Consider the following 111,776-nt stretch of genomic DNA (forward strand, 5'->3'; position numbering starts at 1 on the left):
CGGGTGAAGCGGAAGCCGGCACCGCAGCCAAACGCATAGCTCGCCGCCTTCCCTTTTGGCGCCCCCTCGCCCAGACTTGTGTCCAGCGCTGTCGCGCCGGGGAGCAACATCAAGGTGCCGCAGAGCACATCGCCGACGGGGCGGGCCACAGTCTCGCAATTGCCGTCCATGCCCGCCACAGGCGCGCGCAACTGGCGCGACTATGCGCTGCTGTTCGCGCTGGCCTGCTGCTGGAGTTCAACCTATCCGCTGGCGAAGCTCGCGCTGGATACGATCCCGCCCGTGACCTTCATCTCGGCGCGCTCGCTGATCGCGGCCGCCTTCCTGTTCGCGATCCTGTGGATGCGCGGCGTCAGGATCCCGACCGACGCCAAGGCGTGGAAGTTGTTCGCGACCCAGCAATTGATCAACTCGACCTTTCCGTTCCTGATCATCACCTGGTCTCAGCAATATGTGCCGGCGTCGAACACGGTGGTGCTGGCCTCGACCACGCCGATCTTCGCCTTCCTGATCACCTCCCTGATCACGCGTCACGAGCCGGCAACGCTGTTGAAGCTCTTGGGCGCGCTCCTCGGCCTCGCCGGCACCATCGTCATCGTGGGCCTGGATGCGCTGCGCGGCTTCGGCAGCGAGATCGTGGCGGAGATCGCTATCCTGCTCGCCACCATCTCGTTCGCCTGCGCCACGATCTTCGGCCTGCGGCTGTCCGAATACGATCCGATGGTGGTGGCAGCCGGCTCGCTGCTGTTCGGCGGCCTCGTGCTGCTGCCGCCTTCGCTGATCGTCGACCAGCCCTGGACGCTGCACCCGACGCCGACCGCGATCACAGCCACCATTGTCATGGGCATAGTCTCCAGCGCGTTGGGGCTGATGCTGTTCTACATCTGCCTGGGACGGCTCGGCACCCTGACGACGAACGCGCAAGGCTATTTGCGCATCCCGATCGGCGTCGGCCTCTCCGTGCTGCTGCTCGGTGAGAGCGTGCCCTCGAACCTGGCGCTGGGACTGGTGCTGGTCATGGCGGGCGTCGCCGCGATGACGGTGCCGACGGAGCGGTTGAAGCTGCGGTGACCCGCTGCTTCCGCCGTTCGGCACGAGGCGCTCAATGCGGCTTGCGCAACAATCCGCTCGCCAACGCTTGGAAGGCGTCAACGGCCTTGGTCAGGACGCCTGGCGGATCGTCGGCTGCGGCGACCCACAGCGCTGCGCTCAGCGCAGCCCCGTTCAGCAAGCGTCCCGCCGCTTCGACATCGACGGGCTTCACAATCCCCTGTTCGATCAGCGACCGAATGGTTCGCATGGTAATCTCAAGACAGGCATTCTCGCCGGGCCACTTGGATGGATCACCGAGCACGGCCGGTCCATCCAGAAGCATGACGCGCTGAATTTCAGGATCGAGCGCCATCTCGATATAGGCGGTCCCCTCTGCAAGCAGTCCTTGCCACAAGCTCGGCGCTTGCTCGCGGGCCGTGCGGAGCCGTTCCGCCATTTCGCTGTCGATCTGCTCAACGACGGCCCAGAGCAGCCCCTTCTTGTCTTCGAAGTTGTGATACAGCGCGCCCCGCGTCAGTCCGACTGAAGCAGTCAGCTCGTCCATCGACGCAGCTGCATAGCCCTGGGTGGCAAACGCCCTGCGCGCCGCGCGGATGAGCTTGGCCCGACTTTCCGCCATCGCCTCGGCGCGCTTCCCCTTCGCCATGCTTCCCAACTCCATTTGCCGACCCTATTGACATACGGTCCGTATGTGAGCCATATTCCACATACGCTACGTATATGAACAGCTCACGGAAATCCAGTGGCAGGCCCTGCCCACCACAGCTGCGACCGCCATTCCATCAATCAAGGATCCAGACATGCCCAAGCGCGACGCAATCTTCCCGGCCGGCCGCCACGCTCTGTATGAAGCGCACCGCTATTCTGCCGCGATCCGGTCCGGCGACCTGCTCTTCGTCTCCGGGCAGGTTGGAAGTCGCGAGGACGGCTCGCCCGAACCGGTGTTTGAGGACCAGGTCCGACGCGCGTTTGCCAATCTGCGTGCCGTTCTCGCAGCGGCCGGATGCACGCTGGACGATGTGGTGGACGTCACCACGTTCCATACCGATCCGGCCACGCAAATCGAAAAGGTGATGGCAATTCGCGCTGCGGAGATCGGGGAGGCACCCTATCCGAACTGGACGGCAGTCGGAGTGAATTGGCTTGCCGGATTTGACTTCGAGATCAAGGTGGTCGCCCGCATTCCTGCTGCGGGGTAAAGCGTTCTCGGTGGCGATGATGCCAACGCTCAGGAGTCTCGCGTTATTGCTTGGCGTCGTCCGCCAGCATCTTGCGATACTTCTCGACGTCGCGCGTCACGAGCTTCTGCAGCACCTCGGGCGTGTGCTCGTCGGCATCGGGGGCCACGGTCGAGAGGTCGGCGAACCGTTTCTTCACCGCGTCGGTTTCCACGGCCGTACGCGCGGCGGCATTCAACTTGGCAATGACCGCCGGCGGAGTGCCCTTGGGCGCGAACAGGCCGTTCCAGCCCTGCGCCTCGAATTCGGGCAGGCCGGCTTCGGCCGACGTCGGCAGATCCGGCAGGGTCGCGAGCCGCACGGTCGAGCCGACCACGAGCCCGCGCGCCAGCTTCTCGTTGATCGACTGCGAGACCGAGGCTGCCGCATCGCAGACGCCGTCGATCTGGCCGCCGATCGCATCCGTGAGCGCGGGGGCGGCGCCGCGATAGCCGACCAGCGTCGCGTCGATCCCGGCGGCTGTGACGAAGCTCTTGCAGATCAGGTAGTTCGAGGACCCGACGCCGGCATGGCCGAGATTGACCTTGCCCGGATTGGCCTTGGCGTAGGCGATGAACTCTTTCAGGTCCTTTGCCGGAAAATCCTTGCGCACGGCGATGATGCCGAACGTCTTCGCCACCATGGCGATCGGCACGAAGGAGTCCGGCGTGAACGGCAGCTTTGGATAGATCGTGTAAGTCGCGGCGTTGGTGCCGGCATTGCCGATCGCAATGGTGTAGCCGTCAGGCTCGGCACGGGAGGCGCGCGCCAGTGCGGTCGATCCGCCGGCGCCGGCGACGTTCTCGATCACGATGGTCTGGCCGAGCGCGATGCCCATCTGCTCGGCAACCGTGCGCGCGATCACGTCGGACGTGCCGCCGGCCGCGAACGGCACGATCATGGTGACGGGTCGCTTGGGGAAATCCTGTGCGAACGCGGCCGTCGCGAACGCAACGACGGCGACAGCGGCCGGCAGCCGCTTCAGCACGAACGCAATCACGCGGCTTTTTCGAGATGCGCGGTGAGGCCGGCGAACAGGCCGCGACCGTCGGTGCAGCCCATGATGTCTTCGACGTGGTTTTCCGGATGCGGCATCATGCCGAGCACGTTGCCCTTGTCGTTGACGATGCCGGCGATGGATTGCGCGGCGCCGTTGATGTTGCTGATATCGTCGATCGCGCCGTCAGCCGAGCAATAGCGGTAAAGGACGCGACCCTCGCCTTCGAGCCGCTTGATGGTCTCCGCGTCCGCCGCATAATTGCCCTCGCCATGCGCGATGGGCACGCGGATCACCTGCCCGGCATTGTAGCCGCGCGTGAATGGCGTGTCGGAGCGCTCCACGCGCAGATGCACGTCGTGGCAGATGAATTTCAGCCGCGCATTGCGCATCAGGACGCCAGGCAAGAGGCCGGACTCGCAGAGGATCTGAAAACCGTTGCAGACGCCGAGCACGAGGCCGCCCTTGGCCGCATAGTCGCGCACCGCGTCCATCACCGGCGCCCGCGCCGCAATCGCGCCGCAGCGCAGATAATCGCCATAGGAGAACCCGCCGGGCACCACCACGAGGTCGGTGCCATCAGGCAGCGACGTCTCGGCATGCCACACCATCGCGGGCTCGCTGCCCGAGATCAGCCTCAAGGCACGCGCCATGTCGCGCTCGCGGTTGATTCCGGGAAAGACGAGGATGGCGGCTTTCATGGCAGAGGTTCCGAACGAAGATTGAATGGGGCTGGCACGGCTGCCAAATCGTGAGCAGACATATCCATTTGACGGGGATTTTACCAGTGCTAGCCTCGGCCGCGAGCGTTGTGCACAGGCCATAGCCCGCCATCGGCCGATCGATTCGCCCGGGATTAAAGCCATGAATGTCCCCTCGCTGCCCGCATCCCTCTCCGAGCCGGTGTCCACCGAGGGCGTGATCGCCGCCGGTGCCTATGTCGACGGCCGGCGCGTCGCCAATATTGCCATCAGCGAGGCCTCGAGCTGGCGGGCGAAGCCCGGCCACGTGGTCTGGATCGGGCTGCACGAGCCCGACATGGCGCTGCTCAGCGCGGTGCAGAAGCAGTTCGACCTGCACGAGCTTGCCATCGAGGACGCCAACCACGCCCATCAGAGACCGAAGATCGAGCAATATGGCGAGGCCCTGTTCATCGTGGCGCGAACCGCGCAACTGATCGAGGGCCGGATCGCCTTCGGCGAGACGCACATCTTCGTTGGCGAAGGCTATCTGGTCTCGGTGCGCCACGGCGCGTCGACATCCTACACGCCGGTGCGCGAACGTTGCGAAAGCTGCCCGCGAGCGCTCGCGCGCGGCGAGGACTACATCCTCTACGCCATCCTCGATTTCATCGTCGACAACTACTCGCCCGTGCTCGAGAGCATTCACGAAGAGGTCGAGAGCATCGAGGATGACGTGCTCTCCAAGGCGATCAGCAAGGCGCAGATCGAGCGGCTCTATATGCTGCGCCGCGACCTCTTGCGGCTCAGGACCGCGATCGGGCCGCTGGTGGAGGTCTGCCGCCGTCTGGAGCACGACGAGCTTGCGATGGTGCGCGCGACGATGCAGCCGCTGTTCCGCGACGTCACCGACCACGTCCGCAACATCCAGGAGCGGATCGATTCCATGCGCGAGGTGCTGGCCTTCGCCTTCGAAGCGAGCCTGCTGGTCGGCCAGGCCCAGGAGACGGCGGTCTCCAAGAAACTTGCCTCCTGGCTCGCGATCATCGCGATCCCGACCGCGCTTGCCGGCATCTACGGCATGAATTTCAAGCACATGCCGGAGCTGGACTGGGAGTACGGCTATTACACGCTGCTCGGCGTGATGCTGACGGCGTGCGGCGCGCTGTATTGGCGTTTTCGTCGGGTCGGATGGCTGTGAGCCGTCCCGTTCACCCGATCAGCTCGACCCGGTAGTTCTCGATCACGGTATTCGCCAGCAGCTTGTCGGCGGCATCCTTCAACGCCGCCTCCGCCTTCGCCTTGTCCGTGCCGGCGAGCTCGATGTCGAACACCTTGCCCTGCCGGACGCTGGCGACGCCGTCGACGCCGAGCGACTTCAACGCACCCTCGATCGCCTTGCCCTGCGGATCGAGGATGCCCGTTTTCAACGTCACGGTAACACGTGCCTTCACGTCAGATTCCTCTTAGCTCTTCACCAGCACCGGGCCGGAGCCGGCCGGACGCTCGTTCTCCATGAGAATGCCGAGACGCTTGGCGACTTCGGTATAGGCCTCGAGCAGCCCACCGAGATCCCTGCGGAAACGGTCCTTGTCGAGCTTCTCGTTCGACTTGATGTCCCACAGGCGGCAGCTATCCGGCGAGATCTCGTCGGCGACGATGATCCGCATCATCTCGTTCTCGAACAGCCGGCCGCACTCCATCTTGAAGTCGACGAGGCGGATGCCGATGCCGAGGAAGAGACCGGTGAGGAAGTCGTTGACACGGATGGCAAGTGCCATGATGTCGTCGATCTCCTGCGGTGTCGCCCACCCGAAAGCGGTGATGTGCTCTTCCGACACCATGGGATCGTTGAGCTGGTCGTTCTTGTAGTAGAACTCGATGATCGAGCGGGGCAGCTGCGTGCCCTCCTCGATGCCGAGGCGCTGCGACAGCGAGCCGGCGGCAACGTTCCGCACCACCACTTCCAGCGGCACGATCTCGACTTCGCGGATCAATTGCTCGCGCATATTGAGGCGGCGGATGAAATGGGTCGGCACCCCGATGTCGTTGAGGTGCTGAAACAGGTACTCCGAGATCCGGTTGTTGAGGACACCCTTGCCCTCGATCACCTGATGCTTTTTCGCATTGAACGCGGTGGCGTCATCCTTGAAGTGCTGGATCAGGGTACCGGGCTCCGGGCCTTCGTAAAGAACCTTTGCCTTGCCTTCATAAATGCGACGCCGACGGCTCATGGGGATGTACCGTGTTTTGTTGAAATCCATGTATTTGGTGTGCTCCGGTTGACGAGACTACGACCCACAGCGGAGCTGCCGTGAACGGCCCGGAACCCCTAGAAAACAGAACGGGAACCCAGCCTGAGGCAACCTATCCGATTGGCTGTCCCAGCACAATCGATCCGGCCGTCCGGCATCAAACTTATACCGCCTTGCCTGCGGCTTAACGGCTCGTTGTTTTGCCGATTCCTGCCCCCTATCTAGGCATGCACCGGGGCTCTCGCAACGAGGGCCAGCCGGGTCCAGTCAGCAGGGAATTGGAAAAGGCATGAGCACGTTGGACAAGCGCGAGGAAGGCTTCGAGAAGAAGTTTGCCCTCGACGAGGAGCAGAAATTCAAGGCGGAAGCCCGCCGCAACCGGCTGCTCGGGCTGTGGGCGGCCGAAAAGCTCGGCATCACGGGTGATGCCGCCACGGCCTATGCCAAGGAGGTGGTCGCGGCCGATTTCGAGGAAGCCGGTGACGCCGACGTCCTGCGCAAGGTCATGGCCGATTTCGCCGCCAAGAACGTGGCCGTCACCGAACAGGCAATTCGCGCCAAAATGAACGAGCTGATCGCGGTGGTGGCGGCCGAGGTGAAGGCCGGGAAATAAGGCGAAGCATCATTCCGGGGCCACGTCTGCGACGCGCCCCCGGAATGCCAACCAGCTATCCCTCCTTGAACCCATATTCCGGCACGTTGCCGCTGGCGCCGTAATATTTGTACGGCAGGAATTTGCCGCTCATCGTGAACTTGACGCGGTCGCCCTTCGGATTCGCCACGCGCTCGATCGCCATGTCGAAGTCGATCGCCGACATGATGCCGTCGCCGAACTCCTCCTCGATCAGCGCCTTCCAGGCCGGGCCGTTGACCATCACCATCTCGTAGAAGCGGTAGATCAGCGGGTCGGTCGGCGGCATCGGCGTGCCGGTGCCGCGCATCGGCACCTCGTTCAGCATGGCGGTCTCCGCCTTCGACAGGCCGAACAGTTCGCCGGCGTTGGCCGCCTGCGGCTTCGTCAGTTTCATCTGGCCGAGGATCGCGCCTGTTATCAGCACCTCGGAATAGCCGCCGATCTTCTCGCAGATATATTTCCAGCTCCAGCCCTTCTCGCGCTTGATGTCGAGCAGCTTCTCGGTGAGGTCTTCGCGTTTCATGTCAGGGTCTCCTTGGCTAAGACTATGTCGCGCCGGCTCATTTCCTCGAGGCAGCGGATAGACGCGACGCTTTTTTGTGCCACTTTGGCAGGCACGAAACGTGCCAATGACCGGGGCTACGGATTTACGTGCCTCGCCTCATCGCCTCGGCAATGCTTCCGTAAATCCCCTGATCGCATCGAGCACCGGCTGCTGATCGCCCGCGAAGAACCAGTGATCGTTGCCGTCGAGCTCGACGAATTGCGCACCTTTGATCCGGCTCGCCACATCGCGGCCGGCCGCGATCCGTACGGCCTTGTCGTCCCGACGATGCAACACCAATGTCGGCATGGCAATTTGCGGCAAAAGCTGCCGCACGTCGGCGTCGCGAAACGCCTCGAGCACGGCCGAGATGCCGCCGGGACTGGAGGCCGCGCGCAATAGCCCCGCCCACCATGCGCGGGCCTGGGGATCGCCGGCAAGGCTGGGTGCGAAGGTCTCAATCCCCACCGGACCTCCCCATTGCGCGATGAGGTGCTTGCTCCAGGCGTCGTACTGGCTGGCGCGCAACGCGTGCGGATAGTCCTGCGACCAGCAGCCCTTGGCCAATGCACCGAACAGGATGAGTCCGGCCACGAGACGCGGCTCGTCGACGGCGAATTTGATGCAGGCCGGCCCGCACTCGGATGCGCCGAACAGCACGACGCGGCGCGCATCCGCGGCGCGCAGCACGGTGCCGATATCCTCCGCGGTGACGTCGATATCAGGCGCCGACCCAACCCGGTCGGACAACCCGATCCCGCGACGATCGAACACGATCAGACGCCCCAGCTTCGTCAGTGAGGCCAGAAAGGTTCGGCTCGCCGGATGCTCCCAGGCGCGTTCCACATGCGATACGAAGCCGGGCATGACCAGGATGTCGAGCGGACCGCTGCCATAGGTCTGATACGCCAGATGCACACCGGCGCCCTTGACGTAGCGCGTCGCTGGTACGGAGTGTGCCGCCGCAGGACTCATCAACGCCGCGGTCTCGGCTTCCGGCGTAACACCAAGCTCGTCACGCAGCCGCCGCGTCAGTGCCGCATGGTGCCGCTCTGCCGCGCTGCGGTCGCCCGCCAGCAGCAGGCTGCGGATCAGATGCCGGCCATAGACCTCGCTCAAAGGATCGAGCTCGGCCAGACGGGTCGCATGCGCGGTCGCGGCGAAGTAGTCTCCGGCAGCGGTCTTGTCCTGCACCAGACGCTCCAGCGCGTGCATCAGCCGTCCCCGCAGCGCCTCGCGGCGGAAGAACGCCCAGTCGTCGAATTCCGGACAGCCCTCCGGCGAGAAGCCTGCGAGGAAATCTCCCCGATAAGTCTGGCAGGCTTCGTCAAAGTCACCGCGATCGCAGGCGCTCTCGAAAAAATGTGCATCGACCTGCAGCGCGACTGCCGGAGACCATCGCAGACTGGTGCGGTCGGTCTCGAACACCTGCTGACCGAGCGTCAGCTCGATTCGGTGAAGCAGCCGCCGCAACCGCGCAAGGCCGGTCTCGCGGTCAGTTTCAGGCCACAGCAGCGTCGCCACGATTTCGCGGGCCACAGCGCCCTTGGCCTCCGCGAGATAGATCAGCAGCGCGAGGCCCTTGCGCAAGGCCAACTTGATCGGGCGGCCGCCGGCGTGGACCTCAGGGAACCCGAATGTCCCCAGCGAGAAAGCCGTCATGAAAGTCCTCCCTCCCCTTGCGGCGCCCCCGGGGGACGCACAGGGGACGGTCCGGCAATAGCAGTCGGGGCAGATCGAGCCTGCTCGCGGGCGAGCAATTCAGGCTCCTGAATGCGGCACGGCTGCATTAGGCACAATAGGAAAAAACATGATCTCGCGCCTCCTGATCCTGCTCTACGCCATCGTGAGCTACGTCATCTTCACGGTCTCATTTCTCTATGCGCTCGGTTTCGTCGGCAATTGTGTCGTGCCCAAATCGATAGATATGTCGATCGATAAGTCGATCGATGTCGGCAGCCCGACGGACCTGAGCGTGGCCGTCGTCGTCAACCTGCTGCTGATGAGCCTGTTTGCGATCCAGCACAGCGTGATGGCGCGGCCGGCCTTCAAACGATGGTCGGCCAAATTCCTCCCCGCGGCCTGCCAGCGCAGCACCTATGTGCTGCTTTCCAGCTTGATCCTGCTGTTGCTGTTCTGGCAGTGGCGTCCGATCCCGACGCCGGTCTGGCAAACGAGCGGAATAGCGGCCTGGTTGCTGATCGGCGTGCATTGGCTCGGCTGGCTGATCGCGTTCGCCTCCACCCACATGATCGATCATTTCGATCTGTTCGGCCTCCGCCAGGCCTTCGTCGCGTTCCGCGGGAGCGAGATACCAGGTCAATCGTTCAGAACACCGCTGCTCTACAAGATCGTGCGGCACCCAATCATGCTGGGTTTCCTGCTCGCGTTCTGGGCTACGCCCGAGATGACCGCCGGCCATCTGCTGTTCGCGCTCGCGAACACGGCCTACATCCTGATCGCCCTGCAGTTCGAGGAGCGCGATCTGATCGCCGAGTTCGGCATGACCTATCAGCAATATCGCCACCGCGTTCCGATGCTGGTGCCGCGTCTCTTCACGCGCCGCCCGGCGGACGAGCGCCAGCCCCCTCGCTCCGCTGGTGCACCCCGATGAGCGCAGTGCCATGCCGCGCATTTGCGGTCGAGCGGGGGCCCGTTCAGGTGGCAGCAAACGCCGCCGTGTTCGCTGATACCCTCGATGGGCTCGACGCCAGCCTATTTCTCGTCGACACAGACGGACGTCTGATTCACGCCAATACCGCCGGGCAGGCCATGCTCGATGCGAGCGACGTCCTCCTCGAGCTCCGTGGGGTTCTGATGGCCTGCGATAGCACGGTCAGCCAGACGTTGCGGCAAGTCTTCGCGGCAGCGGGACGCGGCGACCAGGCGCATGGCATCAACGGACTCGCGATCTCGATGATCGGGCTGGACGGAGAACGCCACGTCGCCCATGTCCTGTCGCTCACATCGGGCATGCGCCGCAATGCGTCTGCCGCCTGCAGCGCGGTTGCCGCACTGTTCGTCCGCAAGGCGGCGCTGACAATATTGCCTCGTTCGGAAGCTCTCCGTAACGCGTTCAAACTGACGCCAGCCGAACTGCGTGTGATGCTCGCGATCGTCGAACTCGGCGGCGTTCCCGAAGTGGCGGCGGCACTCGGCGTCGCCAATACGACGATCAAGACGCATGTCCGGCGCCTGTTTGAAAAGACCGGTGCAGCGCGACAGGCAGATTTCGTCAAGCTTGTCGCGGGATATGCGACGCCGTTACGCAAACCTGCCGAATGCAGACAATCCGTTGGAGCGACACGATGAGAGCAATTCTATGCAGCTCATTCACCGGACCCGGCGACTTGCGCCTTAGTGAAATCGACGAGCCGAAGCCGTCCGGCGACGAGATTCTGATCGCCGTCCATGCGGCCTCGGTCAGTTTCATGGACCAATTGGTGGTCTCGGGTCTCTATCAGATGCGGCCGCCGACGCCCTTCGTGCCCGGCACGGAAGCATCCGGTGTCGTCGTCGCGGTCGGCGACAAGGTCACGGGATTCGCGCCTGGCGACCGCGTGGCGTGCAGCGCCTGGACCGGCGGCTACGCCGAACGGATGATAGCGAAGGAATCGAAAACCGTGCGACTGCCGGATGGCGTCGCATTCGAAGCCGCGGCGACGGTGCTGCACAATTACGGCACGGCCTATTATGCGCTGGTCGAGCGGGCCCGGGCGCAGCGCGACGAAACGCTGTTCGTCACCGGTGCGGCCGGCGGAGTTGGCCTTGCCGCGGTCGACCTTGGCCGCCACCTGGGCCTGCGCGTCGTCGCCGGTATCGGCTCCGATGACAAGGCGAACCTGGTGCGCGCCTACGGTGCCAGCGAGGTCATCAACTATCGCACAGAGAATCTGCGCGACCGGATCAAGGCGATCACCGGTGGCGAAGGGATCGACATCGGCTTCGACAATGTCGGCGGCGCGATATTCGAGCAGTTGGCCCGGTCGATGAAATGGGGCGGACGGCTGATGCCGATCGGCTTCACCAGCGGCGAAATTCCACAGCTCCCGATGAACCTTCCGCTGCTGAAGAACTATTCCATCCTCGGCGTCTTCGTCGGCGCCTGGGCGGAGAAATTCTCAGCTGATGCCGCGCGTATGAACGCCACGCTGATGCAATTGCTGGCCGAGGGAAAAATCCGTCCGCACATCGATCGCGTCCTTCGTTTGGAGGAGGCCGGAGAAGCCATGCGCGCCGTGGCCAACCGAACGGTTCAGGGGCGAATTGTCCTCAAGATCAGGTAAGGTGAGCCGGAAAGAGAGAACAAAACCGATGACACAGATCATCATCGACAAACGCTTTTGCGGTCCTCCGAACTCCGGCAACGGCGGCTATGTCTGCGGCCGGCTCGCCCGCCACATTCCCGGCGCCGCGGAGATAACGCTGCGCGCGCCGCCGCCGCTGGACACTCCGCTCGATGCGGTCGCAACCGACGACGGCACATGGGAGCTTCGCGACGGCAACAAGATCGTCGCGACCGGGCAGCCGGCAAGCGTGGAGCTTTCGCGACTGGAGACAGCCAGCTTCGAGGACGCCTGCGCCGCCGAATTGCTGACGCCGGTCAAGCCGCACGAGCATCCATTGCCGACATGTTTCGTGTGCGGTCCGGCAAGGGCGAAAGGCGACGGCTTGCGCATTTTTGCCGGCTCGCTCCGTGGTCACAACGCCGTTCTCGCGGCGAGCTGGACGCCGGATCAGAATCTCGCCGCCGACGACGGCCTCGTCGCGCCGGAATTCCTCTGGTCGGCGCTCGACTGCCCCACCGGTTTTGCCTGCAATTGCGATCCACAGAGCGGCGGCTTCGACAAGGCACCGCTGCTGCTGGGGCGAATGTCAGCACGGATCGAAGCCCGCCCGCGCCCGGGAGAACGCTGCATCATCACGGCCTGGCCCATCGGCCGCGACGGCCGCAAACGCGCGGCCGAAGCTGCGCTTCACGATGAAGCCGGGAGATTGCTGGCGGTGGCGCGAGCGACATGGATTGCGGTCCAGCGCGAAGTGCAGCTCGGACGTCCTTCGTAAGGTGGCCGAAGGCGCGCAGCGCCATGCCCAGCACTTCCGTCTCGGTACGTGAGATGGTGGCACGCTTCGCTTTGCCCGCCTTAGGAAGCCTGATCGAGGTCAGCGGCTCGCTCGCAGCGAAAGGAGCTCAACGTCGGCCGCCTGCTTCTCGATGAAGGTCTTCGGGCAATCGGCCGCCGCCTGATCCAACAGCCTAAGCGCCTCTTCCTTGGAGCCGCCCTTCAGTGCGCGCTCGGCAATATAGAAATTTGCCTCGCAGAACTGCCACTTTCTCTTCATCGGGTCGGCGTCGTCCGCCGCGCTGAGCACTTGCTCCGGCGTCATCTTGCCGAGAAAGAGATTGACGATCGGCGCGGGCCATTTCGTCGCGTCCAGCTGCTTCGCAGCCTCGCTCAGCCGGCTCTGTTGGTCGCTGCGCTTTGCAACGATTTCGCGCCATAAAACCGGATAGGCATCCTTTGGATTGAGCTGGATTGACTGATCGAGGTCAGCCAACGATTTTGCAAAAGAAGCGCTCTGCCAATAGACCCTTGCACGATGAAAGTAGGCGCGCGCATCCCTGGCATCGAGTCGTACAAGTTGATCGTAGTCCGCAAGCGAGCGGTCGAAGTCTCCTTTGGCCCTGTACGCGTTGCCGCGAGACGATATTGCATCCTTGTCCTTGGGATTTAGGCGAATCGCCTCATCGTAATCTGCGATAGCGCGGTCAAGATCGCCTTTCGCGTAGTAGGCTACCCCGCGAGCGCGGAGCACAGGGCCGTCCCCTGAAGCGAGTGCAATTGATTCACCCGCGACGGACGTGGAAATGGGGTCACCGGCCTGACCTTGAATCCGCGTCTGCCGACCACCCGAGATCCCTTGATCCTGATGTAGCAGCCGGATCACCTGGTCGTAATCGGCGATGGCGCGATCATAGTCGCCCTTTTGAGCATAGACGACACCGCGGCAGCCGTAGGCAGTCCGGCTTTGTGGATTCAGCTCGATGACCCGGTCGTAGTCGGCGATAGCGCGGTCGAGTTCGCCCAGCTGAGAGAAGGACTCGGCTCGGAAGTAGTAGAAATTCTCCTTCGTCGGCCTGATCGGCGCGGTTTGATCGAGTTCGGCCAATGCACGTTCTCTATTGCCCTTGGCGAAGTAAACCCGACCCCGGCACAGTTGGCCGCCGCCGGTTTGGGGGCTGATCTCGACCGCTCGATCACAGTCGGCCATGGCCCGATCCGGATCCCCCTTGCGAATGTAAGCAAGGCCTCGCTCGACATACGCTATGACATTGTCCGGATGGATCACGAGAGCCTGATCATAGTCGGCGATGGCGCGGACGAAGTCGCGTCTCGCCGAATAGACGTGAGCACGTCCGATATATGCGTAGGTACTCTTCGGATCGAGCTCGATTGCCTTGGCGTAATCTGACAGCGCGGCCTCGGGCTGTCGCTTTTGAATAAACGCAGACGCCCTCGCGATACGGGCGTTCAGATTGCCCGGATCGCGCTCGATGATCTGATTGTAGTCCGCGATCGCAAAGTCGATCTCGCCCTTCTGGCGGTAGAACATGGCGCGGCGGAAATGCGCCATGATCACAGCTGGCTGCATACCGGTCGCTGCCTCGATCATGGCAGTGCAGCCCGCAATGCGGTCATCGACACTGAAATTGCCGGCCGCGTTGCACTTGGCGCTCAAGGCCATTTCCGCACGAGCGCCCGATATTTCGAGCAAGGTCGCCAACGCCAACGCGCTTACGCCTGCTGCCGCACAAACGAGCGCGCGGCCTGTCATTCCGAACATGCAGTCCCCAACTCAATTCTCGGGGACGACTTTAGCAACCGGTCATGCTCTTGCACAGCCCTCGGTTGCAGCGCTCGCAAACCGGCGGCGTGCCCAAAGTTATGTTGTTTCCGCCATCATCCCCTGCAACCGTACCAGCTCCGCCTCGAGATCCCGCTCCACGTCCGCAGCCCGCATCTCGATCACGCGATAATCGCGCGCCTCGAGCCACGCCCGCCGCGACGCGCGATCCGCGACGATCGTCTCATTCTCGCCCGTGTTCACCAGTTCGATCGCGATCCGGTGCGGGAACGAGACGAAGTCCGGGATATGCCGCCCCACAGGAGTCTGGCGCTTGAACTGGCCTGCGAAGCGGCGGTCGCGTGTGAGGGCCTGCCAAAGCAGCCGCTCGGCATCGGTTGGGTTGCGGCGGAGCAGACGGGCGAGGCCGCGCACGGTGGAGCCGCTGTCTGGGACGCCGCCGCCCTGACCGTGCTCGGCCAAAAGCGCACGCAGCCGCGTTGCCTGCTCGCCGTCGAGCACGCCGCCTTTGGCCGGGCCCTTGCGCCCTTCCGCGATCGCCATCACCACCCCATGGAGGGTGTGCATGTCCTGTTTGGTCGGCTCCATCCGGGTGAAGATGTTGCGCAGGTTCACCAGCATGGTGTCGCGCTTCTCGGCCGGGCGCAGAAATTCGACCCGGTCGAGTTCGCGGATCAAATTGTCGAAGAAGGCCTGCATCTGGTGCTGCGAGGCGCGCTCAGAGCGCTCCGGCATGGCGTGCGGCAGCTCGCCGGAGGTCGCCCGCTTGAACCATTCGTAGCCGACCAGCAGCACCGCTTGGGCGAGGTTGAGCGAGGCAAAGCCCGGATTGACCGGGAAGGTAATGATGCGGTTGGCGAGCCCGACCTCCTCATTGGTCAGGCCCCAGCGCTCCCGGCCGAACAGGATACCGGCCTTGCCGCCGGCCGCGACGTGCCCGGAAATCTCGCTAGCTGCGGCTTCCGGCCCCACCACCGGCTTGGCCTGGTCATGGGGGCGCGCGGTGGTGGCGAACAGCAGGTCCAGGTCGGCGACGGCCTCACCGACCGTGTCGAACAATTCGACCCTATCCAGAATATGGTCGGCGCCGGCGGCGGCGCGCTGGGCGGAGACGTTCGGCCAGCCGTCGCGAGGGTTGACGATGCGCAAGGCGCCAAGCGCAAAATTGCCCATGGCGCGCGCGGCCATGCCGATGTTTTCGCCCAGCTGCGGCTCGACCAGGATCACGATGGGACCGTCGAGGGAAAGGCCCGCTTTGCTCTTGTCAGTCCCGGACATCTCGCTTCGCTTTCACACTGGTTCTCAAGGTCTTGGGCAGGCGCTCTTCATGAACTGATTCAAGGCCGGTCCCGACCTGGTCTTGACTTCGGTCTTGGGCCGGCTGCCCGTTCGCCTGTCGTTTGCCTGTCCTGACAAAATTCTCAAGGGAAATAACGGGTTGGATTCGACTTTTGAATCTCGCCTGAAACCTCAGCCCGGTCCCCGCGGCAGGGCTGCTCCCGCCCCCCATCTGCGGAGGCTGGATGAGCTAAAAGTGCATAATCCCTTGGCTTTCGCCGGCCGCGTCCCGGTGCTAAGAGGCGGCGGATATTCCCGTGGCGCGCCACAAGCGCCGTTCCCAAGAGGCTTCCCCGATCATGGCAAAAATCAAGGTGTCCAACCCCGTCGTCGAACTCGATGGCGACGAGATGACCCGGATCATCTGGCAGTACATCAAGGACAAGCTGATCAACCCGTTCCTGGATGTCGAGCTGCAATATTTCGACCTGGGAATGGAGTACCGCGACCACACCAACGATCAGGTCACGATCGACGCCGCCGAGGCGATCAAGAAGGTTGGCGTGGGCGTCAAGTGCGCCACCATCACCCCGGACGAAGCGCGGGTGAAGGAGTTCAACCTCAAGCAGATGTGGAAGTCGCCGAACGGCACCATCCGCAACATCCTCGGCGGCGTGATCTTCCGCGAGCCGATCATCTGCAAGAACGTGCCGCGCCTGGTTCCTGGCTGGACCAAGCCGATCATCATCGGCCGCCACGCCTATGGCGACCAGTATCGCGCCACCGACATCAAGTTCCCGGGCAAGGGTACGCTGACGATGAAGTTCGTCGGCGAGGACGGCACCGTCATCGAGAAAGAAGTGTTCAAGACCCCGGGCGCCGGCGTCGCGATGCAGATGTACAATCTCGACGATTCCATCATCGACTTCGCCCGCGCATCGTTGAATTACGGCCTGCTGCGTAACTACCCGGTCTATCTCTCGACCAAGAACACGATCATGAAGGTCTATGACGGTCGGTTCAAGGACATCTTCCAGGACATCTACGAGCGCGAGTTCAAGAAGGAATTCGACGCCAAGGGCCTGACCTACGAGCACCGCCTGATCGACGACATGGTCGCCTCCGCGCTGAAATGGTCCGGCGGTTATGTCTGGGCCTGCAAGAACTACGACGGCGACGTGCAGTCCGACACGGTGGCGCAGGGCTACGGCTCGCTCGGCCTGATGACCTCGGTTCTCCTCACCCCCGACGGCAAGACGGTAGAAGCCGAAGCTGCCCACGGCACGGTCACCCGCCACTACCGCGAGCATCAGAAGGGCAAGGAGACCTCGACCAACTCGATCGCATCGATCTTCGCCTGGACCCGTGGCCTGTCGCACCGCGCCAAGCTCGACAACAATGCCGAGCTCGCCAAGTTCGCCAACACCCTGGAGAAGGTCTGCGTCGACACCGTCGAGGAAGGCTACATGACCAAGGACCTCGCGCTCCTGGTTGGCGCCGACCAGCGCTGGCTCTCGACCACCGGCTTCCTCGACAAGGTCGCCGAGAACCTCGGCAAGGCGCTGGCGGCGTAAGCCGTCCGCAATTTCGCCCGACTGGGCCGGACATCATCACGGGCCGCGTCGCAAACGCGGCCCGTTCGCTTATTTGGACCTTTGCGCGGAGATGCGACCATGTCGATCAAGCTTGCCGTCCCCTGCCTGTTGCTGCTCGCTGGACCGGCTGTGGCCGCCGACCCGCTTCCCGACGCCATCGCCGCGCCCGGCGAGAGCATCGTGCTCAGCGTCCACGCCGAGGGCGCGCAGGTCTATGAGTGCAAAGCCGGCAGCGACGGGAAGCTCGCCTGGGCTTTTCGCGAACCCATCGCGACGCTGCTGTCCGAGGGCAAGACGATCGGCCGTCACTATGCCGGACCGAACTGGGAGCATGCCGACGGCAGCGCCGTAGCCGCCAAGGCCGCCGGCAATGCGCCGGGTACCACCGCCGCCGACATTCCCTGGCTGAAGCTGGAAGTGACCGCCCACCGCGGCAGCGGCGTCCTCACGCCCGTTACCACGGTTCAGCGTATCAACACCCATGGCGGCAAGCTCGACGGCGCGTGCGACAAGGCCGGCGACTTCAAGAGCGCGCCCTATTCAGCCGACTACGTCTTCCTGAAGAAGGGCTGAGCGCTTAGCGGTCGGTGCCGTCGCGCTCCGCCTGCGCCAGCTCCGCCACCGCAAGGTCACCGCTGCCCTCCAGTCGCGCCTTTGCGGTCTTGTGGACGTGCGCGGCCAGCGTCGGCATGCGTTCGATCAGGGCGTGAAAGTCCTGGGCGTCGAGCACCAGCAGCCGGGTCTTGCGTGTCGCCGTCACCGTGCCGCTGCGTTTTGTCTTATGCAGCAGCGCGATCTCGCCGAAGAACGTGCCATCCGCGAGCCGCACCTGCTGGTTCGGCAGCGCGATCTCGACCTCGCCGGCGGTGATGAAATACATCGACGAAGCCGCATCGCCCCGCCGCACCAGGATCTCGCCCTGCTCGATCGTGCGCGCCCGCAGCAGCCGCATGATGTCGGCGATCTCGGATGCGCTGAGATGCGAGAACAGCGGCACCCGCGCCAGCATGCCCCAGGTGACGACAAAGTCCCGCCGCTTCACCTCTTCCGCAAAGGCCGTCGAGATGATCGCGACCGGCAGCGCGATCATGGCAAATCCACTGATGATGGTGAAGACGGAGATGAACTTTCCGAGCGCCGTCACCGGCACGACGTCGCCGTAACCGACGGTGCCGAGCGTCACGATCGCCCACCACATCGCCTGCGGAATGGTGCCGAGCTTGTCCGGCTGCACGTCGCGCTCGATGGCATAGAGCAGCGAGGCAAAGGTCAGCACCGCGCCGATCAGGATGACGATGCAGCCGATCAGCGCCCGCCGCTCCGCGTGCACGGCCGCGAGCAGCGAGCGCATCGCCGGCGAGTAGCGCACCAGCTTGAAGAACGGCAGCACGCCGAGCGCTGCCAGCGTCGCATGCCGGCCCGTAGCGAGCACGACCGCAGCCGGCAGGAACGCGAGCAGATCGATGATGCCGAGTGCGGAGAAGACATAGCTGAGCCGGTCGGACAGCGCGGACGCCGGGCGCTGGGTATGGCCCGCCACCGTCCACAGCCGCGCCGCATATTCCAGCGCGAACACGATCACGGACAGGATGGTGATCGCCGAAAACAGCGCGCCGAATTGCGCGTCCAGCTCCGGCACCGAGGCAAGGATCATCGCGGCGACATCGAGCACGATGACGCCGATGATCAGCTGGATGAAGCGCGACCCGACCGAGTAGGCCAGCGGATCATGCTCCAGCAATTCGTAGAGGCGATCCCTCAGATTGGGATCGCGAAGCCCAATTCCTCGCGGAACGGGGCGCACCTGCCTACGCGCCGGCCGATTTTTGTTCAGCCATGGCTTTTTCGATCGCCGTGAGCGCCGCGGCCGCATTCGCGCCATCAGGGCCGCCGGCCTGCGCCATGTCGGGCCGCCCGCCGCCGCCCTTGCCGCCGAGCGCTTCGGAGGCGACCTTCACCAGATTGACCGCATTGAAACGCGAAGTGAGGTCCGCGGTGACGCCGACCACGACGCCGGCCTTGCCATCCTCGGTGACGCCGACGATAGCGACGACGCCGGAGCCGATCTGCTTCTTGCCGTCGTCGGCAAGGCTCTTGAGATCCTTCATCTCGATGCCCTCGACCGCGCGCGCCATCAGCTTGACGTCGCCGACTTCGCGCACACCTGAGGCCGCGCCGTTGCTCGAAGCTGCACCGCCGCCCATCGCCAGCTTCTTGCGGGCGTCGGAGAGTTCGCGCTCGAGCTTCTTGCGCTCCTCCATCAGAGCGGCAATGCGCGCCGGGACGTCGTCGATCGAGGTGCGGAGCTCGTGGGCCGCGGTCTTCGCCAGCGCCATGGTGTCGTTGGCGTGTTTTCGCGCGTAGTTGCCGGTCAGCGCCTCGATGCGGCGCACGCCGGAGGCGACCGCGCTCTCGCCCGTCAGCGTGATCAGCCCGATGTCGCCGGTCCGCCTGACATGCGTGCCGCCGCAAAGTTCGACCGACCAGCCGAGTGCGTTGGCGCCGCGCTCGCGCGCGGTCCGGCCCATCGAGACGACGCGAACCTCGTCGCCATATTTCTCGCCGAACAGGGCGCGTGCGCCGGCCTCACGGGCCTCGTCCACGCCCATGACGCGGGTCGAGACTTCGTCATTCTCCAGCACCACCTCGTTGGCGATGTCCTCGACGCGCGCGAGCTCTTCCGCCGTGATCGGCTTCGGATGCACGAAGTCAAAACGTAAACGATCCGGCGCGACCATCGAGCCGCGCTGGGCGATGTGGTCGCCGAGCACCTGGCGCAGCGCCTCGTGGATGAGATGGGTCGCCGAATGATGCGCGCGGATCGAAAAGCGCCTGCCGTGATTCACTTCGAGCTGCAGCGCGGTGCCGAGCTTCAGCTCGCCGCTCTCCAATGTGCCGACGTGAACGAAGAAATCACCGAGCTTCTTCTGGGTGTCGGTGACGCGGAATTTGATGCCGCCCTCGCCGGTCAATACGCCGGTGTCGCCGACCTGGCCGCCGGACTCCGCGTAGAACGGCGTCTGGTTCAGCACGATCGCGCCCGTCTCGCCGGCCTTGAGGCTCGTGGCTTCCTTGCCGTCCTTGACCAGCGCAGTCACCACGCCTTCAGCGCTCTCGGTCTCGTAACCCAGGAATTCGGTTGCGCCCAGCTTCTCACGCAGCGGGAACCAGATCGCCTCGGAAGCCGCTTCGCCCGACCCCTTCCAGGACTCGCGCGCCTTGGCCTTCTGACGCTCCATCGCGTCGGTGAAGGAAGCCTGGTCGACGCTGATGCCGCGCGACTTCAGCGCGTCCTGCGTCAAATCGAGCGGGAAGCCGTAAGTGTCGTACAGCGTGAAGGCGACGTCGCCGTCGAACATGTCGCCCTTCTTCAAGGACGCGCTCTTCTCGTCGAGAATGGCGAGGCCGCGCGTCAGCGTCTTGCGGAAGCGGGTTTCTTCCAGCCGCAGCGTTTCCTCGATCAAATTTTCCGCGCGCATCAGATCCGGATAGGCTTGGCCCATCTCGCGCACCAGCGCCCAGACCAGGCGATGCATCAGCGGTTCTTGCGCACCGAGCAGCTGCGCATGGCGCATCGCGCGGCGCATGATCCGGCGCAGCACATAGCCGCGGCCCTCGTTCGAGGGCAGCACGCCGTCGGCGACGAGGAAGGCCGACGAACGCAGATGGTCGGCGATGACGCGGAACGAGGCCACGGTCTTCTCGTCCGGTCCGCTTCCGAGCGCAGACGCCGTCGCGTCGATCAAATGACGGAACAGGTCGGTCTCGAACACGCTGTCGACGCCCTGCATGATGCAGGCCATGCGCTCCAGCCCCATGCCGGTGTCGATCGAGGGACGCGGCAGCGCCACGCGTTCCTCCTTCGTCACCTGCTCGTACTGCATGAAGACGAGATTCCAGAATTCGAGGAAGCGATCGCCATCCTCCTCCGGGGAGCCCGGAGGCCCGCCCCAGATGTGCTCGCCGCGATCGATGAAGATCTCCGAGCACGGCCCGCACGGGCCGGTGTCGCCCATCGCCCAGAAATTGTCCGAGGTCGGGATGCGGATGATGCGGTCCTCGGAGAAGCCCGCGATCTTCTTCCACAGCCCGGCCGCCTCGTCGTCGGTGTGGTAGACCGTGACGAGCAGCTTGTCTTTCTTGAGCCCGAACTCCTTCGTGATCAGCGTCCAGGCCAGCTCGATCGCGCGCTCCTTGAAATAGTCGCCGAAGGAGAAGTTGCCGAGCATCTCGAAGAAGGTGAGATGGCGCGCGGTGTAGCCGACATTGTCGAGGTCATTGTGCTTGCCGCCGGCGCGCACGCATTTCTGCGAGGTGGTGGCGCGCTGATAGGGCCGCTTCTCGACGCCGGTGAAGACGTTCTTGAACTGCACCATGCCGGCATTGGTGAACATCAACGTCGGATCGTTGCGCGGCACCAATGGCGAGGACGACACGATCTCGTGGCCGTTCTCGGCAAAGAAATTCAGAAAGGTCGACCTGATCTCGTTGACGCCGCTCATGTTCATCCAATCGGGTGTGCTTGCACCCGCCTTCCAGCCACCCAAACCGCAAGTTTGGGCTGATATCTGCGGGCCAATGCGCTTTTAGACAAGGCCAGCTTGGCTGTCCAGAAACTGTGCAGCCAGATCAAGGCGTTGCCGCAGTCGCGTAATCCGTTGGAAAGCCGCCGATGCCGCGTTGACAGGCTTGGCCGGCCTGTGGTCTTTACCTATCTGTATCGTACGGCCACGTCGGGAGAGACCGGCACTGGTAGCCGGCGCCGAAGGAGCAACCGCCCCGGAAACTCTCAGGCAAAAGGACCGCGTGGCTTTGACAGCATCTGGAAAGAGGCGCTGACGGGTTTAGGTCCGGACAGCGTCCGCCGACGGGATAATACTCTCAGGCACAGCGACAGATGGGGCTTCGACTGGTGTCCACGGGAAATCGTTCCCGGGGAACCGCCGAGGGCCCCCCGATGCTTGCGCGCGACGACAAAGACTCCCTGAAACGCACCCCCCTTTACGACCTGCATGTCTCGCTCGGCGGCAAGATGGTGCCGTTCGCGGGCTATGACATGCCCGTGCAATATCCGGCCGGAGTCCTGAAGGAACACCTTCATACCCGCAACGCAGCCGGCCTGTTCGATGTCTCCCACATGGGCCAGATCGCACTCAGGCCGAAATCCGGCAAGGTCGAGGACGCCGCCCGCGCGCTGGAACGACTGGTGCCGCAGGATATCTTGGCGATCGCGCCGGGCCGGCAGCGCTACGCCCAGTTCACCAATGCCGAGGGCGGGATTCTGGACGATCTGATGGTCGCCAATTTCGGCGATCACCTCTTCCTGGTCGTCAACGCCGCCTGCAAGGCCGAGGACGAGGCGCATCTGCGCGCGAATCTCTCGGACGACTGCATGATCGATTCGCTTGCCGACCGCGCGCTGATCGCGCTGCAGGGGCCGAAGGCGGAATCGGCGCTGACGAAATTGTGTGCAGAAGCACCCGCCATGAAATTCATGGATTCCGGCCCGCACAAGGTTGCCGGCCTCGACTGCTTCGTCTCGCGCTCCGGCTATACCGGCGAGGACGGCTTCGAGATTTCGGTTCCTGCCGGCGATGCCGAACGGCTCGCCAAGGCCCTGCTGGACAATCCTGACGTCATGCCGATCGGGCTCGGCGCCCGTGACAGCCTGCGGCTCGAGGCCGGGCTTTGTCTTTACGGCCACGACATCGACACCGCGACCACGCCGGTCGAGGCGGCACTGGAATGGTCGGTGCAGAAGAGCCGCCGCACCGGCGGCGCGCGTGGCGGGGGCTTCCCCGGCGCGGCAAAGATTCTCGCCCATTTCGACCATGGCGCATCCCGCCGCCGCGTCGGCCTGCGCACCGAGGGCCGCGCGCCGGTGCGCGAAGGCGCGCTGCTGTTTGCGGATGCGACCTCCGCCGAGCCGATCGGAAAGGTCACCTCGGGCGGTTTCGGCCCGAGCCTGAATGCGCCGGTCGCGATGGGCTATGTGCCCACCGCATCGAGCGCGATCGACACAAAACTCTTCGCCGAGGTGCGCGGCCAACGCCTGGCCGTGCAAATCGCCGCCATGCCCTTCGTGAAAAACACCTACAAACGCTGAGGACCGAGAAAATGACCACGACGCTGTACACCTCCGACCACGAATGGCTCGCGATCGACGGCGATGTCGCCACCGTCGGCATCACCGACTACGCGCAATCGCAGCTCGGCGACGTCGTGTTCGTCGAATTGCCCAATCTCGGCCGCACGCTGAAGAAGGCCGAACCCGCCGCGGTCGTGGAATCGGTGAAGGCCGCATCGGACGTCTACGCGCCGGTGACGGGCGAAGTGCTCGAGACCAACGCCGCGCTCGCCGCCGAGCCCGCACTGGTGAACTCGGATGCGCAAGGCGCGGCCTGGTTCTTCAAGATCAAGATTGCCGACAAGAGCGAGCTCGGCGGTCTGATGGACGAAGCCGCCTACAAGGCCCACACCGCGTGAGATGATGCGAACTCTGACCTCATATTCGGTGTCATCGTCCGCGAAGGCGGACGATCCAGTACGCCGCGGCCCATCGGCCCTAGCCGAAGCGGCTGCGTTTACTGGATGCCCCGCCTTCGCGGGGCATGACGGCGACAAGAACATCTGAAGCGAGGACCCATGATGACCGCGCACCGCAAATCCAACGGCGACACCACCAGCTTCGTTCGCCGCCACATCGGCCCCTCCGCGCGCGACGTCACCGCGATGCTCGAGGCCGTCGGCGCGAACAGCGTCGATACGCTGATGGCGCAGACGCTGCCGGCCTCGATCCGGCAGACCGCCCCACTCGATCTCGGCAAGCCCTTGAGCGAGACCGAAGCGATCGCGCATATGGCCGAACTCGCCGCCCAGAACCAGGTCTTCACCTCGCTGATCGGCCAAGGCTATTCCGGCACGATCCTGCCCGCGGTGATCCAGCGCAACATTTTGGAGAACCCGGCCTGGTACACGGCGTACACGCCCTACCAGCCTGAAATCAGCCAGGGCCGGCTCGAGGCGCTGCTCAACTTCCAGACCATGATCTGCGATCTCACCGGGCTCGACGTCGCCAACGCCTCGCTGCTCGACGAAGCCACCGCTGCCGCCGAAGCGATGGCGCTCGCGGAGCGGCACTCGAAAGTTGAAGCAAAAGCCTTCTTCGTCGACAAGGACGTGCATCCGCAGACGCTCGCCGTGATGCGCACCCGCGCGGAGCCGCTGGGCTGGACCCTGCTCGTCGGCGATCCCCTCACCGACCTCGACAAGACCGACGTGCTTGGCGCGCTGCTGCAATATCCGGGCAGTTCAGGCGCTGTGCGCGACCTCAGGCCCGCGATCGCCAGCCTGAAGGCCAAGGGCGCACTCGCGATCATTGCCGCCGATCTGCTGGCGCTGACACTGCTCGCCTCGCCCGGCGAGCTCGGCGCGGACATCGCCATCGGCTCGGCGCAACGTTTTGGCGTGCCGATGGGGTATGGCGGGCCGCACGCAGCCTATATGGCGGTGCGCGATGCGCTGAAGCGTTCGCTGCCCGGCCGCATCGTCGGCCTCTCCGTGGATTCGCGCGGAATGCCGGCCTATCGCCTCGCGCTGCAGACCCGCGAGCAGCACATCCGCCGCGAGAAGGCGACCTCCAACATCTGCACCGCGCAGGTGCTGCTCGCCGTGATCGCCTCGATGTATGCAGTCTATCACGGCCCCGAAGGCCTTTCGCAGATCGCGCGCAATGTGCATCGCCGCGCCGCGGTGCTGGCGGCCGGCCTGCGCAAGCTCGGCTTTGCGCTGCAGTCCGACAGTTTCTTCGACACGCTCAGCGTGGATGCAGGGGCGAAGCGTACCGAAATCGTGGCGCGCGCGGCGGCCGAGAAGATCAATCTCGGCGCTGGCGAAACTGCATTGCGGATCGCGCTCGACGAGACCACCACGCCCGCAACGGTGGAAGCAGTCTGGCGCGCCTTCGGCGGGCAGCTTGCATACGCCGAGATCGACGCCACCACGCGCGAGGCGCTGCCGGAGACGCTCAAGCGTGCGACCTCTTTCCTCACCCACCCCGTCTTCCACGCGCATCGCTCGGAAACCGAGATGCTGCGCTACATGCGCAAGCTCAGCGACCGCGACCTCGCGCTCGACCGCGCGATGATCCCGCTCGGCTCGTGCACCATGAAGCTGAACGCGACCACCGAGATGATGCCGCTGACCTGGCCGGAATTCGGCAGCCTGCATCCGTTCGCCCCGCCTGAGCAGGCGAAGGGCTACTACGCGCTGTTCGCGCGGCTGGAAAAATGGCTGTGCGACATCACCGGCTATGACGCGATCTCGCTGCAGCCGAACTCGGGCGCGCAAGGCGAATATGCCGGGCTGCTCGCGATCCGCGGCTATCACGCGGCGCGTGGCGAGACGCATCGCAAGATCTGCCTGATCCCCTCCTCCGCGCACGGCACCAACCCGGCCTCGGCCGCGATGGTCGGCATGGACGTGGTGGTGGTCGCCTGCGAGAAGAACGGCGACGTCGACGTCAATGATCTCCGCGCCAAGGCCGAGAAGCATTCGAACGACCTCGCCGCGGTCATGATCACCTATCCCTCGACCCATGGCGTGTTCGAGGAGCACATCCGCGAGATCTGCGAGATCGTGCATGGCCATGGCGGGCAGGTCTATCTCGACGGCGCCAACCTCAACGCGCAGGTCGGCCTTAGCAGGCCCGGCGATTACGGCGCCGATGTCAGCCATCTCAACCTGCACAAGACCTTCTGCATCCCGCATGGCGGCGGCGGCCCGGGCATGGGCCCGATCGGCGTCAAGGCGCACCTCAAGCCGTTCCTGCCCGGTCATCCGGCGACGGATGGGAAAGCGCCTGTGGGGCCGGTCTCGGCCGCGCCGTTCGGCTCGGCTTCGATCCTCACCATCTCCTACATCTACATCCTGATGATGGGCGGCGAAGGCCTCAAGCGCGCCACCGAGATCGCGATCCTCAACGCCAACTACGTGGCTGCAAGGCTCGATGCGCATTTCCCGGTGCTCTACAAGAACGAGAAAGGCCGCGTCGCGCATGAGTGCATCGTCGACCCCCGCGCGCTGAAGACGACCTCAGGCGTCACCGTCGACGACATCGCCAAGCGCCTGATCGATTACGGCTTCCACGCGCCGACCATGAGCTTCCCGGTGCCGGGCACGCTGATGATCGAGCCGACCGAATCGGAATCCAGGGCGGAGCTCGATCGTTTCTGCGATGCCATGATCGCGATCCGGAAGGAAATCGCCGAGGTCGAGGCCGGCCGCTTCAAGATCGAGGCGTCGCCGCTCCGCCACGCCCCGCACACCGTGCACGACATCGCGGATGACGACTGGAAGCGCGCCTACACCCGCGCCGAGGGCTGCTTCCCCGCGGGCACCTCGCGCACCGACAAATACTGGAGCCCGGTCGGGCGCGTCGACAACGTCTATGGCGACCGCAACCTGGTGTGCTCCTGCCCGCCGGTGAGCGATTACGCGGAGGCGGCGGAGTAACCGTTTTGTAGGGTGGGTTAGCCACCGGCTGCGCGAAGCGCAGTCGCTGGCGTAACCCACCACTTCTGTCTCTGGCGAAATGGAAGAGGTGGGCTACACTTCGCTAACCCACCCTCCGGCACGGAACACGCATTTAGGGCGCAACCAACGAACGGGTCTCGGGGTCCCACCGCCAGAGTCGCTCGTTGGTCAGGTGAGTGCCGCCCCACCAGCGATCAATCCGGTTGTGCCGGCGAAAATCCTGGTCGCCTCCCAACACCGCCTTTCCGAACTCGGTCAGCGTCAATTGCGACCGCTCGTACCGATCGAACTGACTTGAATCGTCGTGCATCTCTAGCGAAAAAGGACCTTGATCCAGTCCCGACACGGCCGGCCTCTCGCACCGCGCAAGGCCGTCAAGCAGCGCTCCAACTTCCCAATAACCATACACATCCAGCCCGTTGCACTTCTGATGGCCCGGAAAGACATCGAAAGGCTGCATGCCGCCTCGCGCGATGAGCTGGAGTATCCGCGCTTCCGTGGCTCCAAGGCCTGAGGCGGGACGCGGAAGTTCGTTGAGCAGAGCCCTCACGTGAGGGGCGAGTTGTGGCAAACAGCTCAAATTGGTCTTGAAGAGATCCCTCCAACTTTGCGGGGTCGGCGCGCGATAGGCCCGCCATGCACGCTTGGCCGATTTGAGTTGACGAGGTGTGATCGCAACAGCCGGCGGGTAGAGTTCGCTTCGCGGTGGGTCGACATCCCTGACACCCAAGGACAGGGAGCGCACGACAAAGTCGGGATTTGCATCGTGTTGGCGGCCCCAATGATCGAGCAGCCAGAGCAGGATCAATTGCGCATTTGGCTCCGGCCCTCGCCAAAACTCGACCGTGTCATATTCCGCGAGCAGTTCAATCAGTCCTCGATCCTTCACGCCTGATTCCTCGAGACGCCAGGACGGCGTATCGTCGAGCCAGTGAAGCCCGCGGGGCTGTGTCGTACGCGGCGCAAAGAATGCGTCCAGCTCTGCATCGGCTGGCAACGGTCCCCAGACCAGCCGGCGCTCGATGGCAATCACGAGGTCGGCAAGGCCCGCCTGTTGAATAGCGCCGGCGATGGACGAGTCGGTCGTGACAATGAGCCGCGTCATGCCGTGGCCTCAAGGCTTCGTCAAAACATTACCGTAACGCCACAGCCGATCATTGGTCAGGTGCGTGCCGCCCCACCAGCGGTCGATCGGATTGTGGCGACTGAAATCTTCCTGATGGGCCAGGACGGCCCTGCCGAACTCGGTCAACGACAACCGGCTGCGGAGATAGACCTCGTGCCGAGCTCTTAAATTTTCGCGATCGATCGTGCGCAGTTCGTCGCCCAACCCGGCCACTACGGGCTTGGGGCCGAGCGCGAGCCCCTCGAGCAACGAACCCAACTCAAATTCTCCGAACCCATATGTGCGCCGTTGCGAGCGCAGGTGAAACAACGCATTCGTGTTTGCAAACCCTCTGGCAAGGAGCTCCAGAAATCGCATCTCGGTCGCACCGAGACCCGTGAAAGGCGACGGCAGTTCTGCCAAGAGATCGAGCAAGGCCGGGCGCAGCATCAGCAATGCACTGAGATCCTGGTGAAGGAGATCGACGCACGCCTCAGGGGTCATCGCACGGTAGGCCGACCACGCCAACCGGGCAGTCTCGAACTCCTGGGCCCTAACAGGCACGACATGGATGTGCGGCTCGGACGCAGCGAGATCCTCGCCGTGTGCTGTCGTCAGCTCGGATGACACAAGTCGAAGTCGAAGCTTTGGCACCAGCGAGGAGCAGGAGCTGAGGTGGTCCAGCAGGCAGACGAGCTGCAATTGATCCCGGGGAGCTGGGTCGAACCAAAGTTCAACCACGTCATATCGCTCGCAGAAGTCTGCCAGGGACAAGTCTTTGCGGTCCTTGATACCCTTGGGCCAGCGGATGCCCCAATCGGACCAATGATCACCCGGCCCGAGATTCGCCGAACGCGCCGCGAAATAGGCTGCGAGCTTCTCGGGTGAGGGCAGCGGTCCCCACTCAAAGTGAAACGAGGATGAGATGACAAGCTCCGCCAACCCGGATCGTGCGAGCTGGCCTCCGGACGAACTGGTCAAGATCAGACGCTTCATCGCACCACCCGGTGCCCCCCACGCCAAACGAAACAGGCGCCGAAGACGTCGGCAACTCAACGTCCTCAGCGCCCGCTCCTCGCGAAAAACTTTACTGCTGAAGCTTACTCGTCCGCCGGCTCCTCGCCGTCGGCGTCACGCTCGGGGCTGCCGGCGAGAATCTGCTCGGCGATCAGGCCGGAGTTCTGGCGGATCGAGGTCTCGATCTTGGCGGTGATGTCGGGGTTGGCCTTCAGGAACGCTTTCGAATTCTCGCGGCCCTGGCCAAGACGCTGGCTGTCGTAGGAGAACCATGCGCCGGATTTTTCGACGATGCCGGCCTTGACGCCGAGATCGAGGATCTCGCCCATCTTGGAGACGCCCTCGCCGTACATGATGTCGAACTCGACCTGCTTGAACGGCGGCGCCAGCTTGTTCTTGACGACCTTGACGCGCGTGGTGTTGCCGACCACTTCGTCACGCTCCTTGATCGCGCCGATGCGGCGGATGTCGAGGCGGACGGAAGCATAGAATTTCAGCGCGTTGCCGCCGGTGGTGGTCTCCGGCGAGCCGTACATCACGCCGATCTTCATGCGGATCTGGTTGATGAAGATCACCATGGTATTGGACTTGTTGATGGACGCCGTCAGCTTGCGCAGCGCCTGGCTCATCAGACGCGCCTGCAGACCCGGCAGCGCATCGCCCATCTCGCCCTCGAGCTCGGCCTTCGGCACCAGCGCCGCGACCGAATCGATCACCAGCACGTCGACCGCGCCGGAGCGCACCAGCGTGTCGCAGATTTCCAGCGCCTGCTCGCCGGTGTCCGGCTGGGAGATCAGGAGCTCGTCGATATTGACGCCCAGCTTGCGCGCATAGACCGGGTCGAGCGCGTGCTCGGCGTCGATGAAGGCGCAGATGCCGCCCTTCTTCTGCCCTTCCGCCACCGTGTGCAGCGCCAGCGTGGTCTTGCCCGAGGATTCCGGCCCGTAGATCTCCACGACGCGCCCCTTCGGCAGGCCGCCGATCCCGAGCGCGATATCGAGCCCCAACGAGCCCGAAGAGACCGCCTCGACATCCATCGAACGGTCGTTCTTGCCGAGCTTCATCACCGAGCCCTTGCCGAACTGACGCTCGATCTGGGAGAGCGCGGCGGCGAGAGCTTTACTCTTGTCCATGGAGGATCCTTCGACGATACGCAGGGCAGTGGTGGACATCGGGTCGTGCTCCTTATGACGAGGATTCGCGTGAGGGACAAACGATTGGCGAGGCGGCGCGGCGATAAAAACAATGTACCCTATTTGTTCTAGGTTCGCAATATGTTCTTTTGGGAATTTGCACGCTCTGGCTGACGCGCATCAAAGACGGATGACCCGCACACCGTCAGAATTCCGTCATCCTGCGGCACCGAACCTTTCGTGGTCTGCGGCCTTCTCCTGGATAGCCTCTTGGACGAGACCGCAACTCTGGGGACTTCAGTCATGACGAACAACACGCATCACGATACGGCCCGGCGCACTCCGCTGCTGGAGGCGGCGCGGGAGGAGCTGAGCAAGTTCGAGCGTAAGGAAAACGAGTTCCGCAAGAAAGACCGCGAAGAGCGTGCCGCCGAACTCCGTTTGCCGCTGGACGCGATCAAGGTTCATTAGGCCGCTGGGACCGCGCTGGCGACGGTGCCGGAGCGGCCGCCCGTTGATCTCAGGGAATCGGCACGGGAATCGGGATTCGGATGGCCGTGAAAGGCGAATCCGAGCCGATATGGTACTAAATACTACCAGTAAGCCATTGACTGGGCGGGGAAATTTGTAGGCACGCTACTGTGCATGGGGTTGTTTTCGCGTTTTTGAAAGGCGCGCACGGGCCTTTCCACTTTCGGAGCCATCTCCCGCACCCAACAGCGCCTACAGCAGAACCAGCAACCCGATGCCGATTACCAGCACGACGAAGCCAGCCGCCGTCGCGGCGGCGAATGACCGCTCTACGTTGTCCATGATGCCACCCCGTTGCCGGCACGCCACGTTTTCCCCCATGGCAGCACCGTCGCCGCGAAATCTCGCCTGCGGTTGTGTCCTGAGTTGTGCGAACGGATGTCGAAATTGGGACCGGTGCGGGGCCAGTCTGCGGCCCCCGCGCTCCGGCTTTTGCTGCCATCATTGGGCCTTGTCAGGCTGTCGTAAGCTGAACCGGCTAGGGTCGCCCGGCTATGGTGTTGCAGCCCAGCACCTCAGCCTCCAATAACCTTCTCCCCGCTTGGTTCTCCCAAGCGGGGTTTTTTCATTCCGATTTTCATGCCGGCCGACCGGTTTGCGAACCGCCCTCCTCCTGCGTCAGCCGCAGCGAGAAGGCGCGGATCGCCGGCGCTGCGAGCAGCACTATCGGCAGCATCGCCGCCCATGCGATCAGCCACGACACCATCCAGTGCGCCAGGAAGTCCAGCGCGTTCCCTGCGGGAAAGCTGGCGATGCCCGCGGCGATCAGCGAGGTCAGTCCGGACTGGATGATTCCGAACACGAAATGAGAATAGCGGCGGGGAATGCCCGGCATGACGCGTCCATGTTGCTTAGCCGCATCGGGCCAAGCAAGGCACATGCCGCCGCGTTCCGGAAGGTGCCCTTACCCATCCCAGGAACTCTGTTCTTGGCCGGAGAACCACGGGCATGAGGTCGCGCCGCCGCTGGGCGGCGCGCGTGCGTTTGCGCGATAGCCGTGAGCGATCCGGGGCTTACCGACAGGTTTGGCTTTCTTGGAATATTATGCCGCCCAGCATGTTCTCAGTGATGGAAGTGAATCATGGGAGATGGCCATGAATCACAGGGGCATCGAGTTCACCGTCGCCAAGACGGCAATTCCCGGCATTTGGCAGTGGCAGTTCCGGATCGGCGAGCTGATCAAGACCGGCAAGACTGAGACCAAGATCGATCTCTTGGCGATCCGACGGGTGCAGCGGCGCATCGATCGGGAGCTGAAGGCGATCGGACGCGACACGGCCTGAGCCGTCGGACCGAGATCGGTGGGCTGGCGTCCATGGGGCTATTCCGTAGCCGACCGGAATTGATCTGCCGACGGTTTGGGATTGGACTGCCGGGATTATGGCCGTGGGGACGGAGCCATCAGGCGCGATCGGTGCGAACCATGCCGCTCTACTTCTTTCGAATCCGGAACGGCCGCTATTCCGGCTGTGCCGACCAGGCGTCGGAATTTGCCGATCGCGATTTGGCCTGGAAGGAGATGACAAGCGTCTGCGCCGACATGGCCGCCGGCATCGCCCGCAAGCTCCAGGAAAATTCCGAATGGAATATGGAGCTGCTGGACGAGGCCAAGGAGCCCGTATTCCGGATCCGCATCACATCCGAAACCTTCGAATAGGGCCGGCCCTAATCCGCGCTGGGCAGCCGCCGCATCGTGAATTCGATGTCGCCGCCGGGCAGCTCGCGCCAGGTCTCGACCGCGCTCATATAGCCGGCCTTGGGGTAGCGGGCGAAGAAAGCCTGTGCCCTCTCCCGTGCCGCCGCGCGCGGCAGCGTGAAAGTCTCGCGCAGATAGCCGTCGCCGGCCGTCGGGCCGGGCTTGCCGCCCATCTTGCGCCGGCGCGCCATCCGCTCGGCGAGATCCCGCGGACGATCGGCCATGTTCTGCTCTCCTCGACGCGATACACTCCCGCGCAATGTAGGAAGCAGGCCGATCAAAGAGGAGTCCCGGCCGGAGGCATCAACTGCCGCCGCTCGGGCGGAAGGTCAATTGGCAGTCGTGCCGGACTTCTTCTTCGGCGCACCGGTTGCGGCCGACGCCTTTGGCGCCGCCGACGGCTTCGGCGGGTCGGAGCGCATGCCACCCCAGGGATCGTTGGACGCCTTGGAGTCCGGAATCTTCTTCAGCGTTTCCTTGTAAGCCCTGTCACGCTCGGCCTCAGCGGCCTTCTCCTCGGGGGTCTTGCCAGGCCCCTCCTGCAGCAAATTGAGATTGGGCATTTGCGCATAAGCCGGTCCCGCCAGCACGGTCGGTCCCGCCAGAACAGCCAGCACCGCGGCCATACGGAAAAGCTTCATCATTGACTCCTTGATCATCCATGGCGGCGCGGGTCGGCCGCGCCTTGTCACCCCTGCCACAACCGCAGGGGCCGCTCGGCCCGCTAGAGCCGGTCCGATCTGCACGATTTCGGCGCGCGGAGCCAGTCGTCCCAGATCGGGCCGCACTTGGTGCACCCGTTCAGCAACAGGCCGAGCCCGGCCAGACAAAACACGAGGACATACCTACGCAACATCACCCACCCATACCCACTCCATGGCATCATACCTGGCGAAGTCAGGCATTTTCAAGCCGACGGGACCCGCGGCAGACCGGCGACTTTGCCGCGCCGGTCCGCTCGAAATGCCGAACATCCGGCAATACAGGAGGGAACGACAGCAATGCCATCGCAGCCAGAAGCCGAGTTCGGCATCAGTGAGGCCCGACGCATCCTCGGCGAAGTCTTTGCGCCCTGGGTCCAGGATCTCAACCTGTCGGTCGAGCGCATCGATCACCTGCCGCCGCCGGACGTGCCGGACTGGCAGCCGGCAGCGCTCCTGCGCATGCCGTTCTCGGAGCGGCTGTGCCGCAACGGTGGTGTGGTCTGCGGCCAGGCGCTGATGGCGCTCGCCGACACCGCGATGGTGATCGCGAACCTCGCCGCCAACCGCGGCTATCGTCCGATGACGACGGTCGACCAGACCACGCATTTCATGCGCGCCGTCTCCTCGTCGGACGTGCTGGCCGACGCCCGCGTGGTGCGACTCGGACGCACCATGAGCTTTGGCCGGGTCACGCTGCTCTCGGCCACCGACAACAAGCCGGTGGCAATGGTGTCGAGTGCGTTCGCGATGCTGCCGGGATGAGCATCATCCGAAAGAAGAAAGCCGCGTGAGCGCAAAGCGCACCGCGGCTCTCAATGGCGTCATGTCGAGACGGGAAGCGCGGTTGTGATCGCGCGTCGTGCCGACACGCGGCAGAAATTACTTGCCGAGCACTTCGTCAGCCGCGGTGACAATGCTGACGTTGGGATTTTTTCCGCAATAGCTGCCGAACTGCTTGGCGTTCTCGACGAATACGTCGGTGTCGATGATCGCATTCTCTTCGTCGCCCTTGTACCAGCCGTCCATCCAGGTCAGCACCATCTTGATGGTGTCGTCGCCGCTCTCCAGGAACTGCTTGCAGCTCATAGTCGCGAGATCGAGCTTGGTGGCGTGGGCGGGCATGGACGAGAGCGAGAGCGCTGCGGCGAACAGAAGCGAAAACGTGGTCTTCATCAATATCTCCATCGGCGCGTAGCGCCACAAAGGAACGGCTTGGGGAAAAATCCGCGGAGTGACTTCCGCTTCGACGTCGTAAACGAAATCTGAAGCGCTGTGCAAGTAGCGCCAGTATTGAGTTTAGTTCAACGTAATTTCTATGCACTACTTCACAAAGATCATTATGGATTGACGCGGATGATCGAGAAGCGTGCAGCGCAGCGTTACCGTGTTTTCAAGGGTGGAAAGATCACCTTTGAAAACAGCCGCATCACGTGCACGGTGCGAAACATGTCGGCGGACGGCGCCGCAATCGACCTCGATGCCCTCGTCACATTGCCGCAATCGTTCACGCTCGCAATCGCGCGCGACAATTTCGTGCGCAAATGCCGCCCTGTCTGGCGTAGCGACAGGCGCATCGGCCTCGCTTTCGTACAGTAGTGCATACGATGTGAACGATCATTCGCATCGCGCGCGCGATGCTGCGTCATGTTCGCGCGACACGACGTCGGCGACGCCAGCGCAGGCTTGCAACCACGAGCGCGACGATCGCGACCGCGATCGCCGATGATGCCGCAAAAAATCGTCCACCGGGGCGATCGATCGTACGCGACCACAGCGACGGCGCCTCGCCCGGCCGTGACAGGCGAAACGCAACGACGCTGTCGCCGATCGAGGTGCCTGCCTCGGAGTGGCCGCCGGCGCCGATCGCGACATACTGCTCGCCCTTCCAGAGATAGGTCATGGGATTGGCGACGCCGGGCACGGGCAGCCGACCCTGCCACAGCTCCCTGCCGCTGCGCGCATCGAAGGCGCGCAAATAGGCGTCCATCGCTCCGGTGAAGACGAGCCCGCCTGCCGTGACCGCGAGCCCGTTGACGAGCGGCGCACCCCACGGCAGCGGCACGCCGAGCGGGGCGAGATCCTCGGTGGTGCCGACCGTCGAACGCCAGAGGATCTTGCCGGCCTTCAGATCGACCGCGACCATCTCGCCCCAGGGCGGCTTGTTGCAAAGAAGCCCGAGCGGCGACATTGCCACCGCACGCGACATCGCAAACGGCGCACCCGTCTGCTGGCCGAAATCATGACCGGGCGGAGGATCGAATCCGGCCGCCTCCGCCCGCGGAATCAGCTTGATGAGATGAACAGCCCGGCTGGTGTTGGCATAGAGGACCTGGTTGACGGGATCGAAGGCCGCACTGCCCCAGTTCGCTCCGCCGCCGGTGAAGGGAAACTCCAGCGTGCCTTGCGTTGAGGGTGGCGTGTACAGGCCCTCGTTGCGTGCCTCCGCAAACTGCTTCTCGCAAGCTGAGCGACGCAGGCTAGGAACGAGCGAGAGCGCATCCTCAGTCGAGATTTTTTGTGACATCAGAGGCGGCACATGCGTCGGGAATGGCTGCGTGGGCGACAGCCGTTCGCCTTCCGCGGCCCCCTGCGGGACGCTGCGCTCCTCGACCGCCCACACCGGCTTGCCGGTGTCGCGATCGAGCACGAAGACAAAGCCTTGCTTGGTCGGCTGGATCACGACATCGCGCTGACCTTCGCCGATGTCGATGCGCGTGAGCGTCGGTTGCGCCGGCAGATCGTAATCCCAGACGTCGTGATGCACGGTTTGGAATGCCCATACGAGCTCGCCCGTCTCGATGCGCAGCGCGACCACCGAATTGGCATGCTCGTTGTTGCCCGGCCGCTTGCCGCCCCAGAAATCCGGCGACGGCGAGGACGTCGGCAGGAATACCAGTCCGCGCGCCGCGTCGACCGACATCGGCGCCCAGACATTGGCGTGACCGGCTTCGATGCCGTCGCGCTTGAGCGGCTCGAACGTCCAGCGCGGCTGACCGCTACGCGCATCGAACGCACGCACCACACCGCTCGGCGCGTCGACGCGGCGGTTGTCGCCAATCGCGGAGCCGACCACGACGACCCCGCGGCCGACCGCCGGCGGCGAGGTGATCTGGAATTCGCCGGGCCATTCCAGTTTCATGCCAATGTCGGGCCTGACCTCACCGCCCTCGCCGAAGCCGGCACAGGGGATACCCGTCTTCGCATCGAGCGCGATCAGGCGAACATCGTTGGTGCCCATAAAGATGCGCGATCGACATGCGGCATCTACAGGCGCCTCATCGTCGATCCAGTAAGTGACGCCGCGGCAGACGTAGCGGTTGGCGGGACGCTGGTTCATCGCGATCCTGGGATCGTAGCGCCATTTCTGCGCGCCCGTACCGGGATCGAGCGCGATCACCTCGTTGAAAGGCGAGCAGAAGACCAGGCTGTCCTCGACGAACAGCGGCGTCGCCTGGAATTTGGTTCGCCGCATCACCCCGGGCGGCCGCGCCGCGAGATCGCCCGTGTGGAATTCGAAGGCCCGAACCAGCTTGCCGACATTGTCGGGCGTGATCTCTCGCAATGGCGAGAAGCGCGAGCCACCGGGATCGCCACCCCAGCTCTCCCAGGCGATGCCTGGCCGCGACGAAAACAAGAGGAGCGTGATGAGAGCGGCCAAATAGCAGGAGCGGGTCGCCAAGGCCCGCCTCACCTATTTCGGCTTCTTGCCAGGTTCAGGCGGACGCGCCCCGCTCCACGGATCGTACTTCTCCTTGGACTCGGGAATGCGCTCGAGTGCGGCCTTGTAGGCCTTCTCGTCGACCTTGGGCTTGTTGTCCGCCTTCTGGCCGCCCTCGTTAGGCTGACGCCTGCCACCGCCCATCTGCGCCTGCGCGGAGGCAACCGCCAGCGCAAGCACGGCGGCCGCTATGACCAAAATCCTCATGGGCGCAATCCCCCTCGTCTGGGGTACAAACTAGCCGGCAATTATGGAATAGCCAATGCCGCGGGCTCCAGGGCTTCAGGAAATCTTGGCTTCAGGAAATCTTGGCTCCAAGAATCCTGGCTCCAAGGATCGTGGCTCCAAGGAATTCTGGCTTCAGCAAATTTTGATCGGCCGGGTCTTCGTCGGATCGCATTCGTGCCTATGTTTTGGCCCGCAGGGGACCTTCACGGATGTTACGGATTATTGCTCATGCCGCGCTGCTGGCCAGCGCGCTCGCGCTCGGGGCCTGCGGGTTTGCCGACAGCCGCGCACCGGTGCCCGAGTTCATGCGCATGAAGGAGGCCGAGCAGCCGCCGCCCGAATCGCCCCCCGACGTCAAACGCGTCGTGCGCGAGCAGATCGAAGTCGTCTTCCTCAGCACGTCCTATCCGCGTGAGGTGCATGTCGCCACACCCCATCGTGAGGTACGAGGACCGGGCTGGACAGCTTGCGTCCGCGCCCAGCTCACCTCGGCGACCGGATCGCCGCTCGGGCCACAGACCTACATCGTGACCATATCAGGCGGAAAAGTGGTCGATCGCCGCCGCGCCGAAGCGGACGATATCTGCGGATCGGAAAGCTACGAGCCGATCTAGGAAACGGATCAAGCCGACGTCCGATCCGGTTCCGGGAAAAACCTGTAATTTTGCCGGAACGATCATGGCCTCCCCTTCTTGTTACCGCCGAGGGCAGTTTCGAGGAGGACATGATGAGGACATTCACGATTGCGTTGCTGGCTGGCGTCGGAGCCTTGGCAGCGGTGAGCGGCGCGAAGGCCGCCGACGTCTATACGACCAGCGAATACACCAGCCCCGATCTCGTCCAGCAAGTGCGGCTGGTCTGCGACGATTCCGGCAATTGCTATCGCACCCGCGGCGGCTCGCGTGTGATCGTGCGCGACTCCTACGCGACCATGCCGCGTGACCGCTACTATGAGCGCCGCACCTATCGCGACTGGGACGATGGTCCGCGCGGCGGCGTCGGCATCCGCGCACCCGGCGTCAGTGTTGGCGTTGGTGTCGGCGATCGCTGGTAGTCGATGAAGCCATGAAATGCAGGACCGGACGAGATAACTCGCCTGGTCCTGTCCATGTCAGATCTCGAGCGGTTTTCCCGGCGTGACAATACGCGTTGCCGACGGGAGCTGCGCGATGAAGCGGGCGAGCACCATGCCGGCACACATCGCGACGACGAAGATGAAGGCGGAGGCCGAGCCAAATCCGAGCGCGGTCAATGCCGGGCCTGGACAAAAGCCTACGAGGCCCCAGCCGATACCGAAGATGGCGGGACCGGCGATAATTCTCGGATCGATATCGTTTCGCGTTGGGACATAGAAGCGGTCGGCGAAGGCAGGCCGCGCCAATTTCAGGACGCGGCTGAAGCCGATGAAGGTCACTGCGACCGCCCCGGCCATCACGAATGCGAGGCTTGCGTCCCACGTTCCTGCCGGGATGCCGCCAACGTCCAGGAAATTCAGGACCTTTGCCGGGTTCGACATACCTGAGACGATGAGGCCAAGCCCAAAGACCACACCGATCCCGAATTGAATGAGGATTGTCATCGCGGTCAGCTCCAGTGCCGCATCACGAAAACGGTCGCCATTCCCGCCGCCATGAAGGTCATGGTCGCAACCAGCGATCGCGCCGACAGCCGCGACAAGCCGCAGACGCCGTGGCCCGAGGTGCAGCCGCTGCCCCACACCGCGCCGAAGCCGGTGAGCAATCCCGCGACGATCAGAAGCGGCGTTCCGGCGCCGATCGTTTGCGCCGGCAGGCCTCCCGTGACAAGGCGCGTCAGGACGGGCGCGACGATAAGGCCCGCGACGAAGGCGAGCCGGCCGGCGAATTGCCGATCCTCGTAAGGCGGAAATAGTCGCGCCGCGATACCGCTAACCCCGGCGATTCGCCCCGTCGTCCACATCAGCAGCACAGCGGACAGGCCCATCAACGCGCCGCCAAGGAGCGACGCAATCGGCGTAAAAGGTGTGGCGACCATGATGATCCTCCGGGTCGAGAGCAATTCTGGCGTATCCATCGGCGCATCCTGCCGGCTCGCGGCCGGATGCTCAATGAGACGTTAATATTACCACTCGAATTGAAGCGGTGTCCCAACTGTATTTTCCAATCTTTGCGCTAAGCATGGCCTCCTGAACGGGGACGACGGGACGTGGTCGATATCGCGCACCAGGCTGCGATCAATCCGGCATCGGCAAAGCATGCCGCGACGGCGCGCGCGCGCGTCCCGCTCACCGCGATCGAACCCGGCCAGTGGCGCGCACTCGCGCAGCGCGCGATCGAGCCGAACGGATATTACCTGCCGGGCTGGGAGCTCGCTGTCAGTGCAACCGCGCGCGGCCGCACCGATGCCTCGGCGCTTTCCGCATACGATGGATCGCGGCTGATCGGGCTGATGCCGGTGATCTCGCTCTGGCGGGCATGGAAGATCCCCCTGCCCGCGCTGGTGAGCGCGCATCCCTATGGTACGCTGTGCAGCCCGCTGATCGACCGCGATGCCCCGATCGAGGCAGCGGCGCGCCTGTTGCAGCAGGCCCGCGCAAACGGGGCGCATGCGCTCGTGCTGAACGATGTCGCGCTCGCTGGGGCGGCAATGACCGCCCTCAGCCAGGTTCTGAATCGCGACGGCCTGAAGCCGCGCCTCCTCAACTCCTACATCCGCGCCAGCCTCGACGCGACCCAGGACGGTGAGACGCTGCTACGCGACGCGCTCGGCACCAAAAAGCTCAAGGAGCTACGCCGCCAACGGCATCGCCTCGAAGAACACGGCGCAATCGTGTTCGACGTCGCGCGCAGCCCCGACGAGATCGGGCCGGCGCTCGAGACATTTTTGCAGCTCGAAGCCAGCGGCTGGAAGGGGAAGCGCGGAACCGCGCTGGTCCAGCACGCGGGCGATGCAACCTTCATCCGCCGCGCCGCTCGCGCGCTGGCGGAAACCGCGCAATGCGAGATCGTCAGCCTTCGCGCCGGCGCGACGCCGGTGGCCGCCGGCATCGTGCTGCGCCACCAGGACCGCGCCTTCTTCTTCAAGCTCGGCATCGACGAGCGCTTCGCAAGATATTCGCCGGGCGTGCAGCTTACACTCGAGCTCACCCGCCGCCTCTGCGCCGATCCAGCCATCGCCAGCGCGGATTCCACGGCGAGCGCCGATCACCCCATGATCAATCCGATCTGGCGCGGGCGCTTCGCCGTCGGGGACGTGTTGATACCGTTGCGGCGGAACGACCCCATCGTGGCGCTGGTTCACGGAGCGCTCGCGGCGCACGGCATCGCCTACGCGGCGGCGCGTCGCGCAGTTCGCCTGCTTCGTAAATAGGATAGCTCCTACTCCGCCGCCTCGGCGTTGATCTCCGCCGAGACCTCGCGGATGGCGCGCGCGAGCATGTTGGGATCCTGCGCGCCGGAGACGGCGTATTTTTGCGCGAACACGTAGGTCGGCACGCCGGAGATGCCTTTCTCGGCGGCTTCCTGCGCGTCCGCCGATACGCGCGCGACGTCCTCGTCGGTGGCGAGGCGCCGGCGCACGTCGTCGGCATCGAGGCCGACATCGGCAGCCGCCTGCACAAGCACGTTCAAATCGGTGAGGTCGCCGCCGTCGCGGAAGTAGAGCTCCATCAGGCGCTGCTTCATCTCGGGCGCCTTGCCGATCGCCTCGGCCCAGAGGATCAGGCGGTGGCAGTCGGTGGTGTTGGGCTGACGCGCGACAAGCTCGGGCCGATAGACGAGCCCCTCTTCGCCCGCGGCCGCAACGACGCGTCCCGCAATGCCCTTGTAGGCCTCGACCGAGCCGAACTTCTTGGTGAGATACTCCTCCCGGCTGATGCCCTCGGACGGCACCCAGGGATTGAGGAAGAAGGGACGGAAATTGAGCTTGACCGGAACATCGGGCACCAGCGCCAGCGCACTCTCGATCCGGTGCTTGCCGATATAGCACCAGGGGCACACCACGTCGGAAACGACGTCGATCTGAAGCGGTTTCAACATGCTCATGTCGGACGTCTCCTTCGGACGGTACGGGTTCGTCGGAAGATAAACCGAACCGGAGGCGGCGCAAGGCACCGGTCCTGCATGGCTCACGACTTCACCTCTGCGGTTATTGTGACAGGCCTCACCCGACCCGATACTCGCGGCCACGATCAAGCACGAGGGGAAACCGCGATGACCGCTATTTTCAAGCCGGAAGGCCAGCAGTTCCGGGCTACGGAGCATGCCGGCGGCCCGTGGTCGCCTGACATGTTGCAGGGAAGCGCCACCACCGCCCTGATGACCCGCGACATCGACCGTCTCGCCACCGAATCCGGCTTCGCGGTGCGGCGCCTGACCTTCGACCTGTGGCGACCGGCGGGCCTGCGCGTCTTCCAGACCACCACCGAATTGTTGCGCGACGGCCGCAAGGCCAAGACCGCCCAGGTGCGGCTGATGGACGGAGAGACCGAGATCGGCCGTTGCACAGCGCTCTTGACGGCGCCGAGCGGAGAATCGCCCGTCGATCCCTTCACCAGGCCCGCGACTATCGACAAGACGCCTGAGACAGGCGCAGCACCGCCGGCCTTCGCGCAGAAATGGAGCCGGTATTTCCAGAACGTGTCGGTGCGGCTGATCGAGGGCGCGCTGGAGAAGCCCGGCCCGGCCGCCGCCTGGATGCGACTTGATGCACCCCTGGTGGAGGGCGAACCGAACACACCACTGCTCCAAGCGGTGCAGGCCGCGGACTTTTCGAGCGGCGTTGCGCAGATCGTCGACATGCGCAACTGGACCTTTATCAATCCCGAGATCAGCCTCTACTTCTTCCGACCGCCGGAGAGCGAATGGATCCTGATCCGCGCCGCCACGCGCGTCGGCACCAACGGCGCGGGCCTGACCATGGCGACACTGAGCGATCTCAAAGGTCCGTTTGCGGAGGTGATGCAAGCCGTGAGCTTTGAGCGCCGCGACGCCGAGCGAGCTCAGGCCTCCTGAGCCGCAAGCGCGATCAGAGTGGCCTCGGACACGGCATCCGCCGGCATGAACATTTCAACGCGAAGCTCCTGAAGCGTCACGTCTTGCGGGGTCCCGAGCGTCAGCACCGCACCGATCAGACCGATGCGGGCGTCGCCCTTTCGTAAGCGCACTTCGCAGAGCGGCCCCGGCGCGACGTTGTCCTCGATCCTGAGTGCGGGAAGCTCCGGCAGCCGCGTCAATTCGCGCCACGTCGATTGCAGGGCCTCGTCGAGCGGTGCAGCCATCGCTTCGTGCCGCGCACGCGACAACAACGCGGTCGCGACGATGGGCCAATTCTCGACGAACGGCTTGAGCTCGTCCGGCGCGAGGAACATGCGCATGTGATTGAGCGGCCGCTGCATGCGTTCTTGCCCAAGCAGCATCGTCATCAGCCGCGACGCGGCGCAGTTGGCCTCCATCACGTTCCAGCGCCGATCGGTCACAATCGCGGGAAACGGTTCGTGCCGCCGGAGCAGAAGATCGATCGCGCGCCGCGCGTCGGCAAGCTCCGGCGCTGAAAGATCGCGCTCGCCGTATAGTCGCGCGAAACCCCCGGCCTCCAGCAGCGCATTGCGATCACGCAGCGACAAACCGAGGGCGGTCGCGAGCTGCAGGAGGATCTCCCGGCTTGCCGCCGACTTGCCGGTCTCGACATAGCTCAGATGCTTGATCGAAATGCCGGCCTCGAACGCCAGCTCCGCCTGGCTCAATGCACGGCGCATGCGCCAGCCGCGCAAAAGGTCGCCGACCGGATTGGCCGACCGTAATGGCCGGGACGAGCGTGTGTCCATCCGGGGATTATGCGAGCGCCACCGCCTCCTGTAAACGGCACTACTGCAAGCCAGCCGCCATCTGCTTCAGCCGCTCGGCAGTGCGCTCGTCGGCCGGGAAGAAGGTTTCCAGAGCCAGCTCCGACAGCGTGATGTCGACGGGCGTACCGAATACCATGGTGGTGGAGAAGAAACTTAGTATCTCCCCCTCGTGGCGCAGCTTGAAGGGGATCGCGACATTGTCGCTCGACAGCGGCGCCGCGCGCGCCGGGATCGGATAACCCTTCAAGTCGTTATACAGCTTGATCAGCTCGGGATCGGCGGTGGCCTCGCATTGCCGGTGCAGCCGCTCCAGGAGATGTCCGCACCATTCCGCGAGATTGACCGTGCGCGGCGCCAGCGCCTCGGGATGGAAGGCAAGCCTCAGCACGTTGAAGGGCTGACCGAGCAGCCGCTGCGGGATGCCGGCGAGCAGCGGCGCCAGCATGCGGTTGGCGGAGACCAGATTCCAGTGCCGGTCATAGGCCAGCGCCGGATTCGGCTCATGCGCCCTGAGGACGAGGTCGATCGCCTGGCGGGCTGATTTCAAGGCGGGATCCTCCAGCGTGCGTTGCGGAAAGGCCGGGGCATAGCCGGCGGCGACCAGCAGCACGTTGCGTTCGCGCAGTGGCACGTCGAGACGTTCGGCGAGTCTGAGCACCATGTCGCGCGAGGGCGCGGCGCGACCGGTCTCGACGAAGCTCAAATGCCGCGCCGAGATTTCGGCCTCACCGGCGAGATCGAGCTGGCTCATGCGGCGGCGCTGCCGCCATTCGCGCAAATGGTCGCCGATATGGACCGGCTGGCTGCGTTCGGCCTGTGCCGTGGATGCATGTGCGTTCATGGTCGAAAACCTAGCACGCAGATTTCGGCCCTTCCATTACGTCGGAGGTAATCGAATTGGGGCTCGGGCCGGCGCATCTTGGGTCGCAACAGGAGACGACCATGATCGCATTGCTGCTCTACCGGACCGTCACAGACCAGCTAGTTCCCTGGGCCATGGCGCTCGCAACCCGGATGCTGGCGCGCAGCCTCAACATGCCGGAGCCGCTGGTGCATTCGACCGGCGACTACGTCGTCGCGCAGGTCACGGCCTTCGAGCACAGCGTCGGCAGGAGCCTCTGCCCGTTCCGCCTCGCCCGCCTGCTCCGCGCCTGGTGGCGTGGATTGCACTGAGTTTCACCTCGAGCCCACCCCAACCATGGAGACCCACGATGATCGACGCATCCACCTTCCTTCGCCGCGCGCTTCTTGCCGACGCGATCTTCAGCGGCGTGGCCGCTCTCGGTTTCACGTTCGGCGCCAGCGCGTTCGCCTCGCTGTTCAACCTACCCGAAGCGCTGCTGCGCGAGACCGGCCTGTTCCTGATCGCCTACACGGCGCTGGTCGGCTGGCTCGCCTCACGCGCCTCCGTGGCAAAGCCGCTCGTGCTGCTGGTCGTGGTCGGCAACGCGGCCTGGACCGTCGGCAGCATTGCGCTGCTGCTCTCGGGCGCGGTGTCGCCGAACCTTGCCGGCGAGCTCATGGTCGTGGCGCAGGCGATCGCGACCGGCGTGTTTGCCGAACTGCAATATGTGGGATTGCGCAGGAGCGGGAGTGTGCTGGCTGCCTGAGGCCACATCACTCGCTGTCGTTGCCCGGCTTGACCGGGCGACCCAGTATTCCAGAGGTAGTCGTCGCATACGGAGCTGCGGCGTACTGAATGCCCCGCTTTCGCGGGGCATGACAGTTATGCCAGAAGCTCGAACTCAGGCTAGGCCCGCGCGCGGCCCTTCGCCTTGCCGACGGCATGACCATTAAGCTTCTTCTTTTTGGCGGACTTCACGCTCGCCTTCTCGGCTTTGCGCTCCGCGCGCGCCTTCACCTTGGCGCGTTCGGCCCGCGCCTCGGCGCGCAGCTTCTTGCGCTTCTTCTCGCAAGATTCGCACTTGCAGCCGATCGGCTTCAGGTAGGCTTTGAAATAATCGGTGCCGTAGTCGTAATTGATCTCGTCGCCCGGCTCGATGTTCTTGATGGCGCGGATGAAAACCTTGCGCTCGCGCGGCCGCACGTCGGATTCGGCGTTGGGCCTGCACGAATGGTTGATGTAGCGCGCGAGGTTCTTGCGCACGGAGCCGTCAATGGTCCAGCGACCGTTGAGCTCGAACAGGTATTTGTTCTCGATGTCGTCGTGCTCGGGAATCCGGGAGTCCAGGATCGGTCCGTAATAACGGATGATCCGGGTGCCCTTCTTGATCGGCTTGGTGGCGAAGAGGCCGAGCCCGGTTTTCGAGCGGCCGACGCGATAAGGTTTGCTGGACGAGGTGGCTGGCATGATCACGAAAAACGAGGACGCGAACGAGGCTGAAAGAGCCCAAGCGAAGCCGCTCTTCTAGAACGATTCCGCGCCGCTGTCAGGTGTCTGTTGACCCCGTTTGAACCTTGCCCACAATCAAGACGTCTGATGGTACGGAGTTCCCACTCGATCAAAGGCGTCGTCATGTTCCGCATCACCACCGCAGGCTTGGCCTTATTGCTCTTGGCCATGTTGCTGATGTGCAGTGGTCTCGACCGAGCCGACGCCCGATCCGTGGGCAGCCAATATACCTCGACGGCCCCGAAGGATTGCCGCCAGATCGGAAAGCCCAGCGAGCTCGACGGCAGCACCACGCGGGTCTGCAAGGGCAAGGATGGCCTCGTGGTCCTGATCGCCGAAGACGATCTTCGCGAAATCGTCTCCGTCGGCCGCAATCGCGAGGCCGCGGCCGAGGAACCGGCTGCTAAAGTCTGGTTCGCTCCGTTCAGCTCGTCCGAAACCACCGTCGAATGGCGCACCGCTGGGGCCAAGCCGTTTGCGATGATCCAGCGCTGGCACATCGCCGATGGCACCGATCCCGACAAGCAGGGGCGGCCGAACACCAAGGCCATGCTCATCGTGACCCGGCTGCCACCCGGCCCCGTCTGCCACGTCGCCTATGTCGACGCGATCGCCAACCCGAACGCCAATGAGCTCGCGCGCAAGGCCGCGGACGAGTTCGCCCGCAGCTTTACCTGCGGCAAGGACGAGGTGAAGATCATAGGCGCACGCGGCCGCGCGGTCGAGCTCGCGACGATGCGCTAGGCGCTCGCCGGCAATCGATCAGGGGCCCGGCGGCTTCCCCGTCACGGGCGACATCAGCATGGCCTCGAGCAGGCGTTCGGGAGTCGTGCCCTCGGGCAGACGCCCCAGAATATCCTCCAGCCGTCCATCGAGCAGCAGCATCGTAAAACCGTGCACCATCGACCAGGCGCGCGCGATCGCAGCGCCCTGATTGAGCGTCAGCGCGTCGCCGCGGATCTGCTCCTGCCGCATCATGCCGACGGCATTGGCGAGTCCCGCAAAGGACGCCTCGGCGGCCTCGTGCAGCGACGGCCTGGAATAGTCGAGGCGCTCGGTGCGGAACATGATGCCGTACATGCCGGGATGAGCCTGGGCATAGGCAACATAGGCTTTCGGCCGCGCCAGCGCGTGCTCAAGCGGGGTGGTGGCGGTGTCAGAGGACGACGCCATCGCCGCATTGAACTGGCGGAAGCCGACGGCCGCGAGCTCACTGAGAAGCCCGGTGAGGTCGCCGAAATGATGGGTGGGCGCGGCGTGCGAGACGCCCGCCTCGCGCGCCACCGCGCGCAATGTCAGGCCGGCGAGCCCGTCACGCTCCAGCACCCGTTCGGCGGCCTGGAGCAGCGCCTCGCGCAGCGCGCCGTGGTGATAGGGCGCCTCGGACTTGACGCTCGCCGGTCGTCGCGCGGGACGCGCCGGCGCGCTCGCCTTCTTTGAAGTACGCGCACCGCGCGCGGTTTCTGTCCTGATCTCACTCTTGCCCATGGGCCAGCTATAGGATGCAATATTGACAGTGTAAAGATTTCACTTGACCAGAACCCCTCGTACGGCTATTTGATCTTTACGATGTAAAGATAAGGAAGGGATACGCCGTGCAGCAGGACGCCGTTGCCGAACGCCGCCACAACCTCGGTCCGATTCCGTTCGAGGCCGACGCGCCCTTCCTGAAAATCATCGGTGAATTGCCGCGCGAACTGAACGGCACGCTCTATCGCAACGGCCCCAATCCGCAGTTCGACTCGCCCGGCGCGCACTGGTTCGTCGGCGACGGCATGCTGCACACCTTTCACCTCGAGAACGGCCGCGCCAGCCATCGCAATCGCTGGGTCCGTACGCCGAAATGGCTGGCCGAGCACGATGCCGGCCGCGCGTTGTTCGGGGGCTTCGGCCGCAAGCTGCCGGATGCGCCGCAAGATCTCACCGACGGCGGCGTCGCCAACACCAACATCATCTTCCATGCCGGCAAGCTGCTTGCGCTGGAAGAAGCCCATCTGCCGACTGAGATCGATCCGGGCACGCTCGCAACCCGCGGCTATCACAATTATCACGGCCGTGTCGCCGGCAGCTTCACCGCGCACCCGAAGATCGATCCCGTCACCGGCGAGCTGGTGTTCTTCGGCTACAACGCCGCGGGTCCGCTGACGCCTGCCCTCTCCTACGGCTCGATCGACGCGTCCGGCAAGGCGACGCGCTTCGAACGTTTCGAGGCGCCCTATGCCAGCATGGTGCACGACTTCATCGTCACCGAGAACCACGTGCTGTTTCCGATCCTGCCCATCACCGGCAGCATGGAGCGCGCGATCAGCGGGCGGCCGCCCTATGCCTGGGAGCCGGACAAGGGCGCCTATGTCGGCGTGATCAAGCGCAAGGGCAGCGCGAAGGACATCGTCTGGTTTCGTGCTGAAGCCTGCTACGTCTTCCACGTCATGAATGCTTGGGAGGACGGTGACCGCATCATCGCGGACGTCATGCAGTTCGAGGAAGCACCACTATTTACGCATCCCGACGGCACGCCCACCAATCCCGAGAAATCCTTCGCTCGCCACTGCCGCTGGACCTTCAATCTTGCCGGGAAGACCGACCGCTTCCAGCAGACCTATCTCGACGATCTCACCGGCGAATTCCCGCGCATCGACGACCGCCGCGCCGGATTGAAGAGCCGTCACGGCTGGTACGCCTGCGCCAATCCGAAGCTGCCGATGTTCGGCGCGCTGTCCGGCGTCGTCCATGTCGATGGCAATGGAACGCGCCTCGGCCATTATCTGCTGCCGGCCGGCGACACCATCTCAGAGCCGGTCTTCGTCGAGCGGTCGAAAGATGCGGCGGAAGGCGACGGCTGGCTGCTGGCGGTGGTCTGGCGCGCGCGGGAAAACCGCAGCGACCTCGCCGTGTTCAATGCCAAGGATGTCGAGGCCGGCCCCGTCGCGCTGGTGCAGCTCGGCCATCGCGTGCCCGACGGTTTTCACGGCAGTTGGGTCGGCGCGCGGTAGCTCTCCTCTCGACATCGCTGATGTCACCAAAAGGTCTCTCATGCATATGCCCTCGATCACCGCGGACCGCCTCGCTGTCCTGATCCTGTTCCTGATCTGCGCCGGGATCACGCTCCCGATGATCCGGCCGCGGCGGAGCGGCCAAACCATCTTCAACGGTGGTATCTTGCTCGCCTTCGTCCTCTCGATCGCCTGTGCGTTACCTGTGCTGCCGCACCTGTCCTGGGCCGGCTTCATCGATGAGATGGCCGACCAAGCCGTTGCAGCAATTCGATTTTTGGAAGTCGCTTACGTCATTTTGACACTGTAAAGATTCTACTTGACCCCGCCTCGCTCCTGACATATTGATCTTTACATCGTAAAGATAAGGCCTGACCGAGGCGAACCATGGCGATTTTCCTGATCCTCGCGCCCTACGGCGCCTTCACTTTCCTGATGCTGATGACGTCTGCCACGATCAGCGTATTCGTAGCCTCGGCAACCTGTCTGGCCACCGTGGCGATCGATGTCGTGCGCGGTCGCTCGGTGAAGATCCTGGCTATGGGCTCGGCGCTGCTATTCGCCGCAATCGGCCTCCACCTCGCGCTGTTCGACCCGGCGCTTGGCACGCTCGGTGTCAAGCTGTCGGTCGACATCGGCATCTTCGTCATCTCGCTCGGCTCGATGCTGGTGCGGCGTCCCTTCACGCTGCAATACGCGGTCGAATCCGTGCCGGCCGAGATCGCGGCAATGCCCGGCTTTCTCTATGCCAATTACGTCATCACGGGCGCTTGGACCGCGGCTGCGCTGCTGATGGCGGCCGCCAATCTCGTGCTGCTCTATGTCCCCGGCCTGCCGCTCTGGTCGAGCCTTGCGGTCGCCTTCGCCGCCCGCAACAGCGCGATCTATTTCACAAAATGGTATCCCGAATATCGGCAGATCAAGTACGGTGCGCCGGCCAGCCCAATGTCCAACTCCCGCTGAACAGGATCGACGATGAAGGACGTATTCGCCCGCCTCGCCTCCGACCTCTTCTCTGCCATCGTCTTCCTGGTCATCTACATCATCACCGACAACGTCGTCCTGGCAACGTCGGTGGCGATTGCCGGAGCGATCGCGCAGGTGATCTACGCGCGCGTCAAGGGGCAGCAGCTCAATTACATGACCTATGCGAGCGTCGCGCTCGTCGTCGTGCTCGGCACGGTCACGCTGCTGACCAACGATCCCCGCTTCATGCTCGCAAAGCCCTCGATCGCGCATTTCGCGATCGGCGCCATCATGCTCAAGCGGGGCTGGATGCTGCGCTACATGCCGCCGATCGTCGTCGAGACCGTTCCGGAATATGTGACGGCTGCAGGTTATGCCTGGGCCGCGCTGATGTTCGTAATCGGCGCCGGCATGATCGCCGTCGCCTCCACAGGCGATCTGAAGCTGTGGGCGTTCTACATCACGGTGGTCGCGGGCGGCGCCAAGATCCTCGCCTTCGCCGTGCAATACGTCGTGCTTCGCCTCATCGTCACCAGCCGACGACGCGCCGCCGCCCGCGCCTAAATGCCTCCAACGGAGCGTTAGGCGCGAGCGGCGAGTTGCGCTATACGCTCGGCCGGGACTGGCCCGCGGATCGTCGCGGTCCGCCGGGATCTTGGGAGACGCGAATGGCCGTCGACGGCAACTGGACTCTGACCCTGACGACCCCCATGGGCGAGCGCAAGGCGACGCTGAGCCTGACGGCTGCCGGCGGCACGCTCACGGGGACGCAGGGCGCGGAAGGCGATACAGCCGAGATTTTCGATGGCACCGTCAGCGGCGATGCCGTCAACTGGAAGGTCTCGATCACCAATCCGATGCCCTTGACGCTCGAATTCATCGGAACCGTCTCCGGCGACAGCATGAGCGGTGAGATGGGCATCGGCCCGATGGGCAGCTTCCCGTTCACCGGCACGCGCGCCTAAGCCGCGCGGCAACGGTGCGCGCGCTCGGTCTCATCGCGGCGACGATCCTGTGTGTCGCGACACAAGCGGCTAGCGCGGACGACGCCGAACCGGCGTGGCGGGCAAGCGCGCTCGCCATGCTACCGGCAGGCTATGTCGCCGGCACGGCCTATCGAACCGAAGGGTCGACGGGCTACCTCGCCGTCTATCCGATCTCGTCGAACGATCCGAAGTCACCTGCAAGCGTGTTCGCCACGCGCCAGGCTCTCGTGGTCGCGCTGACGCCGGATGCGACGCGCGCAGTCTCGGTCGCATTGAAACCGCGTAGCGGGCCCGATCCTGACACCGACGACACCGACTTCCCAAAGCTGCATGCCGATCTCGCCGCGAAGCGCTCGACGCTTCCCGACGGTACCGAGCCCTGCGATTTCGGCGCCTGGTCCGTCGACAAGGATCCTGATGGCCTCAACGTGCGTGCCGAACCATCGATCAAGGCGCGTGTGCTCGGCACGCTTCCGCCGCCCTACCGGCTCAAGCTCGGCGGCAGCGAGAACACGCCCGATGGCGGCTGGCTCACCGAATTCCGCATCATCGGCTTCAAGAACGGCTGGTTTCTGATCGAAGGCGCCAAGCCGCCGGGCAAGGACTACGAGGACGACAAGAAATATCCGCGCAGCGCGCCAAAGCCCTATGCCGGACGCGGCTGGGTCGCCTCCAACAAGGTCGGCGCGTCCTACGCCAATGGCGCGACACGCATGGGCGGTCTGTTCCAGGCGCCCTTCGTTGATGCGAAATGGATGCCCGCCCAGCGCGAACTCGGCGGCGCGATCGACACCGATGGCGGCCCGAAGCGCATCTTTGCCTGCAGTGGCCTCTGGGGCTTGGTCGAGAGCCAGGACGGCATCCGCGGCTGGTGGCGCGGGCTGTGCTCCAACCAGGTCACAAATTGTAGTTGAGCGAGTAAGTCTCGTGTCCCGGACGCGACGCAGCGCGAAGCGGTGCATCGCAGAGCCGGGACCCATGCCCGCCACGGGGACCCCGGATCAGCAGCGCATCATTTCATGCTGCGCAGCGTCCGGGGAACGCGGCCTCAGCCCAGATTCAACTCCTTGAAGAAGTCGTTCCCCTTGTCGTCGATGATGATGAACGCCGGGAAGTCGACGACCTCGATGCGCCAAATCGCTTCCATGCCGAGCTCGGGATATTCGAGCACCTCGACCTTCTTGATGCAGTGCTCGGCAAGATTCGCCGCGGCACCGCCGATCGAGCCGAGATAGAAGCCGCCATACTTCTTGCAGGCCTCACGCACGGCCGGCGCGCGGTTGCCCTTGGCGACCATCACCATCGAGCCGCCGGCGGCCTGGAACTGATCGACAAAAGAATCCATACGGCCCGCAGTGGTCGGGCCGAACGCACCGGAGGCATAGCCCTCGGGCGTCTTGGCGGGGCCGGCGTAATAGACCGGATGGTTCTTGAAATAGTCCGGCAGCGGCTCGCCCTCGTCGAGCCGCTCGCGCAGCTTGGCATGCGCGGAATCGCGCGCGACGATCATGGTGCCGGTCATCGATACCCGCGTCTTGGTCGGGTACTTCGAGAACGTGGCAAGGATATCCTTCATCGGCTGGTTGAGGTCGATCTTGACGACCTCGCCGCCGAGCGACTGCTCGACCTCAGGCAGATACTGCGCCGGGTTGTGCTCGAGCTCCTCGAGATAGACGCCCTCCCTGGTGATCTTGCCGAGCACCTGGCGATCGGCCGAGCAGGACACGCCGAGCCCGATCGGGAGCGAGGCGCCATGACGCGGCATGCGGATCACGCGGACGTCGTGGCAGAAATATTTTCCACCGAACTGCGCGCCGACGCCGAGCGACTGCGTCATCTTCAGAATTTCCTGCTCCATCTCGAGATCGCGAAACGCGTTGCCGTCGGGCGAGCCGTGGGTCGGCAGCGCGTCGAGATAGCGAGCCGACGCCAGCTTCACCGTCTTCATGCAGAGCTCGGCCGAGGTGCCGCCGATGACGATCGCGAGGTGATAGGGCGGGCACGCCGCGGTGCCCAGCGTCAACACCTTCTCCTTCAGGAAGGCGAGCAGCCGGTCCTTGGTCAGCACCGAGGGCGTCGCCTGGAACAGGAAGCTCTTGTTGGCGGAGCCACCGCCCTTCGCCATGAACATAAACTTGTAGGCGTCATCGCCTTCGGCGTAGATCTCGCACTGCGCCGGCATGTTGTTGGCGGTGTTCTTCTCCTCGTACATCGACAACGGCGCGACCTGCGAGTAGCGCAGATTGCGGCGCAGGTAAGCATCGCGCGCGCCTTCCGACAGTGCCGCCTCGTCGTCACCATCGGTGATGACGTTGCAACCCTTCTTGCCCATGATGATCGCGGTGCCGGTGTCCTGGCACATCGGCAGCACGCCGCCTGCAGCGATGTTGGCGTTCTTGAGGAAGTCCAGCGCGACGAACTTGTCGTTCGGGCTCGCCTCGCCATCCTCCAGGATCGCGCGGAGCTGCTTCAGATGACCCGGTCGCAGATAGTGGTTGATGTCGCCAAAGGCCGCTTCCGACAGGGCCCGCAGCGCGTCGCGGGACACCACCAGCATGTCCTTCCCCAAAACCTTCTCGACCCTGACGCCCTCGGACGAGACCTTCTTGTAGGGCGTCTCGTCCTTGCCCAGCGGAAACAGCGGCGTGTGCTTGTAGGGCGGAACGGGCTTTGCGGGATCGGGAAAGGCGGTAGGAGCGTTCATGGCGGGAATCTCGGGGTTTTGGAGCCCTCGCATGGGCCCCTTTCATAGAAGCGTTCTAAGCTTTTTTGCTGCAAAGGGAAGGCGCTCTGGTGCGGTCGGGGCATCCCGATTCGGCGACACGGCGACCTATTTTCGGCGGCTGTCGGCGGACACCAAGCTCTCATGATGCCGGTGAAGACCCTGGGTGCACCCCTTGCGCTACGCGCCCGACGACGGTTGAATGCGCCCGCTAAGGGGCTTTTCATCATGACATTGAACTTGCACGTCCGCGGCGCGATCCTGGTCGCCGCCGCCATCACCGGCCTTGTGACCATCGCCTCGCCCGCCCGCGCGGACCGCTGCGATGACAGCGCCAAGGAGCTGGCGAACCAGGTCGATCGCCTCAAGGTGAATTTCCGCGCCGCCAACGTCGTCTACCTGACTCATCCGGCGGCCAAGGAATTGTCCGTGGCCTGCCGTGGCGACAAATATTCGATCGAGCTCTATGCAAAGGGCGATCGCAAGCCCAAGCCTGAGTTCTTTGCGCTGGTGGGGTCGATGGCGGCGATCGTCTTCACCGTGACCAAGGACGATACGACGAGGGGCGCGACACGCTGCCTGAAGCGGATGGGGCTCTTGCGCGGCGACAAGATCAGCATGCGTTACCGGCGTCTCAACATGGAATGCGCCCGCACCAAGACGGATGCGTCCATCGCGATCACGCGCGGCAAGGACGAATAGGCGGTCCCCGCGCGGTGTGCGCCTGACAGCACACCGCCCACTACGGACCGTCATTGCGAGCGTAGCGAAGCAATCCAGAATCCCTCCGCGGAGACAGACTGGATTGCTTCGCTGCGCTCGCAATGACGAGGAGAGGTCTGTCCTCTCGCGGAAACAGCGCTTGTGGCGACACGAAAGCGGCCTCCTCCACCGCACCGCATCCCTCGCATTTTAACGATTGGCTTGAATGAAATTTCGCTCCTCGCGGCGCAGGGTCAATTGTTTCCATGTGTGAGGATTTGTGGATGAGCGTTTCTACCGTTTCGCCGCCGCCGATCGCGATCGTGGTGCCGAGCTACGACACGACCAAGCAGCAGGACGATCAGATCAAGACCAAGGACAACGACCCGACCTATAAGCCGCCGCCGCCCGCGCCGCTGCCGCCGGGTCAGGGCACGCGGATCGATCAGCTCGCCTGATCAGCCGCGTCGAAGATGAAATGCCCGATCCGGTCGATCGGGCTTTTCGCGTGTCCGGCCGCATCTTCGCCGGATAGCTGCACCAATATCATGCGCGGCTACCCTGAGACCTGCGCATGATCGCAAGACTCCTGTTGCAGAGCACGATCACCACCGCCGCCATGGGCGCGCTGCTGTTCGCGTCCGCCGGGACCCTGCATTGGCCTTCGGCCTGGGTGTTCCTCGCGACCTCCGCCCTGCTCGGCCCGCTCGGCGGCTGGTGGCTTTACCAGGTCGACCCCGCACTGCTCGCCGAACGCCTGCGGCCGGTCCTGCAAAAAGACCAGCCCGCTGCCGACAAGGTGTTCATGACCGTCTTCGTCGTCGCGATGCTGGTCTGGCTGGCGGCGATGGGGCTCGACCGGCGTACGCTGTCCTCCGACATGCCGAGGGCGCTGCAGATGCTCGGCCTCGCCCTGTTCCTGCTTTCGACGCTGTTCATCCTCTGCGTTTTCCGCGAGAACTCGTTCGCGGCGCCCGTGGTGAAGCTGCAAGCCGAGCGCGCGCAGCGCGTGATCTCGACGGGGCCTTATGCCCATGTACGTCATCCCATGTACAGCAGCATGATCCTGTTCTTCGCCGGCGTGCCGTTGCTTCTGGGCTCATGGTGGGGACTTATGATGGTGCCGCTATTCCTCGTCTTGTTTGCGGGCCGCATTCGCATCGAGGAGCGTACGCTGCGCGAGGGCCTGCCGGGCTATGCCGACTATGTGACGCGCGTGCGCTATCGCCTGCTGCCTGGCGTGTGGTGAGCGCACGCATCAGTCTGCAAATTGCGGAAAAGCGTTTCCTCCGATCGACTGACGTCGCCCGAAGCGTTCGCAGGCGCTCTAGCCATCCAACTCGCGGTAGCGGCGGAAGATGCCCTGCTCGTTGAAGGGAATACGGCGCTCGCTTTCGAGATAAGCCTTGATGTTCGGGCGCGCCGACACGCGGTCGTGCAGGCCGACGAGGCCTGGGATATCTGTCTCGAACGCCTTCATCCGCTTCGGAAACGCATAGCGTAGTCCCGCGACGAGCTGGAACAGCGAGAGATCGACATAGGTCAGCTTGCGGCCGGTGACATAGGCGCCGCCATTGTCCGCGAGAAGCTCTTCGAAATAGCCGAGATATTTCGGCACGCGCTCGCCCCAGAAGTCGGCGGTGCGCTTCTTTGCCGGCGGTTTCTGATCTTCGTAGTAGAGCGAGGGCCCGAGCGGGTGATGGGTGTCGTGAATCTCGACCACGAAATCGGTGATCGTCAGCTGGAGCTGATGCACCCAGAGTTGACCCGCCTCCGACTTCGGGGCGAGGGCGTGGCGGGCGCCGAGATAGAGCAGGATGTTCGCGGTCTGGCCGATGACGAGCTTGCCGGCTTTGAGGAACGGCGGCGCAAAGGGCGGCGTGCCCCTGTGCGCGTCCATCATCTTCATCATCGCGGCTGTGCCGCGTGGGCCACGCGCCACGTCGACGTATGCCGCGCCCGCCTCCTCCAGCGCCAGCCGCACATATTCACCGCGGCCCTGGATCTCGGGCCAATAATAGAGCTCGTATTTCATGGAGGGTCCGTGAGCGTGGAAGCGACAGGACCAATCTATCACGCGCGACAAGGTTCCGTCAGGATGGGGCTGAAGGGCGGCACCACACGCTCCGTCATTGCGAGCGCAGCGAAGCAATCCAGACTGTCACCCTGGAGGGACTCTGGATTGCTTCGTCGCTGCGCTCCTCGCAATGACGGAAGCCTCAATTCGATGCGAAGCAATAGAGCAAGCCGCCGCCGCCGGTGCTCTTCAGATCGGCCTGCGAGCAGCCGCCATCGGGTCCGCGCGAGGGGTGTGCGGTGTTCCAGGATTTGACCGTCGGGTTGGTCGCAGGGCCGTTGATGTCGGAGTGGCCGAGCATCGCCGCGCCTTGCGTACTCGACGTCCAGTTTTTGCAGGTGCGGTCGTCGGGACCCGCAAACGCGGTGCCGTCGGACTGCGATCCCGTGAGAATGTCGTGCCGGTTAGGCTGGTCGCCATAGCCGTTTACAATCTCGCCCTTCTCGGTCAGCGCTGTCTCCTTGCTGATCTTGTTGGCGCTGTGCAAATCGGCCACGTCCTTGGCGATTTCCACGCCCTTGGCGTTCTGCCACGGTCCCTTGCCGATGCGGTCGCGCGCGTTGACGGCCGGCTTGCCGTCGGCGGCCTGCGTGGAGAGATAGGCGCGCCAGGTCTTACTGCCGGCGCCGCCGGCCTGGGCCAGCTTCTGGCACTGCGCATCGGCCCCCTCCAGACCGCCGAGATCGGCGCCTTTGCCAGGACCGTTGGAAGTCACGAAGAACGTCATGTTGGCCGACTGCGCCTGCGCCGATGGCGCCGCAAGCAAGGCCGCAGCGAGCGCGAGGCCTGAAATCGTCATGGTTCTCTCAATGCGGATCATCCTGTCCTCCATTTGTGTTGTCGTTGGCCGCCAGATTTCAACCCGACGCAGGCCCGCTTATTCCGATGCCGCGATGCGAGACGCCCAAAAGAAAAAGGCCCCGTGCAAGAAGCACGATGCCCTGGTTTTTTCATGTCGTCTGCGATCAGTTGGTCGACGGGATCGCCGACGATTCCCAGCCGCTTCCCGACTGCCATGTCGATTAATTGCTTCCCGGGACAATGGTGCCGGGCGAGCATACCAAATGGGCCGATCCTCAAGTGATCGTCCAGGGGAGGACGCGGGGGACTGTGGCGGGACCGTTCAGGGCGGTATCCGCGATCACATCGGGGCTGCGTAGCGCGCGGCGCAAGGGGAGATCGTTCATGCACCGGACCACAATCCGCCCAATCACGACAATTGCCGGCCGCGCCACCCTTTGCTGCCTTGCCGTCGGTCTTGCCCTGGGTCCGAACTGCGCCTTGGCCGCGGAACTGCTCAAAGCCCGGCTGGCGCAAAATCTCGCACCGATCTCCGGCCTTGCGATCGTCGCCAAGTCGAAGGGAATCTTCGAAAAGCACGGACTTGACATCACGGTTTCGAACTTCACGTCCGGCAAGCAGTGCCTGGACACCGTGATCGGGGGCGGTGCCGACATCGCGACCACGGCGGAGGCGCCGGTCACCGCATCGACGATGGCAAACCAGCCCATCGCCTTCGTCGCCGGGATGGAATACTCCGATCTCAAGACGCTCGTCGCGGCCAAGGCCGGCGTCAAGACCAAGGCAGATCTTCGCGGCAAGCGAATCGCCTTCACTGCCGGCACCGGTAGCGAGGTTTACACGGCGACCTTGCTGAAGTCGGCGGGATTGACGCCCAAGGATGTCACCCTCGTCAATCTGCGGCCGCAGGAGATGCTGCCGGCACTTGCAGCCGGAAGCATCGACGCGATCGACACCTGGGAGCCCCACGTCGCCAACGCGAAGAAAGCCCTGGGCGAAGCCGTCACTGAGGTAGATACAAAGGGCACCTACTCCGAGACGTTCAATATCGTCGTCATGAAGCCCTACCTGGACGCCAACCCGGTGCTGGTCGAGAAATTCATCGCCGCACTGATCGATGCCGAGATCTGGATGAAGGCACAGCCGGATGAAGCAATCACGACAGTCGCGGACGCAGTTGGAATGAAGCGGGACGAACTCGCCCCCATCTGGGCCGACTATGTTTACCGGGTGCGTCTCGACGACCGGCTGATCGAGATTCTGAAGACCCATTCCGCATGGCGCCTCGAGAGCGGCAACCATCCTCCGGGAGCGGCGATGCCCGACTTCAGCAAGGTCGTCGTCACCGAGCCACTGAAAAAGGTCGATCCCGCACGCGTCACCCTGTCGTGGAAATAGGCACCCGCGCGGCCATGCAGGAAGCCATTTCAGCAGGACGCGATATTGCCATCCGCACTGGCGGTCGCGCTCGGCCGAATTCAGTTCGGCTTCGCCGCCTCAATATTCTGGTCGGGGCGCTTTCGCTTCCCTTGTTCGTTGGGCTCTGGGAACTGGTCTCCCGTTCCGGGACCGTCAACATGGTGCTGTTTCCACCGCCGACGGTGGTTGCTGCGGCCGTGCTTGAGTGGATACGAAGCGGACAGTTCTTTAGCGATCTGTTGGCCAGCCTCTTTCGCGTCACCACGGGATTAGGCGGCACGCTCGGCATCCTGCTCGGTGTTCTCACCGGCCAATTCCCCGTTATCTCGAGCTTGCTGTCCCCGCTATTCCATATCTTGCGGCCAATTCCGCCGATTGCGTTCGTGCCGATCGTCATCCTCTGGTTCGGCCTGTCGGAGGCGGGAAAATTGTTCCTCGTCGTATGGGGCGTATTCTTCACGGTATGGCTCGGCGTGCAGAAGGTCGACCGTGGCCTGATCCGGGCGGCATTGATGCTCGGCACGCCCCGACGGCAGATGCTGCAGGAGATCGTGCTGCTGGGCGCGCTTCCCTACATTGTCGTCGGGTTGCGCACCGCCGTCAGCATCTCCTTCTACACGCTCGTCGCGGCTGAACTGGCCGGCGCTTTCGCCGGCATTGTGTACAGGATCGAGATTGCGCAGCAGAATTTGCAAACGGGCCAGGTCATGGGCGGGCTCGCAGCGCTCGGGTTGATGTCGTTCATCGCCGACCGGCTGTTTGCGGCTCTTGCCGAACGTATCGTCTGGTGGCGCTGATGTCGGGATCTCGATCGGGCATGAAACTGGCACTGGCAAGTTCGCCTGCCTCCGTCGAATCGGCGCGAAAACAACCGGCCATTCAAGTCTCGAACCTGAGCATCGTTTTCGACACCAAGCGCGGGCAAATCATCGCGGTCGATCGCGTTTCGTTTGACGTGGCGCCTGGCGAGTTCGTCTGCATCGCCGGTCCCTCCGGCTGCGGCAAGTCGACGGTGCTCAATACGATCGCCGGGCTGGAAGTGCCGTTCGAAGGCGAGATCCTGGTCGAGGGCGCGCCCGTCTACAGTCCGCGTCCCGATGTCGGCATGGTGTTCCAGCAGCCGCATCTCTTCCCCTGGAGGTCCGTCCGCAGCAACATCGCCCACGGTCCCAGGATGCTCGGCAAGTCCACGACGGAAGCGTATGCCATCGCCGACGATCTGATCGCGATGGTCGGCCTCAAGCGTTTCGCCGACGCTTATCCGAACACGCTGTCCGGCGGCATGCAACAGCGCGTGGCGATCGCGCGAGCGCTGGCCAATCAGCCCCGTGTGCTGCTGATGGACGAGCCCTTCGGGGCGCTCGACGCGCAGACCCGCGCGGTGATGCAGGACAATCTGCTGGCGCTGCGCGACCGGATCAAGGCGACGATCGTGTTCGTGACGCATGACATCGATGAAGCCATCGTGCTGGCCGACCGCGTTCTCATCATGAGCGCGGGACCCGGCCGCATCCTGCGCGAAGTCGCGGTCAAGCTGCCGCGCCCACGGTCGAGTTCTGTCATGGTCGAGCCAGCATATCTTTCGCTCAAGAAGGATTGTCTCGACGTCATCCGCGCAGAAGGGTTGCGGGCGTTCAATCAGTCGGACGCGGACTGACGCGGAGCCCGCGCGTCTGAGGCGAACGCAGCGGGCTGGCATGGTTCTTGAATAGCCGATGCCGGGTCTCACATGCGGAGCCGGCCATGCACAGGGCGAACAGCGCGATAGCGGCAGGTGTGATGCTCGCGGAGTCGGACGATCTCGTCAGACCGCTGCCCGGCCTGCTGGATGGTCTCAACCGGGCTGATTGCAATCGCTTGCGTGCGATCGGACGCGAAAAGATCCTGGAAGCCGGCCAACTGGTTTGGTCTCAGGGCGACGCACAGGCCGGAATCTACCTGATCAGCGAGGGGCGCATACGCAGCTACTATGCGGCACCGTCGGGGCGCGAAGTCACGCTCGCCTATTGGTTTCCCGGCAACTTCGTCGGCGGGCCCGACATATTCGGGACGGGCCCGCACATGTGGACATCGGTTGCGGCCGAGCGCAGCCGGTTGACGTTCATGCCCGGACTGGCATTGCGGCGGCTTGCGCTCGAATCGCCGGCAATCGCCGTCGCCTTGCTGGATGCCCTCGCATTCAAGGCGCGATGCTATTCGGCAATGGCCCAGATGCTTGGGACGCGCTCGGTCACCGAGCGGCTGCACAGCCTGCTGATCTTCCTGTCGCACGTCTACGGCGTGAAACGCGACGGCGAGATCGTCGTCGGCATGCCGTTTACGCACGGCGACCTTGCCAATCTGATCGGATCCACCCGCCAATGGGTGACCGTGCAACTCGCGCGGCTCCAGGACGAAGGCGTGATCAGATACGAAAGATCCGTGATTTCGATCCTGGATGTTTCTACACTCGGGCAGGCGATGGGATAATGTCCGCCCGTTAGCCGGCAGACTTCAATTCGAATGCCGATCCGTCTGCGCCGGCCTCGAACCGCCGTGCGAGTCCGATCAGCGCGCGATCGTGCCAGGCCGGCGCCAGCAGGGTCACGCCCATGGGCATGCCGTTCGGCAATTTCGTATTCGGAACGGCGACGCCGCAGAGATCGAGCAGATTGGCAAAGTACGAGTAGTAGCCCAGACGATTGTTGAGGGTGATCGGATCACGATGCATCTCCTCCAGTGTGAACGGCCGCGGTGCAGTCGGAACCACCAGGGCATCGATGCCGGCAAAGATTGCTTCGGCGTCGCGGCGAAGCCGGTGCAGCCGGTGAATGGCGCCAAACGTGTCGATCGCCGAATACCCGGCGGCTGAGCCCAGCACGGTCCTCGTGACATCAAGCAAGGCGCCGGATTCGACGTCGATGAGCGAAGCGATGGCCGAGTGCCGCTCCGCGACCCAGGGACCGCTGAACATCAACTCCCCGGCCTGGCGGAATGGGGCGAAGTCCACCTCGATCGCCGTTCCTCCGATATGAGCAAGACGTTCGCAGGCACTCTCGTAGAGTTCGCCGCATTCCGACATGCCGAAGCATTCGAGATCTGCTGGCGCAACGCGGCCGAACCGGAATGATGCCGCCGCCCCGTTGGCGGGGAAAAAGGTTCTGGGCAGGCGGCTGTACGGATCTTCGAAATCAAACCCTTCGATGATGTCGAGGATTGCTTCGCCGTCGCTGACGGTATTGCAGAATACCGACACGCAATCGATCGTCGGACAATTCGGCACCAGGCCACGTGATGACACCAGCCCAACGGTGGGCTTGATTCCGACGATGTTGTTGAACCCGGCAGGTATGCGCCCCGAGCCGCCGGTATCGGTGCCGAGCGCAAAGGCGACGTGCCCCGCCGCCACGGCGACCGCGGAGCCGGAACTGGAACCGCCCGCAACATAGCGCGCATCGGCAACCGACGCGCAAGGGCCATGGGGCGAGCGCACGCCGGACAGGCCTGTGGCGAACTGATCGAGATTGGTCTTTCCGAGGCAAATTGCGCCGGCTGCGGTGAGGCGTTCGACGCTATGCGCGGAATGCCAGGGCGTATAGCTGAACGCCGGACATGCGGCAGTGTTCGGCATTCCCGCGACGTCGATGTTGTCCTTCACACCAAATGGAATGCCGAGCAGCGGAAGATTTTCGCCCGTCCGCGCGCGCGCCACCAGCTTATGGCATTCTTCGAGTGCCTCCTGCCGCGGGCGAAGATAGATCCAGCAATTGCGGTCGCGCTCGGCCTCGATCCGGTCATACGCCGTTCCGATCGCCTCCAGCAGCAGGGACGAACTCCTGGCAATGCCTTCGTAGTTTGTCCTGAGGCGCGCGACACACTGGCTCACGGAATATCTCCTCATCCAACCGGCAGGCGCGAAATTGCGGCAGCTCTGCGCGGCCAACAAGCAATTAAGTGCTTCGCCCAAATGGCCGCCTGACCGGAAACGCACCGCTCAAACAAAAAGGGCGCCGTGCCGAAGCACGACGCCCTCGTTTGTCGCTATACGGGCGATCAGTTGGTCTGCTGGATCGCCGACAGTTCCCAGGTGCCGCCCGGACGTCGGGCAAAGGTCCAGACTTCGGTGGCCTCGCCCGGCTGCTCGCTGCCGGCGACAATCGCGCCGGTATTGCGGTCGAGCGTCTTGTCGGTGAGCGCGAAGCGCAGCGCCACCGTCGCGTAATCGGTCTCGCCTTCGCGCCAGGATTCCGCGAGGTCGCCCTGCAACAGCTTCACACCGCTGACCTTGTTGACGACATTGCGCGCGCGGTTCTGGCCGAGGTCCTGCTCGAAATAGGAGACCATTTCCGGCGTCGCGAGCGTGTGCAGCTTGGCCACGTCCTCGTTGGACCAGGCCGACTGGACGTCGCTGAGCAGGCGCTCGAACGCTTCATAGTCGTCCGGCTTGATCTCGAGCGGTGCGTTGTTGGCGCCGAAGCCGAAGCCACCGCCAAGACCACTACGATTGTTCGCCTGCGGTCCCGGACCGGCACCGGCGTCAGCATTGGCATAGGCCGCCTGCGGGGTGTGGCGGCGCTGCCACCAGGACATCGCCAGCCGAACCACGAGCACCACGAGGACGATCTGGATGATCAGGCCGATGATCGACGACAGGCCACCGAGGCCGCCGAACAGGCCACCGCCGAACAGCATGCCGAGCAGGCCCGCGCCGAGGAACCCGGCCGCAAGGCCGCCCATGAAGCCGCCGGCCCGGCCGAACAGACCGCCACGCGCGGGTGCGGCGGCAGCCGAATTCATGCCTGCGCCCGGCTGGGTGTAGGTCCGATTGAACTGCGAGGTCGAGCCCGGCGCGGTCGTGGTCGATGGCGGGGCCGAATAGGTGCGCGAACCGCGCGAACCCGACGACATACCGCCACCGACGCGCGCGTCGGCGGACGAGATCGCCAGCGCAGTCGGCAGCGCAAGCGCCAGCACGACGGCAATCGTCTTGAAGAGACTGCGGGAGCGTTGCGAGAAATTCATGTTGGTTTCCCAGATCCCCGGCATGGGGATGTGCCCCTAAGATGGGCAGCCTTCCGTAAAAAGGAAGCCACTATCGGAACTTATGGCTGCGGCCCTCAGTCGCGGGGATGTGGCAAAAGCCCATATTTGGCGGCGGCTTGGCCGGGTGTGCAAAGGAGCCGCGGTCGCCGGCTACCGGTCGGTTTGGCGACAGCAGTTCAGCTTTTTTCCGTCATTGCGAGCGAAGCGAAGCAATCCAGGCTGTTTCCGCGGAGGCAACTGGATTGCTTCGTCGCTTCGCTCCTCGCAATGACGGAGAATGTGGAGCCCGCGCCCTCACCCCGCCTTCGCCATCGTCTCCTTCACGGCCGCCACGAGCTGGCTAAGTGTGAACGGCTTGGGCAGGAAGTCGAACTGCTGGCCTTCGGGCAGGCTCTTCTCGAACGCGTCCTCGGCGTAGCCGGAAACGAAGATGAACTTGATGTCGGGGTTCTTCTCGCGCATCGCCTTGAGCAATGTCGGGCCGTCCATCTCCGGCATGACGACGTCGGACACGACGAGATCGATTCCGCCGCTCTGCTCTTCCAGCACCTCCAGCGCCTCGACGCCGTTCTCGGCCTCGACCACGGTGTAGCCGCGCGAGCGCAGCCCGCGTGCGTTGAGCGCGCGCAGACCCTCCTCGTCCTCGACCAGGAGGATGGTGCCCTGTCCGGTGAGATCGGTGCGGGGCTTGGCGTCCGCCACGGACCCGGCCTCCTTCGCGGCACCATTGCTGGCGCCAACGACCGGCGCCGGCTGCTCGACCTGCACCTCCGGCTCGGCATGATGGCGCGGCAGGAAGATGTGGAACGAGGTGCCCTGCCCGGGCTCGGAGTCCACGTAAATGAAACCGCCGGTCTGCTTGACGATGCCATAGACGGTGGAGAGCCCGAGGCCGGTGCCCTTGCCGACCTCCTTGGTCGAGAAGAACGGCTCGAAGATCTTGTCGCGGATGTCGGCGGGAATGCCGGTACCGCTGTCGGCGACCTCGATCCGCACATAGTCGGCGGCTGGCATGCCCTTGTAGGCCAGCCTGGCCGCTTCCTCGGTGGTGACGTTTGCGGTGCGGATGATCAGCTTGCCGCCGTCGGGCATGGCGTCGCGCGCGTTGACCGCGAGGTTGACGATGACCTGCTCGAACTGGGAAACGTCGACCTTGACCGGCCAGAGATCTCGGCCGTGGATGGTCTCGTGCTTGACCTTCTCGCCGATCAGCCGGCGCAGCAGCATGGCGAGATCGGAGAGCGCATCGCCGAGGTCGAGCACCTGCGGCCGCAGCGTCTGCCGGCGCGAGAACGCCAGCAACTGCCGCACCAGCGTGGCGGCCCGCGTCGCGTTCTGCTTGATCTGCATGATGTCCTGGAACGACGGGTCGGTCGGCTTGTGCGCGTTCAGCAGGAAGTCGTTCGCCATCATGATGGCGGAGAGCACGTTGTTGAAGTCGTGGGCGATGCCGCCCGCGAGCTGGCCGACGGTCTCCATCTTCTGCGACTGGTTGATCTGGTTCTCCAGCGCGCGCCGCTCGGTGGTCTCGAGCATGTGCACAATGGCGACTTCGGCGTCGTTCTCGGCCGCATCCACCGGCGTGACGAAGAACTGGCCCCAGCGCTCTCTGGTTCCTTCGAGCGCCACTTCGACCGGCGCGACGTCGGCCTGGCCCTCCGCAGCCTGGTTGATGGCCGCGATCAAAAGGTGCCGGTCGCGCGAATTGACCGCGCGGAAGATCGACTTGCTGGCGCTGTCGAGCCCCAGTGCCTGCCCGAGCTTGGCGTAGCGCGCATTGGCGCGCACGACATTGCCGCCACGGTCTACCGTCGCGATCGCCATCGGGGTATGGTCGAAGAAGCGCATGAAGCGCACTTCGGCGGCGCGATCCGGATCGCTGCGCTCGTCGCGGGCACGGCTGATCACCAGCGTACGCGACGGGCCCGGCGCACCGTCGGCGCCGAAGGCGAGCTTGTGATAGAGCCGAACCGGCATGGTCTTGCCGGTACGCATGCGCAGGTCGATGTCGAAGACTTCCGTCTTGACCTCGCCCGGCACCGCCACGATCGCGGTGAGCAGCGAAGCACCGTCGCCGGAGACGATGTCGGTGAGCTTCAGCCCGCCCGAGCCGATCTCGGCGAGGTCGTAGTCGAGCCAGTTCGCCAGCGTCGCATTGACATAAGCGAGCTCGCCGGCCGGATTGACCGAGAAGAAACCGCAAGGCGCGTGATCGAGATATTCGATCGCGTGCTGGAGTTCCTGGAACACGTCCTCCTGGCGCTCGCGGTCGCGGGTGATGTCTGCGATCGACCACACCGCGTATCTCGTCTCGCGCTTGCCGGTGCCGAGGGGCCGCACCCGCATGCGGAGCCAGCGGCCCTGGCTGCCGTCATTGCCGGAGATGCGGACCTCTTCCTGCTGCCGCTTGCCTTCGCGCGCGGCTTTCAACAGGCGGAACACCGCCTCGGAGACGTCGGGGTTGCCGATGAAGACGCGCTCCACGGGGCGCACGTCCTGCGGACCGGCGGCGCCGGTCAGCGTCAGGTAGGCCGCATTGGAATAGACCACATGGCCGCGCGGGTCGGTCACGGCGAGGCCGTCGAAGGCGTGGTCGGCGATGCGCCCCATCACGGGATCGTCGAGATTGCGATCGGCGAAGCGGATGATGCCGGCGGCGAAGGCGAACAGGTTGAACAGGCCGACCATCGCCAGCACGGCGAGGATACCGAGGATATAGGGCTGGGCCTGCGCGCGCCCGAGCGTCATCAACCCGACGGCAACGGCGACGAGGCCGGCGGCCACCAGCAGCACCAGCGCAATGCTGCCCGAGCGCGGCGACGGCTCGTGCGCCGCAACGGGCTCGCGTGTGAGGTCGTGGTCGGTCTCGGCAGTCATCTCAAGCTGGCACAGCCTGTCGGCAGAGAATCAACGCGCTACAGGGCGCGCAGGGTCCTCCCTGCCTGAATCGGACCCGCAGGCGCAAGGGCAGCATGGGCGAAAGGTACGCTGATTCCCAGATTACGGCCATTTCCAGTACTTTTCAGGGGTTTTATTGCCGGCTGGCACCGAATCCGCTCTTCAGACGCATGACGTAGCCGATGACTTCGGCGACCGCATGGTAATGCTCGGTCGGGATTTCCTCGTCGATCTCGACGGTGGCGTAGAGCGCGCGGGCGAGCGGAACGTTCTCGACGATCGGGATGTCGTGCTCGCGCGCGATCTCCCGGATCTTGAAAGCGAGGTTGTCGACGCCCTTGGCGACGCAGATCGGCGCCGACATGCCACGCTCGTAGGACAGCGCGATCGAATAGTGGGTCGGGTTGGTGATGATCACCGAGGCCTTGGGAACCGCCGCCATCATGCGCTTCTTGGAGCGCTGCTGGCGCAGCTGCCTGAGCTTGCCCTTGATGTGCGGATCGCCTTCGGACTGCTTGTACTCTTCCTTGATCTCCTGGAGCGACATCTTCTGGCGCTGGAACCAGCTGCGATACTGGAAGAAATAGTCGCCGATGGCGATGATCGCGAGCGCCGCGACTACCGCGCCGAGCAGATGAATGGTCAGGCTGGTGGAGGCGCCGAGCAGGGCGGCCGGATCGAGCCTGACCATCGCCTCCATGCGATGCCGCTCCGGCCACAGGATCACGGTCATGACCGCGCCGAGCACGATCAGCTTGCCGAGACCCTTGAGGAAGTTCGCCGCCGCTTGCTTGCCGAAGATGCGCTTGAGGCCTTCGGCAGGCGACAGCTTGCTGAACTTGGGCTTGAGGGATTCGGCCGACCAGACCAGGCGGTGCTGCAGCATGTTGCCGGCAATTGCCGCCAGCACCAGCATCAGCAGCGGAACGCCCACCGCCGCGAGCACCGCGACTTCGATCTGCTGCATCAGGGCGAGCAGCGCCCTGCCGTCGGTCTTGATCATCCAGGAATTGGCGAGCAGGTTGCGCATCGGCGCCAACAGCCCGCTGCCGACTGATCCCGAGAAGCTCGAAACCACGAGCGTGGCGCCCGCGATCATGAACCAGGTGTTGATCTCCTGGCTCTTGGCGACGTCACCGCGTTCCAGCGCCTCTTCGAGACGTTTTTGCGTCGGGTCTTCTGTTTGACTCTCTGGATCGTTGTCTTCCGCCATCGATCACCTGGTCACTTGAGTGGCATCATCTGGTGCATGACACCGATGAAGTAGTCGAGATAGGTGCCCATCATCGCCGTGAGCACCACGGCGAGCACCAGGAAGCCGGCGAAAATCGAGAGCGGCACGCCGACGAAATAGACCTGCATCTGCGGCATCAGCCGCGCCAGCACGCCGAGCCCGATGTTGAAGACGAGGCCGAACACCAGGAACGGGCCGGAAAGTTGCAAACCCAGGCGGAACGCGGCGGCAAAGGCGCGCGTCGCAAGCGCAGCGACATCGCCGCTCGATACGGTCTCGCCGGGCGCGAAGATAGTATAGCTGTCGTTCAGTGCCGCGATGACCAGATGATGGCTATCGGTGGCGAACAGCAGCGTCACCCCCAGTATCGTCAGAAAGTTGCCGACCAGCACGCCCTGCTGTCCCTGCGTCGGATCGACCGAGGTGACGAAGCCGAGCCCCATCTGCTGTGCGATCACGGCACCGGCGACCTGCAGCGCCGACAACGTCACCCGCGCGGTCGCCCCCAGTACGATGCCGATCACGATCTCATGCAGCATCAGGACCAGCAGCGGCGCGATCGAGCCCATATCGACCTGATAGGCGTTGCGATGCAGCGGCAGGATGATCAGCGTGAGCAGCAGCGCGATCGACAGTTTGATCCGTGTCGGGATATTGGTCTCGCCCAGCCCCGGCAACAGCATCACCATCGCGCCGACCCGGGCAAAGGCGAGCATGAAGGAGGCGGCAAGCGCCGGCAGCAGCGAGACGTCGATGCGCATGATGGGCGCATAGTGCCTCAGCCGCCGATGATTCGCGACGATATCCGCAGCATGTGGGAATGCAGTGCGTCGGCCATGAACGGCAATGCCAACAGCATCGTGGCAAAGATGGCCAGGATCTTCGGCACATAGATCAGCGTCTGCTCCTGGATCTGCGTCAGCGCCTGGAACAGCGACACGACGACGCCGACAACGAGGCCAACCACCATCAGGGGCGACGACACGATCACGATGGTCCAGATCGCATCACGCGCGACGTCGAGGGTTTCCGGTCCGGTCATTGCACAGTCCTCTATTCAAGTCTCATCCCCACCGCTTGATGAGGACGACACGAACCTCTCCTCGTCATTGCGAGCGAAGCGAAGCAATCCAGACTGCCACCGCGGAAAGATTCTGGATTGCTTCGCTACGCTCGCAATGACGATGGATAAAATCAGATCGGCATCTTCATGATGTCTTCATAGGCCGCGATCACGCGGTCGCGGACCGAGACCAGCGTCGACACGGCGACGTCGGTGTCTGCGACCGCCGTCACCACGTCCATCACGTTGGCCTTGCCGGCGGCCATCGCCACCGTCTGCGCATCGGATTTGCGGCCGGATTCCAGGACGCTGCCGACAGTGTCTTTCAGAAGAGAGGCGAAGGACTGCCCGCTCGGCTCGCTGCCCTTGCCGGCGCCGCTGTTCTCCAGCACGCGAGCGAGGTTTGCATAGGCGTTGGCGGCAATTGTCGGTGTTGCCATGGCTCAAATGTCCTGTTCAGCTCTTGAGGATGTCGAGGGTGCGCTGGATCATCCGGCGCGTCGCGCTGATGATGTTGAGATTGGCCTCGTACGACCGCTGCGCGTCGCGGATGTCGGTCATCTCGACCACCGAGTTCACGTTGGGATATTTGACGTTGCCGGTCGCATCCGCCGCCGGATTGTTCGGCTCGTATTTGGTGCGGAAATTGGACTGGTCGGGCTTGATCCTGCCAAGGGTGACGACCTGCGCGTCGAGTGTACGGTCGAGCGCGGAGGAGAAGGTCGGCACCTTGCGCCGGTAAGGATCGCCGCCGGCGGTCTGCGAGGTCGAATCCGCGTTTGCGATGTTCTCCGAGATCACCCGCATGCGCCCGGCCTGCGCCCGCAGACCGGAGGTCGCGATCGCCATCGAACGGGCAAAGTCGCTGCTGTCATTCGCCATGATGCGCTTCCTCTAGCTCTAGCCTTTGCCGATCGCGGTCTTGAGCAGGTGCAGGCTCTTCGAATAGAGCGAGGTCGCCGCCGCATAGTCCATCTGGTTGCTGGCGGCCTTCATCATCTCCTCTTCGAGATTGACGGCGTTGCCCGCGGGGCGGGTCTCAAAACCCGCATTCTTGTTCTGGTCGAATCCGGAGGCCGCGCCTGACGGCGCCATGTGGGAACCGCTGGTGCGGGTAAGCGTCAAGGGCCCCATCGAACCCGTGACGGCCCCGGCCTTGTCCAGTTTCGGCTCCACCAGGTCGCGCGGCCGGAATTTGGGCGTGTCGGAATTGGAGACGTTCTCGGACAGGACGCGCTGGCGTTCCTGGTGCCATTGCATCTTGGTGCGAAGCGCCGATAGCACCGGAAGATCGTTGATGGACATCGTTGCGGCTCCTTCCGCCTCGCAGGACCCAGGTCCGAAGCTAGGCAGAATTTGCCGCCTGTATGGTTAACAGCCGGTTAAGGAGGTCGCAGGCAGTTGTCCCCCGGCGGGACACCACTGCGCGTGCCCCGTGATTCTACGCCTCCAAAAGCGGCATTAACCCAACCGCTTGGCGGCGCATTCACAGGTCAAGAAGTCGTTTTGGATCGAGCGATTCATGGGTTATTAAGAGTTGGGGACGGCAAAACTTGCCGTGGCACGTTAAGAAATCGCAGTTTGGGGCAACGTAAGCCGGTGGTTGGCGCATCTGACCACGGGCCCGAGAAAAGCGCCATTTGTCGGGGACAAGTATGCAAGGCAGCCCTATCACCTTCATCGTCGCGTTCATCGTCGTTCTGGCGTTGATCGGCGTCGCTGCATGGCTGGTTCGCCGATTCGCCACCAGCCGGCTCGGCGCCAACACCCAGCGCGGCCGGATGCCCCGGCTCGCCGTGATCGATGCCGCCGCGGTCGACGGCCGCCGCCGCCTGGTGCTGGTCCGGCGTGACAATGTCGAGCATCTTCTGATGATCGGCGGCCCCACCGACATCGTCGTCGAACCCAACATCGTGCGCGCAGCCCCCGGCCGCGACCAGCTCCCGCAGCGTCCCAATGCCGCCGAGCCGCCGCGTCTCGCGCCGATGCATGATACCAGCAGCTGGGCCGACGAAGCACCGCGGCCCGAGCTGCTCGATCATCCCGAGCCGCACATGCCCGAGCCGCCACCGCGGCCCGCGCGCCCCTCCTTTGCCGACGAAGTGCGCCGGCCGGCTCCCGCGCTGGCCGAACGCCGCAACGAGCCGCCACTGGCCGGCTTCAACCCCGAGCCGATCGCGCCGCGCCCCGAGCGCGAGCTGCGTCCCGAACCTGTTCCGCCGCGCGTTGCGCGCAACGAACCCCCTCTGATGCCGCGTCCGCCGCGCCAGAGCGAGCCGGTTAAGGCGCCTCCGGTGCGCGCCGAGCGCCCAGCCGCGCCACCTCCGCCTGTGCCGCAGGCTCCGCCCGTTCCGCCGCCGGCGCCCGCTCCGGCGGCCCCATCGAGCGCCGAGCAGAATCTCGCCGAGATGGCGCAGCGGCTCGAAGCTGCGCTGCGCCGCCCCGCCGGCGAGACGCTTGCCCCTCCGGTCGCCCCGGAGCCCCCTGCCGCTCCTCCGCGTGTGGCCCGCAGCGAGCCGCCGGCACCACCGGCGCCTGCCGCAAAGCCGGCTCCGGAAAAGACCAGCTTTGAAAATCTCGAAGACGAGATGGCCTCGTTACTCGGCCGTCCGAAGCCGTCTTCGTGAGGCTGCCGGCCCTCCCGCGTAGAGTTTTTCTTCTTTCTGTCCTGATCGGCGCGGCTTCGCTCGCGATGCCGGCACATGCGCAGGACATCAGCATCAATCTCGGCGGCGGAGGCGCTGGCGGTGGCGGCGTCACCGAGCGCGCGATCCAGCTGATCGCGCTGCTCACGGTGCTGTCGATCGCCCCGTCGATCCTGATCATGATGACGTCGTTCACGCGCATCGTGGTCGTGCTGTCGCTGCTGCGCACCGCAATGGGCACCGCGACCGCCCCGCCGAACTCGGTGATCATCGCGCTAGCGATGTTCCTCACCTTCTTCGTGATGGGACCCGTCCTGCAAAAATCCTACGACGAAGGCATCCGTCCGCTGGTCGCCAATCAGCTCGGCGTCGAGGACGCGCTCCAGCGCGCCTCCGTCCCCCTGCGCGGCTTCATGCAGAAGAACGTCCGCGAGAAGGACCTCAAGCTGTTCCTGGATCTCTCCGGCGAGCCGCCGCCGGCAACCCCCGACGATCTAGGCTTACGCATCCTCGTCCCCGCCTTCATGATCTCGGAGCTGAAGCGCGCCTTCGAGATCGGCTTTCTGCTGTTCCTTCCCTTCCTGATCATCGACCTCGTCGTCGCGTCCGTGCTGATGTCGATGGGCATGATGATGCTGCCGCCGGCAACGATCTCGCTGCCGTTCAAGCTGATCTTCTTCGTGCTGGTCGACGGCTGGTCGCTGGTGGCAGGCAGTCTGGTGCAGAGTTACGGGGGGTAGCGGTCCTGGGCAGCGGTCAGCGACCCCATCCTCTCTAGCCCGATGCTTGTAGGCGTGCACTTGAGCTTACCAGCGCAAGACGGAAGCCTGCCATCGTCAGCGCGTTCGGCGGCTCGTGACATATCGGAAATATGCTCAGGTTGCGCATTCAATGGGTCATTGATATGATGGTCATCATCCCTAGATCCGAAGCGGCTTATGACCAGCAACATCGAAAACCATCTACTCGCTCGGGTCGTGCCGCTTGGTCTTCAGGTCGCCGTTCTTGCTGCGTTGTCTGCGAGTGGCACGTTGGCCACCAACATTCTGTTGCCTTCGCTACCGAGTATCGCCGTCGCGGTGGGCGTCACCAGCGCTCAGGTAACGTCAGCTATCACCATATTCCTCGCCATGTTCGCGGTCGGACAACTCGTTGTCGGTCCGTTATCGGATCGTTTCGGCCGGCGCATACCCGTGATGATCGGGTTTGCTGTATTTTTCGCAGGTAGCATATGGTGCGCGTTAGCCAATGATTTGGCGGCACTATTGATTGGTCGCGTTGTGCAGGCCGGTGGCGCATGTGCCACGTCTGTCCTTTCGCGAGCTATCGCAAGAGATCTTTTCCAGGGCGAAAAGCTAGCGCGCGTGCTCACCTTTGTTATGGTTGCGATGGCAGCGGCGCCTGGATTCTCGCCCCTGGTCGGTGGCGCGCTGGATCATTTTTTTGGCTGGCGTTCAGCATTTGTGTTCGTCGGAATCTTCGCCGTCGTCGCCGCTTCAGCATTTCTTGCGGCTTTCGGAGAAACGCACCACGCGCCACGCGCCGAATTCAATTCCTCGACGATTGCCAAGAATTACTGGTCGCTATCGACTGACCGCCGTTTCCTGGTTCCTGCCGCAACTGTTAGCCTCATCTTAGGTGCGCTGTTTGCAATGTTTTCGGCGTTGCCGCGTGTCTTGATAGAAGGCCTCGACTTCACACCCATGCAACTCGGCCTGTTCTTCGCAGGCACTGTCATGATCGTCTTTAGCGCTGGCATTATCGCTACAAAAATTGTTCCGCACCTTGGTCTCGACCGATCGATTTGCATCGGCCTCGCGCTGGCCTGTGTCGGTGGCGGCATGGTGTTGCTATTCGCGCTTTTCGACGGGCGCTTTTTGCCATTTCTTGTCGGCGCATGCGTATTCCTGCTAGGCATGGGCATGGTCAATCCGCTCTGCAGCGCGCAAGCTCTTTCGCCATTCGGCGATCGCGCCGGTGCTGCCTCGGCCCTGTTGGGTTTCTGGCAGATGTTGGCCGCGGCGCTGGGCGTATCGCTTGCGGCGGTGATCGCAAGGAACCCCATGATCGGGCTTGGTCTTGTGCTAGTGCTTGCCTCGAGCTTGGGCTCGGCAATTTATCAGGTGCGGGTAAAGCTCAATTAAGCCCGTTAACGTCGCTTGCTGGCCTTAGCGGCTTCCCCTGTTTCCACGCCCTACGATCGGTTCAGGGGGCATATGTTTCTTACAAGGGACCTGGAGCCCTCAGCCGACTAGCAAAGGCAAACGGGCCATGTCCGGTCTCAAAGACTGAATGGACAAGGCCTAGGTCCTCGCGGACTGATCGGGTTGATGAGTACGCGGGCGATAGTCTTCGGCCCTGCCCGTCACTCGAGAGCTGGCTCACGGGTACCTGTCGCGAGGCCAAGAAGGAGCGGCGATCCTACCGCGTCATCTTGATCTGGCGCACGACGGGGATCGTGGGCAGCGAGCCGGTGTGATCGGACTCGTCCTTGGCCTGTGGAGAGGCCGGCGCGCGGGCGGTGGCGTCGGGAAAGCGCTGCTTCATCTCGCGCAGGAAGCCGTCGAGCGTGTCGACGCTGGCAGCCAGCTTGGCGATATCGGCAAATTCGGCGCTGGAGGCGCCGGTCGGTTTGCTCGCGATATCGAAGGCGAGCCGATCGGCGCTCTCGCTCATCAGCGGCGCATATTTCTCGCGGAAGCGCGACATGCCGATCGAGTCGTCGGCGAGCGCATAACCGACGGCGGCGCGGATGATGTCGCTTCTCTCTACCGCGTTGAGCGGCTTGAAGTCACGGAAGCGCTCGCCGTAATAGAGCTCGATCTGCTCGGCGGATTCACGCCAGCGCCGCGCCGCCCAGAAGATATCCGAGCGCAGGCGCAGCACCTCGCGGCCTGTAACGTTGGAGACGATATCGAGCGCAAGATCGTGGCGGCCGACGTCGCTCTGTGCACGCGCCTCCAGCAGCAGGCGTTGCTGCCTGAGCTCGCCTGAGAGGTCGCTGATCCGGCTCGCGCGCAACGCCGTGATCGCCATGTCGGGTCTGCGATTGGCGAGATAGATCATGGAGAGGCGCGCGGCGACCTGCGCACGCGCCGCGCCTTCGAGGCGATGGTCGACCTGGTATTGCAGGAGCTCGGCGGCCTGGTCGAGCAGATCGATCGAGGCGAGACGGTCGGCGAGGCGTCGGATCAGTTCGTCGCCGCGGCGGCCGATCGGCGTCAGCTCACGGAACTCGTAGAACATCCCGAGCGATTCGATCGGCGGCAGCTCGTCGCCCTTGGGTCCCAGGAAGAGCTGCGTAAACAGGTCGGAGGCGAGGTCTTGCGCCTGGCGCGAGGCTTCCGCGTTCGGCTGCAGCTTTGTCGCGGTGCGCGCCGCGGTGAGCGCGTCCCGGTAGCGTCCGTTCTCTGCAAACATCTGCGACAGCATCTGCAGCGTCTTGACCTCAATCGAGTCGCCGCGCCAGGTCATCGCGAGCGTTTCGAGCTCGCGCAACGCGTCTTCCTTGCCGATCTCGTCGCGCTTCTGCCGCAGCGCGACCTCGAGCTGCTTGGCCTCGGCCGCAGCCGGCCGATCGGACGAGCCGACGGCGAACTTGTAGTCGTCGAGCGCGTCCTTGTCGTGGCCGAGCGCCTCGGCAAGCCGGCCGCGCAGCACGGCAAAGCCGGGCGCGGCCTCGGGCGAGACGCCGACCACCTCGAGCTCGCTGCGGCGCTTGGAGGCGCCGGCATAGTCCTTCACCTCGAGCGAAGCGCGCATCGCCTCCATCGTCACGATGCGCTGGATGTCGAGCGGTAGCGAGGCGATGGCGAATTCGACGTTCTTGAACTTCTCGCGCGCGTCCGCCCATTTGCCTTGGCGCGCATAGGCGAGCGCTTTCCAGAGCTGGGAATCGTGGCTGTTGCCGATCACGGGGTTGGCGAGGTCCTTCAGGCCCTGCGCCGGCCGACCGATCAGGATGCTCGCGATCGCATGCATCATCAGCGCACCGCTCTCCTCCTTGTTGAGAGGATCGGCGAGCATCAATTCGGTGATGGCCTTCGCCTCGTGATACATCGCGCGCGACATGTAGAATTGCGCGAGGTCGAGCCGCGGCAGGGAACGCATCGCCGGTTCGAGGTTGGCGATCGCCGTGATCAGCTCGTTCTGGCGCACTATGAAATTTTCCGACTGGCCCTTGCGCCAGCCTTCGGGGCTGAAAACCGGCCGCACTGCGGTCGGCGCACGCTCGGCCGAGATGTCGACCGGCGACAGCGTCAGCCCGCCCTTCTTGCCGAGGATGACCTTGTCGGCCCCGACCTCGACGCCGACCTCGTCGGAATTCGGCCGGATCGCGATGCCATGTGCGGATTCCAGCAGCGCGAGATCAACGAGGTCCTGCCGCTTGATGAAGCCGCGCACCGGCCGCTGCGCGGTGATGACATAGAGCGTGTCGCCGGCATCGGGATCAGTGAGCTTGTGCAGGAGCCCCGGATTGGCGAAGGGGATCGCGATGTTGGCAAGCGCCGGGTCGGTGATGTTGCGCGAGATCATCAGCGGCAGCGGCGTCGCCTGGATCTTGTCGGCGAGGGTCAAGAGCCAGTTGGTCTGTTTGCCGACCTCCTCGCTCGACAGCGAATAGACCAGCGGCCGGGTGAGACGGATGCGCACCGCCTGTCCCTTCTCGAGCGGGACGCGGCCGACCTCGCCGATCATCGCACCGCCCTTGGTACGGATCGCCTCGACGTCGATGGGCTTTGCGGTATCGAACACCAGCCAGACGGTGTCGCCGCGGCGGAACGCCGCCGCAGGCGTTGCGACCTGAAGCGGGAAGGTCACGCGCAGGCCGTCGCTGTCGCGGCGGACATCGACGCTGGCACCAGTCGGCTGCGGCGCGGCGGGCGCCTCCGCCGGCGCGGCCTTGACGGCCTCCTTGACTGGCTCTTTGGCAGCTTCCTTCACGACCTCTTGAGGCGCTTCGACCATGACCGGCTTGGCAGGCACGACCGCGGCTTCCGCCGCAGGAGGCGCAGGCTTCGACATTTCCTTGGGCGCTTCCTTGGGCGCTTGCGCAGCGGGCGCGGCTTCGGATGCAGGAGCCGGCACCGATTTCGGCGCTTCAGCGGGCGGCATGGCGGCGGGCGCTTCCGGCTTCACCTCGGGCTTGGCATCGATCCTGGCTTCGCGCGCGATCGTCTCGGACGTCGGCGGCGCGATCTCGCGATGCGCGTCCTTGGGCTTCTCGGCCGCCGGCTTTTCAGGCGCAGGCGCCGGTCCATGAGCGGCGGGCTTGGCCTGCGCGATCGCAGCTTCCGCCGACGTGGCCATCTTGCCCTTGTCCGGCTGGAAGGAGATGTCGACGACGTAGTTCTTCTCGTCGCGGAACGAATGCACGTCGGAATCGCCGATCAGCGCGATCTCGACACTGGTCTGGTCGATGTCGGCCTTCTGCTTGATCGAGGCGACGTTCGGCGGCGCTGCGACGACCGCGTCCGCCAGATCGAAATTCAGGTTGGCGTTGAAGGCGAGCGTGAGCTTCTGTTCATTGAGCACGGAGGATACGCCGACGCCATCCGGCATCTCGAACACGAAGCGGACGAAGGTCGGCTGCACCGAGGCGCGCACGCGGATCTGCGGGCGCTTCTTGCTCTCCGCCGCGGCGCGCTGGGCGCGCAACGCGCGTTCGGCGACGCGCGCGCGCTCGGCGAGTTCCTTGACGACGTCCATCGGCAGGCCTGGCGGCGGCCCCTTCCAACCCTCCGGCAAGAGGTCGATAAAGGTGCGTTCGCCGGCATTCATGGTGTTGACGGTAACGCGCCGCGCCAGCGACAGGCGGATGGCGCCGCCATCGGGATCGCGGCGGGCGGAGTTGACGTAGTCGGGCGCGCCTTCCGGGACGCGATCGACGGGAACGTCGACCGCCCGGTCGAAACGGATGACGAGAATGGAGCCGGCCGTCGTCACCTCTGACGGAACGTCCTCTCCGAGCTTGATTACGAGCCGGGCAAAGCCGCCGCTGGCCGAGAAAGTCGCCTCGCCCCTGACGGCATCGGCCGCCCGGACAGGCGCCGTGAAGCCGATCAGCAGGCTGGCTGCCAGCAGCGGCGCCGCGCGGACATGACGCGACAGCCTCCGCGCCAGGGCGCGGGCTCGCGACACAAATCCAGCGGCAGCGTCTCGCGCCATTGGCGGCATTACTTCCGGTTCGACGGTCCACGCCGGCATTGCTGCCGGCCCCTGCCCCAGACTGTAGATTTTGGCAATTAAGGACTTCTTAAGTATGAGCCCTCAATTCGGCTTTTGCGTCGGCTTGCCGTCGATCTTGGGCAGCTCGCCGGCCGAGGCGGACTGATCGCCGCCGCCATTGGCCCTGCGGGCCATCTCGACCGTCAGCCGCTCGGCGGCCTCCGGGGACATCAATCCCATGATGTCCGACATTTTTCGCGGCGCGATCTGCGAGGCGATCTCGATCAGCACGCCCATCTCGAGCCGGTCAAAGACCCGCGCGGCGTCCTTGGGCTTCATGCCCTCATACATGGTGACGAGGCCCTTCATGCGCTGGGCTTCGGCGGCCTTCTGCTCGGCCTGCGTCGCGAAGATACGGGTTTCTACCGCCTTCATCTCCTCGACCTTGTTTTCGATGCGCTTCTCGGCGGATTTCAACAGGCTCTCGCGGATGTCGATCTCGCGCTGGCGGGCCTCGATCTCCTGGCGACGCGACTGCAGGCGTTCCAGGATCGCGCGCTCCGAGGCGGAGATCTGCGGCTGGGCTTCCTCCTTGACCGCGGCGCCATCGGACTTGGTGTCGGGTGCGGCCGGCTTCGGCGCCTCCTTCGGCGCACCATGGGTCGAGCCCGTGATATCGGGATCCTCGCGGCTGGCCGGGAAGTTCAGATTCTCCTGCGCCCACGACTTCTTGGTCTGGCTCGGCTTATAGTCGAAGACATAGCCGCCGTTGATCACAAGACCCGTGACCTTCAGCGTGGCCAGGCCAGCGACGGCAACCAGCACGATCGGAATGACGCGGATGTTGCGAAAAGACTTCATACCCTGACTTTATGCCGCAAGACCGTTGGATCGTCGGCGCTCGGAGAAGGCTTCGGCCGCAGCCGCCACCGCCTTCGCCGATGAAGGCTTGGCTGCGGGCGCGGCGACCGTTTCCGGGTTCGTCACGGGGCGCGCAGCGATTGCGATCTTGGACAGGCGCCGCACCACGTTGTCGGCTTCGCCGAGCTGCTTGTAGAGCTGCTCGGACATCTGGGTCGCCGCCGCAAGCTGGCTGCCGAGGTTCTCGTTGACGTCGCGCACGGCGAGCTTCAGCCCGCCGATCGCGCGCTCGGCGATCTCGGTTGCGGTGATCAGCTCGCCGATGACCGCCTTCAGCGAATGCTCGTCCGCCTTCAGCCGCGTCAGTCGCTTGTTGAGCGTGACGCAGTAGACGATGGTCAGCATCAGCAGGATAGCCACCAGCGTCTCGATCGCCATTCCCAGGGAGTGGTTCATGGGGCCTCCATCATCTTGTTCTGCTCGTCGACCTTTTCGAACATCGCAAGTGTCGTACTTGGCTTGCGCAAGGGTTTCGTCACCCGTATCGCGACGCGGTCGCCGACCCGGCCCATGCGTCCTTCGGTGATGGTGACGTCGCCGCAGCGAACGGTGACGCTGGCATCCGCGCGCATGTCCAGCGGCAGCGTGTCCCCGACCTTCAGCCGCATCAGTTGCTTGAGCGGAATGTCGGCTTCGTAGAGCACGGCGTCGACGGAGATCTCGGCCTGGACGATCTCGGTGGCGAAGTGGCCTTCCCAGATCTGGTCGCGGCCGAACTTTTCGCCCATGAACATCTGGAGCAGGACGCCCCGGATCGGCTCGATGGTCGCGTAAGGCAGCAACAGCTCGATGTTGCCGCCGCGATCTTCCATGTCGATGCGCAGCCGCACCAGGATCGCTGCGTTGGCAGGACGGCTGATCGCGGCGAAACGCGGGTTGGTCTCGAGCCGGTCGATGGTGAAGGTCACCGGCGACAGCGGCCGGAACGCCTGTTCGGCATCGGCCATGACGACTTCGACCAGCCGCTTGACCAACTCTGTCTCGATCGTGGTGTAGGGCCGGCCCTCGATGCGCAGCTGGCTCGAGCCGCGGCGGCCGCCGAGCAGCACGTCGATCATCGAGTAGATCAGGCTGGAATCGACCACGGCCATGCCGAAATTGTCCCACTCTTCGGCCTTGAAGACGGTGAGGACGGCGGGCAGCGGGATCGAGTTCATATAGTCGCCGAAGCGCACCGAGGTGATGCGGTCGAGCGAGACTTCGACGTTGTCGGAGGTGAAATTGCGTAAGGACGTCGTCAGCAACCGCACCAGGCGGTCGAAGACGATTTCGAGCATCGGCAGACGCTCGTAGGAGACCATCGCCGAATCGATGATGGCGCGAATGCCGGAATGGTCGTCGAGCGTGACGTCGCCGACCGCGAATCCGAGGAGGTTGTCGATCTCCTCCTGCGACAGCACGCGTTCGCCGGAATTCTTGCCGGCGCCGAGATCGCGGCTGCCATCCTCGACCATGGCCGCCCATTGCAGGGCCATGGTCTCGGATAGTTCGTTTTCGGCAGCAGCCTTCGCGGCCTCAGCGGGATCCTCGGAATCGAGCGAGGCCTCCCATTGGGCGGCAATTGCATCCTGGTCTGGTTGGTCGGTGCCTGCCATGATCCCTAGCCCGTCATGCTCACTGGATCACGACTTCCTTGAACAGCACCGCGCTGACCTGGACCGGAGCGACCGCGGCGTTGACGCGCTTGGTCAGCTCTTCCTTGAGGCGGAAGATGCCGGCGGAACCGTTGAGGTCGGAGGAGCGCAGCTCACGCGCATAGGTCTGGAAGATGTCGGTGATGCGCGGCATCGTCGGCTTGATCGCCTCGACCTGCTTCTCTTCCTTCAGCTCCAGCACGATCTTGAGCTTCAGATATTGCACGCGCTCGCCCGGCGCGCCGGCGAGGTTGACCATGATGTCGGGAACCTCGACGAAAGACGGCGGCTTCGGCGGAGGCGCCGCCTCGGCGTGATGCTCGTCGTCGCCGTGACGGAAAAAGAAGAACCAGGTCGCGGCGCCGCCGCCGAGAACGGCGAGCAGGCCCACCACCATGATCATCAGCTTGAACTTGTTCTTGGGCGGAGCGGCTTCCGCGCCGTCGGCGGCTGCGCCGCCTTCCGCTTCATTCTCTGCCATGATCGCCGCGCTCGCTCATCTCTCAAAGGGGTCGAAAGAGCGAAGCTCCTCGCAGACAGTGACGCGATACAAATGCCCCAGCGCAGTGCTCCTCTTACCCGCAAACGCTACGGTAATAATGGTTAACGGAACCTTTCGATTGGGCCTTCGCTAGGAAAAATCTGCCGGGCAAACATGGCTAACAGACCCTTTCTGCCGCCTCCCCGCATCCTCGAAAAACAGATAAGGTATTGAAAGTACATAATTTTCCCGCCTGGCACGAGTTTCGCTGAGAAAGGACCGAGACCCAAGGTTTGGGAGAACCCGAGGTCTCGTTCACGGGATCGGCCAATGCGCTTGGGAGAGCGAGCTGGCAGATCTCACTCAGGGGAGATTTCCGATGCAGAACGCGCTTCTGATCGGCTTGTCACGACAGATGACGTTGGAACGGCAGATGGATGTCATCGCCAACAACGTCGCCAACGCCAACACCAACGGCTTCAAGGCCGATCATTCGCTGTTCGAGGAGTACCTCAACTCGAACGCGCGTGAGGACAATTTCGTCGGCTCCGACCGCCGGGTCTCCTATGTGCAGGACCGCGGCACCTTCCGCGACGTCGGCCAGGGGCCGATGGAGCCGACCAAGAATCCGCTCGACATGGCGATCAGCGGCAACGCCTATTTCGCCGTGCAGGCCAATGGCGCCGAGCGCTACACCCGCGACGGCAAATTCTCGCTCAACAGCACCGGCCAGCTCGTCACCTTCGACGGCAACCTCGTGCTGGGCACCGCCGGCCCGATCACCTTCCAGCCGACCGACCACGACATCAACGTCGCGCCGGACGGCACCGTCACGGTGCTCGAGGGCACGGCCAAGAACGATTCGATCCGCGGCAAGATCCGCATGGCCTCGTTCGACGATCCGGCCAAGCTGACCAAACTGGGCGCCAACCTTTATGACATCGGCTCCGCGGTCCCGCAGGCCGACACCAAGTCGACCGTGCAGCAGGGCTATGTCGAGAAGTCGAATGTGAACTCGGTCGGTGAGATGAGCCGCATGGTCGAAGTCATGCGCAGCTACACCGCCATCGCCAACCTGCTCCAGCAGCAGAGTGACATGCACAAGTCGGCGATCGAGAAGCTCGCCGACGTTCCGGCCTGATTGAGGGAGAACTGACATGCAGGCGCTTCACACCGCAGCAACCGGAATGGCGGCACAGGAACTCAACGTTCAGGTGATCTCCAACAACATCGCCAACCTGCGCACCACCGGCTTCAAGAAGCAGACCGCGGCGTTCCAGGATCTGATTTACGAACACGTCCGCCGCGTCGGCGCCCAGTCGTCCGACCAGGGCACCATCCTGCCGGTCGGCGTCGACATCGGCGGCGGCGTCAAGACCGTCGGCACGCCGCGCAGCATGACCCAGGGCACGCTGTCGCAGACCGGCAACGACCTCGACATGGCCATCACGGGCGAAGGCTTCTTCAAGATCCTGATGCCCGACGGCAGCTACCAGTACACCCGCGACGGCACCTTCCAGATGGACAATCAGGGGCGCATCGTCACGGCGCAGGGCAACCCGGTGCAACCGACGATCACGATCCCCAACAACGCCTCGGGCCTCACCATCAACGTGCAGGGCCAGGTCTCGGTGACGCTGCCGGGTTCCTCGACCTCGGCCGTCCAGGGCCAGATCGGCCTGACCCGATTCATCAACAAGGCGGGCCTCCAGCCGGTCGGCAACAATCAGTTCACCGAGACGCCTTCCTCCGGCCCGCCGCAGGACGGCACCGCGAGCTCCGAAGGTTTCGGCAACATCACCCAGAGCAGCCTCGAGCAGGCCAATGTCGACGTCGTCTCGGAGATGAGCGACCTGATCGCCGCCCAGCGCGCCTACGAGATGAACGCCAAGGTGATCAGCGCCGCCGACCAGATGATGCAGTCGACCACGGCGTTGTTCCGCTGAGGTGATGACGATGATGCGCACCACCCTCGCCACGATCTCCGCTCTCCTCGTGCTGGCGCTGCCCGCACGGGCCGCCGACGACTTCATCGCGACGCCGACGCTGCGCGCGAGCATCACCGTGACCTCGGACGTGGTGCGGGTCGGCGATCTCATCGACAATGCCGGCTCGGCCGCGCTGATCCCGGTCTACCGCTCGCCCGATCTCGGCACCACCGGTGCGCTGCCGGTCGCCCACGTGCTGGCGGTGTTGCGCGCAAAGCAGGTGATCGGCGTGATGACCGGCGACATCAAGGAGGTCCAGGTCACCCGTCTCGCCCGCACGCTCGTGAACAAGGACCTCGAGACCGCGGTCGCCTCGGCGCTCGAGCGCCGCTTTGGACTTGGCGATGCCGCCAACATCACCGTCACGTTCGACCGCGGCATCGCCGACATGCGGTTGGATGCCTCCAACACCGGCGTGCTGCAGCCGGTGGCAACCCGCTACGACGCCCGCAGCGGGCGTTTCGACATCGCCTTCGAGATCAACAACGACAACAATCCGGCACCGACCAAGCTGCGTTTCACCGGCACCGCGATCGAAACGGTGGAAGTGGCCGTGCTGACGCGCGACATCGACCGCGTCGATCTCCTGAAGGCCTCCGACGTCGCTATGGAGCGGCGGCCGAAGGCCGAGGTCACCGGTGAGGCCGCCTCGCGCGACCGCACGCTCGGCATGCAGCTCCGCCGGCCGATGCGGGCGGGGACGCCGATCCGCGTCGCCGACATCGTCAAGCCCGACTTCGTGCAGCGCGACCAGAACGTCACCGTCATCTACCAGGTTCCCGGAATCTATCTCACCACGCGCGGCAAGGCGATCGAGAGCGGCGCCGAGGGCGATACCATCAGCGTGCTCAACCTGCAGACCAAGCGCACGCTGAGCGGCGTCGTCACCGGCCGCGGCCAGGTGACGGTCCAGGGCGCCAGCCAGGCCGCGCCGATGCCGGCTGCGGTCGAGCAGACCTCCTCGCTCAAGCGCGACGAGGCGCCCGCCCCCGTCGATACCGCAGCCCTCGTCCGGAATCTGGTCCAGACCCCGGCATCCCCGGCCCAGATCGCGCAAGCCCAGATCCCGCAAGTTCGCGTCTCGCAAGCTCCAGCCAAGTCAGAGTAAGTCATGTCCACGTTCAGTTCGGCTTTTCGTCCCCGTCGCATCGCGATCTCTGCCCTGCTGCTGGCGACGTGCGCGCTGGCGAGCGGCTGCTCCTCGATCGACCGTCTGTCGCAGATCGGCGAGCAGCCGAAATTGTCGGCGATCGACAATCCGACGACGCAGCCCGGCTACAAGCCGGTGCAGATGCCGATGCCGAAGCCTGAGGTCGCCTCCTACAATCCGAACTCGCTGTGGCGCAGCGGCAGCCGGGCCTTCTTCAAGGACCAGCGCGCCCATCAGGTCGGCGACATCCTGACGGTGGCCGTGAACATCACCGACAAGGCGAATATCGAAAACGACACCCAGCGCAGCCGCACCAATAAGGAAGATTCCGGTATCACCGACTTCATCGGCGCCAAGACATTGGGGGCCCAAGCGCAGAAGGTGTTGCCCGGCCGCATCCTCACCGCCGACTCGACCGCGTCCAGCGAGGGCAAAGGAAGCGTGGACCGCAAGGAAGCGTTGCAGACCAACGTCGCGGCGGTCGTCACCCAGGTCCTGCCGAACGGCAACCTCGTGGTCGAGGGCAAGCAGGAGATCCGCGTCAACTACGAAATCCGCGAACTCATCGTCGCCGGCATCGTCCGTCCCGAAGACATCCAGAGCGACAACACCATCGATTCCACCAAGATCGCGCAGGCCCGCATCGCCTACGGCGGCCGCGGCCAGATCATGGACGTGCAGCAACCGCGCTACGGCCAGCAAGTCATGGACGTGCTGCTGCCCTTCTAGCTTCTCCCGAGCTCCCACATCGTGTTCGCGAACCTAGGCGCGGACGACGATGTACGACGCGGCCCTCGCTAGCTCCCCTGGCGAGGGCCGCATGTATTTTGGCGATGGCTGCATACAGCGCTCAGCGACGCGCGATTGTAGCGACGCCGCTATCCCCTCGCCGCCCCCTCGACTGTCATCGCCCGCGAAGGCGGGCGATCCAGTATTTCGAGACGTCAGCGATGAACCGAGAAGCCGCGGCGTACTGGATTCCCCGCCTTCGCGGGGAATGACGACGCGGTGCCCGCAGAGCCTACGTAAACTCCGCCTCCACCACGCCCAGCCCGTCCAGCTCCATCCGCACCTTGTCGCCGGCCTTCAGCCACAGCGTCTTGACCAGGCTCCCCGTCAGCACGAGCTGTCCCGCGTGAAGGCCCTTGCCCTCGGCGGCGAGATGGTTGGCGAGCCAGGCGAGTGCGTTGTGGGGATGGCCGAGCACGTCGGCGCCGGTGCCGTGGCTGACCTCTTCACCGTTGACGATGGCGCGGCCTTTGACGGCCTTCAGGTCCGGCACCGACGAGCGCGGCACGATCTCGCCCAACACGCAGCCGGCGGCGAAGAAATCGTCGGCGATCAACGTCGGCGCGCCCATCGTTTCCCACTTCACATAGCGGTCGTCGACGATCTCGATCGCGGGATGATAGGCCTCGACGGCTTCGCCGACCCATTCGGCCGTGAACGGCGCCTCGCCGGCGGCGAGATTGCGCTTCAGCCGCACCGCGATCTCGCATTCGACGCCGACGCGGACATAGTCGGCAGCCGCGAGCTGCACGCCGCTGTCGTGCACGCCTTTCTGGAACACGCCGCCGCCGCATGGGTGTGGAATCCCGATGTAATCCTGCATCACCTGGCTGGTGCAGCCGATCTTGTAACCGACCAGCGGGCCGGCATGCGGCAGCAGCAGATCGTGCAGCGCCCGCTGGACCTGATAGCCCTCGGCTTCATCGGCCGGAGGAACTTCGAGCGCCGCGAGCGGCGCATGGTTGCGGCGCGCCAGCGCGATCGCCTTTGCGGCTGCGAGAATTCTGTCCATCAGCGCCGACTCCTACACACCACAATCGAGGGCGGCACTTCAGCATCCCCGCCGGGGCGTGACAAGCGCAGGGCGCCGCGCGGCAGCACGTCATGACAGCCCAAGCTGGATGAGCTGCGGACGCTGATCGTCCACATCATGGCAAGCCTCACGGGCGGCGCCGGCGTTTAAGGAAATATTGAGCTGGTCCGGGCTTTATGGGGATGCACGCCTTGTAGCGTCGCAACAGGCCTGATTGCAGCAATGTGTGAAGCTGCTGGATCAGCGCCTCAGCATTCGAGTCGATGTCCTTGATGCGACTCGCAAAACCTGTCGCACCTGAAGTGAAGGCTGTTTCTCATCCGAACTCACGTGAGCTCGGAGGAGTTGAGTCTAGCTCATTGATTGCGATTCACTTTTCGCGATTGCGCCCGCGCGCCGAAACGCGCGCGCAAGCGACAAGCAAAATGCTGATCACGGCGCGAAAAGGCGCACCTTGCGTTCAAAAAACAAAGAGCCGCATTGCTGCGGCTCGGCTCTATTCGTCGCGATAGACCTTCTCGCGTTTCTCGTGGCGCTCCTGCGCCTCCACCGAAAGCGTCGCGATGGGACGGGCCTCGAGCCGCTTCAACGAGATCGGCTCGCCGGTGTCCTCGCAATAGCCGTAGGTGTTGTCCTCGATACGCTGGAGCGCGGCGTCGATCTTGGCGATCAACTTGCGCTGGCGGTCGCGGGCACGGAGTTCGATAGCGCGGTCGGTTTCGGACGATGCCCGATCGGCGAGATCGGGGTGGTTCACATTCTCCTCCTGCAGGGCTTGCAGGGTGAGCTTGGACTCTTTGAGGATCTCATCCTTCCAGGCGAGGAGCTTCAGGCGGAAGTACTCCTTCTGCCTCTCGTTCATGAAAGGCTCTTTTTCGGTCGGTCGGTAGTTTTTCAACTTTTCCAATTGCGGCCTATCTGTCTAAGCAACGACTCGTACACGGAACGGGGTCCGCTGAGCGGGGCGTTATATAGCGGCCTCCTGTGACAGACAATGTTTCCCTGATCGCCCGACCGGCGCCCCCAAGCCCTTGCACAGGAAGGTTTATCCTGGAGGGCCCGGGAGCGGCCGACGGCCTAGTAGCCGACCGTGAAACGCTGCCTCTCATGGGCCGGCCGCTCGATCTCGTCGGCGAGCGCGATGGCGTAATCCGCGAAGCTGATCCAGCTCTTCCCGTTCGCATCTGCGAGAAGCTGATCCGTCCCAAGCCGGAATTTGCCGGTGCGCTCTCCCTCGATGAACAGGGCCGACGGCGAGATGAAGGTCCAGTTCAGCTCCTTTTCCTGCCGCAGCAGGTCGAGAAAGGCTGAACCCGCCTCCGCCTCAGCCTTGTACTGAGCCGGAAAACCGGGAGTTGTCACCAGCTTGACGCCCGGAGCGACCTCCAGACTGCCGGCCCCGCCGACGACGAGGTAACGGCCGACCTTGGAGTCCTTGGCCGCGCCGATCAGCTTGAGCGCGTCGCTGGCCAGGAAGTGCACGGAACTCACGGCGACGTCGTGCCCGGCCCACAGCTTGGCAAGCGCTGGCTGGTCAAGCACATCCCCCTTGGTCGGCGTGACGTTCGGCAGGACCGAGATCTTCTCCGGGTTGCGGGCGATCGCCGTAACCGCGTGGCCGCGGCGGGACAGTTCCTTGGTGATCTCCGACCCGGCCCGGCCCGAGGCGCCGGCAACTGCGATTTTCATGGAAGGCTCCTTTGCTTCTGTAGTAACCAACGGTGACTAGATATCGCAAAGAGCGCTGGTGTTAAGAGAGCACTTTGTGCTTACCTGATTACGCAGGAGTAACCGGCGGCGGCCGGCAATGAGCGAATGGATCGTGAGGACCCGACGATGAAGCCAGACGTCTATGCAGCGAACTGCCCCACGCGACAGATCCTCGACCGCGTCGGTGACAAATGGGCGGTGCTGATCCTGCTGCTGCTGCGCGAGGATCCGATGCGCTTCAATCAATTGCGCCGCACGATCGAAGGCATTTCGCAGAAGATGCTGAGCCAGGTTCTCAAGTCGCTCGAGCGCGACGGATTGATCAAGCGTCACGCCATCGCAACCGTGCCGGTGACCGTGGAATATTCGATCACGCAGCTCGGCGTGACGCTCGCCGCCGCCGTCGATCCGCTGCGCGATTGGGCCGAACAGAATCTAAAGGACGTGCTCGCCGCCCAGCGCCGCTATGACGCGCAGTTGAAGGATGAAGCGGCGTAAAGACGCTACGCCTGCCCGGCCTTGGCGAGCTCGACCTCGACGCGCAGCTCGATCTCGGACAGCACCGAATCCAGGCCGGAATCGCCGGAGGACGATTTAAGGTTCGTCGCAGCGTCACGCAGCCGCATCACGGTCGAGGCATCAAGCTTGCCGGAGAGGAGCCCCATCTTGAGATCGTCGAGCACGTCGAGCGCGGTCTTTCCGCGCACGACCGAGCGCTTGCGACGTTCGACCGGATCCTCCTCGATGCCTTGCAGCGCCAGCAGCCCGTCGATGTTGGCGGCCGCCTTCGGTGCGGCGGCGCCTCGCGTCTCCGGCGCCGACGAGGTGTCGGGTAGCACGAAGGTGCTGGAGCTCGTCCGCCTGGCCTGGCTGGCCGGCGTTCCAAGCGTGGTGCCGTTCGGTCCGTAGATGCGCATCGGAAGCAATCCGGGTGATCGATGCGCCACATTCGCCGTTTTATGGTTAACGGCCCGTAAACAGCCCGGCAAAATCTGCCGACAGGCGGCAGTTTCGCTCCTCAGGGACAACGCAGGCTGAGGTCGCTCGAAACAGATTTATTCAACCTATTCAGCGACCTACCCCCGCTGCCCCGACTTGGCACAGTGCTCGCAAGGACAGCGTCGGACCAGCTCGTCATGGGAGTGTCGTGATGGTCCTTTGATTTGAGGAGCCTCGGGGAGCAGAGGATGCCAAGCGTTCGTTGGGTGAGACTTGTGGGGGTGGCCTGCGCCGCGCTGTCAGCGCTGGCGCTCTCGGTCAATTCTGCAAGCGCGACATCGCGCATCAAGGATCTCGCCAACATCGAAGGCGTGCGGCAGAACCAGCTCATCGGCTACGGGCTCGTCGTCGGCCTCAACGGCACCGGCGATACCCTCAACAACATCCCCTTCACCAAGCAGTCGCTGCAAGCGATGCTCGAGCGCATGGGCGTCAACATCCGCGGCGCCACCATCCGCACCGGCAACGTCGCCGCCGTGATGGTGACAGGCAATCTGCCGGCCTTCGCCACCCAGGGCACGCGCATGGACGTCACCGTCTCCGCGCTCGGCGACGCCAAGAATCTCCAGGGCGGCACCCTGCTCGTCACCCCACTCCTCGGCGCCGACGGCAACGTCTATTCGGTCGCACAGGGCTCGCTCGCGATCTCCGGCTTCCAGGCCGAGGGCGAGGCGGCGAAAATCGTGCGTGGCGTGCCGACCGTCGGACGCATTGTCAACGGTGCCATCATCGAGCGCGAGATCGAATTTGCGCTCAATCGTCTGCCGAACGTCCGGCTTGCGCTGCGCAATGCCGACTTCACCACGGCCAAGCGGATCGCCGCTGCGATCAACGACTATCTCGGCGTCAAGACCGCCGAGCCGATCGACCCATCGACCGTGCAGCTTGCGATCCCGCCGGAGTTCAAGGGTAACGTCGTCGCCTTTCTCACCGAGATCGAGCAGCTCCAGGTCGATCCGGATCTCGCCGCCAAGATCATCATCGACGAACGCAGCGGCATCATCGTGATGGGTCGCGACGTCCGCGTCGCCACGGTTGCGGTCGCACAGGGCAACCTCACCGTCACCATCTCCGAGAGCCCGCAGGTCAGCCAGCCCAACCCGCTGTCACGGGGGCGGACCGTGGTCGCACCACGCAGCAGCGTCAGCGTCACCGAGGACGGCAAGAAGTTCGCCGTCGTCAAGGACGGCGTCTCGCTTCAGCAGCTCGTCGACGGCCTTAACGGTCTCGGCATCGGCCCGCGCGATCTCATCAGCATCCTGCAGGCGATCAAGGCCGCCGGTGCGATCGAAGCCGACATCGAGGTGATGTGATGCAGACCGGCATGGTCAACACCGCACGGCTCGCCAGCTCCGCCTTCTCGGTAGAGAGCCGCAAGGGCCGGCCGGACTTCGATCTCGCCGCGGCATTACAAAAGGTCTCGCCGAAGCAGCAGGCCAAAGCGCAGAAGATCGCCACCGACTTCGAGGCGATGTTCCTCAACAGCATGTTCTCGCAGATGACCTCGGGCCTGAAGGGCGAAGGCCCGTTCGGCGACACCCCTGGCACCGGCGTGTGGCGCTCGATGCTGACCGAGCAATATTCCAAGAACTTCGCCAACGCCGGCGGCGTCGGCATCGCCACCGACGTCTATCGCACCCTGATCATGCAGCAGGCAAAAACGATCCGCACGGCATAAGGTCAAACGAGATGAACCACTTCAACACCTCGCGTCAGCCGGTGCAAGCGCAGCGCCCGAACACCGCTCCCGGCAGCGCCGAGGCGCGCAAGATCGCCGAGCAGTTGATGGATGCGATGAGTGCCCTGCTCGGTCTGATCGAGCGCGAGACCGAGCTGGTGCGCGCCGGCCAAGTCCGCGAGGCGATGACCCTCGAGAGCAAGAAGCAGGAGCTGTCGCGAAACTATGTCGGCGCCGTCACCCAGTTGAAGGCGAACCAGGCCCAGCTCGCCAAATCCGCGCCCGAGCTGCTCTCGACGCTTCAACGGCACCACGATGCATTCCGCGCGATGCTCCAGGTCAACCTCACCGTGCTCGCAACCGCTCACGCCGTCTCGGAGAGCGTCGTGCGCGGCGTCAACGCCGAGATCCAGAAGCGCAACGTGCCGAATACCTATACGGCCGCGGGACGACGCGCCACGCCGGGCCCGCGCCACATCACGCCGCTCGCGGTCAGCCGCTCGCTCTGAGCGCGCGCAACAACAAGCGACAATTTTACGAAAAACCGCGCGGCAACATCGTCGCGCGGTTAGGCACGTTTCCTTACCGGATGTTCAATCCCGGTGTTCCATGGTTGCGTATTGAGAGGGGTTGGGATTTGACTCACGTGAGGCAACCAGGAGGCTGCCATGAGTACAGATTTCAGCATCAGGCCGGTGGGGATACCGGTTGCCGTGCAGATCGTAACGACGTCGAATGCGGCGGCGAACGAGGCCGTGCAAACCGATCTGCCCGTGAGCCAGACAGTGGCCGCTGGCGAGGCGAGCGCGCCTCCACGCAATGATTTGCGAAGCAACGAGAACGTCTCACGCCAGGTCGTGTTCGACCAGGCGGCGGCGTCGTTCGTCTTCCAGGTCGTCAACGACAGGACCGACGCGGTGGTCAACCAGTTCCCCGACGAAGCAATGCTGCGCCGGCGGGCCTATTTCCATGCGCAGGATTTGAAATCCGAGCCCTCGCGTCCGGCCAGCACGGACCGCAGCGCCTGACAATCAGGCGTCGAGCGTCGCAACGCCAACATCGAGATCGCTCGAACCGGTCGCGGGACCGGTGACGACGTTCCTGATCTGCGTCTTGTCGGTATTCGTCAGCATAATTTGGTGTTGAAGGAACGAGCCGCGCTCGATCACGGACGGCCGGACAGACCGGCGGCGATATTGCGGTTGATCTCGATCAGCGGACGGAAGTGATCGAACTGCGGGCTCATCTGCAGTGCGGCGGTCTGGCTCAGCACGAACACGCTGATGTTGGCGATCTTCTGCCGGACGTCGATCGGCTGCGGATTGTTCTCGCGCATGGCCTCGCTCAGGAAAATCGTCCAGAGCTTGCGATTGAACATCAGGGCCTGCGTGGTCTGCTCGCTGAACGGCTCGGCGCTGTTGATCGCATCCTGAAGCTTGTTCGCGGCCTTGAGCAGGGTCTGCGCTTCGATGTCGCGAGGAGATGCGGTGGTCGTTGCAACACGCGCGTAGGCCGAGGCAGCGGAATTCGACATCAATCACACCCTGGAGGTTACCTAGCCCGTTGAACGCGCTTAAGGATTTCTTTCCCGACCCTAGGCAGCACCGCTTAAGATTTGCTTACGTGAGTGCTTGGAAGGGCTCCGGATAAATACGGGCCCGGAGTCCTTCGTCGTGAAGCTAGATGCGCGGATGCATGCTGTAAACACGCTTCCATGATGCGCATCAATCTCGGCTAATCCTGCCTTACCGATCTCAATGAAAACGGCGGAGCATGAGCCCCGCCGCGATATTCCGATTCAGTATCTTGCGCTGCGAGATTAGCGGAGCAGCTGGAGTACGCTCTGCTGCGATTGGTTGGCCAGCGACAGTGCGGAGACCGCGATCGACTGGCGGGTCGACAGCGCCTGGCTGTTGGCCGCTTCCTCGTTGGTGTCGGCGAGTGTCAAGTTGGACGAGCCGGTCTGCAGCACGTTGATCAGGTTCTTCGAGAAGTCCTGGCGCACCTGCACGATCGAGAGATTCGAACCCAGCGCGGAACCTTCCGAGCGCAGCGTGCTCGAGGCCGCATTGAGGCTGCTCAGCACCTTGTTGGTGGCGCCGTTGTCGATGAAGTCCGTGCCCGGAACGAGATTGCTGAGGCCGAGACCCGCTGCGTTGAAGACCACGCCGTTGATGCCGAGCGTGGAGCTGCCGGTCTCGTTGAAGACCAGCTTCAGCGTGTCGCCGTTCAGCAGGTTAACGCCGTTGAAGGAGGAGTCCTGCGACGTCGTGTCGATCTGCGCCAGGATGTTGTTGAACTGGCTGACCAGGCCGGAGCGCGCCGTCTGCGCGACGGGATCCTGGATCGGGGGCTGTGCGGTGGTGAAGGCGAGCACGCTGGTGAGCGTACCACCGACCGCGCCGCCCGCGACCGTCGAACCGAGCGTCGAAGAGGCGTATTCGTTGACGGTGGTCACCGTGAGTACGCCGTTGGCGTCGATCGTCGCCGTCAGGTGGTTGGCCTGAAGCTGCACGTTGAGCTGGTCCAGCGTCTTGACCGTGCCGTTGGTACCGTCGCCGAAGGTGACGTTCACCGGCGTGCCGCCGTTGAACGAGCTGAAGGTGAGCGTCTTGCCGCTGACGCCGCCGACGCCGGAGGTGCGCGCCGCGCTGAAGGCCGTCGCCGTCCCGGTGTTGCCGCTGAGACCGAATGCGGCGAGCGCATTGCCGGTGCCGGTGATCGAAAGGTCGGCGTTGACGCCGGTCGAAAGCGCCAGCTGGCCGCTGGTATTGACCGACGACGGGATCTGGCCTGCGGTTGTCGAGAGCGTCGCGGCACCAAGGAAGATGCTGGCGGTCTTCACGCCGGTGGCGAGGTCGATCGAATTGAGCAAGTCGGTCAGCGTCGCGCTCTGGAGATAGACAGTCGAGTTGCCGTTGCCGTCAGTAACGATGTTGCCGTTGACGCCACCGGAGGTCACGCTCGTTGCCGATTGCGGCGTCTGGGCGTTTTTGAAGGTAATGGTGTGGCCGTCGATGTTGAGTGTCGAGCCGTCCTGAACGAGGGTGCCGAGCGAACCTGCGGTGGTGGACCGGTCCGCGCTGACGCTGGCATTGCCGGCGCCTGTCGCCGAGGTCACGCCGAGAGCCTTGAGGAAGTCGGCCTTGCCCGTAATGTCGAGATCCGCGCCGGTCGAGCTCTTCAGCGTCACCACGCCGGTGCCTGCAATGGACGATGCAGTCTGGAGCGTACCGACGGTCGTACCGCTCACGGTTATGGTCGCCGCTCCTGCGCTGATTGCAGCGCTCTTGACGCCGCTCGCGAGGTCGACCGCCGTGAGGAGGTCGTTGACCGTAGCCGTGGGAGCGCCGGTCGTCCCCATGTAGACGATCGAATTGCCACTGCCATCGGTGGCGATATGGCCGCTCGGGTCGAGTCCCCATCCGGTCGGCTGCGCCGAAGGTGCGGCACCGGTGCGGAAAGTGACCGTCTTGCCGTTCACGGTGATCGAGTCGCCATCTGCCGGCGACGATGCGAACGTGGTCGCGGCGGTAGCCCCGATCAGCGTGTCGGTGCCGACAAGTGCGGTGGCGCCGTCCGCAGCCTTGGCGGCCACGCCGGTCAAGGTGCCCGCGGTCGATCCGAGCGACGCGCCGAGCGAGGCGCCCGACGTGACCGGCGTCACGCCGCCGGGCGCACCGGTATAGAGCACGTTGCTGTTGGCGGTCGCGCTCGCATAGGAAGTCGTGCCGCGCAGATCGGCCGGCGACGCGCCGGGAATGGTGGTCGAGACGTTCGATTTCGTGGAGTAGCCGACCGTGGTCTGCAGCGCCTGGTTGGCGATCGATTTCGCGCTGTCGATCAGCTTCTGCAGCGAGGTGATGCCGGTGTTGGCGGCCTGGAGCACCTGCACACCGTTGTTGATGCCGTCGAGCAGGTTGCTGATGTCGCTCGCCCGGTTGTCCAACCCCTGCGCCGTGAAGAAGTTGGTGGGATTGTCGAGCGCCGTGTTGACCTTCTTGCCGGTCGACAGCCGCTCCTGCGTCGTGGCCAGCAAGTCGGCCGTCGACTGCAGCGACAACAGGTTCTGGCGAACGGACGCCGAGAGAACGATGTTGGACATTGGCAGGTCTTCCTCTTGAACCGGATACGAATCGGCCACGCGGGTCTGGAAGCGGGCTTTCGTCCAGTCTTAGGGCCTGTCCTTTAAAGTATGGTTAACGGCCACTTAAGAGACAGGGTTAATGCGCGGTTAGCGCCCCCTCCCCGGTTTTCCACGGGCCTCGCGCCAAAAAGAAAACGGCGGGGCCGAAGCCCCGCCGCTCCAACTTTTCTTGTTATTTCAGCCACTTATTAGCGGAGCAGCTGGAGCACGCTCTGCTGCGAGGTGTTGGCCAGCGACAGCGCGGAGACCGCGATCGACTGGCGGGTCGACAGCGCCTGGCTGTTGGCCGCCTCGACGTTGGTGTCGGCCAGCGTCAGGTTCGACGAGCCGGTCTGCAGCACGTTGATCAGGTTCTTGTTGAAGTCCTGACGGATCTGCACGACCGAGAGGTTCGAACCGAGCGCCGAGGCTTCCGAACGCAGCGTGCTCGAGGCCGAGTTCAGATTGGTCAGCACCCTGTTGGTCGCGGCGTTGTCGATGAAGTCGAGACCGACGGTCAGCGACGCCAGGCCGAGGCCCTTGGAGTTGTAGGTCACGCCGGTGATGTTGAGGTTCGACTTGCCGGTTTCGTCGAACACCAGCTTGAGCTGGTCGCCGTTGAGCAGGTTGACACCGTTGAACGAGGAGTCGACCGAGGTGGTGTCGATCTGGTTCAGGATGTTGTTGTACTGCGAGACCAGGTTAGCGCGGGTCGACTGGGCCACGACGTCCTGCACCGGAGTGGAGGCCGTCGTGAAGGTCAGCGCGGTCGTCAACGTTCCGCCGATCGCACCGCCAGCTGCCGTCGAGCCAATCGTCGAAGACGCGTAGTCGTTGGACGCGGTGATGGTAAGCTGACCGTTGGCGTCGATGGTCGCAGCCAGGTTATTGGCTTGGAGCTGCGAGTTGAGCTGATCGAGTGTCTTGACCGTGCCGTTGGTGCCGTCGCCGAAGGTGACGTTGACCGCCGTGCCGCCGTTGAAGGCAGTGAAGGTCAGGGTTTTGCCAGCGAGGCCGCCGATTCCGGAGGTGCGGGCCGCGGTGAACGCCGAGGCCGTTCCGGTGTTGCCGGCCAGACCAAACACCGACAGGGCATTGCCGGTACCGGTGATCGAGAGGTCGGCATTGACGCCAGTCGAGATCTTGAGCTGGCCGGAGGTGTTGATCGACGAAGCCGTCTGGCCGGCGGCCGTCGCGAGCGTGCCGCTACCGCTGCCGTTGAGCGTGAAGGTCTGCACGCCCGTGGCGAAGTCGATGGCCTTCAGCACGTCGGCAATCGTACCGCTCTGCAGATAGACGGTCGAGTTGCCATTGCCGTCGGTGACAACGTTGCCGGACACGCCCTGGGTGGCGGCCAGCGAAGCAGCGGACGGTGTCGGCGCGTCCTTGAAGGTGATGACATGGCCATCGACGTTCAGCGTCGAACCCGACGAGACGAGCGAGGACACCGTCGTCGAGCTCGTGGTGCGGGAAGCCGTGGTCGTGACGCTGCCGGCACCGGTGGCGGAGGTCAGGCCAAGAGCCTTCAGGATGTCGGCCTTTCCGGTCAGGGTCAGGTCGGAACCAGTCGTGCTCTTCAACACGAGCGCGCCGCTGCCGTTGACCGACGAGGGAGTCTGGCCCGCATTGCCGGTGAGGGTACCGGCAACGTTGCTCTGCACGCCGCTCGCCAAATCGACCGCCGTCAGCACGTCGCCGATCGAGGCCTTCGTCGTGGAGCCGAGATAGATCGACACGTTGCCGCTGGCATCTGTGTAGACGTTGCCGGTCGTGACGCCGGCAGAGGCGGCAACCTGAGTGAGACCGGTAGGCACCGTTGTAGGCTGATCGCCCGCAACGAATGTGACGGTCTTGCCATTGACGGTGAGCGTGTCACCTGCCGCAACGCCAGCGTTGGCATCGCCCGCGGCCGCGCCATTCAAAAGCTTGGCAGCAGTCGTCGCAGCGTTGATGACCGTTCCGGTATCGGTCCCTGGAATGCCGCCCAGCGTGGCGCCGGACGTCGCGGCGGTCACACCACCCGCAGCACCGCTGTACAGCACGTTGCTGTTCGCGACTGCGCTGGCGAAGCTCGTGGTGCCGCGCAGATCAGATGACGTCGCGCCGGCGATCGTGGTCGAGACGCTCGACTTGGAGGAATAGCCGACGGTGGTCTGCAGCGCCTGGTTGGCGATCGACTTGGCGCTGTCGATCAGCTTCTGCAGCGAGGTCAGGCCGGTGTTGGCAGCCTGCAGCACCTGCACGCCGTTCGCGATACCGTCGAGCAGATTGTTGATGTCGCTGGCGCGGTTGTCGAGCGACTGCGCGGTGAAGAAGTTGGTGGGATTGTCCAGGGCCGAGTTGACGCTCTTGCCGGTCGACAGACGGTTCTGTGTGGTGGCGAGGAGGTCGGCGGTGGACTGGAGAGACAGCAGGTTCTGGCGAACCGACGCAGAGAGAACAATACCGGACATAACTCTTACCCTTCTGGTTTACGCGTCTTCGTTCGATCGCTTCGGATCGAGTGACGCGCACAGCCTGCGCGGACATGGCTAACAAAGGGTGAAACGGGTGTGGTCTGCATAAGCGCAGGCTCACCATAAACCGAATGGAGGCGTTGGCGCGCCCTGAAATCCGACTGAATCTACTGGCGATTTTTCGTGCTTACGCTCCATTAACCATAACCGCGGGTTACTTTTCGGAACTTCATCAGGGCCCCTAGAACGCTCGCAAAAAAGAAAGCGGCGGAGCCGAAGCCCCGCCGCCCTGTTCTGCTTGCGATGTTGTCCGCTTATTAGCGGAGCAGCTGCAGCACGCTCTGCTGCGACTGGTTGGCCAGCGACAGCGCGGAGACCGCAATCGACTGGCGGGTCGACAGCGCCTGGCTGTTGGCCGCTTCGACGTTGGTGTCGGCCAAGGTCAGGTTGGACGAGCCGGTCTGCAGCACGTTGATCAGGTTCTTGTTGAAGTCCTGACGCACCTGCACGATGGTCAGGTTCGAACCGAGCGCCGAGGCCTCCGAGCGCAGCGTGCTGGACGCCGAGTTCAAATTGGTCAGCACCTTGTTGGTCGCGGAGTTGTCGATGAAGTCGACGCCGCTGGTCAACGCCGCGAGGCCGAGACCCTTGGAGTTGTAGGTCACGCCGGTGATGTTGAGGCTCGACTTGCCGGTCTCGTCGAACACCAGCTTGAGCTGGTCGCCGTTGAGCAGGTTGACGCCGTTGAACGAGGAGTCCTGCGAGGTCGAGTCGATCTGGTTCAGGATGTTGTTGTACTGGTTGACCAGGTTCGAACGGGCGGTCTGGGCAACCGCGTCTGCCGTAGGCGCGGAAGCGGTCGAGAACGTCAACGCAGTGGTCAGCGTTCCGCCGATTGCACCACCGGCAGCCGACGACCCAAGCGTCGAGGACGCATAGTCGTTGGTCGCCGTGATCGTGAGCAGGCCGTTGGCGTCGATCGTCGCAGACAGGTTGTTGGCCTGGAGCTGCGTGTTGAGCTGATCGAGCGTCTTGACCGTGCCGTTGGTGCCGTCGCCGAAGGTGACATTGACCGCCGTGCCGCCGTTGAACGAGCTGAAGGTCAGGGTCTTGCCGTTGATGCCGCCGGTGCCGGAAGTACGGGCCGCCGTGAACGCCGAGGACGTGCCGGTGTTGCCGGCGAGGCCCAGGGACTGCAGTGCATTGCCGGTGCCGGTGATCGACAGGTCGGCGTTTACGCCGGTCGAGATCTTGAGCTGGCCGGAGGCGTTGATCGACGAGTTGGTCTGGCCCGTTGCCGTTGCAAGCGCACCACCGCCACTGCCGTTCAGCGTGAAGGTCTGCACGCCCGTGGCAAAGTCGACAGCCTTCAGCACGTCGGCAATCGTCGCACTCTGCAGATAGACCGTCGAGTTGCCGCTGCCGTCGGTGACGACGTTGCCGGACACGCCCTGCGTCGAGGGAAGCGAAGCCGCAGCCGGCGTCGGCGCATCCTTGAACGTGATGACATGGCCATCGACGTTCAGGGTCGAACCCGACGAAACGAATGACGACAAGGTCGCCGAGCTCGTAGTGCGGGTCGCCGTGGCCGTGACGTTGCCTGCGCCGGTCGCCGAGGTCAGGCCAAGGGCCTTCAGAATGTCGGCCTTGCCGGTCACGCTCAGATCAGAACCTGTCGTGCTCTTCAAGAGAAGCGCACCGCTGCCGTTCACGGATGATGCGGTCTGGCCTGCGTTGAGCGTCAAAGTGCCGGCAACGTTGCTCTGCACCCCGCTCGCCAGATCGACGGCCGTCAACACGTCGCCGATCGAGGCCTTCGTGGTGGAGCCGAGATAGACCGACACATTGCCGCTGGCATCCGTGTAGACGTTGCCGGTCGTGACGCCGGCAGAGGCGGCAACCTGAGTGAGACCCGCCGGCACCGTGGCCGGCTGGTCGCCGGCAACAAACGTGACGGTCTTGCCGTTGACGGTGAGCGTGTCACCTGCCGCAACGCCAGCGTTGGCATCGCCAGCAGCCGCACCGTTCAGAAGCTTGGCAGCAGTCGTCGCCGCATTGATGACGGTGCCAGTATCGGTGCCGACAACGCCGCCCAGCGTGATGCCCGAACCAGCAGCGTGCGTACCGCCAGCTGTACCGTCGTACAATACGCTGCTCAGCGCGCTCGCGCTCGTGAAGCTGGTGGTACCACGCAGGTCCGAAGCCGTCGCGCCCGAGATCGTGGTCGAGACGTTGGACTTGGAGGAATAACCGACGGTGGTCTGCAGCGCTTGGTTGGCGATCGACTTCGCGCTGTCGATCAGCTTCTGCAGCGAGGTGATGCCGGTGTTGGCGGCCTGCAGCACCTGCACGCCGTTGGCAATGCCATCGAGCAGGTTGTTGATGTCGCTGGCGCGGTTGTCGAGCGACTGTGCGGTGAAGAAGTTGGTCGGATTGTCCAGGGCCGAGTTGACGCTCTTGCCGGTCGACAGACGGCTCTGCGTGGTGGCGAGAAGATCAGCGGTGGACTGGAGGGAGAGCAGGTTCTGACGAACCGATGAGGAGAGAACGATACCGGACATTGAGTGTTACCCTTCTGGTACGCAACGCAACAAACTTCGATTAGGATTAATCGATGCCGGAACGGTGAACGTTTGGGGCTAACAAAGCATGAAGCGTGTCGCGGCACTCCTTGTGCAGATTCACCATATGCGCGATCAAAGCCGGATCACGCCATCGTGTATCGTCATGATAGAATGATGCTTTTTCGTGCAGCGCCGGCGTGTTTGCTACTTGTCAACCATAACTCAGAGTGAGCAATTGGCTGCATTCGAATGCATCGCCTACGTCTCACTGCACGACGTCTTCATCGCGGCAAAAAAGAAAGCGGCGGAGCCGAAGCCCCGCCGCCCTGTTCTGCTTGCGATGTTGTCCGCTTATTAGCGGAGCAGCTGCAGCACGCTCTGCTGCGACTGGTTGGCCAGCGACAGCGCGGAGACCGCGATCGACTGGCGGGTCGACAGCGCCTGGCTGTTGGCCGCTTCGACGTTGGTGTCGGCCAAGGTCAGGTTGGACGAGCCGGTCTGCAGCACGTTGATCAGGCTCTTGTTGAAGTCCTGACGAACCTGCACCACCGAGAGGTTCGAACCCAGAGCGGAGGCTTCCGAGCGCAGCGTGCTCGACGCCGCGTTCAGGTTCGATAGCACCTTGTTGGTCGCGGAGTTGTCGATGAAGTCGACGCCGCTGGTCAACGCCGCGAGGCCGAGACCCTTGGAGTTGTAGGTCACGCCGGTGATGTTGAGGCTCGACTTGCCGGTCTCGTCGAACACCAGCTTGAGCTGGTCGCCGTTGAGCAGGTTGACGCCGTTGAACGAGGAGTCCTGCGAGGTCGTGTCGATCTGGTTCAGGATGTTGTTGTACTGGTTGACCAGGTTCGAACGGGCGGTCTGGGCAACCGGGTCTGCCGTAGGCGCGGAGGCCGTCGAGAACGTCAACGCAGTGGTCAGCGTTCCGCCGATTGCACCACCGGCAGCCGACGACCCAAGCGTCGAGGACGCATAGTCGTTGGTCGCCGTGATCGTGAGCAGGCCGTTGGCGTCGATCGTCGCAGACAGGTTGTTGGCCTGGAGCTGCGTGTTGAGCTGATCGAGCGTCTTGACCGTGCCGTTGGTGCCGTCGCCGAAGGTGACATTGACCGCCGTGCCGCCGTTGAACGAGCTGAAGGTCAGGGTCTTGCCGTTGATGCCGCCGGTGCCGGAAGTACGGGCCGCCGTGAACGCCGAGGACGTGCCGGTGTTGCCGGCGAGGCCCAGGGACTGCAGTGCATTGCCGGTGCCGGTGATCGACAGGTCGGCGTTGACGCCGGTCGAGATCTTGAGCTGGCCGGAGGCGTTGATCGACGAGTTGGTCTGGCCCGTTGCCGTTGCAAGCGCACCACCGCCACTGCCGTTCAGCGTGAAGGTCTGCACGCCCGTGGCAAAGTCGACAGCCTTCAGCACGTCGGCAATCGTCGCACTCTGCAGATAGACCGTCGAGTTGCCGCTGCCGTCGGTGACGACGTTGCCGGACACGCCCTGCGTCGAGGGAAGCGAAGCCGCAGCCGGCGTCGGCGCATCCTTGAACGTGATGACATGGCCATCGACGTTCAGGGTCGAACCCGACGAAACGAATGACGACAAGGTCGCCGAGCTCGTAGTGCGGGTCGCCGTGGCCGTGACGTTGCCTGCGCCGGTCGCCGAGGTCAGGCCAAGGGCCTTCAGAATGTCGGCCTTGCCGGTCACGCTCAGATCAGAACCTGTCGTGCTCTTCAAGAGAAGCGCACCGCTGCCGTTCACGGATGATGCGGTCTGGCCTGCGTTGAGCGTCAAAGTGCCGGCAACGTTGCTCTGCACCCCGCTCGCCAGATCGACGGCCGTCAACACGTCGCCGATCGAGGCCTTCGTGGTGGAGCCGAGATAGACCGACACATTGCCGCTGGCATCCGTGTAGACGTTGCCGGTCGTGACGCCGGCAGAGGCGGCAACCTGAGTGAGACCCGCCGGCACCGTGGCCGGCTGGTCGCCGGCAACAAACGTGACGGTCTTGCCGTTGACGGTGAGCGTGTCACCTGCCGCAACGCCAGCGTTGGCATCGCCAGCAGCCGCACCGTTCAGAAGCTTGGCAGCAGTCGTCGCCGCATTGATGACGGTGCCAGTATCGGTGCCGACAACGCCGCCCAGCGTGATGCCCGAACCAGCAGCGTGCGTACCGCCAGCTGTACCGTCGTACAATACGCTGCTCAGCGCGCTCGCGCTCGTGAAGCTGGTGGTACCACGCAGGTCCGAAGCCGTCGCGCCCGAGATCGTGGTCGAGACGTTGGACTTGGAGGAATAACCGACGGTGGTCTGCAGCGCTTGGTTGGCGATCGACTTCGCGCTGTCGATCAGCTTCTGCAGCGAGGTGATGCCGGTGTTGGCGGCCTGCAGCACCTGCACGCCGTTGGCAATGCCATCGAGCAGGTTGTTGATGTCGCTGGCGCGGTTGTCGAGCGACTGTGCGGTGAAGAAGTTGGTCGGATTGTCCAGGGCCGAGTTGACGCTCTTGCCGGTCGACAGACGGTTCTGCGTGGTGGCGAGGAGATCAGCGGTGGACTGGAGGGAGAGCAGGTTCTGACGAACCGATGAGGAGAGGACGATACCGGACATGACTCTGTTACCTTTCTGGTAAACGACGCTACTGTTACGCGTCTGCTTGGATCGAGATTGACCCAGCGACCGGCGGACCGTGGGGCGGAGTCCTCTAACGAAACATGAAATGAAATCGGCACTTTTGCTGAGTCGGCGCGCGATTCGGCCGATAAGCAGGCCCGTGACGCCGCTCCGCCTGTTAATTTCGGCGTTGATATGATTGATCTTTTCCGCCGCAATGGCCGGGATTTACAACTCGTTAACTAGTCTTGATGGAGTATTGCGCCCTGACCCGCCGCAACACACGCTCGGTTACGAAAGCGTTGATGGAGAACAGGCATGGCCCTCAAGGTCGAGCTCAGACCGCACGAACGCATCATCGTCGGCAACTGCGTGATAACCAACACCGACCAGCGCGCCCGCCTTCTGATCGACGGCGACAACGTGCCGATCCTGCGCGAGCGCGACATCCTCACGCCGGAGACCGCCGAAACGCCCGCCAAGCTCGTCTATCTGGCGGTCCAGCTCATGTACATCTCGCCGGATCCGCAGACCCAGCACGGTACCTACTTCAACCTGGTGCGCGACATCGTCACCGCGGTGCCAAGCTCCTGGCCGATCATCGAAGGCATCAACAATAACATCCTCAACGGCGACCTCTACCGGGCACTCAAGGACGCCCGCAAGCTGATCGCCTATGAAGCGAAGCTGCGTGGCCAGTTCGAGGCCACCCATCCCAAGACGGAAGCAATCCAGGCCGAGGTCAGCACCGCCGCCTGATCCACGCGTTCGCGCAGCCACGCCGGCGCGAACGACCAGGACGCCGAACGACAACGGCCCCGGATCGTCTCCGGGGGCCGTTGTCGTTTCAGACATGCATCGAGCTACTGTGCCGCGAGCGGCGGCGCCTCGACCTCGATCACAGCGTCGCGGCTGCGCCGACCGCCGAACTCCAGCACGGCCGCGACCAGTGCATCGATGTCAGTCTCGTCGGTGCGGTGATTGACGATCGCGGCGCGGATCGCGAACTTGCCGTCCAGCGTCGTGCTCGACGGCGCTGCGATGCCGGACTCCTGGATGTCGGCGACGATCTCGCGATTGACCTCTTCTGCGGCGCGGTAACGGAAGCAGACGATATTGAGATTGACCGGTGCGAGCAGTTCCAGCCGCGGCTCGGCGAGAACACGCGTCTCCAGATATTTCGCCAGCGCGCAGCTGCGCGCGATGACCGCGCCCAGCCTGTCGGTACCGAACGTCTTGAGCGTGAACCAGGACTTCAGCGCGCGGAAGCCGCGTGACAGATCGGGGCCGAGATCGCACGGCCAGACCGCGCCGGCCGCAAGCCCCCTCGCCTCGCGGCTCAGATAAGCCGCCGGCTGGGCAAAGGCCCGCCGGTGCTGCTCCCCGTCACGCACCAGCAGGAAGCCCGCGTCGTAGGGCACCTGGCCCCATTTGTGGAAGTCGAGCGCAATGGAATCGGCAAGCTCGATGCCGCCGAGCAGCGGTGCGAGCTCGGGCGAAAGAATTGCGAGCGCACCGAACGCCCCGTCGACGTGAAACCAAAGTCCCTCCTCGCGGCACAGCGCGGCGACGGCCTTGAGGTCGTCGATCGCGCCGACATCGACCGAGCCGGCGGAGGCGACGACGAGGAACGGTTTGAAGCCGACCTCGCGATCGGTAGCGATCTGCGCACGGAGCGCGGCAACGTCGATGCGATGATCCGCGTCGACCCCGATCTTGCGAAGGGCGTCGCTCCCAAATCCCGCGATATCCATCGCCCGCGATATGCAGCCATGCGCGGCCCGCGAAGTATAAGCCGTAAGCAGCGCGCCATCGTTGCCGATGCCGTACTGCCGCGCCAGCGCGCCGAGCGCAGCGGTGCGCGCGACCAGCACCGCCATCAGATTGGCCATCGACGTGCCCGTGACGAAGATGCCGCTCGCGCTCTCGGGAAACGCGAACAGGCGGCGCATCCAGTCGACGATCTGGCGCTCGACCTCGATCGGCATGTGGTCGCGCCCGCCGAGATTGGCGTTGAGGCCCGCGGCGAGCATCTCGGCGATCATGCCGACGGCCGTGCCGCCGCCATGCACCCAGCCCATGAAACCCGGATGAACATTGCCGGTCGCATAAGGCGCGACATGCTCGGCGAATTCGCGGTAGACATCGGCGAGATCGCTGGCATCGCGCGGCACGTCCGTCCTGAATGCCGCACGGACCTCGTCGGGGATCGGCTGCCACACCGGGCGCGCGCGAATATTGGCGATGCCGTCGATCGTCTCGTCCAGCATGCGATGGGCGAGCGCGCGGAAATCGCTCCAGTCCTGCGGATCGAGCGAGGTGTGCGTGACGGAGCTTTGCGTGTTGCGGATGAGCTCGTTCATGCCGCACTCTCTTCTCTGGCCTGTGCATGCCGCGACAGCATCGCCGTGAATGCCGCAAAGATCTTGCGCATCTGCGGCGACTTGTACGGAAACACGGCCGGCGGATCCATGTTGTGCACGACGGCGGTATTGTCGGCTTCGAAGACCAGCAGCTCGCGGTTCTGGTTCTCGGCGCAATCGACGATGAAGTAGTCGAGGCCGACGCGCCTGCTCATCTCGTCCAGCGCGATTTTGTGGCGCGCCGCGAACGCATGGTCGAAGTTGAGCATGAAGACGGCTTCCTCGGCCCGCTTCTCCTCGCTGAACGCCATGAAGGCGTTGAGATACCAGATGTCCCAGCGATCGGCGATTGCCATGTGGCAGGCATAAGGTTCGCCGTCGACCATCGCGAGACGATATTTGCGGTAGAGCCCGTCCGGACTCGCATAGTCGACGAAACGTGCGACGAAGAAGTCCTGCTCTTGTCGCTCCGCGAGATAGGCCGCGAGCGCTCCAGCATCGTCGAGTTTCGCGAGACCGACGCCGGCATGCGTACCGCGCGGCCGCACGATCATTGGAAAGCGCAGTTCGCCCGTGATCTCCTCGCAAACGATCCTGCCTTGCGAAAGCTCCGACAATTGCGCACGCGTCGTTGGGGCGGTCACGGGAATGTCGAGGCCTGGCACGCCCGTCAGCAGACGATACAGCTTGTCGCGATCGAGATTGCCAATGAGATCGGGACGATTGAGCAGCGGCTTCGGCCAGTGCGGCGCGGCCTTCTCGATCAGCGCGAGCGCCTCCCGGCACTCCTCGGAATCGGATGCGATCACGATGGCGACGTCGTGCTCGGGCAGAGTCTCCGGCAGGCCGATGCCCTTGACAACGTAGAGCGTCAACAGCTCGATGTCGGAATCTTCAAGCAGGAAGTCGATCGGCGTGTTGCCGCCCATGTCGATATCGGCGGCGAGCGCGAGCACGCGCAGGCGGGGTTTTGGAGCCGCGCAAGGCGTACGAAACAATTGGTGGAAGGAGAGCACCTCGGTCTGGATCACCAGCCCAGCCTCCTTCTCGCCGAGAAGCTGGGCAATCAGCGAGAGATCGAGGCCTTCGCCGGCCTCCGCCGTTCCCTCCTCGATCCGCGCCAGCAGCCGCTCGCGCAACGGATGCAGGTCACCTCCCTCGAAGGCGCGGCGCGTCAACTGCGCAAAGCCGATGCGGTCGGCATAGGTCGGCGCGGTCACGCCGCTCGGCGCGGAAACTGGATGTTGCATCTCACACCTCGAACGCGGACTTTGTCGGCACGGCCGCAACCGCGCCACGGTCAAGCAGCAGCTCGATCTTCACCAGCACATGGGCGATGCGATCAAGAACGTGCTGCACATTGCGTTGCGCCTGCATTGTATCCGGCGACCATGCCTCGGTCACCAATCGTGCGCCGACGCAGAGGCGCAACACGGCCTGCGGCGCACCGTCCTGCCGCTCCAGTCGGACCGGCTGGCCGACGAGACAGCGCTGGGCGGCCACTTGCCGGTCCGCCGCGCTGCCGCTGATCTCCTCGGCCATGTCGCACGCCAGCGCCCGATGCACGGCGCTGGTCTCGGCGAGCGAGACCGGCTTGCCGCCGCGCAGCAGCGTGAACGGAAAGATCGTGGCTTGCACGAATTCCCCGTCGTCTGCTCTGGACTTGTCGATCGCGGTTGGAATGGCACGAAGCGACGGCGACAACGCGATCATGCTGTCGATGCCGGCTGCGAGCTCGGCCAGCATCCTGGCGCGGAAGGCCCCGGGCACGGCGTAGTAGCTGCCGATCTCGGCGAGCGCGGCCTCCCAGCGCAGCCATTGACCGAAATTCGGCCGGCGCTCAAAGCGCGAGCGCAGCATCGTCCACGCCACCGGCCAGTCGCAGCGACCGGCATAGTCGAAGATGCCAGGCGCGATCCGGCTCATCCGGCCGATCGACCGCGACAGGCCTTTCGGCAACAGCAGCGCACCGCTGAAGGCCGGTCCGCCGAAAAATTTCGAGCCGGTGATCAGCACCATGTAACCACGGTCGAGATAGGCGCGCAGCCGCCGGCGACCGAGCCGCGCCTGACAGGCATCGACGACAATTTGAACCTTGCGCGGCCAGCGCCGCGCGATCTCGTCGAGACACGCCTCGCTTGGGGCACGCCAACCGAGTTTTGACGAATCCATGATCTGCAACAAAACGCGCCGGCCTTGCGCGAGGCTGGTCTCGACCGCATGCAGCACCGCGGCATCGGCATCGGTGCGCATCGCAATGCCGGCCGCCATGTCGATCAGCGGCACCGCAATGCTGTCGCCGGCGAGCCCCGTCACCGCGCCGTCCTTGCGCACGGCCATGCCGCCTGCCGTCATCGTGCTGAAATGGTGGCCGCGTGCAGTATGCGGCGTCCCGCTTCCGGTCTGGTCGGCGCCGACCACGATCGTCACCGGCGCCGCGCCGAGCACCGCGCGCGCTACGAACAGGGCGTGAAGCTGGGAGTCCGTGCCGGACGGCGAGAACACGACGTCGATCCGCGACGAGAGCGCAAGGTGGCCGCGCAGCTCCTCGCGCATGTCCTCGCAGCGGGCGTCGAAGGCGATTTCGACCTCGTCGAACAGGCACTTGTGCATCAGCTCTTCGCGCGCCAGCGCGGCGCGGTCGTAGGCCATCTGCGAGATCGTCGACGCGGTCGCGGAGGCGAAATTCCAGAGCTCCGGCTCCGGCGAAGCCGCGCAGCCATAGGCGTTGACACGGTCGTTCGGATCGAGCGCCAGCCGCGGATCTCCGCCGGAGGCAAGCAGCGTATCCAGTGGTGTGAAGAGATCGCGCAGGCGATAGCGCGAGCCGCCGTCGGACGCGCGCTCGCTGGCTGACAAACGGGATGCGCCGGCGCTCATCCCGAAAGGCTCACGCCGCATCGGCCGCCGCCGCCGGCGCCGGTGCGAATTGCGAGGTGATGTCGCCGTGGAACACCGACGGTCCGACGTGATCGAGCGAGCTCTCGATGTCGGCCCAGATCTCGCCGCCGATGTCGGTCCAGCGCTTGCAGAAGGCGAAGTCCTCGGACAGATAGGTGCCGGTCGCCGGATCGATCATGCATTCGAACAGGGCAAACCGGTTCTGGCTCGCCGCCAGCGTATCGTGCGAATGCTCGCGGAAGAATTGCAGGGCGGCGTAGTCCGGATGGCGGCACATCGCCTCCAGCACGGAGCGCCGGATCATCAGGAAGCCGGTGCCGGCGTAGCGCACGCGGGTGAAGCCGTCCACCACCACGATGCGGTCGGGGTCCTCGATCTCGAGCACGTAGTCGAGCGATGCGGCCGGCACGTCGGCGCGGCCGGACTGGATCGCCCGCGCGGCCTTGTCCCAGTTGATCCGCTTGATTGGATAGCAGCCGGCGACGACGTCCGCGCCGCACTCGATCAGCCGGAACACCTGCTCCGGCTTGAAGCCGATGTCGGCATCGATGAAGAGGAAGTGCGTCGCTTCGGGATCGTCCAGGAACATCGCGGCCAGATTGGCCCGCGCGCGCGTGATCAGCGCATCGCCGTCGCGCAGCAGCACCTTGAGCTCGAGATTGGCCATGCCGTGCACGGCGCGCTGAAGCGCGAAGATCGAGCTCGCATAGATGCTCGTCACCTGCCCACCGAAACATGGCGTGGCCACCACCAGTTTCATCTTCTCCGACATCGTCAGCTCCGCCCCGCTGCAATCCTCACCAAGAGGTAAAGAGGCATGGTTAACGGCGCCTTAACGCCTGCTTACAGGAACTTGACGAGCGAGAGCTGCGCGAGGTTCGAGGTCACCTGGTAGGACGCCTGGAGCGCATTCTGGAGCGACAGGATCTCGCTCGCGACCTGGTCCGGCGAGGCTGATTCCGCCTGGTCGATGATGGTCTGGAGCTGCGCCTTGGCCTGGGTCTGACGCGTGCCTGCGTCCTTCATGGTGTTCTGGGCCATCGCGATGTCGGTCTGGATGTCCTCGATTCGCTGCTCGCCTGGCTGCTTCGTCAGGGCCTGTGTCACCCGCAGACTCAGCGCGGCGACCTGCCCGCCCGAATACTGCCCGGTCGGTGAGGTCGAGAACGTCCCGAACACGGCGACCGCCTGCAGCTCCTTGCGGATCGCGTCCTCGTTCGCCTGCGCGCCATACTGCACCGTGACGGAATCGTCGACCCGGGCCATCGCGGTGGAGCGCGGCGAGCCGGGGCCGTCATTGCCCAGGTACCATTGCACGGTGGTGGCCGAGCCGTTCACCAGCGTCGTCGCCGAGCCGAGGGGCGACGAGCCGACGCGCAGCGGAGCCTTTGCCGCCGTGACCGGGGAGGTCGTGAAGCCGAGCGCCGCGAACGCCGTGCTGTTCGAGCTCGTGATATTGAGGCTCCCGGGATCGTCCGTGTTGATCGTGATCACGCCGCCATGGATCGTCGACGGCTTCGTGGTGCCGGTGATCTGATCGATTTTGCCAAGCAGAGTTGTGATGTTGTCGGTGATGTTGATCTGGTTTGGGCCGCTGGCGCCCGAGGCGACAAAAGTCAGCGTCTGACCGTTCACCGTGATCGTATCGGGATTAACGGCAGGCGGACCCGCCGACCCCGCCTGGAACGCCGCCGAGAGGACTTCCGGGCCGCCCGTAGTCGCAATGCCGCTCAGCACAGTTGAACCGGTGATCTGAGGCGTCGACGCCACGCTGCCGCGCGTCACGCTGCTGAGACCGAGCGCCGTGGCCGCCGCGCCGCCGGTGACCGCCACGTCCGTGCCGGTGCCGGTCGCGATCTGGATATTGCCGCCGGCGCTCAGAGTTACGTTGGCGGCGGGGATGCCGGCGGCCGTCGCGATCGCATTCAAGATATCAGACACCTTCGCGGCGCTGCCCGAAGCCAGTCCGATAGTGGTATTGCCGCTGGCCGTTGTGGTGACGGTAGTGACGGTAGGGTCGAAGGTGATCGTGTGGGCGCCGCTCGCGCCGGTGATGGTCAGTGTGGTACCGGTCGGAGCGTTGGCGAGCGCGTTGAGAATGGTCCCGTTGAGATGGGGTGTCGCCGACGAGTCGAGCGACGTGGTCGTAGACGCAATCGCCAATGCGCTGTCCTGCAACGCGACCGAGCCCGTCCCGGTCGTGGAGGTATAGGAGCGCAGATTGCCGGTGGCCGCCACATTCGCGGTGGCGGATCCCGCCGTATTGAAGAAATTGTCACCGGCCGTGATAGCGGACGCCGCCACCAGCGAGGTGCCGGCGAGCTTCTTGATCGCGGTATTCAGCGCAGTGTTGAGGTTCGTCGCCGTGATGTTCGGGTCCGGAGGAACGACCGGAACGACATTGGGATTACCGGGGTCGATCGCAAAGCTGCCGACAGGTGTCGGCGTCGCGGTGGACGCCGTCAGGTCGATCTGCTCGGTCGAGCCATCGGGCAGCGTGAACTGCACGCTGAGCTTGTCGCCATTTTTCGGATTGACGCCGTTGAGGTCGACCGAGAACGACACCGGCGAGCCGCTCGGGCCGGTGACCGTCGCGCCGGTCAGCGTCGAGGAGACCGCGGCGATCTTCAGGCCGAATGGCGATGCCGCGAAGTCCTCGGACACCTTCACCGAGCTCGGCGTCGGCTGTGGCGTCGTCAGCACCAGCCGGCCCATGCCGTTGGCGCCGAGGTCGGCGGCCTGACGCTCCGCCATGACGGTCTTGAAGCCCGCCTGCGTCGTGGTGCCGTTGATGATGTCGCCGGCGTTCGCGACCGACGGCGTGTTGAAGGCGGTTCCGGAGAACAGATAGCGGTTGCCAGACTGCGTGTTGAGAACGCCGACCATCGAGCCGAATTGCGCAGCCGCAGTGTTCTGCGCAACCGTCTGGCCGTCGACGTTGAGATCCTGCGCGGTGTTGGCCGAGCCCGTCTGCACCGTGTTGCGGATCGTGGTCAGCGACTGCAACGCGGTATTGGCGAGGTTGATGCTGACGTTGACGTTGGTCATCGTGTCGGTATAGGCGGCAATGTTGGAGAGCTGCGCGCGCCCGGCGATCGCAAAGCCCTCGTTGGTGCCCATCCCGGAATAGTTCTGCGACAGCTTGCCGGTCGAGAGCTGCGTCGACAGGTCGGTGAGCTGCTGGTTGATGTTGCGGATCTGCGAGCCGAGAACCGACGAGGAGTAGTTGATGCTGCTGATCGACATGTTTCAGAGCCCTGTTACTTGTTACACTTGAGCCTGGAGCAGCGTATTCATCATGCTCTGCACCACCGACATGACATGGGCGTTGGCGGCATAGGCATTCTGGAGCTGGATCAGGTTCGACATCTCCGAGTCCAGGTTGACGCTGGCAGTCGAGTTGAACTTGGCCTGCAGCGTCGAGACCACGACGCTCTGGCCCTGCTGGAGCTGAGTCGCCTGGGTCGCGGCATTGCCCTGAACGCTCAGGAACTGCTGGAGGTAGTTCGAGACGCTGCCGGTGAAGGGCTGGCTGGCCGAGCCCAGACCGGATTGCGGCGAATAGGAGAACACCGCCGAGGTGAGCTGCGAATAGAGATAGTCCGAGCGCGTGGTGTCGCCGGTGGGAGTCACCGGCGAGGTGTTGTAGATCGACAGCCTGGTCGGGTCCGAGGAAAGCTGAGTGTTCACGGCGATGCGTCCGGCAAGGCCGGTCATCTGCGAACCCGATGCCGTGATCGCGCCGGTGTAGAGCGCCTGCCCGCCGTCGGTGAACAGCGGCAGTTGTGGATTGCCCGAGGTCAGCGACGAGATCGTCTTGGTGATCGAGGCCGAATTGACCTTGGCGAGGCCGCTGTTGTCGTCGGTCACCCGCAACGTGGTGGCCGTCGCCGGCGACGGGGCGGCGGCGAACGACAGATGCGAGGCGGAAAGCGCGGTGTTGAGCGCCGAGGCGATCGCGCCCATGCCGCCGGAGAAGTTCACGCCGATCTGCATCGGATTGGCGTTGGTGGCGTTCTGGAGCGGCAGCGCCGCCGGATCGGTCACGTTGACCAGCGTGACCTGTCGTTTCGTATTGGTGGTCGTGTCGGTGTAGGTGAAGTTGACGCTGTTGCCCGGCGCCGCCCCGGCAAGGTCGAGATCGAAGCCGGCCGGCGGGCCGGTGACCGTGCTGCCGGCCGTGGTCTTGTCCGACAACGCGCTCGACATCGTCGCCGCGAACTCGTCGATCTGATTCTGCGCCTGCACCAGCGTCTGGTCGCGCAGCTTCAGATCGGCCGCGATCTGCCCCGAAGACACCACGTTGTTGGCGATGACGTCGACCGACGATCCGTTCGGGAGCTTGATATTGAACGCGCCGACGCCGGATTTGGCCGGATCAATGTTGTAGAGCGAGGTCGCCGACAGCGTGCCAGCGGACGCAAAGGTAAATTGCGAGGCGAGGCCTGCGCCGACCAGCTGGATGCCGGTGGTGGTATAGATGTTGGCCTGATTGGACCCGTCGGTGGTGACGTGGACGTCGACATATTTCGACAGGTTATTGATGGCTTGGTCGCGCTGGTCCATCAGCGTCGCAGCCGAGGGGTCGTGTTCCGACAGGCCCTGAAGTCTGGAGTTGATGTCGGCGACTTGCTGCATCGCCGCGTTGGCAGCTAGGGCCGAGGTGCTGAGATCCTGCTCGACGTTGGAGCGCAGCGACTGGATACCCTTGGTGGTGAGGTTGAGCTGCTGCGCCAGCGTCTGCGCCGCGCCGAGCGCAACTGTTTGCGCCGAGGGCGAGCCCGCGTTGGTCGACAGCGCCTGCAGCGCGGTGGTGAAACTGTTCAGCGCGGTTTCAAGCGTACCGCTGTTGCCGGGCGTGCCATAGACATTCTGAAGCTGCTTCAGGATGTTGGCCATCTGGTCGGCGTAGCCGCCGCCGCCGGTCTCGGTGCGCAGCTGTTTCTGCACATAGGTGTCGAGCTCGCGGCTGACGCCGGTCGTCGTCACCGTCGAGCCGAAGTCGCCGGTGGTGACCTCGATCTGGTTCGGCGTCTGGACGACGTAACCCGGCGTCTGCGAGTTGGCGACGTTCGACGAAACGATCGAGAGTGCAGCCTGATTGGCACGCAGACCGCTCATCGCACTGGCGAGGGCTGAACTCAAACCCATGTTGGCTTGCCGCCTCTGGTTACGTCACGCACCAATCAGCGCAACACGTTCAAAAGATCCTGCACCATCGTATTCGCCGTCGTGATCACCTTGGTGTTGGCCGAATAGGCCTGCTGGGTCACGATCAGCTTGGTGAATTCGTCGGCGATGTCGGTGTTCGAGCCTTCCAGCGACGAGCCGCTGATCGAACCGGAAGCACCGTCGATGGCAGGGCCCGACTGTTCAGTCGCGGCGTAAGCGCCGCCGTCCTGCGCCTTCAGGTAGTTGGTGCCGTTGAAGTGCGACAACGAGACCTGTGCGAGGTCGAGGTTCTGACCGTTGGAGAAGGTCCCGACCACGAGGCCGTTGTTGTTGACGGCGACCGAGCGGAGCTGACCGGCGGCGTAGCCGTTCTGGGTGATGGTGTTGATGGTGACGGCGCCGCTGGTGCTGGCATATTGCGTCAGTCCGCCCGAGGAGATGTTGAAGGAGACCGAGCCCAGCGACTGGCCGCTGACGCTGACGTTGTTGATGGTGATGCCCGAGCCGCTCGGCGAAGTGAGCGAGCCGTCGGCGGCAAAGGTGAAGGCCTG

Annotated in this window: 112 protein-coding genes and 1 riboswitch (2 of these 113 only partly in view); of the genes, 52 read left to right on the forward strand and 60 right to left on the reverse strand. The window is 64.2% G+C overall.

Features of this window, described 5'->3' with window-relative positions; translation table 11 throughout:
- Both IVB19_RS23890 and IVB19_RS23895 read left to right on the forward strand, forming a co-directional pair.
- Positions 1–39, forward strand: partial view of a PaaI family thioesterase gene (locus tag IVB19_RS23890; RefSeq protein WP_027518848.1) — the 3' end only. 441 nt of this gene lie to the left of the window's left edge; only the last 39 of its 480 coding nucleotides appear in the window; the start codon falls outside the window, past its left edge; the stop codon is at positions 37–39.
- 75 nt (positions 40–114) lie between these two features.
- Positions 115–1,071 (forward strand): DMT family transporter, encoded by a 957-nt coding sequence (locus IVB19_RS23895; protein ID WP_247361877.1) that lies wholly within the window; start codon positions 115–117, stop codon positions 1,069–1,071.
- 31 nt (positions 1,072–1,102) lie between these two features.
- On the opposite strand, the gene IVB19_RS23900 is transcribed toward IVB19_RS23895, so the two are convergent.
- Positions 1,103–1,699 (reverse strand): TetR/AcrR family transcriptional regulator, encoded by a 597-nt coding sequence (locus tag IVB19_RS23900; RefSeq protein ID WP_085349363.1) that lies wholly within the window; start codon positions 1,697–1,699, stop codon positions 1,103–1,105.
- Positions 1,700–1,853: 154 nt separating this feature from the next.
- On the opposite strand from IVB19_RS23900, the gene IVB19_RS23905 reads away from it, so the two are divergent.
- Positions 1,854–2,252: a RidA family protein gene (locus IVB19_RS23905; protein WP_247392671.1), complete on the forward strand. Its 399-nt coding sequence runs from the start codon at positions 1,854–1,856 to the stop codon at positions 2,250–2,252.
- Positions 2,253–2,295: 43 nt separating this feature from the next.
- Here the strand turns inward: IVB19_RS23905 and IVB19_RS23910 are convergent, their stop codons facing one another.
- Together IVB19_RS23910 and purQ are read right to left on the reverse strand one after the other, a co-directional pair.
- Positions 2,296–3,270: a tripartite tricarboxylate transporter substrate binding protein BugD gene (locus tag IVB19_RS23910; protein ID WP_247361872.1), complete on the reverse strand. Its 975-nt coding sequence runs from the start codon at positions 3,268–3,270 to the stop codon at positions 2,296–2,298.
- Positions 3,267–3,968 (reverse strand): phosphoribosylformylglycinamidine synthase subunit PurQ, encoded by a 702-nt coding sequence (gene purQ, locus IVB19_RS23915; RefSeq protein ID WP_018455524.1) that lies wholly within the window; start codon positions 3,966–3,968, stop codon positions 3,267–3,269. The genes IVB19_RS23910 and purQ overlap by 4 nt, the downstream gene beginning before the upstream one ends.
- A gap of 163 nt (positions 3,969–4,131) precedes the next feature.
- Between purQ and IVB19_RS23920 the strand changes: the two genes are divergently transcribed.
- The gene (locus IVB19_RS23920) at positions 4,132–5,148 is read left to right on the forward strand and encodes a magnesium and cobalt transport protein CorA (RefSeq protein ID WP_018455523.1); all 1,017 of its coding nucleotides are present in this window, start codon (positions 4,132–4,134) and stop codon (positions 5,146–5,148) included.
- Positions 5,149–5,158: 10 nt separating this feature from the next.
- Here the strand turns inward: IVB19_RS23920 and purS are convergent, their stop codons facing one another.
- Positions 5,159–5,401 carry a phosphoribosylformylglycinamidine synthase subunit PurS gene (gene purS, locus IVB19_RS23925; RefSeq protein WP_026232966.1) on the reverse strand — a complete coding sequence of 81 codons (243 nt, stop codon included), beginning with the start codon at positions 5,399–5,401 and terminating at the stop codon, positions 5,159–5,161.
- A 12-nt stretch (positions 5,402–5,413) separates the two neighbouring features.
- Complete coding sequence (purC, locus tag IVB19_RS23930; RefSeq protein ID WP_008974302.1) at positions 5,414–6,181, reverse strand: phosphoribosylaminoimidazolesuccinocarboxamide synthase; 768 nt, start codon at positions 6,179–6,181, stop codon at positions 5,414–5,416.
- A 310-nt stretch (positions 6,182–6,491) separates the two neighbouring features.
- Here purC and IVB19_RS23935 point away from each other — a divergent pair, with 310 nt between their 5' ends.
- Positions 6,492–6,815, forward strand: coding sequence for a DUF1476 domain-containing protein (locus IVB19_RS23935; RefSeq protein ID WP_247819896.1), 324 nt, complete (start codon positions 6,492–6,494; stop codon positions 6,813–6,815).
- Between the two features lie 55 nt (positions 6,816–6,870).
- Here IVB19_RS23935 and cynS read toward each other — a convergent pair whose 3' ends face one another.
- Both cynS and IVB19_RS23945 read right to left on the reverse strand, forming a co-directional pair.
- On the reverse strand, positions 6,871–7,359 hold the full coding sequence (gene cynS, locus IVB19_RS23940; RefSeq protein ID WP_018455520.1) for a cyanase: 489 nt from the start codon (positions 7,357–7,359) through the stop codon (positions 6,871–6,873).
- 138 nt (positions 7,360–7,497) lie between these two features.
- Positions 7,498–9,042: a bifunctional AfsR/SARP family transcriptional regulator/alpha/beta hydrolase gene (locus IVB19_RS23945; protein WP_247337328.1), complete on the reverse strand. Its 1,545-nt coding sequence runs from the start codon at positions 9,040–9,042 to the stop codon at positions 7,498–7,500.
- A gap of 148 nt (positions 9,043–9,190) precedes the next feature.
- On the opposite strand from IVB19_RS23945, the gene mddA reads away from it, so the two are divergent.
- The 4 genes from mddA to IVB19_RS23965 are packed head-to-tail and all read left to right on the forward strand — an operon-like array spanning position 9,191 to position 12,444.
- Entirely contained in the window at positions 9,191–9,994 is an 804-nt protein-coding gene (mddA, locus tag IVB19_RS23950) for a methanethiol S-methyltransferase (protein ID WP_018455518.1), read from the forward strand.
- A complete protein-coding gene (locus tag IVB19_RS23955) occupies positions 9,991–10,692 on the forward strand; it encodes a helix-turn-helix transcriptional regulator (RefSeq protein ID WP_051112990.1) in 702 nt (233 codons plus the stop codon). The genes mddA and IVB19_RS23955 overlap by 4 nt, the downstream gene beginning before the upstream one ends.
- Positions 10,689–11,666 carry an NADPH:quinone oxidoreductase family protein gene (locus tag IVB19_RS23960; protein WP_026232965.1) on the forward strand — a complete coding sequence of 326 codons (978 nt, stop codon included), beginning with the start codon at positions 10,689–10,691 and terminating at the stop codon, positions 11,664–11,666. Before IVB19_RS23955 ends, IVB19_RS23960 begins: the two co-directional genes overlap by 4 nt.
- A gap of 28 nt (positions 11,667–11,694) precedes the next feature.
- On the forward strand, positions 11,695–12,444 hold the full coding sequence (locus tag IVB19_RS23965) for a PaaI family thioesterase (protein ID WP_018455515.1): 750 nt from the start codon (positions 11,695–11,697) through the stop codon (positions 12,442–12,444).
- A 99-nt stretch (positions 12,445–12,543) separates the two neighbouring features.
- Here IVB19_RS23965 and IVB19_RS23970 read toward each other — a convergent pair whose 3' ends face one another.
- Together IVB19_RS23970 and IVB19_RS23975 are read right to left on the reverse strand one after the other, a co-directional pair.
- Entirely contained in the window at positions 12,544–14,226 is a 1,683-nt protein-coding gene (locus tag IVB19_RS23970) for a tetratricopeptide repeat protein (protein WP_247377903.1), read from the reverse strand.
- A gap of 99 nt (positions 14,227–14,325) precedes the next feature.
- Positions 14,326–15,525: a TrmJ/YjtD family RNA methyltransferase gene (locus IVB19_RS23975; protein WP_018456363.1), complete on the reverse strand. Its 1,200-nt coding sequence runs from the start codon at positions 15,523–15,525 to the stop codon at positions 14,326–14,328.
- Positions 15,526–15,884: 359 nt separating this feature from the next.
- Here IVB19_RS23975 and IVB19_RS23980 point away from each other — a divergent pair, with 359 nt between their 5' ends.
- Positions 15,885–17,099 (forward strand): NADP-dependent isocitrate dehydrogenase, encoded by a 1,215-nt coding sequence (locus tag IVB19_RS23980; RefSeq protein ID WP_018456365.1) that lies wholly within the window; start codon positions 15,885–15,887, stop codon positions 17,097–17,099.
- A gap of 99 nt (positions 17,100–17,198) precedes the next feature.
- Positions 17,199–17,693, forward strand: coding sequence for a DUF3455 domain-containing protein (locus IVB19_RS23985; RefSeq protein WP_018456366.1), 495 nt, complete (start codon positions 17,199–17,201; stop codon positions 17,691–17,693).
- Between the two features lie 4 nt (positions 17,694–17,697).
- Here the strand turns inward: IVB19_RS23985 and IVB19_RS23990 are convergent, their stop codons facing one another.
- Complete coding sequence (locus IVB19_RS23990; RefSeq protein ID WP_247377906.1) at positions 17,698–18,924, reverse strand: cyclic nucleotide-gated ion channel; 1,227 nt, start codon at positions 18,922–18,924, stop codon at positions 17,698–17,700.
- Positions 18,925–18,928: 4 nt separating this feature from the next.
- The gene (gene alaS / locus IVB19_RS23995) at positions 18,929–21,622 is read right to left on the reverse strand and encodes an alanine--tRNA ligase (protein ID WP_247377908.1); all 2,694 of its coding nucleotides are present in this window, start codon (positions 21,620–21,622) and stop codon (positions 18,929–18,931) included.
- 222 nt (positions 21,623–21,844) lie between these two features.
- Positions 21,845–21,934, forward strand: a riboswitch (glycine riboswitch).
- 143 nt (positions 21,935–22,077) lie between these two features.
- Between alaS and gcvT the strand changes: the two genes are divergently transcribed.
- The 3 genes from gcvT (at position 22,078) to gcvP (ending at position 26,633) form a co-directional block, all read left to right on the forward strand.
- Positions 22,078–23,226, forward strand: a complete 1,149-nt coding sequence (gene gcvT, locus IVB19_RS24000; protein ID WP_018456369.1) for a glycine cleavage system aminomethyltransferase GcvT — start codon at positions 22,078–22,080, stop codon at positions 23,224–23,226.
- Between the two features lie 11 nt (positions 23,227–23,237).
- Positions 23,238–23,606: a glycine cleavage system protein GcvH gene (gene gcvH / locus IVB19_RS24005; protein ID WP_018456370.1), complete on the forward strand. Its 369-nt coding sequence runs from the start codon at positions 23,238–23,240 to the stop codon at positions 23,604–23,606.
- A 162-nt stretch (positions 23,607–23,768) separates the two neighbouring features.
- A complete protein-coding gene (gcvP, locus tag IVB19_RS24010) occupies positions 23,769–26,633 on the forward strand; it encodes an aminomethyl-transferring glycine dehydrogenase (protein ID WP_247821696.1) in 2,865 nt (954 codons plus the stop codon).
- Positions 26,634–26,766: 133 nt separating this feature from the next.
- On the opposite strand, the gene IVB19_RS24015 is transcribed toward gcvP, so the two are convergent.
- The 3 genes from IVB19_RS24015 to recA all read right to left on the reverse strand — a co-directional run bounded on the left by IVB19_RS24015 (position 26,767) and on the right by recA (position 29,948).
- The gene (locus tag IVB19_RS24015; RefSeq protein WP_018456372.1) at positions 26,767–27,759 is read right to left on the reverse strand and encodes a hypothetical protein; all 993 of its coding nucleotides are present in this window, start codon (positions 27,757–27,759) and stop codon (positions 26,767–26,769) included.
- A gap of 9 nt (positions 27,760–27,768) precedes the next feature.
- Complete coding sequence (locus IVB19_RS24020) at positions 27,769–28,755, reverse strand: hypothetical protein (RefSeq protein ID WP_018456373.1); 987 nt, start codon at positions 28,753–28,755, stop codon at positions 27,769–27,771.
- Between the two features lie 104 nt (positions 28,756–28,859).
- On the reverse strand, positions 28,860–29,948 hold the full coding sequence (gene recA, locus IVB19_RS24025; protein ID WP_026233157.1) for a recombinase RecA: 1,089 nt from the start codon (positions 29,946–29,948) through the stop codon (positions 28,860–28,862).
- A 264-nt stretch (positions 29,949–30,212) separates the two neighbouring features.
- Here recA and IVB19_RS24030 point away from each other — a divergent pair, with 264 nt between their 5' ends.
- Positions 30,213–30,380 (forward strand): hypothetical protein, encoded by a 168-nt coding sequence (locus tag IVB19_RS24030; RefSeq protein ID WP_018456375.1) that lies wholly within the window; start codon positions 30,213–30,215, stop codon positions 30,378–30,380.
- A 637-nt stretch (positions 30,381–31,017) separates the two neighbouring features.
- Here IVB19_RS24030 and IVB19_RS24035 read toward each other — a convergent pair.
- Complete coding sequence (locus tag IVB19_RS24035; protein ID WP_018456377.1) at positions 31,018–31,275, reverse strand: DUF2798 domain-containing protein; 258 nt, start codon at positions 31,273–31,275, stop codon at positions 31,018–31,020.
- Positions 31,276–31,534: 259 nt separating this feature from the next.
- On the opposite strand from IVB19_RS24035, the gene IVB19_RS24040 reads away from it, so the two are divergent.
- Together IVB19_RS24040 and IVB19_RS24045 are read left to right on the forward strand one after the other, a co-directional pair.
- A complete protein-coding gene (locus IVB19_RS24040; RefSeq protein WP_247819897.1) occupies positions 31,535–31,723 on the forward strand; it encodes a hypothetical protein in 189 nt (62 codons plus the stop codon).
- Positions 31,724–31,863: 140 nt separating this feature from the next.
- Positions 31,864–32,097, forward strand: a complete 234-nt coding sequence (locus IVB19_RS24045; protein ID WP_018456379.1) for a DUF6894 family protein — start codon at positions 31,864–31,866, stop codon at positions 32,095–32,097.
- 8 nt (positions 32,098–32,105) lie between these two features.
- Here IVB19_RS24045 and IVB19_RS24050 read toward each other — a convergent pair whose 3' ends face one another.
- Together IVB19_RS24050 and IVB19_RS24055 are read right to left on the reverse strand one after the other, a co-directional pair.
- Positions 32,106–32,360 (reverse strand): hypothetical protein, encoded by a 255-nt coding sequence (locus tag IVB19_RS24050; protein WP_007612182.1) that lies wholly within the window; start codon positions 32,358–32,360, stop codon positions 32,106–32,108.
- A gap of 105 nt (positions 32,361–32,465) precedes the next feature.
- The gene (locus IVB19_RS24055) at positions 32,466–32,777 is read right to left on the reverse strand and encodes a hypothetical protein (RefSeq protein WP_026233159.1); all 312 of its coding nucleotides are present in this window, start codon (positions 32,775–32,777) and stop codon (positions 32,466–32,468) included.
- A gap of 360 nt (positions 32,778–33,137) precedes the next feature.
- Here IVB19_RS24055 and IVB19_RS24060 point away from each other — a divergent pair, with 360 nt between their 5' ends.
- On the forward strand, positions 33,138–33,602 hold the full coding sequence (locus IVB19_RS24060) for a PaaI family thioesterase (protein ID WP_018456381.1): 465 nt from the start codon (positions 33,138–33,140) through the stop codon (positions 33,600–33,602).
- A gap of 117 nt (positions 33,603–33,719) precedes the next feature.
- Here IVB19_RS24060 and IVB19_RS24065 read toward each other — a convergent pair whose 3' ends face one another.
- Entirely contained in the window at positions 33,720–34,013 is a 294-nt protein-coding gene (locus IVB19_RS24065) for an HdeA/HdeB family chaperone (protein WP_007602202.1), read from the reverse strand.
- 180 nt (positions 34,014–34,193) lie between these two features.
- On the opposite strand from IVB19_RS24065, the gene IVB19_RS24070 reads away from it, so the two are divergent.
- Positions 34,194–34,436 (forward strand): PilZ domain-containing protein, encoded by a 243-nt coding sequence (locus tag IVB19_RS24070; RefSeq protein ID WP_018456383.1) that lies wholly within the window; start codon positions 34,194–34,196, stop codon positions 34,434–34,436.
- Between the two features lie 46 nt (positions 34,437–34,482).
- Here IVB19_RS24070 and IVB19_RS24075 read toward each other — a convergent pair whose 3' ends face one another.
- Both IVB19_RS24075 and IVB19_RS24080 read right to left on the reverse strand, forming a co-directional pair.
- Positions 34,483–36,498: a pyrroloquinoline quinone-dependent dehydrogenase gene (locus IVB19_RS24075; protein WP_247821697.1), complete on the reverse strand. Its 2,016-nt coding sequence runs from the start codon at positions 36,496–36,498 to the stop codon at positions 34,483–34,485.
- 33 nt (positions 36,499–36,531) lie between these two features.
- The gene (locus IVB19_RS24080) at positions 36,532–36,765 is read right to left on the reverse strand and encodes a hypothetical protein (RefSeq protein ID WP_018456385.1); all 234 of its coding nucleotides are present in this window, start codon (positions 36,763–36,765) and stop codon (positions 36,532–36,534) included.
- 230 nt (positions 36,766–36,995) lie between these two features.
- Between IVB19_RS24080 and IVB19_RS24085 the strand changes: the two genes are divergently transcribed.
- On the forward strand, positions 36,996–37,400 hold the full coding sequence (locus IVB19_RS24085) for a hypothetical protein (RefSeq protein WP_018456386.1): 405 nt from the start codon (positions 36,996–36,998) through the stop codon (positions 37,398–37,400).
- Between the two features lie 110 nt (positions 37,401–37,510).
- Positions 37,511–37,840: a hypothetical protein gene (locus IVB19_RS24090; RefSeq protein ID WP_018456387.1), complete on the forward strand. Its 330-nt coding sequence runs from the start codon at positions 37,511–37,513 to the stop codon at positions 37,838–37,840.
- Positions 37,841–37,897: 57 nt separating this feature from the next.
- Here the strand turns inward: IVB19_RS24090 and IVB19_RS24095 are convergent, their stop codons facing one another.
- Entirely contained in the window at positions 37,898–38,365 is a 468-nt protein-coding gene (locus IVB19_RS24095) for a DUF6691 family protein (protein WP_018456388.1), read from the reverse strand.
- A 5-nt stretch (positions 38,366–38,370) separates the two neighbouring features.
- Complete coding sequence (locus IVB19_RS24100; RefSeq protein WP_026233163.1) at positions 38,371–38,799, reverse strand: YeeE/YedE family protein; 429 nt, start codon at positions 38,797–38,799, stop codon at positions 38,371–38,373.
- Positions 38,800–38,970: 171 nt separating this feature from the next.
- Here IVB19_RS24100 and IVB19_RS24105 point away from each other — a divergent pair, with 171 nt between their 5' ends.
- A complete protein-coding gene (locus IVB19_RS24105; RefSeq protein WP_018456390.1) occupies positions 38,971–40,134 on the forward strand; it encodes a GNAT family N-acetyltransferase in 1,164 nt (387 codons plus the stop codon).
- A gap of 8 nt (positions 40,135–40,142) precedes the next feature.
- Here the strand turns inward: IVB19_RS24105 and IVB19_RS24110 are convergent, their stop codons facing one another.
- A complete protein-coding gene (locus IVB19_RS24110) occupies positions 40,143–40,808 on the reverse strand; it encodes a DsbA family oxidoreductase (RefSeq protein WP_026233164.1) in 666 nt (221 codons plus the stop codon).
- 168 nt (positions 40,809–40,976) lie between these two features.
- On the opposite strand from IVB19_RS24110, the gene IVB19_RS24115 reads away from it, so the two are divergent.
- The gene (locus IVB19_RS24115) at positions 40,977–41,777 is read left to right on the forward strand and encodes a thioesterase family protein (protein WP_018456392.1); all 801 of its coding nucleotides are present in this window, start codon (positions 40,977–40,979) and stop codon (positions 41,775–41,777) included.
- On the opposite strand, the gene IVB19_RS24120 is transcribed toward IVB19_RS24115, so the two are convergent.
- Together IVB19_RS24120 and IVB19_RS24125 are read right to left on the reverse strand one after the other, a co-directional pair.
- The gene (locus IVB19_RS24120) at positions 41,765–42,589 is read right to left on the reverse strand and encodes a helix-turn-helix domain-containing protein (protein ID WP_085384313.1); all 825 of its coding nucleotides are present in this window, start codon (positions 42,587–42,589) and stop codon (positions 41,765–41,767) included. The two genes, IVB19_RS24115 and IVB19_RS24120, sit on opposite strands and share 13 nt — an antisense overlap.
- 40 nt (positions 42,590–42,629) lie before the next feature.
- Entirely contained in the window at positions 42,630–43,451 is an 822-nt protein-coding gene (locus IVB19_RS24125; protein WP_018456394.1) for a helix-turn-helix domain-containing protein, read from the reverse strand.
- Positions 43,452–43,552: 101 nt separating this feature from the next.
- On the opposite strand from IVB19_RS24125, the gene IVB19_RS24130 reads away from it, so the two are divergent.
- Positions 43,553–43,783: a hypothetical protein gene (locus IVB19_RS24130; protein WP_026233166.1), complete on the forward strand. Its 231-nt coding sequence runs from the start codon at positions 43,553–43,555 to the stop codon at positions 43,781–43,783.
- Between the two features lie 38 nt (positions 43,784–43,821).
- Complete coding sequence (locus IVB19_RS24135; RefSeq protein ID WP_018456396.1) at positions 43,822–44,220, forward strand: hypothetical protein; 399 nt, start codon at positions 43,822–43,824, stop codon at positions 44,218–44,220.
- 140 nt (positions 44,221–44,360) lie between these two features.
- Here the strand turns inward: IVB19_RS24135 and IVB19_RS24140 are convergent, their stop codons facing one another.
- On the reverse strand, positions 44,361–44,921 hold the full coding sequence (locus IVB19_RS24140; RefSeq protein ID WP_018456397.1) for an SET domain-containing protein: 561 nt from the start codon (positions 44,919–44,921) through the stop codon (positions 44,361–44,363).
- 165 nt (positions 44,922–45,086) lie between these two features.
- On the opposite strand from IVB19_RS24140, the gene IVB19_RS24145 reads away from it, so the two are divergent.
- Entirely contained in the window at positions 45,087–45,707 is a 621-nt protein-coding gene (locus IVB19_RS24145) for a hypothetical protein (RefSeq protein ID WP_018456398.1), read from the forward strand.
- Positions 45,708–45,725: 18 nt separating this feature from the next.
- On the opposite strand, the gene IVB19_RS24150 is transcribed toward IVB19_RS24145, so the two are convergent.
- Positions 45,726–46,451, reverse strand: coding sequence for a TetR/AcrR family transcriptional regulator (locus tag IVB19_RS24150; protein ID WP_018456399.1), 726 nt, complete (start codon positions 46,449–46,451; stop codon positions 45,726–45,728).
- A gap of 107 nt (positions 46,452–46,558) precedes the next feature.
- Here IVB19_RS24150 and IVB19_RS24155 point away from each other — a divergent pair, with 107 nt between their 5' ends.
- The 6 genes from IVB19_RS24155 to IVB19_RS24180 all read left to right on the forward strand — a co-directional run bounded on the left by IVB19_RS24155 (position 46,559) and on the right by IVB19_RS24180 (position 50,822).
- Complete coding sequence (locus IVB19_RS24155; protein WP_247392655.1) at positions 46,559–47,956, forward strand: carotenoid oxygenase family protein; 1,398 nt, start codon at positions 46,559–46,561, stop codon at positions 47,954–47,956.
- 40 nt (positions 47,957–47,996) lie between these two features.
- Positions 47,997–48,266: a hypothetical protein gene (locus tag IVB19_RS24160; RefSeq protein WP_026233167.1), complete on the forward strand. Its 270-nt coding sequence runs from the start codon at positions 47,997–47,999 to the stop codon at positions 48,264–48,266.
- 77 nt (positions 48,267–48,343) lie between these two features.
- Entirely contained in the window at positions 48,344–48,919 is a 576-nt protein-coding gene (locus IVB19_RS24165) for a hypothetical protein (RefSeq protein WP_018456401.1), read from the forward strand.
- Between the two features lie 12 nt (positions 48,920–48,931).
- Positions 48,932–49,486, forward strand: coding sequence for an inner membrane-spanning protein YciB (locus tag IVB19_RS24170; RefSeq protein WP_085349396.1), 555 nt, complete (start codon positions 48,932–48,934; stop codon positions 49,484–49,486).
- Between the two features lie 104 nt (positions 49,487–49,590).
- Positions 49,591–49,887: a hypothetical protein gene (locus IVB19_RS24175; RefSeq protein ID WP_007602176.1), complete on the forward strand. Its 297-nt coding sequence runs from the start codon at positions 49,591–49,593 to the stop codon at positions 49,885–49,887.
- A 14-nt stretch (positions 49,888–49,901) separates the two neighbouring features.
- Positions 49,902–50,822 carry an SH3 domain-containing protein gene (locus IVB19_RS24180; protein ID WP_018456403.1) on the forward strand — a complete coding sequence of 307 codons (921 nt, stop codon included), beginning with the start codon at positions 49,902–49,904 and terminating at the stop codon, positions 50,820–50,822.
- A 134-nt stretch (positions 50,823–50,956) separates the two neighbouring features.
- Here the strand turns inward: IVB19_RS24180 and IVB19_RS24185 are convergent, their stop codons facing one another.
- Positions 50,957–52,612, reverse strand: coding sequence for a fumarate hydratase (locus IVB19_RS24185; RefSeq protein ID WP_247361835.1), 1,656 nt, complete (start codon positions 52,610–52,612; stop codon positions 50,957–50,959).
- Positions 52,613–52,858: 246 nt separating this feature from the next.
- Between IVB19_RS24185 and IVB19_RS24190 the strand changes: the two genes are divergently transcribed.
- From IVB19_RS24190 to IVB19_RS24200, 3 genes are all read left to right on the forward strand, one after another.
- Positions 52,859–53,332 carry a hypothetical protein gene (locus IVB19_RS24190; protein ID WP_247819898.1) on the forward strand — a complete coding sequence of 158 codons (474 nt, stop codon included), beginning with the start codon at positions 52,859–52,861 and terminating at the stop codon, positions 53,330–53,332.
- Positions 53,333–53,616: 284 nt separating this feature from the next.
- Positions 53,617–53,790 (forward strand): hypothetical protein, encoded by a 174-nt coding sequence (locus tag IVB19_RS24195; RefSeq protein ID WP_007612258.1) that lies wholly within the window; start codon positions 53,617–53,619, stop codon positions 53,788–53,790.
- Positions 53,791–53,906: 116 nt separating this feature from the next.
- Positions 53,907–54,581 carry a methyltransferase family protein gene (locus tag IVB19_RS24200; RefSeq protein WP_247297225.1) on the forward strand — a complete coding sequence of 225 codons (675 nt, stop codon included), beginning with the start codon at positions 53,907–53,909 and terminating at the stop codon, positions 54,579–54,581.
- Positions 54,582–54,659: 78 nt separating this feature from the next.
- On the opposite strand, the gene IVB19_RS24205 is transcribed toward IVB19_RS24200, so the two are convergent.
- Complete coding sequence (locus IVB19_RS24205; RefSeq protein WP_247297224.1) at positions 54,660–55,367, reverse strand: glutathione S-transferase; 708 nt, start codon at positions 55,365–55,367, stop codon at positions 54,660–54,662.
- 184 nt (positions 55,368–55,551) lie between these two features.
- The gene (locus tag IVB19_RS24210) at positions 55,552–56,229 is read right to left on the reverse strand and encodes a lectin (RefSeq protein ID WP_247297222.1); all 678 of its coding nucleotides are present in this window, start codon (positions 56,227–56,229) and stop codon (positions 55,552–55,554) included.
- 365 nt (positions 56,230–56,594) lie between these two features.
- Between IVB19_RS24210 and IVB19_RS24215 the strand changes: the two genes are divergently transcribed.
- From IVB19_RS24215 to IVB19_RS24230, 4 genes are all read left to right on the forward strand, one after another.
- Positions 56,595–57,608: an NrtA/SsuA/CpmA family ABC transporter substrate-binding protein gene (locus IVB19_RS24215; RefSeq protein ID WP_247361830.1), complete on the forward strand. Its 1,014-nt coding sequence runs from the start codon at positions 56,595–56,597 to the stop codon at positions 57,606–57,608.
- 179 nt (positions 57,609–57,787) lie between these two features.
- A complete protein-coding gene (locus IVB19_RS24220) occupies positions 57,788–58,426 on the forward strand; it encodes an ABC transporter permease (protein WP_247377911.1) in 639 nt (212 codons plus the stop codon).
- A gap of 20 nt (positions 58,427–58,446) precedes the next feature.
- Complete coding sequence (locus tag IVB19_RS24225; RefSeq protein ID WP_247361826.1) at positions 58,447–59,286, forward strand: ABC transporter ATP-binding protein; 840 nt, start codon at positions 58,447–58,449, stop codon at positions 59,284–59,286.
- 86 nt (positions 59,287–59,372) lie between these two features.
- Positions 59,373–60,098, forward strand: coding sequence for a Crp/Fnr family transcriptional regulator (locus IVB19_RS24230; protein WP_247297215.1), 726 nt, complete (start codon positions 59,373–59,375; stop codon positions 60,096–60,098).
- A gap of 10 nt (positions 60,099–60,108) precedes the next feature.
- Here the strand turns inward: IVB19_RS24230 and atzF are convergent, their stop codons facing one another.
- The 9 genes from atzF to flgB all read right to left on the reverse strand — a co-directional run bounded on the left by atzF (position 60,109) and on the right by flgB (position 69,151).
- Positions 60,109–61,494, reverse strand: a complete 1,386-nt coding sequence (gene atzF / locus IVB19_RS24235) for an allophanate hydrolase (RefSeq protein WP_247480725.1) — start codon at positions 61,492–61,494, stop codon at positions 60,109–60,111.
- A 167-nt stretch (positions 61,495–61,661) separates the two neighbouring features.
- Entirely contained in the window at positions 61,662–62,654 is a 993-nt protein-coding gene (locus IVB19_RS24240) for a Tim44 domain-containing protein (protein ID WP_085349406.1), read from the reverse strand.
- 291 nt (positions 62,655–62,945) lie between these two features.
- The gene (cckA, locus tag IVB19_RS24245) at positions 62,946–65,528 is read right to left on the reverse strand and encodes a cell cycle histidine kinase CckA (protein ID WP_247377916.1); all 2,583 of its coding nucleotides are present in this window, start codon (positions 65,526–65,528) and stop codon (positions 62,946–62,948) included.
- A 154-nt stretch (positions 65,529–65,682) separates the two neighbouring features.
- On the reverse strand, positions 65,683–66,762 hold the full coding sequence (gene flhB, locus IVB19_RS24250; protein WP_247377919.1) for a flagellar biosynthesis protein FlhB: 1,080 nt from the start codon (positions 66,760–66,762) through the stop codon (positions 65,683–65,685).
- Between the two features lie 11 nt (positions 66,763–66,773).
- Positions 66,774–67,544, reverse strand: a complete 771-nt coding sequence (gene fliR, locus IVB19_RS24255) for a flagellar biosynthetic protein FliR (RefSeq protein WP_007602155.1) — start codon at positions 67,542–67,544, stop codon at positions 66,774–66,776.
- A 17-nt stretch (positions 67,545–67,561) separates the two neighbouring features.
- Positions 67,562–67,825: a flagellar biosynthesis protein FliQ gene (gene fliQ, locus IVB19_RS24260; RefSeq protein ID WP_007612284.1), complete on the reverse strand. Its 264-nt coding sequence runs from the start codon at positions 67,823–67,825 to the stop codon at positions 67,562–67,564.
- Positions 67,826–67,977: 152 nt separating this feature from the next.
- Complete coding sequence (fliE, locus tag IVB19_RS24265) at positions 67,978–68,286, reverse strand: flagellar hook-basal body complex protein FliE (RefSeq protein WP_007612285.1); 309 nt, start codon at positions 68,284–68,286, stop codon at positions 67,978–67,980.
- Between the two features lie 16 nt (positions 68,287–68,302).
- Positions 68,303–68,728: a flagellar basal body rod protein FlgC gene (gene flgC / locus IVB19_RS24270; protein ID WP_247361817.1), complete on the reverse strand. Its 426-nt coding sequence runs from the start codon at positions 68,726–68,728 to the stop codon at positions 68,303–68,305.
- An 18-nt stretch (positions 68,729–68,746) separates the two neighbouring features.
- Entirely contained in the window at positions 68,747–69,151 is a 405-nt protein-coding gene (gene flgB, locus IVB19_RS24275; RefSeq protein ID WP_247361815.1) for a flagellar basal body rod protein FlgB, read from the reverse strand.
- 350 nt (positions 69,152–69,501) lie between these two features.
- Between flgB and IVB19_RS24280 the strand changes: the two genes are divergently transcribed.
- The 3 genes from IVB19_RS24280 to IVB19_RS24290 all read left to right on the forward strand — a co-directional run bounded on the left by IVB19_RS24280 (position 69,502) and on the right by IVB19_RS24290 (position 72,635).
- Positions 69,502–70,473: a flagellar biosynthetic protein FliO gene (locus IVB19_RS24280; protein WP_247368192.1), complete on the forward strand. Its 972-nt coding sequence runs from the start codon at positions 69,502–69,504 to the stop codon at positions 70,471–70,473.
- Entirely contained in the window at positions 70,470–71,231 is a 762-nt protein-coding gene (gene fliP, locus IVB19_RS24285; protein WP_026233171.1) for a flagellar type III secretion system pore protein FliP, read from the forward strand. Before IVB19_RS24280 ends, fliP begins: the two co-directional genes overlap by 4 nt.
- Before the next feature lie 198 nt (positions 71,232–71,429).
- Positions 71,430–72,635, forward strand: a complete 1,206-nt coding sequence (locus tag IVB19_RS24290) for a multidrug effflux MFS transporter (protein WP_247368195.1) — start codon at positions 71,430–71,432, stop codon at positions 72,633–72,635.
- Between the two features lie 277 nt (positions 72,636–72,912).
- Here the strand turns inward: IVB19_RS24290 and IVB19_RS24295 are convergent, their stop codons facing one another.
- From IVB19_RS24295 to fliL, 5 genes are all read right to left on the reverse strand, one after another.
- Positions 72,913–76,698 (reverse strand): tetratricopeptide repeat protein, encoded by a 3,786-nt coding sequence (locus IVB19_RS24295; RefSeq protein WP_247819899.1) that lies wholly within the window; start codon positions 76,696–76,698, stop codon positions 72,913–72,915.
- A 63-nt stretch (positions 76,699–76,761) separates the two neighbouring features.
- Positions 76,762–77,520 (reverse strand): MotE family protein, encoded by a 759-nt coding sequence (locus IVB19_RS24300; protein WP_247819900.1) that lies wholly within the window; start codon positions 77,518–77,520, stop codon positions 76,762–76,764.
- A gap of 9 nt (positions 77,521–77,529) precedes the next feature.
- A complete protein-coding gene (locus IVB19_RS24305; RefSeq protein WP_026233172.1) occupies positions 77,530–77,976 on the reverse strand; it encodes a DUF6468 domain-containing protein in 447 nt (148 codons plus the stop codon).
- Complete coding sequence (fliM, locus tag IVB19_RS24310; protein ID WP_018456420.1) at positions 77,973–79,175, reverse strand: flagellar motor switch protein FliM; 1,203 nt, start codon at positions 79,173–79,175, stop codon at positions 77,973–77,975. Before fliM ends, IVB19_RS24305 begins: the two co-directional genes overlap by 4 nt.
- A gap of 19 nt (positions 79,176–79,194) precedes the next feature.
- Entirely contained in the window at positions 79,195–79,695 is a 501-nt protein-coding gene (fliL, locus tag IVB19_RS24315) for a flagellar basal body-associated protein FliL (protein ID WP_018456421.1), read from the reverse strand.
- Between the two features lie 379 nt (positions 79,696–80,074).
- Between fliL and flgF the strand changes: the two genes are divergently transcribed.
- Genes flgF through flgH form a run of 4 tightly spaced genes read left to right on the forward strand, consistent with a single transcriptional unit; the run spans position 80,075 to position 83,562 of the window.
- Positions 80,075–80,836, forward strand: a complete 762-nt coding sequence (flgF, locus tag IVB19_RS24320) for a flagellar basal-body rod protein FlgF (protein WP_018456422.1) — start codon at positions 80,075–80,077, stop codon at positions 80,834–80,836.
- A gap of 16 nt (positions 80,837–80,852) precedes the next feature.
- Entirely contained in the window at positions 80,853–81,641 is a 789-nt protein-coding gene (gene flgG / locus IVB19_RS24325) for a flagellar basal-body rod protein FlgG (RefSeq protein WP_007602131.1), read from the forward strand.
- A 10-nt stretch (positions 81,642–81,651) separates the two neighbouring features.
- Positions 81,652–82,791: a flagellar basal body P-ring formation chaperone FlgA gene (gene flgA, locus IVB19_RS24330; RefSeq protein WP_026233173.1), complete on the forward strand. Its 1,140-nt coding sequence runs from the start codon at positions 81,652–81,654 to the stop codon at positions 82,789–82,791.
- A gap of 3 nt (positions 82,792–82,794) precedes the next feature.
- A complete protein-coding gene (flgH, locus tag IVB19_RS24335; RefSeq protein ID WP_018456424.1) occupies positions 82,795–83,562 on the forward strand; it encodes a flagellar basal body L-ring protein FlgH in 768 nt (255 codons plus the stop codon).
- 292 nt (positions 83,563–83,854) lie between these two features.
- Here flgH and IVB19_RS24340 read toward each other — a convergent pair whose 3' ends face one another.
- The 3 genes from IVB19_RS24340 to IVB19_RS24350 form a co-directional block, all read right to left on the reverse strand.
- On the reverse strand, positions 83,855–84,634 hold the full coding sequence (locus IVB19_RS24340) for a 2-keto-4-pentenoate hydratase (protein WP_018456425.1): 780 nt from the start codon (positions 84,632–84,634) through the stop codon (positions 83,855–83,857).
- 517 nt (positions 84,635–85,151) lie between these two features.
- On the reverse strand, positions 85,152–85,517 hold the full coding sequence (gene dksA, locus IVB19_RS24345; RefSeq protein ID WP_018456426.1) for an RNA polymerase-binding protein DksA: 366 nt from the start codon (positions 85,515–85,517) through the stop codon (positions 85,152–85,154).
- A gap of 215 nt (positions 85,518–85,732) precedes the next feature.
- Positions 85,733–86,344: an NAD(P)-dependent oxidoreductase gene (locus IVB19_RS24350; RefSeq protein ID WP_018456427.1), complete on the reverse strand. Its 612-nt coding sequence runs from the start codon at positions 86,342–86,344 to the stop codon at positions 85,733–85,735.
- Positions 86,345–86,491: 147 nt separating this feature from the next.
- Here IVB19_RS24350 and IVB19_RS24355 point away from each other — a divergent pair, with 147 nt between their 5' ends.
- The gene (locus IVB19_RS24355) at positions 86,492–86,863 is read left to right on the forward strand and encodes a winged helix-turn-helix transcriptional regulator (RefSeq protein ID WP_026233175.1); all 372 of its coding nucleotides are present in this window, start codon (positions 86,492–86,494) and stop codon (positions 86,861–86,863) included.
- A gap of 5 nt (positions 86,864–86,868) precedes the next feature.
- Here IVB19_RS24355 and IVB19_RS24360 read toward each other — a convergent pair whose 3' ends face one another.
- Positions 86,869–87,282, reverse strand: a complete 414-nt coding sequence (locus tag IVB19_RS24360) for a flagellar assembly protein FliX (protein ID WP_018456429.1) — start codon at positions 87,280–87,282, stop codon at positions 86,869–86,871.
- A 270-nt stretch (positions 87,283–87,552) separates the two neighbouring features.
- On the opposite strand from IVB19_RS24360, the gene IVB19_RS24365 reads away from it, so the two are divergent.
- From IVB19_RS24365 to IVB19_RS24380, 4 genes are all read left to right on the forward strand, one after another.
- Complete coding sequence (locus IVB19_RS24365; RefSeq protein ID WP_026233176.1) at positions 87,553–88,677, forward strand: flagellar basal body P-ring protein FlgI; 1,125 nt, start codon at positions 87,553–87,555, stop codon at positions 88,675–88,677.
- Positions 88,677–89,042, forward strand: coding sequence for a flagellar assembly peptidoglycan hydrolase FlgJ (gene flgJ / locus IVB19_RS24370; RefSeq protein ID WP_247361805.1), 366 nt, complete (start codon positions 88,677–88,679; stop codon positions 89,040–89,042). Before IVB19_RS24365 ends, flgJ begins: the two co-directional genes overlap by 1 nt.
- A gap of 11 nt (positions 89,043–89,053) precedes the next feature.
- The gene (locus IVB19_RS24375) at positions 89,054–89,551 is read left to right on the forward strand and encodes a hypothetical protein (RefSeq protein ID WP_247361803.1); all 498 of its coding nucleotides are present in this window, start codon (positions 89,054–89,056) and stop codon (positions 89,549–89,551) included.
- Positions 89,552–89,710: 159 nt separating this feature from the next.
- Positions 89,711–90,070 carry a hypothetical protein gene (locus IVB19_RS24380; protein ID WP_026233177.1) on the forward strand — a complete coding sequence of 120 codons (360 nt, stop codon included), beginning with the start codon at positions 89,711–89,713 and terminating at the stop codon, positions 90,068–90,070.
- A gap of 137 nt (positions 90,071–90,207) precedes the next feature.
- On the opposite strand, the gene flaF is transcribed toward IVB19_RS24380, so the two are convergent.
- The 5 genes from flaF to IVB19_RS24405 form a co-directional block, all read right to left on the reverse strand.
- Positions 90,208–90,576: a flagellar biosynthesis regulator FlaF gene (flaF, locus tag IVB19_RS24385; protein WP_007612319.1), complete on the reverse strand. Its 369-nt coding sequence runs from the start codon at positions 90,574–90,576 to the stop codon at positions 90,208–90,210.
- Between the two features lie 285 nt (positions 90,577–90,861).
- On the reverse strand, positions 90,862–93,147 hold the full coding sequence (locus tag IVB19_RS24390) for a DUF1522 domain-containing protein (RefSeq protein ID WP_018456435.1): 2,286 nt from the start codon (positions 93,145–93,147) through the stop codon (positions 90,862–90,864).
- 230 nt (positions 93,148–93,377) lie between these two features.
- On the reverse strand, positions 93,378–95,621 hold the full coding sequence (locus tag IVB19_RS24395) for a DUF1522 domain-containing protein (protein WP_018456436.1): 2,244 nt from the start codon (positions 95,619–95,621) through the stop codon (positions 93,378–93,380).
- 320 nt (positions 95,622–95,941) lie between these two features.
- The gene (locus IVB19_RS24400; RefSeq protein ID WP_247361799.1) at positions 95,942–98,185 is read right to left on the reverse strand and encodes a DUF1522 domain-containing protein; all 2,244 of its coding nucleotides are present in this window, start codon (positions 98,183–98,185) and stop codon (positions 95,942–95,944) included.
- 357 nt (positions 98,186–98,542) lie between these two features.
- Positions 98,543–100,786, reverse strand: a complete 2,244-nt coding sequence (locus IVB19_RS24405) for a DUF1522 domain-containing protein (RefSeq protein WP_247361797.1) — start codon at positions 100,784–100,786, stop codon at positions 98,543–98,545.
- Positions 100,787–101,107: 321 nt separating this feature from the next.
- Here IVB19_RS24405 and flbT point away from each other — a divergent pair, with 321 nt between their 5' ends.
- The gene (gene flbT, locus IVB19_RS24410; RefSeq protein ID WP_018459572.1) at positions 101,108–101,548 is read left to right on the forward strand and encodes a flagellar biosynthesis repressor FlbT; all 441 of its coding nucleotides are present in this window, start codon (positions 101,108–101,110) and stop codon (positions 101,546–101,548) included.
- Between the two features lie 104 nt (positions 101,549–101,652).
- On the opposite strand, the gene IVB19_RS24415 is transcribed toward flbT, so the two are convergent.
- The 7 genes from IVB19_RS24415 to IVB19_RS24445 form a co-directional block, all read right to left on the reverse strand.
- Entirely contained in the window at positions 101,653–103,152 is a 1,500-nt protein-coding gene (locus IVB19_RS24415; protein WP_018459571.1) for a pyridoxal phosphate-dependent decarboxylase family protein, read from the reverse strand.
- Positions 103,149–104,402 (reverse strand): ATP-grasp domain-containing protein, encoded by a 1,254-nt coding sequence (locus tag IVB19_RS24420; RefSeq protein ID WP_026233845.1) that lies wholly within the window; start codon positions 104,400–104,402, stop codon positions 103,149–103,151. The genes IVB19_RS24415 and IVB19_RS24420 overlap by 4 nt, the downstream gene beginning before the upstream one ends.
- Position 104,403: 1 nt before the next feature.
- Positions 104,404–106,053: a hypothetical protein gene (locus IVB19_RS24425; RefSeq protein WP_247361793.1), complete on the reverse strand. Its 1,650-nt coding sequence runs from the start codon at positions 106,051–106,053 to the stop codon at positions 104,404–104,406.
- Positions 106,043–106,825, reverse strand: coding sequence for a hypothetical protein (locus IVB19_RS24430; RefSeq protein ID WP_018459568.1), 783 nt, complete (start codon positions 106,823–106,825; stop codon positions 106,043–106,045). The genes IVB19_RS24425 and IVB19_RS24430 overlap by 11 nt, the downstream gene beginning before the upstream one ends.
- A gap of 71 nt (positions 106,826–106,896) precedes the next feature.
- A complete protein-coding gene (locus IVB19_RS24435; protein WP_018459567.1) occupies positions 106,897–109,299 on the reverse strand; it encodes a flagellin/flagellar hook associated protein in 2,403 nt (800 codons plus the stop codon).
- A 21-nt stretch (positions 109,300–109,320) separates the two neighbouring features.
- Entirely contained in the window at positions 109,321–111,204 is a 1,884-nt protein-coding gene (gene flgK, locus IVB19_RS24440) for a flagellar hook-associated protein FlgK (protein ID WP_247377942.1), read from the reverse strand.
- Positions 111,205–111,239: 35 nt separating this feature from the next.
- On the reverse strand, positions 111,240–111,776 hold the 3' end of the coding sequence (locus IVB19_RS24445) for a flagellar hook-basal body complex protein (RefSeq protein WP_018459565.1). Its footprint extends 1,719 nt past the window's final position; only the last 537 of its 2,256 coding nucleotides appear in the window; its start codon lies off the right edge, out of view; the stop codon is at positions 111,240–111,242.

It is taken from the genome of Bradyrhizobium sp. 187 (assembly GCF_023101005.1).
GTDB lineage: Bacteria > Pseudomonadota > Alphaproteobacteria > Rhizobiales > Xanthobacteraceae > Bradyrhizobium > Bradyrhizobium canariense_D.

Bases quoted from the DNA above. Each gene is read 5' to 3' on its own strand.
- IVB19_RS23900 (WP_085349363.1), bottom strand. From the start codon at position 1,699: ATGGCGAAGGGGAAGCGCGCCGAGGCGATGGCGGAAAGTCGGGCCAAG.
- IVB19_RS23905 (WP_247392671.1), top strand. From the start codon at position 1,854: ATGCCCAAGCGCGACGCAATCTTCCCGGCCGGCCGCCACGCTCTGTAT.
- purQ (WP_018455524.1), bottom strand. From the start codon at position 3,968: ATGAAAGCCGCCATCCTCGTCTTTCCCGGAATCAACCGCGAGCGCGAC.
- IVB19_RS23920 (WP_018455523.1), top strand. From the start codon at position 4,132: ATGAATGTCCCCTCGCTGCCCGCATCCCTCTCCGAGCCGGTGTCCACC.
- purC (WP_008974302.1), bottom strand. From the start codon at position 6,181: ATGAGCCGTCGGCGTCGCATTTATGAAGGCAAGGCAAAGGTTCTTTAC.
- IVB19_RS23935 (WP_247819896.1), top strand. From the start codon at position 6,492: ATGAGCACGTTGGACAAGCGCGAGGAAGGCTTCGAGAAGAAGTTTGCC.
- cynS (WP_018455520.1), bottom strand. From the start codon at position 7,359: ATGAAACGCGAAGACCTCACCGAGAAGCTGCTCGACATCAAGCGCGAG.
- IVB19_RS23945 (WP_247337328.1), bottom strand. From the start codon at position 9,042: ATGACGGCTTTCTCGCTGGGGACATTCGGGTTCCCTGAGGTCCACGCC.
- mddA (WP_018455518.1), top strand. From the start codon at position 9,191: ATGATCTCGCGCCTCCTGATCCTGCTCTACGCCATCGTGAGCTACGTC.
- IVB19_RS23955 (WP_051112990.1), top strand. From the start codon at position 9,991: ATGAGCGCAGTGCCATGCCGCGCATTTGCGGTCGAGCGGGGGCCCGTT.
- IVB19_RS23960 (WP_026232965.1), top strand. From the start codon at position 10,689: ATGAGAGCAATTCTATGCAGCTCATTCACCGGACCCGGCGACTTGCGC.
- IVB19_RS23965 (WP_018455515.1), top strand. From the start codon at position 11,695: ATGACACAGATCATCATCGACAAACGCTTTTGCGGTCCTCCGAACTCC.
- IVB19_RS23970 (WP_247377903.1), bottom strand. From the start codon at position 14,226: ATGTTCGGAATGACAGGCCGCGCGCTCGTTTGTGCGGCAGCAGGCGTA.
- IVB19_RS23975 (WP_018456363.1), bottom strand. From the start codon at position 15,525: ATGTCCGGGACTGACAAGAGCAAAGCGGGCCTTTCCCTCGACGGTCCC.
- IVB19_RS23980 (WP_018456365.1), top strand. From the start codon at position 15,885: ATGGCAAAAATCAAGGTGTCCAACCCCGTCGTCGAACTCGATGGCGAC.
- IVB19_RS23985 (WP_018456366.1), top strand. From the start codon at position 17,199: ATGTCGATCAAGCTTGCCGTCCCCTGCCTGTTGCTGCTCGCTGGACCG.
- alaS (WP_247377908.1), bottom strand. From the start codon at position 21,622: ATGAGCGGCGTCAACGAGATCAGGTCGACCTTTCTGAATTTCTTTGCC.
- gcvT (WP_018456369.1), top strand. From the start codon at position 22,078: ATGCTTGCGCGCGACGACAAAGACTCCCTGAAACGCACCCCCCTTTAC.
- gcvH (WP_018456370.1), top strand. From the start codon at position 23,238: ATGACCACGACGCTGTACACCTCCGACCACGAATGGCTCGCGATCGAC.
- gcvP (WP_247821696.1), top strand. From the start codon at position 23,769: ATGACCGCGCACCGCAAATCCAACGGCGACACCACCAGCTTCGTTCGC.
- IVB19_RS24015 (WP_018456372.1), bottom strand. From the start codon at position 27,759: ATGACGCGGCTCATTGTCACGACCGACTCGTCCATCGCCGGCGCTATT.
- IVB19_RS24020 (WP_018456373.1), bottom strand. From the start codon at position 28,755: ATGAAGCGTCTGATCTTGACCAGTTCGTCCGGAGGCCAGCTCGCACGA.
- recA (WP_026233157.1), bottom strand. From the start codon at position 29,948: ATGTCCACCACTGCCCTGCGTATCGTCGAAGGATCCTCCATGGACAAG.
- IVB19_RS24030 (WP_018456375.1), top strand. From the start codon at position 30,213: ATGACGAACAACACGCATCACGATACGGCCCGGCGCACTCCGCTGCTG.
- IVB19_RS24035 (WP_018456377.1), bottom strand. From the start codon at position 31,275: ATGCCGGGCATTCCCCGCCGCTATTCTCATTTCGTGTTCGGAATCATC.
- IVB19_RS24040 (WP_247819897.1), top strand. From the start codon at position 31,535: ATGAATCACAGGGGCATCGAGTTCACCGTCGCCAAGACGGCAATTCCC.
- IVB19_RS24045 (WP_018456379.1), top strand. From the start codon at position 31,864: ATGCCGCTCTACTTCTTTCGAATCCGGAACGGCCGCTATTCCGGCTGT.
- IVB19_RS24050 (WP_007612182.1), bottom strand. From the start codon at position 32,360: ATGGCCGATCGTCCGCGGGATCTCGCCGAGCGGATGGCGCGCCGGCGC.
- IVB19_RS24055 (WP_026233159.1), bottom strand. From the start codon at position 32,777: ATGAAGCTTTTCCGTATGGCCGCGGTGCTGGCTGTTCTGGCGGGACCG.
- IVB19_RS24060 (WP_018456381.1), top strand. From the start codon at position 33,138: ATGCCATCGCAGCCAGAAGCCGAGTTCGGCATCAGTGAGGCCCGACGC.
- IVB19_RS24065 (WP_007602202.1), bottom strand. From the start codon at position 34,013: ATGAAGACCACGTTTTCGCTTCTGTTCGCCGCAGCGCTCTCGCTCTCG.
- IVB19_RS24070 (WP_018456383.1), top strand. From the start codon at position 34,194: ATGATCGAGAAGCGTGCAGCGCAGCGTTACCGTGTTTTCAAGGGTGGA.
- IVB19_RS24080 (WP_018456385.1), bottom strand. From the start codon at position 36,765: ATGAGGATTTTGGTCATAGCGGCCGCCGTGCTTGCGCTGGCGGTTGCC.
- IVB19_RS24085 (WP_018456386.1), top strand. From the start codon at position 36,996: ATGTTACGGATTATTGCTCATGCCGCGCTGCTGGCCAGCGCGCTCGCG.
- IVB19_RS24090 (WP_018456387.1), top strand. From the start codon at position 37,511: ATGATGAGGACATTCACGATTGCGTTGCTGGCTGGCGTCGGAGCCTTG.
- IVB19_RS24095 (WP_018456388.1), bottom strand. From the start codon at position 38,365: ATGACAATCCTCATTCAATTCGGGATCGGTGTGGTCTTTGGGCTTGGC.
- IVB19_RS24100 (WP_026233163.1), bottom strand. From the start codon at position 38,799: ATGGTCGCCACACCTTTTACGCCGATTGCGTCGCTCCTTGGCGGCGCG.
- IVB19_RS24110 (WP_026233164.1), bottom strand. From the start codon at position 40,808: ATGAGCATGTTGAAACCGCTTCAGATCGACGTCGTTTCCGACGTGGTG.
- IVB19_RS24115 (WP_018456392.1), top strand. From the start codon at position 40,977: ATGACCGCTATTTTCAAGCCGGAAGGCCAGCAGTTCCGGGCTACGGAG.
- IVB19_RS24120 (WP_085384313.1), bottom strand. From the start codon at position 42,589: ATGGACACACGCTCGTCCCGGCCATTACGGTCGGCCAATCCGGTCGGC.
- IVB19_RS24125 (WP_018456394.1), bottom strand. From the start codon at position 43,451: ATGAACGCACATGCATCCACGGCACAGGCCGAACGCAGCCAGCCGGTC.
- IVB19_RS24130 (WP_026233166.1), top strand. From the start codon at position 43,553: ATGATCGCATTGCTGCTCTACCGGACCGTCACAGACCAGCTAGTTCCC.
- IVB19_RS24135 (WP_018456396.1), top strand. From the start codon at position 43,822: ATGATCGACGCATCCACCTTCCTTCGCCGCGCGCTTCTTGCCGACGCG.
- IVB19_RS24140 (WP_018456397.1), bottom strand. From the start codon at position 44,921: ATGCCAGCCACCTCGTCCAGCAAACCTTATCGCGTCGGCCGCTCGAAA.
- IVB19_RS24145 (WP_018456398.1), top strand. From the start codon at position 45,087: ATGTTCCGCATCACCACCGCAGGCTTGGCCTTATTGCTCTTGGCCATG.
- IVB19_RS24150 (WP_018456399.1), bottom strand. From the start codon at position 46,451: ATGGGCAAGAGTGAGATCAGGACAGAAACCGCGCGCGGTGCGCGTACT.
- IVB19_RS24160 (WP_026233167.1), top strand. From the start codon at position 47,997: ATGCATATGCCCTCGATCACCGCGGACCGCCTCGCTGTCCTGATCCTG.
- IVB19_RS24165 (WP_018456401.1), top strand. From the start codon at position 48,344: ATGGCGATTTTCCTGATCCTCGCGCCCTACGGCGCCTTCACTTTCCTG.
- IVB19_RS24170 (WP_085349396.1), top strand. From the start codon at position 48,932: ATGAAGGACGTATTCGCCCGCCTCGCCTCCGACCTCTTCTCTGCCATC.
- IVB19_RS24175 (WP_007602176.1), top strand. From the start codon at position 49,591: ATGGCCGTCGACGGCAACTGGACTCTGACCCTGACGACCCCCATGGGC.
- IVB19_RS24185 (WP_247361835.1), bottom strand. From the start codon at position 52,612: ATGAACGCTCCTACCGCCTTTCCCGATCCCGCAAAGCCCGTTCCGCCC.
- IVB19_RS24190 (WP_247819898.1), top strand. From the start codon at position 52,859: ATGACATTGAACTTGCACGTCCGCGGCGCGATCCTGGTCGCCGCCGCC.
- IVB19_RS24195 (WP_007612258.1), top strand. From the start codon at position 53,617: ATGAGCGTTTCTACCGTTTCGCCGCCGCCGATCGCGATCGTGGTGCCG.
- IVB19_RS24200 (WP_247297225.1), top strand. From the start codon at position 53,907: ATGATCGCAAGACTCCTGTTGCAGAGCACGATCACCACCGCCGCCATG.
- IVB19_RS24205 (WP_247297224.1), bottom strand. From the start codon at position 55,367: ATGAAATACGAGCTCTATTATTGGCCCGAGATCCAGGGCCGCGGTGAA.
- IVB19_RS24210 (WP_247297222.1), bottom strand. From the start codon at position 56,229: ATGATCCGCATTGAGAGAACCATGACGATTTCAGGCCTCGCGCTCGCT.
- IVB19_RS24215 (WP_247361830.1), top strand. From the start codon at position 56,595: ATGCACCGGACCACAATCCGCCCAATCACGACAATTGCCGGCCGCGCC.
- IVB19_RS24220 (WP_247377911.1), top strand. From the start codon at position 57,788: ATGGTGCTGTTTCCACCGCCGACGGTGGTTGCTGCGGCCGTGCTTGAG.
- IVB19_RS24225 (WP_247361826.1), top strand. From the start codon at position 58,447: ATGAAACTGGCACTGGCAAGTTCGCCTGCCTCCGTCGAATCGGCGCGA.
- IVB19_RS24230 (WP_247297215.1), top strand. From the start codon at position 59,373: ATGCACAGGGCGAACAGCGCGATAGCGGCAGGTGTGATGCTCGCGGAG.
- IVB19_RS24240 (WP_085349406.1), bottom strand. From the start codon at position 62,654: ATGCCGGGGATCTGGGAAACCAACATGAATTTCTCGCAACGCTCCCGC.
- cckA (WP_247377916.1), bottom strand. From the start codon at position 65,528: ATGACTGCCGAGACCGACCACGACCTCACACGCGAGCCCGTTGCGGCG.
- flhB (WP_247377919.1), bottom strand. From the start codon at position 66,762: ATGGCGGAAGACAACGATCCAGAGAGTCAAACAGAAGACCCGACGCAA.
- fliR (WP_007602155.1), bottom strand. From the start codon at position 67,544: ATGCGCATCGACGTCTCGCTGCTGCCGGCGCTTGCCGCCTCCTTCATG.
- fliQ (WP_007612284.1), bottom strand. From the start codon at position 67,825: ATGACCGGACCGGAAACCCTCGACGTCGCGCGTGATGCGATCTGGACC.
- fliE (WP_007612285.1), bottom strand. From the start codon at position 68,286: ATGGCAACACCGACAATTGCCGCCAACGCCTATGCAAACCTCGCTCGC.
- flgC (WP_247361817.1), bottom strand. From the start codon at position 68,728: ATGGCGAATGACAGCAGCGACTTTGCCCGTTCGATGGCGATCGCGACC.
- flgB (WP_247361815.1), bottom strand. From the start codon at position 69,151: ATGTCCATCAACGATCTTCCGGTGCTATCGGCGCTTCGCACCAAGATG.
- IVB19_RS24280 (WP_247368192.1), top strand. From the start codon at position 69,502: ATGCAAGGCAGCCCTATCACCTTCATCGTCGCGTTCATCGTCGTTCTG.
- IVB19_RS24290 (WP_247368195.1), top strand. From the start codon at position 71,430: ATGACCAGCAACATCGAAAACCATCTACTCGCTCGGGTCGTGCCGCTT.
- IVB19_RS24295 (WP_247819899.1), bottom strand. From the start codon at position 76,698: ATGCCGGCGTGGACCGTCGAACCGGAAGTAATGCCGCCAATGGCGCGA.
- IVB19_RS24300 (WP_247819900.1), bottom strand. From the start codon at position 77,520: ATGAAGTCTTTTCGCAACATCCGCGTCATTCCGATCGTGCTGGTTGCC.
- IVB19_RS24305 (WP_026233172.1), bottom strand. From the start codon at position 77,976: ATGAACCACTCCCTGGGAATGGCGATCGAGACGCTGGTGGCTATCCTG.
- fliM (WP_018456420.1), bottom strand. From the start codon at position 79,175: ATGGCAGGCACCGACCAACCAGACCAGGATGCAATTGCCGCCCAATGG.
- fliL (WP_018456421.1), bottom strand. From the start codon at position 79,695: ATGGCAGAGAATGAAGCGGAAGGCGGCGCAGCCGCCGACGGCGCGGAA.
- flgF (WP_018456422.1), top strand. From the start codon at position 80,075: ATGCAGAACGCGCTTCTGATCGGCTTGTCACGACAGATGACGTTGGAA.
- flgG (WP_007602131.1), top strand. From the start codon at position 80,853: ATGCAGGCGCTTCACACCGCAGCAACCGGAATGGCGGCACAGGAACTC.
- flgA (WP_026233173.1), top strand. From the start codon at position 81,652: ATGATGCGCACCACCCTCGCCACGATCTCCGCTCTCCTCGTGCTGGCG.
- flgH (WP_018456424.1), top strand. From the start codon at position 82,795: ATGTCCACGTTCAGTTCGGCTTTTCGTCCCCGTCGCATCGCGATCTCT.
- IVB19_RS24340 (WP_018456425.1), bottom strand. From the start codon at position 84,634: ATGGACAGAATTCTCGCAGCCGCAAAGGCGATCGCGCTGGCGCGCCGC.
- dksA (WP_018456426.1), bottom strand. From the start codon at position 85,517: ATGAACGAGAGGCAGAAGGAGTACTTCCGCCTGAAGCTCCTCGCCTGG.
- IVB19_RS24350 (WP_018456427.1), bottom strand. From the start codon at position 86,344: ATGAAAATCGCAGTTGCCGGCGCCTCGGGCCGGGCCGGGTCGGAGATC.
- IVB19_RS24355 (WP_026233175.1), top strand. From the start codon at position 86,492: ATGAAGCCAGACGTCTATGCAGCGAACTGCCCCACGCGACAGATCCTC.
- IVB19_RS24360 (WP_018456429.1), bottom strand. From the start codon at position 87,282: ATGCGCATCTACGGACCGAACGGCACCACGCTTGGAACGCCGGCCAGC.
- IVB19_RS24365 (WP_026233176.1), top strand. From the start codon at position 87,553: ATGCCAAGCGTTCGTTGGGTGAGACTTGTGGGGGTGGCCTGCGCCGCG.
- flgJ (WP_247361805.1), top strand. From the start codon at position 88,677: ATGCAGACCGGCATGGTCAACACCGCACGGCTCGCCAGCTCCGCCTTC.
- IVB19_RS24375 (WP_247361803.1), top strand. From the start codon at position 89,054: ATGAACCACTTCAACACCTCGCGTCAGCCGGTGCAAGCGCAGCGCCCG.
- IVB19_RS24380 (WP_026233177.1), top strand. From the start codon at position 89,711: ATGAGTACAGATTTCAGCATCAGGCCGGTGGGGATACCGGTTGCCGTG.
- flaF (WP_007612319.1), bottom strand. From the start codon at position 90,576: ATGTCGAATTCCGCTGCCTCGGCCTACGCGCGTGTTGCAACGACCACC.
- IVB19_RS24390 (WP_018456435.1), bottom strand. From the start codon at position 93,147: ATGTCCAACATCGTTCTCTCGGCGTCCGTTCGCCAGAACCTGTTGTCG.
- IVB19_RS24395 (WP_018456436.1), bottom strand. From the start codon at position 95,621: ATGTCCGGTATTGTTCTCTCTGCGTCGGTTCGCCAGAACCTGCTGTCT.
- IVB19_RS24400 (WP_247361799.1), bottom strand. From the start codon at position 98,185: ATGTCCGGTATCGTTCTCTCCTCATCGGTTCGTCAGAACCTGCTCTCC.
- IVB19_RS24405 (WP_247361797.1), bottom strand. From the start codon at position 100,786: ATGTCCGGTATCGTCCTCTCCTCATCGGTTCGTCAGAACCTGCTCTCC.
- flbT (WP_018459572.1), top strand. From the start codon at position 101,108: ATGGCCCTCAAGGTCGAGCTCAGACCGCACGAACGCATCATCGTCGGC.
- IVB19_RS24415 (WP_018459571.1), bottom strand. From the start codon at position 103,152: ATGAACGAGCTCATCCGCAACACGCAAAGCTCCGTCACGCACACCTCG.
- IVB19_RS24420 (WP_026233845.1), bottom strand. From the start codon at position 104,402: ATGCAACATCCAGTTTCCGCGCCGAGCGGCGTGACCGCGCCGACCTAT.
- IVB19_RS24425 (WP_247361793.1), bottom strand. From the start codon at position 106,053: ATGCGGCGTGAGCCTTTCGGGATGAGCGCCGGCGCATCCCGTTTGTCA.
- IVB19_RS24430 (WP_018459568.1), bottom strand. From the start codon at position 106,825: ATGTCGGAGAAGATGAAACTGGTGGTGGCCACGCCATGTTTCGGTGGG.
- IVB19_RS24435 (WP_018459567.1), bottom strand. From the start codon at position 109,299: ATGTCGATCAGCAGCATCAACTACTCCTCGTCGGTTCTCGGCTCGCAG.
- flgK (WP_247377942.1), bottom strand. From the start codon at position 111,204: ATGGGTTTGAGTTCAGCCCTCGCCAGTGCGATGAGCGGTCTGCGTGCC.